A 111,829-nucleotide genomic window follows, 5' to 3' on the forward strand; every position below is an offset into this window, starting at 1 on the left:
CTGGGTGATCAGCGCCGCGTCCACCGCCAGATAGACGCCGTAGCCGGCGCCGAGCAGCAGCGCCGCAACGACGGCCATCGGCCAGACCGGCGCGACGGCGAGCAGCAGTGCCGCCACCGCCATGATCAACCCCGAGGTGATCACGAAGACCTTGCGCCGCCCGGAGCGGTCGGACAGCCGACCGGCGACCACGGCGGTGAGCATCATGCCGACCGTGTAGAGCAGGATCAGCACCAGCAGCCCACCCTCGGGGTCGGCGACCCGCACCCCGTCGGTGAGGAAGTACAGCAGGTAGAGGGTGCCCAGCGCGTTGCCGGTCTGGACCAGGAACCGGGTGAACCAGGCCCAGGCGAAGTCGGGGTGCCGGCGCGGGCTGATCCAGAGCGAGGCGAGCAGCCCGCGCAGCCGCAACGCCGACCGGTGCTCGCGCGGCAGCGGGTCGTCGGCGGTGAGCAGCGCGAACGGCAGCGCCAGCAGCAGCATCACCGCGGCGATCGCGGCGTACCCGGCGGCGTTGCCGGTGACCAGCGCGGTGACCAGGACCGCGCCGAGCACCAGGCCGAGCGCCTGCGGGATGCCCACCCAGCCGGAGACCCCGCCGCGCTGCGCCACCGGCACCCGGTCCGGGATGGCGGCGGTGAGGCTGGCCAGCATCGCGTTGAAGCAGACCTGCGCGGCGACCCAGCCCAGCGCCACCCCGGCGATGGTGTCCTGGCGGGCCAGCAGCACCAGCGCCGCCGCGCCGAGCACCGCGCCGGAGGCGGTCCAGACGTGCCGCCGGCCGAGGTGCCGGTTGGCGAGCCGGATGACCGTCCGGTCCGACAGCGCCCCGGCGAGCGGGTTGGCCAGCACCGCGGCGAGCGCGCCGAGCCCGGTGACGACCGCCAGCATCGCCTCCTTGTCGCCCGGCGCGATCCGTTCCACCTGCTGCGGCAGCAGCACCTGGATCGGGGTGAAGAAGGCCATCCAGACGCCCAGGTTGGCCGCGAAGATCAGCGCGATCCAGCTCCGCCGGACCGGCACGGTCGGTTCGGCGAGTGCCGCCGGCAACGACGCCGGCGTCGGGTCCACCGTGGTCACCGCCGGACCACCGCGTCCCGGAACCAGGCGTACGACGACTTGGGGGTACGCCGCTGCGACGGGTAGTCGACGTGCACCAGCCCGAACCGCTTGGTGAACCCCTCGGCCCACTCCCAGTTGTCCAGCAGCGACCAGACGAAGTACCCGGTCACGTCGACGCCCGCGTCGATCGCCTCGCGGACCGCGCGCAGGTGTCCGTCCAGGTAGGCGATCCGCTCGGGGTCGTGCACCCGGCCGTCGGCGTCCGGCACGTCGTCGTAGGCGCAGCCGCTCTCGGTCACCTGGATCGGCGGGAGCCGGTCGCCGTACCGGTCGCGGAGTCCGACGAGCAGCTCGCGCAGCCCGTCCGGGACGACCGGCCAGTCGAAGGCGGTGCGCGGCCAGCCGTCGAGCGGGACGATCTCGAAGGGCAGCGGGGAGTCCTCCTCGGCCGCCCGGATGCCCGTCGGGTTGTAGTAGTTCACCCCGAGCACGTCGATCGGGGCGGCGATCACGTCCAGGTCCCCGTCCCGGACCACCCCCGGATCGAAGCCCGGCTCCTCGGGATAGCCGAGCCCGAGCAGCGGGTCGGTGAAGAGCCGGTTGTGCAGCGCGTCGTACGCCGCCCCGGCGGCCCGGTCGGCGGCGGTGTCGCCGGCGAGCCGGACCGGGGAGTAGTTGTTGGCGATCGCCACCGGGCTGCTGCTGCGGGCCCGCAGCGCCGACACCGCGAGCCCGTGCCCGAGGAGCTGGTGGTGGGCCACCGGGAAGGCGTCGAAGAGCAGCATCCGGCCGGGGGCGTGCATGCCCATCCCGTGCCCGAGGCTCATGTGGATGAACGGCTCGTTGAGGGTGATCCAGAGTTTCACCCGGTCGCCGAGGCGGGCGGCGACCAGGTCCGCGTACTCGGCGAAGCGGGCGGCGGTGTCCCGGTTGAGCCAGCCGCCGGCGTCCTCCAGGGCCTGCGGCAGGTCCCAGTGGAAGAGGGTGGCGACCGGGTCGACGCCCCGCCGGAGCAGCTCGTCCACCAGCCGGTCATAGAAGTCCAGCCCCGCTGCGTTGGCCGCCCCGGTGCCGGTGGGCTGCACCCGGGGCCAGGCGATCGAGAACCGGTACGCGGACACCCCGAGCCCGGCCAGCAGGGCGACGTCCTCGGCGTACCGGTGGTAGTGGTCGCAGGCGACGTCGCCGGTGCTGCCGTCGGCGATCCGGCCGGGGGTGTGGGCGAAGGTGTCCCAGATGGAGGGTCCCCGGCCGTCGGCGTCGACCGCGCCCTCGATCTGGTGGGCGGAGGTGGACACCCCCCAGCGGAACCCGGTGGGGAACTCCGGCATCGACGCGGTGGTCATTCGCCCTCCCAGAAACGCGAAGCGTGTTCGGGACTCTAGGGGGCGTGCCGCCGATACGCCATAGGCCCGCGAGGACCGCTGGCGCAAGGGTTTTCGGCGTGTCTTTGCGGAACCCGTCCAGGTAAGTCCGATTTACCGCATACAGTGCGGAATATCGCGGATGTGTCCTTAGTGGGGGAAAGACAGAAATGATCCTCGTGGAACGCAGTGCGCACGTGATGGCGCCGATGGAAGTGGTCTGGGACGTCGTCCAGCGGGCCGAGCAGTTGCCGGCCTGGCTGGCGGGGGTCCGCGCGGCCGAGGTCCTCTCCGGGGAGGGCTTCGGCCGACGGCAGCTCGTCCAGGCCGGGCGCGGTTCGGCGCACGAGGCCGAGGTGATCGCCTACCAGGAGCCCACCCTGATCGGCTGGCGCGAGCGGGCCAAGGGGGCTGGTGCCCGCGCCGAGGCGCGCACCGAGATCTACGTACAGCTCACCCCGGACGAGGAGGAGGGCGGGACCGTCGTGCGGCTCATCGTCGTACGCTGGCCCGCCGGGCCGGTCAAGGCGGCCCTGCTCCGGCTCGGCCTGCGTCGGGTGGGCGCCGACCTGGAGGACTCGCTGGCCCGGCTGACCGACCTGGCCGCCGTCGGTTGACCGGCCCGTCCCGGCGTCGCCCGCGATGACGATGGTCCGGCGTCCCCACCAGGGACGCCGGACCATCGCCACTCCACCCGCCGGACGACGAAGGGCCCGGCGCGGAGCGCGCGCCGGGCCCTTTCGCGTACGGGTCTAGCTGTCGCCGCCGGTCTCCCCGACCGGGGCGGCGTTGACGTCGTCCAGTGCGTACTTCTTGGCGGCCTCGGCCGGGACGTGCGCCGGGACCACGCCGCGCAGCGCGAGCTGGCGCAGCGTCGCCACCGCGACCGACTCGGCGTCGACGTGGAAATGCCGACGCAGCGCGTGCCGGGTGTCCGACATGCCGAAGCCGTCGGTGCCGAGCGAGGTGTAGTCGCCCGGTACCCAGCGGGAGATCAGGTCCGGCACCGCGCGCATCCAGTCGCTGACCGCGACCTTCGGCCCGTCGGCGTCGGCCAGCTTCCGCTGGATGTACGGCACCCGCTGCTCGCCACCCGGGTTGAGCAGGTTGTGCTCCTCGCACTCCACCGCGTCCCGGCGCAGCTCGGTCCAGGAGGTCACCGACCAGACGTCGGCGGCCACGCCCCAGTCCTCGGCCAGGATCTCCTGCGCCTTGAGCGCCCACTGCATGCCGGTGCCGGAGGCCAGGATGTTCGCCTTCGGCGCGTCCCCGTCCACCTGTGGCGCGGGCGAGTAGCGGTAGATGCCCTTGAGGATGCCCTCGACGTCCACGCCCTGCGGCTCGGCCGGCTGGAAGATCGGCTCGTTGTAGACCGTCAGGTAGTAGAAGACGTTCTCCTGCGCGTCCCCGTACATCCGGTGCAGGCCGTTCTCCATGATGTGCGCCAGCTCGAACGCGAACGCCGCGTCGTAGGCGACCACCGCCGGGTTGGTGGCGGCGAGGAGCAGCGAGTGCCCGTCCTCGTGCTGGAGGCCCTCACCGTTGAGCGTGGTCCGGCCCGCGGTGGCGCCGAGCACGAAGCCCCGCGCCATCTGGTCGGCCGCCGCCCAGAAGCCGTCGCCGGTGCGCTGGAAGCCGAACATCGAATAGAAGATGTACAGCGGGATCATCGGCTCGCCGTGGGTGGCGTACGAGGTGCCGGCCGCGGTGAACGACGCCACCGAACCGGCCTCGTTGATGCCCTCGTGCAGGATCTGACCGCTGGTGGCCTCCTTGTACGACAGGAACAGCTCCCGGTCCACCGAGGTGTACCGCTGGCCGTGCGGCGAGTAGATCTTCGCCGTCGGGAAGAGCGAGTCCATGCCGAAGGTGCGGGCCTCGTCCGGGATGATCGGCACCCAGCGCTTGCCGAACTCCTTGTCCTTCATCACGTCCTTGAGCAGGCGGACGAAGGCCATCGTGGTGGCCACCTTCTGCTTGCCCGAGCCGCGCTTGACGTCGGAGAAGCGCTCGCTGCCGGGGATGGTCAGCCGGGTGCCGGTGGTCCGCCGGGACGGCAGGTAGCCCCCGAGCTGCTGCCGCCGCTCGCGGAGGTACTGCACCTCCTCGGACTTCTCACCCGGGTTGTAGTACGGCGGGAGGTAGGGGTTCTCCTCCAACTGCTTGTCCGGGATGTCCAGGTAGAGCCGGTCGCGGAAGAGCTTCAGGTCCTCCAGCGTCAGCTTCTTCATCTGGTGGGTGGCGTTGCGGGCCTCGAAGTGCGAGCCGAGCGTCCAGCCCTTGATCGTCTTGGCCAGGATCACCGTCGGCTGACCGGTGTGCTCCATCGCCGCCTTGTAGGCCGCGTAGAGCTTCCGGTAGTCGTGCCCGCCCCGCTTGAGGTTCCAGATCTCGTCGTCCGACAGGTGCTCGACCATCTTGCGGGTCCGCGGGTCGCGGCCGAAGAAGTGCTCCCGGACGTACGCCCCGGACTCCGCCTTGTAGGTCTGGTAGTCACCGTCGGGCGTGGTGTTCATCAGGTTGACCAGCGCACCGTCGGTGTCCGCCGCGAGCAGCGGGTCCCACTCCCGGCCCCAGACCACCTTGATGACGTTCCAGCCGGCGCCCCGGAAGAACGCCTCCAGCTCCTGCATGACCTTGCCGTTGCCGCGGACCGGGCCGTCCAGGCGCTGGAGGTTGCAGTTGATCACGAAGGTGAGGTTGTCCAGCTCCTCGCGGGCCGCCACGCCGATCGCGCCCAGCGACTCGACCTCGTCCATCTCACCGTCACCGAGGAACGCCCAGACGTGCTGCTGGGAGGTGTCCTTGATGCCCCGGTGGTGCAGGTAGCGGTTGAACCGGGCCTGGTAGATCGCGTTGAGCGGCCCGAGGCCCATCGAGACGGTGGGGAACTCCCAGAAGTCCGGCATCAACCGCGGGTGCGGGTACGACGGCAGCCCGCCACCCGGGTGGGACAGCTCCTGCCGGAATCCGTCGAGCTGGTCCTCGCTGAGCCGCCCCTCCATGAACGCCCGCGCGTACATGCCGGGGGAGGCGTGACCCTGGTAGAAGATGTGGTCGCCACCGCCCGGGTGGTCCTTGCCCCGGAAGAAGTGGTTGAAGCCCACCTCGTAGAGCGAGGCGGAGCTGGCGAAGGTGGAGATGTGGCCGCCCACGCCGATCTCGGGGCGCTGCGCGCGGTGCACCAGCATGGCGGCGTTCCACCGGATGTAGGCCCGGATCCGCCGCTCGATGTGCTCGTCGCCCGGGAACCACGGCTCCCGCTCCGGCGGGATGGAGTTGATGTAGTCGGTGGTGGTCAGGGACGGCACCCCGACCTGTCGCTCGCGGGCCCGCTCCAGCAGGCGCAGCATGACGTACCGGGCGCGCTTGGTTCCGCGCTCGTCGATGACACCGTCGAGCGACTCGACCCATTCGCCGGTCTCTTCAGGGTCGATGTCCGGAAGCTGGCTCGGCAGACCAGCGGTGATCACCGGGCGCTTGCGTTCCGTAGCCACAGGCGTTCCCTCGGTTGTGTGTGGGATAGGTCTCTAGCGCCATCCTGCCCCCTGGTGACGCCAGTCGTCACCTCTGGCTCCCCCAGACGCGACGCTCAACACAGGTACCCACCAGTAACTTTGTCCGGCGGCGGTTCCCGACGCGCTGCGGGAGAATGAGCCTCATGCGCAGTGAGGTGATCACCGTCCAGACCGGGTCCCGGCCGACCGTCCGGGACATCACCGCCGAGGCCGAGCGGTTCGTCTCCGGGCAGGGCGACGGCCTGCTGCACGTCTTCGTACCGCACGCCACCGCCGGGCTGGCGATCATCGAGGCCGGTGCCGGCTCCGACGACGACCTGCTCCGGGCGATCGACGACCTGCTGCCCACCGACGACCGCTGGCGGCACCGGCACGGCTCGCCGGGGCACGGTCGGGACCACGTGCTGCCGGCCTTCGTCCCGCCGTACGCCTCCCTGCCGGTGCTCGACGGGCGCCTCGCCCTCGGCACCTGGCAGTCGATCTGCCTGGTCGACACCAACGGCGACAACCCCACCCGCAAGGTCCGCTTCTCCTTCCTCCCCGGGTGACCGGCGGGAACGCTCCTTACCGGTGGGTACGGTGGTGAGCATGGCGCAGCTCTCCACCGAGGCGGCCGGGGCGGACCGCTCCGGCCTGGCCGGTGACGCCGTGCGCCGGATCCTGCACGTCGCCGCCGCGATGCGGCACCACCAAGACGTCGAGATGGCCGGCCTGGGGCTCACCCCGGCGACCGCCCGGGCCCTGCACGAGCTGGACCCGGACCGGCCGCTGCCCGCCCGCGACCTCGCCGAACAGTTGGGCTGCGACCGCTCCAACGTGACCGCGCTGGTCGACAAGCTGGAACAGGCGGGCCTGGTGGAACGCCGGGTCGACCCGACCGACCGGCGGCAGAAGACGCTGGTGGTCACCGACGCCGGCCGGCGGACCCGCGACCGGGTGCACCGGGCGCTGTCCGACTCCCGACTGCTGGACGGGCTCAGCACCGCCGAACTGGCCACCCTGCGCGAGCTGGTGTGGAAGGTGTCCGACGGCGGCTGCCCGGAGCGGTGCGACACCGACTGAGCCGGCGCGGGCGGAACGTGTCCGACTGGGCGAGGTGCCCCTCCGTCGGTAATGCTGTCCGACGTGACCACCCCGCAGGATCTCGACGACCGGCTCCGGGAGGCGCTGGCCGCGCTCGCCGGCCCGGCCGAGCGGCGTGACCCGGACGCGCCCCTCGTCGCCGGCACCGCGCTGACCGGCGCGCAGGCGCTGGCCCTCTTCGACGCCCAGGTCACCAGCCGGCAGCTGGACCTCGCCGGGCGCTGGCTGCGCGGCTTCGGCGAGGGCTTCTACACCATCGGCTCGGCCGGTCACGAGGGGAACGCGGCGGTCGCCGCCGCGCTGCGCCCGACCGATCCCGCCCTGCTGCACTACCGCTCCGGCGCCTTCTACTGCCTCCGCGCCGCCCAGGCCGCCGGGACCTTCCCCGCCGCGTCCGGCGGCGCCGACGACGAGGGTACGGAGGAGACCGCCCCGCCCACCCCGGTCCCGCCGGACGCGTCCGACGTGGACGGGTCGGTCCCGTCGGCGGCGCACGACCCGCACGGGTCCGTCCCGGAGGCCCTCGACCCGTCCGGGTCCGTTCCGCCGGACGCTCCCGCCCACCCGTCGACCGGCGCGGGCGAATCCGTCCGGGAGGCGCTGGTCGTACCGGTGGGGCGGGAGGAGGCTCCGGTCCGGGAGCCGCTGCGGGTGCCGGCCGCCGTGACCGCCCCCAGCGTGCCGGTCGGCGCCGGGGTGGCCGTCGACGCCACCGGCGAGGCCGTGGTCGGGGTGCCGGCGGCGGCGACCGGGGACGCCCGTCAGGACGGCGCGGACGCACCCTCGGCCGGCGGGGACGGGCACCCGGAGGCGGAGGACGCGTTCACGGAGGCGGCGCGGGACGTGCTGCGCGGGATGGTCGCCTCGGCGCGGGAGCCGATCGCCGGTGGGCGGCACAAGGTGTTCGGCCGCGCCGACCTGGCCGTCATCCCCACCACCTCCACCATCGCCTCGCACCTGCCCCGGGCGGTCGGCCTGGGGCTGGCCCTGGAACGGCTGCGCCGCGGCGGGCGGCGGATCGGCCCGCCGGTGCGCATCGACGGCGGCGACCGGACCGCCGAGGGACCGTGGCCGCCGGACGCGATCGTGGTCTGCTCGTTCGGCGACGCCTCGGTCAACCACGCCAGCGCCACCGCCGCGTTCAACACCGCCGGCTGGTACGACCACACCGGCCTGCGCATTCCCGTGCTCTTCGTCTGCGAGGACAACGGCCTCGGGATCAGTGTCCGGTCGCCGCGCGGCTGGGTGGCGGCGACGTTGCGGGCCCGGCCCGGGATCCGCTACTTCGCCGTCGACGGCTGCGACCCGGTCGAGACGTACCGGGTGGCGGGGGAGGCGGCGGAGTGGGTGCGCCGGCACCGGCGGCCCGCCGTGCTGCACCTGAGCACCGTCCGGCTGATGGGGCACGCCGGGGCGGACGCCGAGACCGCGTACCGGGGGACGGCCGAGCTGACCGCCGACGCGGAGCGGGACCCGCTGCTGGTCACCGCCCGGCTGCTGGTGTCGGCCGGCGTCGCCACCGGTGAGGAACTGCTCGCCCGCTACTCCCGGCGCGGCTGGCAGGTCCGCCGGGTCGCCGAGGAGGTGCTGGAGGAGCCGAAGCTCGCCTCGCCGGCCGAGGTGGTCGCCGCGCTCGCCCCGCGCCGCCCGGCCCGGATCGCGCGGGCGGTGGCCGAGGCGGCGGCCCGGGCGGCCGGGCCGGACGCCGCCGCGCGGGTCGAGGCGTTCGGCGGCAAGCCGCCGGAGCTGGCCGGCCCGCTCACCCTGGCCCAGAGCGTCAACGCGGCGCTCGCCGACGGGATGCTCGACCACCCCCAGCTGGTGGTCTTCGGCGAGGACGTGGCTGCCAAGGGCGGGGTGTACGGGGTGACGAAGGGGCTGCGGGACCGGTTCGGCGCGGCCCGGGTCTTCGACACGCTGCTGGACGAGACCTCGATCCTCGGGCTGGGCCTGGGCGCGGGGACGGCGGGGATGCTGCCGGTGCCGGAGATCCAGTACCTGGCGTACCTGCACAACGCCGAGGACCAGCTCCGCGGCGAGGCGGCCACCATGCAGTTCTTCTCCTCGGGGGCGTTCCGCAACCCGATGGTGGTGCGGGTGGCCGGGCTGGCCTACCAGGAGGGGTTCGGCGGGCACTTCCACAACGACAACTCGGTGGCCGTACTCCGGGATGTGCCGGGGTTGGTGATCGCGGTGCCGGCGCGGCCGGACGACGCCGCGCCCATGCTGCGGACCTGCCTGGCCGCCGCGGCGGGGGAGGGGAGCGTCTGCGTCTTCCTGGAGCCGATCGCGCTCTACCACACCCGCGACCTGTACGCCGAGGGCGACGGCGAGTGGCTGGCGGAGTACGCGGAGCCCGGCGGCTGGGCGGCCGGGCACGTCCCGATCGGCCGGGCCCGGGTGTACGGGGTCGGCTCCGCCGAGGATGTCACCATCATCACCTTCGGTAACGGGGTGCGGATGTCCCTGCGGGCGGCGGCCGTCCTCGCCGACGAGGGCGTCGGGACCCGGGTGGTGGACCTGCGCTGGCTGGCCCCGCTGCCGGTGGCGGACATCATCCGGGAGGCGTCGGCGACCGGCCGGGTGCTGGTCGTCGACGAGACCCGCAGGTCGGGCGGGGTGGGCGAAGGGGTGATCGCGGCGCTGGTGGATGCGGGCTACGTCGGCGCCGCGCGCCGGGTGGCCGGAATCGACTCGTTTGTACCATTGGGTCCGGCGGCACGTCAGGTTCTGGTCTCCGAGGAAGCCATCACCCAGGGTGCCCGTACGCTGCTGGCACGGTAAATTCCGTTCCACCCGGTGCGCCACTTGCGCGGGGAGCCACAACTGTGTGGACTTGGCGCGACGGCGTCGCCGCGACGCCGCGAGCAGGGATGAGATGAGGAGGCACGCGACAGTGAGCGCGACCGCTGGTCAGGCCGCCGACGGGGTACGCAGCCTGGCGGACCGGTTCGGGATCGAACCGGGGATGGTCGTCATGGAGATGGGGTACGACGAGGACGTCGACCAGGATCTCCGGGACGCCCTGACCGACCGCTGTGGAGAGCTGGTCGACGAGGACACCGACGAGGTGGTCGACTCGGTCCTGGTCTGGTACCGCGACGGCGACGGTGACCTCTTCGAGCTCCTCGTCGACGCCCTCGGCCCGCTGGCCGACAACGGCGTGGTGTGGCTCCTGACCCCGAAGGCCGGGCGCGACGGTCACGTCGAGCCGAGCGAGGTCGCGGAGAGCGCGCAGACCGCCGGCCTCCAGCAGACCTCCACGATCAACGCCGGCCGGGACTGGAGCGGCGCCCGCCTGGTGCTCCGCCGTGGCTCCAAGGCGAAGAAGTAACGGTTGTGGCAGGCTGATCATCTCCACCGACCCGATTCGAGGAGCTCGCATGCCCGTCGAGGTTGGCGCCGAGGCGCCGGACTTCGTGCTGAAGGACCAGAACAACCAGGAGGTCCGACTCTCGGACTTCCGGGGCAGCCGCACCGTGCTGCTGGTCTTCTACCCCCTCGCCTTCACCGGCATCTGCCAGGGTGAACTCTGCGAGGTGCGGGACAACCTCAACGAGTACGTCAACGACGACGTCCAGGTGCTGACCGTCAGCGTCGACTCGGTCTACGCCCACAAGATCTGGGCGGACCGGGAGGGCTACCAGTTCCCGCTGCTGGCCGACTTCTGGCCGCACGGCGCGGTCGCCCAGGCGTACGGCGTCTTCAACGACGTCGCGGGCATCGCCAACCGCGGCACCTTCGTGATCGACAAGGCCGGCGTGGTCCGGTTCGCCGAGATGAACATGCCCGGCGAGGCGCGGGACCAGCAGGGCTGGCGCAAGGCCCTCGCCGAGGCCGTCGCCGCCTGATCCCACCCCAGGCACGCCGCTGCGTCGGGCCGGCGGCCGGCAGGTAAGCTTGCCGGTCTCCGGCCCGCCGCGACGGGCGTTCCGGGCGCGTAGCTCAGTGGGAGAGCACTCGCCTTACAAGCGAGGGGTCGCAGGTTCGAAACCTGCCGCGCCCACACTTCGACCAGCGACGAGAACGGGCCGCCGATCATCGGCGGCCCGTTCTCGTCGCCTGCCTCGCTGCGAGGCGCGGAACGACGAAGAGGTGCGCGCCGAGACGCCTGGGCACCGCGAATACATACCCAGTATGCTCGCCGCCATGCGACCCCCTCACCGAACCGTGGCGCTCACCGCAGTACTCGGCGGCATTCTGCTCGGCGTCCTCGATTTCATCTGGATCAAGTACGTGCCGTACCCCTTCGGCGACCTGGGGAACTCCAGCGCGGTGTGGGCGGTCGCCGCCTTCTTCTTCGGCTTCTGGGTCCGGTCGGGCCGGCTACGCGCGGCGGTGGGTGCCGCTGCCGGTCTCGTCGTCGCGGTGCCCAGCTACCACGTCGCGGCGGCCCTCATCCAGGGCGACGAGTGGGCCGTGCTGTCGGCGCCACCCGCGCTGCTCTGGATGTTCTTCGGCGTCCTCGCCGGAGTGCTCTTCGGCATCGCTGGGACGTGGGCGCGCGGGCACGGGTGGCGGGAGATCCTCGGCCCCGCGCTACCGGGCGCTGTGCTCTTCGCCGAGGGGGGACTGGCGATCCGCCGGATCGGTGACCCGGACTACGGAACCGCTCCACTGTGGGACGCGCTGATCAGGATCACGCTCGGTGCTCTGGTCGTCGTTCTGGCCAGCCGCACCAACCGGCAACGAGCACTCGCCCTGGCCACGGCGCTGCCCCTGGCCCTGGCCGGCCTGGCGGCGTTCCTGCTGGCGGGCTTCCGATGACCGGATCGGCCGGCGTGCTGCTGGCGGACGTGGCGGTGGCTTAGCCGTTGTGGCGCCGACCTGCCCTGCCGTGCCCGTAGCACCAGCCGGAACCGCCCCGAGGCGAGCACTCCTCGGGGCGGTTCTCGCGACGCCGCGGCGTCCGGTCGCGCCGGGCGGCACCCGACGCGCTCAGCGACGGGCCAGGCGACGCACGCCGGAGACGGCGTCGTAGGGCAGGCCGTAGTGCGCGAACACCGACGGTTCGTCATTGGCTGCCAGCTCACCGTTGGTGTCGATGGAGGGAGCGTCGCCGGCCTGCTTCTTGTCGTACCGCACGCGGACGGCGTCCGGCGACACCGTCGCGCCGTCCAGCGGGACGAAGGCCAGCCGGTGCCGGCCCACCATGCCGACCCTGACGGTGGCGAACGCCGGCTCGTCCGTCGCCGTGTCGACGTAGACGCCCTCCAGCTCGCCGATCTTGTCGCCCTGTGGATCGATCACCTTCTGGCCGTGCCAGTCACGCAAATTCTCTGCTGGAAACATGCGACTGTGGTGCCCCGACAGCACGGGCCAAAACGTGGCCGGGAGCCGCACGACCGCGTACGTCTCACCCGTCGACGCACCTGACTCCGGCTCGTCTCCGGCCTGCATCCGATCAGGAATCGAGAAGCGCCGGGGGGTGTCGGGGACCTAGCGTTTGTCCTGGCCGGCAGCGCGCCGAGCCCCAACGTCGAAAGGCGGCCGGAGATGCCCGCGAAGAACGCCACCACCGATTCCGACGGCTTCAGCGCCGAGGAGCGCGCCGCGATGAAGGAGCGCGCCGCCGAGCTGCGCGCCGAGGGCAGGAAGGGGGCCAAGAAGGCCGACGACCTCCAGGCCGTCCTCGACCGGATCGCCCAGATGGCGCCGGCGGACCGGACGCTCGCCGAGCGCGTCCACGCGACGGTCACCGCGAACGCCCCGGAGCTGTCGCCGAAGACCTGGTACGGGATGCCCGCCTACGCGAACGCGGCCGGCAAGATCGTCGTCTTCTTCCAGGACTCGGGCAAGTTCAACTACCGCTATTCGACCCTGGGCTTCCAGGACGCGGCCACCCTCGACGACGGCGATCTCTGGCCGGTGTCGTACGCGCTGAAGCAGTGGAGCCCCGAGGTGGAGAAGCGGGTCGCCGAGCTGGTCCGGGCCGCGGTCTCCTGACCGGGGGGCGGTCACGACTCCGCCGCGGGCCGGGTGCTGCGGAAGGTACGGCGGTAGGTGTCCGGCGGGACACCCACGGTGCGGTGGAAGTGCCGGCGCAGCGTCGTCGCGGTGCCCAGACCGGCCGCCCGGGCAATGACGTCGATGCTCTCGTCGGTGTTCTCCAGCAGCTCCTGGGCCCGGCGGATCCGCTGCGTCGACAGCCAGTGCAGCGGGCTGGTGCCGGTCGCCGACCTGAAGTGGCGGGCCAGGTTGCGGGAGCTCATGTTCGCCCGGCGAGCCAGGTCCTCCACGGTCAGCGGCCGGTCGAGCCGTTCCATCGCCCACGGGAACAGGTCGGCGAGCGGATGGTCGTCGCGGGCGGGCACCGGGGTGGTGACGAACTGGGCCTGGCCGCCCGCGCGGTGCGGCGGCACGACCAGGCGACGGGCCACGGCGTTGGCGACCGTCGCGCCATGGTCGCGGCGGATCAGGTGCAGGCACAGGTCGATCGCGGCGGCCTTGCCGGCGGAGGCGAGCACGGTCCCGTTGTCGACGTAGAGCACGTCCGCGTCGACCTCCACCCGGGGATAGCGGGCGGCCAGCGCCTCGGTGTGCGCCCAGTGGGTGGTCGCGCGCAGCCCGTCCAGCACCCCGGCGGCGGCCAGCACGAACGCGCCGGTGCAGAGCGACACCAGCCGAGCGCCCGCCGCGTGGGCGGCGCGCACGGCGTCGAGCAGGTCGGCCGGCACGTCGGCGTCGACGTCCGCCACGGCCGGGATGATCACGGTGTCGGCGCGGGCGAGCCGGTCCAACCCGTCGTCGGGTTCCAGCCGGAACCTGCCCATCCCGACCGGGCCCGGCCCGCACACCACGAGGTCGTACCACGGATCGGCCAGGCCGGACGGGTCGCGGACGAAGACCTCGCACGCCAGGGCGAACTCGAAGTGCAACATCCCGTCGGTGGCGGCGAGCGCAACGGTGGCCATGTCCGAAACTGTACGGGGGATGGCGTTCCAGACACTCGTCCGGGCTCGTCGCGGCGGAGAGGATCTTCTCAGTCGTTCTTCGAGGAGGAGCTGGGATGGGTACCGAGCAGATCGTGGCGGTGTTCGGCGCGTACGGACACACCGGCCGGTTCGTGGTGACGGAGTTGCGCGAGCGCGGGTTCGTCCCGCTGCTCCTGGGCCGCGACGCGGAGCGGCTCCGGGCGCTGGCGGCGTCCCAGCCGGGGCTCGCCCACCGGGTGGCGTCGGTCGACGATCCGGTCTCGCTCGACCGGGCGCTGGAGGGTGCGGCGGCGGTCGTCAACTGTGCCGGCCCGTTCGCCTCGACCGCCGCCCCCGTGATCGAGGCCGCCCTGCGCGCCGGCATCCCGTACGTGGACGTGGCGGCCGAGATCGAGGCCAACGTGGACACCTTCGCCCGCTTCGCCGAGCGCGCGCGGAGCGCGGGCGTGGCGGTGGTCCCGGCGATGGCGTTCTTCGGCGGACTCGGCGACCTGCTGGTCACGACGGCGATGGGCGACTGGACGGCGGCCGACGAGGCGCACGTCGCGTACGGGCTGAGCAGTTGGCATCCGACCGCCGGGACCCTCGCCTCCGGCACGGTCTCCCGCGAACGGCGGGACGGCCGACGAGTCCGCTACACCGGCGGTCGGCTCGACTACCACGACGGGGAGGGCGAACTGCCCCGTCTGGAGTGGGACTTCCCCGCTCCGCTGGGCACCCGGACCGTCCTCGGCGACTTCACGATGGCCGACGTCGTCACCGTCCCCCGCCACCTGGCCATTCCCGAGGTGCGCACGTACATGACGCTCGGTGCGGCCGAGGACCTGGCCGCACCCGGCACACCGGCACCGGTCGCGGTCGACGGGCACGGCCGGTCCGCGCAGACGTTCACCGTCGACGTCGTCGTCCGTGCCGGCGACACGCGGCGCCGCGTCGTCGCCAGCGGCCGGGACATCTACGCCGTCAGTGCGCCGCTGGCGGTCGAGGCGGTGCGGCGTGTTCTCGACGGCCGGACGAGGACGACCGGCGTCGCCTCCGCCGGCGAGATCTTCGACGCGCCCGACTTCCTCCGCGCGCTCTCCGCACACCTCTCGGTCGCACGGCACGACGCGGATCCGCTCCCGCTGGAGGCGGGGAGCGGCCGGCTGAGCGGGTAGGTCAGCGTCGGCGGCGCGCGTCGGCCTCGGCGTCGAGCATGTCGTTCAGCGCCAGTGCCGTGTTGATCAGGGCCAGGTGGCTGAACGCCTGCGGGTAGTTGCCGATCTGCTCGCCGGTGGCCGCGATCTCCTCGGCGTAGAGGCCGAGATGGTTGCTGAAGGTGAACATCTTCTCGAAGGTGAGCCGGGCGTCGTCCAGACGGCCGGAGCGGGCCAGCGCCTCGACGTACCAGAAGGTGCACATGTTGAAGGTGCCCTCGTGGCCGGGGAGGCCGTCGGGGGAGTGCACCGGGTCGTACCGGTGGACCAGGCTGTCGGAGACCAGCTCCCGCTCGATGGCGTCCAGGGTGTCGAGCCAGAGCGGGTCGGTCGGCGTGATGAAACCGACCGCCGGCATGGCGAGCAGCGCCGCGTCCAGCACGTTCTCCCCGTACGCCTGGACGAAGGTGCCGCGGCCCCGGTGGTAGCCGCGGGCCATGACCTGGTTGTAGATCTGGTTCCGCTGGTCGGTCCAGCGGGCGACGTCACCGGGACGGCCGGTCCGGTCGGCGAGCCGGATGGCCCGGTCCAGCGCCACCCAGGACATCACCCGGCCGAAGGTGTAGTTGCGGGGGTGGTGGCGGCTCTCCCAGATGCCCGCGTCGGGTCGGTCCCAGTGCTCGCAGAGCCAGTCGACCAGCCGGACGGTGCTGCGCCACACCTGGTGGGAGACGCGGATGCCCTGCTCGTCGGCGAGGTGCATGGCATAGAGCGCCTCGCCGTGGATGTCGAGCTGGAGCTGGTCGGCGGCGCCGTTGCCGATCCGCACCGGGCCGGAGCCGCGGTAGCCCTCCAGGTGGTCGAGGATCTCCTCGTGCAGGTCCGACGAACCGTCGACCCGATACATGATCTTGAGTGGGTCCTGGTGGTCGCCGGCCTCGCGGACCCGCTCGTCGAGCCACTCCATGTAGCGGCTGACCTCCTCGGTGAAGCCGAGACCGAGCAGGGCGTGCACCGAGAAGGACGTGTCCCGGATCCAGGTGTAGCGGTAGTCCCAGTTCCGGGTGCCGCCGATCAGCTCGGGCAGTGACGCGGTCGGCGCGGCGATCATCGCGCCGGTCGGGGCGTACGTCATCAGCTTCAACGTGATGGCGGAGCGTTCCACCATCTCCCGCCACCGGCCGGTGTACCGGGAGCGGTCGACCCAGCGTCGCCAGTAGTCCCGGGTCCACTCGAACATCCCCTGCACCTCTTCGGGCGGGACGATCCGGGGTTCGGCACCGGCGGCGGTCTCCAGCACCACGCCGCCGGTGTCGCCCTCGTTCAGGGTGGCGTACCCGATCAGGTCGCCGTCGCGCACCTGGATGTCGCCGGAGTCGATCAGGCGGCGGACCGGGGCGACCGGGTTGAAGGTGAACGCCGCCGTGCGGCCGCGGAAGACGTACCCGTTGCGGTGCTGCTCCACCTCGTGCGGGTCCCGCGCGTAGTCGAAGCGGGGCCGGCACTCCAGCCGGAAGCGCATGCTGCCCCGCACCATGGTCACCATGCGGACCAGGCGGTGCACGTCGGTGGCCCGCTCGCCGGTGACCGGCATGAAGTCCACCACCTCGGCGACCCCGTCGGCGCTGATGAAGCGGGTGATCAGGATCGGGGTGCCGGGCAGGTAGAGCTGCTTGGTGACGTGCGGGACGTCGTCCGGGGCGATCCGGAAGTAGCCGCCGCGTTCGGCGTCCAGCAGGCCGGCGAAGATGCTGGGCGAGTCGAAGCGCGGCGCGCAGAACCAGTCGATCGTCCCGTCACAGGTCACCAGGGCGGCGGTCTGGAGATCGCCGATCAGTCCGTGGTCCTCGATCGCCGGATAGGTGTGCACGTCGACCCCCGGTTTCGGCTGCCCCTGGGCATTGACTTTAGAGAACAAATGTCGGTTTGACGGGCTTTTGCCGCACCTCCCTCGCCGGTCCCAGTGACCTTGGCCACCGGGCAGCGCGTGGAGTGACCGGCGGTCGTTCAGCGGTCCTTACCCGCCGGTTAAGCTGGTGCCGCGAAGTCGCTCCCCGACCGGGGTGCGGCTTCGTAGTGCTTCGCGGGATCCGTGGAGCCCAGCCGTACCGACGTTCTCCGGGCCAACCGCTCCGGGACGGCTGCACCCCCTTCGCCCGTCCGGCGCGCCGGACGGGCCAACCCGGAACGGAGTGAGCCACGCCATGAGCGTGACCGCGCAGGATCCTGCTGCCCCGATCGAGCCGGCGGAACCCGCCGAGCACGGTCGTCTCGACCGCTTCTTCGAGATCACCCGGCGCGGCTCGACCGTCCGCCGTGAGGTGCTCGCCGGCCTCACCACCTTCGCCACGATGGCGTACATCGTGGTGCTCAACCCGCTGATCATCGGCACCGCCCCCGACGCCGACGGCAAGCTGCTCGGCATCGCGCCCGTCGCCGGGGTCACCGCCCTGGTCGCCGCCGTGATGACGATCATGATGGGGATCGTCGGTCGGGTGCCGTTCGCGGTGGCGACCGGGCTCGGCCTCAACGCCTTCGTCGCGTACGCCGTCGCCTCCCAGATGAGCTGGGCCGAGGCGATGGGCCTGGTGGTGATCGAAGGTCTGATCATCACCGTGCTGGTGCTCACCGGCTTCCGGAAGGCCGTCTTCCGCGCCATCCCCGCCGAACTCAAGGCGGCCATCGCCGCCGGCATCGGCCTCTTCATCGCGCTGATCGGCTTCGTCGACGGCGGCCTGGTCCGCCGGGTGCCGGACGCCGCCGGTACGACCGTCCCCGTGCAGCTCGGCGCGGACGGCACCCTGCGGGGTTGGACCACCGTCGTCTTCCTGGTCGGCCTGCTGGTCACCGGCATCCTGGTCGCCCGCAAGGTGAAGGCCGGCATCCTGATCGGCATCGTGGCCACCACCGTCGTCGCCGTGATCGTCAACGCGCTGGCCAAGCCCGGCCCGGCGTTCGTCGACGGCAAGCCCAACCCGACCGGCTGGCAGCTCAACGTGCCGACCCTGCCGGACCCGCTGGTCAAGGCGCCCGACCTGCACCTGGTCGGCAACGTGTCGTTCGGCGCGTTCGCGCACGTCGGCGTGATGACCGCGCTGCTGCTGGTCTTCACCCTGGTCCTCGCCGACTTCTTCGACGTGATGGGGACGACCGTCGGGCTGGCCAAGCAGGCCAACCTGGCCACCGAGGACGGCACCGACATGCCCCGGCTGGGCAAGGTGCTCTTCGTCGACGGTGTCGCCGCGGTCGCCGGTGGCGCCGGCAGCGCCTCCTCGGCCACCACGTACGTCGAGTCCTCCTCGGGCATCGCGGACGGTGGGCGTACCGGCCTGACCAGCGTGGTGACCGGTCTGCTCTTCCTCGGCGCGCTGCTGCTCACCCCGCTGGTGTCGCTGGTGCCCAGTGAGGCCGCCGGCCCGGCGCTGGTCGTCGTGGGCGCGCTGATGATCCGCCAGGTGAAGGACATCGACTTCACCGACGTGGGGGTGGCCGTCCCGGCGTTCCTGACCATGACGCTCATGCCGTTCACCTACTCGATCACCAACGGCATCGGCGCCGGCTTCGTCAGCTGGGTGGCGATCCGGGTGGCGCAGGGCAGGGCTCGCCAGATCCACCCGCTGATGTGGGCGGTCGCCCTGGCGTTCGTCGTCTACTTCGGCATCAACCTGGTCAAGGCCGTCACCGGCGTCAGCTGACCGGCACCCACCGCGCCCCCGTACGTCCCCCGGCCCGGGGACGGCGGGGGCGCGGTGGGTCCGAGCCCGGGTCGCGGTGCCGTCGTTGTACGGACATGAGCTACGCGGACGTCAACGGGGTGCGCCTCTGGTACGAGGTCCACGGCGCGGGCCGGCCGCTGGTGCTGCTGCACGGCGGCTACGGGTCGGTGGAGATGTTCACCCCGATCCTGCCCGCCCTGGTCGAGCGGCGGCAGGTGGTCGCGGTCGACCTCCAGGGCCACGGCCGCACCGCCGACGTGGACCGCCCGTTGCGCTACGAGTCGATGGCCGACGACGTCGCGGCCCTGCTGCGGCACCTGGGCCTGCCGGAGGCGGACCTGCTCGGCTATTCGCTCGGCGGCGGCGTCGGGCTGCGTACCGCGATCCAGCATCCCGGGCTGCTCCGCCGGCTGGTGCTGGTCTCCACCCCCTGTCGCCGGCACGGCTGGTATCCGGAGGTGCTGGCCGCGATGTCGGCCCAGGACGAACGGACGGCCGAGCAGATGCGGGGGACCCCGCCGCACGAGCTGTACACCCGGATCGCCCCGCGCCCGCAGGACTGGCCGCGGCTCTGGGCCCGCACCGGCGACCTGCTGCGCCGCGAGTACGACTGGTCGGCGGAGGTTGCCGCGCTGACCGTGCCCACCATGCTGGTCTTCGCCGACGCCGACTCCGTCCCGGTGAGCCACATGGCGGAGTTCTTCGGGCTGCTCGGCGGCGGGCACCGGGACGCCGGCTGGGACGGCACCGACCGGCCGGTCGCGCGGCTGGCCGTGCTGCCCGGGTTGACCCACTACGACGTCGTGACCTCGTCGGCGCTGCCCGCCGCCGTGCTGCCCTTCCTCACCCACGAGCCGCGGTCGCCCGAGTGAGGGCTCCCGCCCGCCCGCCGGGTGGGGCCGGTCAGGGCAGCCGGCGCCGGAGCCAGGACAGCACCGCCTCGCCCTGGGCCCGCTGGAACGCGCGGACCGTGGGGATGCCGGTCGGCGGCGGTCGGCGGGACCCGTCGAGGAAGAACCCGGCGAAGCCGGCCAGCACGCCGGTCACCGCGTCCGGGTCCACGCCGGCGGTGACCGGGCAGGCCCGCAGCAGGGCCTCGGTGTCGTGGCCGCCGTGCAGCTCGACGTTGATCAGCAGGAGCACGGTGTCCAGCCAGGCCGGGCCCCGGCAGGCCCACGGCCAGTCCACCACGCTGACCGCGCCGTCCACCTCGATCAGCAGGTTGTCGGCCCGGACGTCGAGGTGGCAGAGGGTGTCGCCGGTCAGGGCGGCCAGTCCGGTCGCCGCCGCGCCGACCAGCTCCGGCAGCCGCCGTCGCGCCCACGGGTCCAGGTCGGCGGGCGGGTCCCCGGTGATCCGGTGCCAGCCGGCGAAGTCGTCCCGGAGCTGGTCGGCGGCCGTCGGCGCCGCGGGCACCGGCGCCGGGGTGAGCGCCGCGGCCATCCGCTCCAGGGCGGTCAGCACGGCCGCCAGCTCGTCGGCCCGCCAGGGCGTGGCCGGGGTACGCCCGTCGACGTCGGCGAAGACGAGCACCACCCAGTCACCGTCGTCGTGGGTGCCGAGCAGGCGCGGGGCCGGGGCGTGCGGCGGCAGCGCGGCGGCGATCCGTGCCTCCTGCCGGTGCAGCCCGGGGCTGTGCTCGTTGAGGGCGGGGCTGACCGCCTTGACGAACGCCCGCCGGCCACCGACGGTGCGGACCCGGTCGGCGGTGCCGGGGGAGTAGCCGCCCACCTGGGACACCGCCTCCACGACCCGGTCGCCGAGGAGCTCCTCGACGGCGGCCCGGATCGCGGGCGGCAGGTCGGCCCAGCCGATCCGGCTCCGCGTCGCGCTCGTCATCCGTCCACGGTGCCGCCGCCCCCGTCGCCCGGCAAGCCGATTACCGCCCGGTCGCGGCATAGCGCAGGAGCAGCACCCCGTTGGCCACCGGTCGGGAGTCGACCAGCGTGAGGCGGTACGGCTCGAAGCCCCGGGCGACGAGCGGGATGCCGCTGCCGGCGACCACGGGGTTCAGCTTGACGACCAGCTCGTCCACCTCGGACAGGAGCTGACCCGCCAGTCGGCCACCGCCGCAGAGCCAGATGTCCCCACCTGGTTGCTGCTTCAGCTCGCGTAGCAGGGTCGTCGGGTCGCCCGCGACGATCTCCACCCCGGGGTCGTCGGACGGCGGCAGGGAACGGGAGAAGACGTACTGCTTGAGGTGGGCGTACGGGCTGGTGACGCCGATCGCGAGGGCCGGCTCGTAGGTGCCGCGTCCCATCAGGACGGTGTCGAACCGGCCCTGTGGCGCGTCGAGGCCGAGGTGCGGATGCACGGCGGTGGGGAAGGTCTGGGGCCACTCGGCGACCAGTTGGGGGTCCGGTTCCAGCGGGAAGAAGTCGAAGGATCCGTCGGGTGCGGCGATGAAGCCGTCGAGGGTGCTGGCGACGTAGTAGACGAGCTTGCGCAAACCTGCTCCGATGTCCGGTCTCAACCACAACGGCCGTCGTGGTTGAGACAGAATCTACAACACCTGTCGTGGTTTTGCTAGGGTCATCGGGTGGCCAGGAACCCGGAACGACGTACCCTCCTCGCCGACGCCGGGCTGCGGGTGCTCGCCGCCGCCGGCGCGCGGGGGCTGACCCACCGTGCGGTCGACGCGGAGGCGGGCCTGCCGACCGGCACCGCCTCCAACTACTTCCCGTCCCGGGCCGCGCTGCTCGCCGGGCTCGCCGAGCGGATCTTCGACCGGATCGCGCCCGACCCGGCGGCCGTCGCCCGGCTCGGCGAGCGGGAGCCGTCGGTGGAACTCGTCACCGACCACCTGCGGGACATCGTGGCGCGGACCACCCGGGAGCCCGACCTCACCCGGGCCCTGTTCGAACTGCGGCTGGAGGGAGCCCGCCGGCCCGAACTGCGCCGCGCCCTCGGCGACGTGCTCCGCCGGGGGTACGCCGACGACGTCGCCTTCCACGTCGCGGCGGGGCTGCCCGGCGGCGCCTTCGAGGTCGCCCTGCTGCACTACGCCGTCGACGGCCTGCTGCTGGACCTGCTCACCACCTCGGTCGACGCCGGTTTCGACCCCGACCAGGTGGTCTCGGCCCTGGTGTCCCGGCTGGTGGGTCCGGCGACCGGCTGACCGCCCAGGTATGTCCACCGGCCCAACGGGAAACCGCGCTGGAGGCGACCTGGGGAGGAGCGCGGATGAGGGACGGTGCCGGACTGACCATCGGTGTGCTCGGCTCGTACGGGGGCCGCAACCTCGGCGACGAGGCGATCCTCACCGGCCTCCTCGCCGACCTGCGGCGGCAGGAGCCGAGGGCCCGGATCATCGTCTTCTCCCGGAACCCGGCGCACACCGCGCTGGCCCATCCCGACGTGGAGGCGGTGCCCTGGGAGGGCGTGAGCCGGGCCGACTCGTCGGTGATCCTGGCCGAGCTGGACCTGCTGATCCTCGGCGGCGGCGGCATCCTCTACGACCGGGAGGCGCGGCGCTACCTGCGGGTGGTGCGGGTCGCGCAGGAGCGCGGGCTGCCGCTGCTGACGTACGCGGTCGGGGTGGGGCCGCTCAGCGACGGCGTGGACAGCGGCATGGTCCGGGAGACCCTCGCCGAGGCCACCGAGGTCACCGTCCGGGACCAGGAGTCCCGGATGGTGCTGGAGGAGGCCGGCCTGGTGAACCCGATCACCGTCACCGCCGACCCGGCGTTCCTGCTGCAACCCGAGGAGTTCCCGGAGAACTGGCTGCGGGAGGAGGGCGTACCGGCTGGCAAGCGGCTGGTCGGGCTGAGCGTACGGGAGCCGGGCCGGGCCGCCGAACGGCTGGACGTGGACGGTTACCACCGGCTGCTCGCCCAGATCGGCGACTTCCTGGTGCACCGGATCGACGCGTACGTGCTCTTCGTGCCGATGGAACGCGACGACATCCGGCACTCGCACGGCGTGATGTCGCACATGATCGCCGCCGAGCGGGGGCGGATCCTGCACGGCGACTATTCGCCCCGGCAGGTGCTCGGGCTGATGAAGCACTTCGACCTGGCCGTCGGCATGCGGCTGCACTTCCTCATCTTCGCCGCCATGCAGGGCACGCCCTTCCTGCCGCTGCCGTACGCCGGGAAGGTCTTCGACCTGGCCCAGCGGCTCGGGGTGCCGGCGCTGCGCGGCGTGGAACGGGAGGTGGAGGGCCCCCTGCTGGCGGAGGTCGACCGGCTGTGGGACGAGCGGGCGTCCCGCGCGGAGGCCACCGCCCTGCGGGTGGCCGAGGTCTGCGAGCAGGCCCGCGGCACCTCGCACGTGACGCGCGGGGTGCTGGAGAGCATCCGTTCGCGGGTGATGTCCCCGGTCGGCGTGCGGTGATCCCCGCTCAGACCGCGGGCCCCCGCCAGGTGTAGATCCACGGCTGGCCCCGGCCGTCGTCGGACTCCAGCTCGTAGATCTGCGCCCCGGCGAGCCCCTGCTCGCCGAGGTGGTGGTGGGTCAGCGGCGGGCGGCCGTTGCTGTCCAGCTCGACGGTGACGGTCTCACCGTCGGCCTCGCCGCCCACCAGGGGGATCTGCGCCGTGGATGCCATGCGCCCATCCTGCCCCGGCGGCGACCCCGGCGCAGCGGATAGCGGGGCGGCGCGGGACGGTCGCCGTGGCTACGGTGTCGAGATGGCGGACATCCAGATCGACCCCACGCTCGCCCCGGTCCTCGCCCGCACGGGCGACGAGCGGGCCGTCCTCGACGCGTTCCTCGACTTCCACCGGGGCATCGTGCTGCGGAAGGTGCGGGGGCTCTCCGACGCCGACGCGAGCCGTCGCCTGGTGCCGTCCCTGACCACCCTCGCCGGCCTGCTCAAGCACCTGGCGCTGGTGGAGGAGAACTGGTTCCCTCTGCTCTTCGCGCCCGAGCCGGGCGAGGTCCACCGCACCGACGAGAAGGGCACCACGGAGGGCTTCACCCTCGACGCGGGGGAGACCGTCGAGACGCTGATCGCGGCGTACGAGGCCGCCTGTGCCCGGTCCCGCGAGGTGGCAGCCCGGTTCGACCTCGACCACGTGGTGCCGCACCCGCTGCTCGGCGAGGTGTCGCTGCGCTGGGTGCTGGTCCACATGGTCGAGGAGACCGCCCGGCACGCCGGGCACGCCGACATCCTGCGCGAGCTGACCGACGGCGAGACCGGGGCGGTCTGACGGCGGATCAGGGTCGGGGCAGCAGGCCCGGCGGATACTCCATGCCGTCGTGGGTGATCGCGGCGGCGGCGACCCGCGCGGCGTAACCGACGGCGTCGGGCAGCGCGTCGCCCCGTCGTCGGGCGGCGACCACACCGGCGACGAAGGCGTCGCCCGCGCCGTTGGTGTCCCGCACCGGGGCGGGCGGCACGGCGGCGGGCACCCGCAGCGGCGGCGCGTCCGGGGTGTGCAGGACGGCACCGGCCTCGCCGCCGGTCACCAGGACGGTGCGCGGGGCCAGCTCGGCGGCGAGCGACGCGGCCCGGTCGCCGAGGCGTACGCCGCTGACGAAGACCAGGTCGGCGGCCTCGGCGAAGGGCCGGTGGTAGGGGTTCTCGCCGTCCCAGTCGTGCAGGTCGGTGGAGAGGGACACCCCGTCGCCGAGCCCGGCGCGCAGCTCCGGCAGGGCCTCCCGCGCCCAGTCCATGATCGAGACGTGCACGTGTGCCGCGTCCCGGACCAGCGCGGTCAGCTCGGCCGCCGGGAAGGGTGCCGGCCCCTGCCAGGGGCGCGGGTCGTAGAGCGACATCCGCCGCCCGGCCGGGTCCACCAGGTTCACCGACCGTCGGGTGCCCGCCGGGGCGTCGACCAGCACCGCGTGCACCGACGTACGGCCCAGCGCCGCCCGGACCACGTCACCGGCCGGGTCGGTGCCCAGCACGTCCACCAGCGCCACCCGCAGGCCCAGCGCGTGCGCCGCCAGGGCCACCCCGGCACCGGTGTTGCCGATCCGCAGGTCGATCGGGGGGACGGGGAGCGAGTCGACGGCCGGTAGCGGGAGCCCGGGCACCTGGGTGCGGATGTCCACGCCGAGCCCGCCGAGCACGAGAAGATCGAACATGGCGCCGACGGTAGCCGGCCCGGGCCGCCTATCCTGGGGCGGGCGTCGACGAGGGGGAGCGTGTGCTGGTCATCCACGGGGTGTGGCTGTCCGGCGTCGGTCTCGCCGTCTGGGCCGAGGAGAGTTCCCGGCCGCCCCGGGCACCGCGCCGGCCCGGCCGGGCCCCGGGGGAGCGGCCCCACCCGTTCGCCGCGGACCACGCCACGCTGGCCGCCGTGCTCGGCGACCCCCCGGCCGAGGCGAGCACCGTACGGCTCCGCCTGCCGACCCGGGCCGGCTCACCGCTGGACTCCCCGGAACTCGTCCGGACCACCGTCGCGGAACCGCTGCGCGGTCCGGTCACCCTCGCCGGCTGGCGGGCCCCCACCCTGGTGTACGCCCCGGACGCCGCGCTCGCCCTGCTCCGGGCGCTCGACGACGTCCCGGCCGTGCCCGGGGCGACCCTGCGCCACCTGGCCGAGATCGCCGACTTCGCCACCGACCTGGTCGGCCGGGGCCGTCTCCTGCCGGCCGTCGCCGATCCCGTCGCCGGGTCCCCGGCCGTCGCGCCGCCGGCAGCGCCGGTGTTCCCGCCCTTCGGCGGCGCGGCAGCCGCGCCGGACGGCCGGTCCGGTGCGGCCGTCGACCAGGCGCAGTCCGCTCGCGCGGTGCCGCGGACTGCCGACCCGGTGACCGCCCGGGCCGTCTGGCGGCCGCTGCTCACCGGGACCGACGCCGGCTGGGCGCGGGCCCTCGCCCTGGCCCTGCCCCCGGCGGCCCGCGCCGCGACCCCGCCGGACGCCGTCGGACCGACGCGTCGGACCGGCTCGTCCGCGCCCGAAGCCGGCGCGGGCGGACCCACCGACGGGCGGGACGCCCCCGCGACCGACGGGCCGGGTGACCTGGTCGCCGATGCGCTGGACGCGCTGACCGACGCCGCCGCCCGGGCCGCGCTCGGGGAGACCGGGCTGACCCGGGGCATCCGGCCGGGCGGAGCGGTCCCGGCCTGGCTGGCCGCGTTGACCGGTCAGCGGCGCGAGTTCGCCACCGACCCGGCCGCGCTGGAGGTGCTGCGGACCGAGCTGGAACGGTGGCAGCGGGACGCCGTCGGTGGGGCCGTCCGGGCCAGCTTCCGGCTGGTCGAGCCGGACCCCGACGAGATCGACGAGCCGCTCCTGGTGGTGCCGGCCGACCCCACGGCCGTGGTGACGCAGGGCGGGCGGTGGCGGGTGGAGTTCGGCCTGCAACCGGCCGACGAACCGGGGCTGCTGGTCGAGGCGGCCCAGGTGTGGCAGGCCCCGGGCCCGCTGGCCGCGCTCGCGGTGGACGCCCCGCAGGAAACCCTGCTCGCCGAGCTGGGCCGGGCCAGCCGGCTCTGGCCGGAGCTGGACGACGCACTGCGTACCGCCGCGCCGGAGGGGATGGAGCTGGACCCGGAGGGGGCGCACCGGTTCCTCCGCGAGGGCGCGCCGGTGCTGCACGCGGCCGGTTTCGGGGTGCTGCTGCCCACCTGGTGGCGGCGACCCTCGTCCCGGCTCGGGGCGCGGCTGCGGGCGCGCAGCCGGACCGCCCCGGGCACCGTCGCCGCCGCGAGCGCGCTCGGGCTGGACGCGCTGGTCGACTACCGGTGGGAGGTGGCCCTCGGCGACCAGCCGCTGACCGCCGAGGAGCTGGCCGCCCTGGCCGAGGTGAAGTCCCCGCTGGTCCGCCTTCGCGGACGCTGGGTCGAGCTGGACCCGAAGCGGCTGGCCGCCGGCCTGCGGCTGCTCCGCTCGGCGGGCGAGCTGACCGTGGCCGACCTGCTCCGGCTGGGGCTCGCCGACGGCGACCGGCCGGACGAGCTGCCGGTGCTGGAGGTGACCGCCGACGGAGCGCTCGGTGAGCTGCTCGCCGGGGAGGCGGAACGACGGCTCACCCCGGCCGATCCGCCGCCGGGCTTCCACGGGACGCTGCGCCCCTACCAGCGGCGGGGGTTGGCGTGGCTGGCGTTCCTCCAGTCGCTGGGGCTGGGGGGCGTGCTCGCCGACGACATGGGGCTGGGCAAGACGGTGCAGCTGCTCGCCCTGCTCGCCGGGGACCCACCCGGGGCGGGGCCGACCCTGCTGGTCTGCCCGATGTCGCTGGTCGGCAACTGGCAGCGGGAGGCGGCGAAGTTCGCCCCCGGGTTGCGCGTACACGTGCACCACGGGGCCGAGCGGGCGCGCGGCGAGGGGTTCGCCGCGGTCGTGCACGCGGCGGACCTGGTCCTCACCACCTATTCGGTGGCCGCCCGGGACGCCGTCGAGCTGGCCGGGATCGACTGGCACCGGGTGGTGGTCGACGAGGCCCAGGCGATCAAGAACGCCTCGACCCGGCAGGCGGAGGCCGTCCGGTCGCTGCCCGCCCGGCACCGGGTCGCGGTCACCGGTACGCCGGTGGAGAACCGGCTCGCCGACCTCTGGTCCATCATGCAGTTCGCCAATCCGGGGCTGCTCGGCCCGGCAGCCGCGTTCCGCAAGGCCTACGCGGAGCCGATCGAGCGGCACGGCGACGAGGAGGTGGCCGCGCGGCTGCGCCGGATCACCGGGCCGTTCGTGCTGCGCCGGCTCAAGACAGACGCGTCGATCATCTCCGACCTGCCCGAGAAGCTGGAGATGGAGGTGCTCTGCAACCTCACCGCCGAGCAGGCCGCCCTCTACCGGGCGGTGGTCGACGACATGCTGGCGAAGATCGAGTCCAGCGACGGGATGGAACGCCGGGGGCTGGTGCTGGCCACCATGACCCGGCTCAAGCAGGTCTGCAACCACCCGGCGCAGCTGCTGCGGGACGGCTCGGCGCTGCCCGGCCGCTCCGGCAAGCTGGAGCGGCTGGAGGAGATCGTCGACGAGGTGCTCGGCGTGGGGGAGAGGGCCCTGCTCTTCACCCAGTACGCCGAGTTCGGCGGGATGCTGCGCGGGCACCTGTCGGCCCGCTCCGGCCGGGAGGTGCTCTTCCTGCACGGCGGGGTGGGCAAGGCCGAGCGGGACGCGATGGTGACCCGGTTCCAGTCCCCGGACGGCCCGCCGCTCTTCGTCCTGTCGCTCAAGGCCGGCGGCACCGGGCTCACCCTCACCGCCGCCAACCACGTGGTGCACGTGGACCGGTGGTGGAACCCGGCCGTCGAGGACCAGGCCACCGACCGGGCCTTCCGGATCGGCCAGCGCCGCCGGGTGCAGGTCCGCAAGTTCGTCTGCGCGGGCACCGTCGAGGAGAAGGTGGCCGCGATGATCGCGGACAAGCGCAGCCTGGCGTCCCGCGTGGTGGGCAGCGGCGAGCAGTGGGTCACCGAACTCTCCACCGGGGCGCTGCGGGAGCTGTTCGCGCTGGAGGCCGGGGCGGTGGTGGAGTGAGCGGCCCCTTCGCCGAGTACGGCCCGCCCCGCCGCGTCGAGGGCGGACTGAAGGCGCGCAGCACCCGCGGCGCGATCGGGCAGTCCTGGTGGTCGCGGCGGTTCCTGGAGGTGCTGGAGTCGTTCGCGCTGGGCACCCGACTCACCCGGGGCCGGGCGTACGCGCGCCGGGGCCAGGTGCTGCGGCTGGACGTGACGCCCGGGCTGGTCACCGCGGCGGTGCAGGGTTCCCGGCCGGAGCCGTACCAGGTGCGGATCGGGTTGGCGGCGTTCCCGCCCGACGGCTGGGAGCGGATCGAGGCGGACCTCGCCGGCCAGGCGTTCTTCAGCGCCCGGCTGCTCGCCGGTGACCTCCCGCCCGAGCTGGAGCAGGTGTTCGCCGACGCGGGCGCGCCGCTCTTCCCGGCCGGCGTGGCCGAGTTGACGCAGGCCTGCTCCTGCCCCGACTTCGCGGTCCCGTGCAAGCACCTGGCGGCGAGCTTCTACCTGCTCGCCGAGGCGTTCGACGCGGACCCGTTCCGGCTGCTGCACTGGCGGGGTCGCAGCCGCACCGAGCTGCTGGACCGGCTCCGTACGCTGCGCGCCACCACCCCCGCCGTGGCGCCCGTCGACGGGCCGGCGGCGGCGGATGCGCCGGCACGCTCCACGCCGGAGCTGCCGGCCGCCGGAGCGGCGCGGGTGCTCGGTACGGTGCCCGCACCTGCGTTGGCCGACGCGGTGGACCGGTTCTGGCTGCCCCCGGTGCCGCTGCCCGACCGGCCACCCACCCTGGCCACCGGCTCCGAGCTGCTGCTGCGTCAGCTCGCCCCACCGGGGCCGGCGATCGGCGGCCCCGGCCTCGTCGAGCGGCTGCGCCGGGCGTACCGGGAGTTCGGCCGGTCCGGGCCGGACGCGTCATAGCCAGCGTCGCCGGAACCGCCACATGAGCCCGGCGTTGGCCACCAGCACCACGGCGCAGATGGCGCCGGCCAGCCGGCCGGCCAGCACGGTCATCGCCGGCAGCGAGGCCCACAGCACGATGGTCAACAGCATCAGGTAGCGGCCACGGCGGCCCCGGGCACGGTGGTCGAGCCGGGCGAAGAACTGCGGATCGCTCTCCCGCAGCTGACGGGTGATCTGCTCGAACCTGCGCTGATCCTCTTTGCTGAGCATGGCGGTGCCTTCCCCTCAGGCTTCAGCGGTCCGGCGGCATACCCGCAACTCAGGGCCGTCACGCGCTCCTGCTGCTGCTACTTTCCCGGTACGGGCGGACCGGATCCGCCGCCCGGGCGAGCACAGGGCAGGCTTATCGCCACCTTAAGTTTCCCTGTGGCAATGAACGGTCGCGTCAGCGTCGCAGCGGACCGAAACGTTACGTGGTCGCCGTCCGGGGCTGTGTCGTCCCTGCTCCGGACGCCGGGGACCGGACCGGGACGGACCGGCCAGCGGGGACACGCCCTGAGCACCGTCTTAAGTGCCCTCGCGGGTGCCGTCGGACCGCCTTGAGACCCGTCCGGCCCGTGGCTACTTTCCCGTAGCAACTCCTCCGCAACAGTCGCCGCCGCTGCTGCCCTTCCCCCGGTCGCAGGTGTGTCGGCGCTCGAAGAAAACGGGATTGGTACATGGCCGACCAGAATGTGCCACCACGTCGACCCCGGCCCGACCGCGGCTGGGACGGACGCCAGCGCCCCACCGCCGACGGCTACCGCGACCGGCACGTCACGCCGTACGGCGTCGAGGCGGGCCAGGGCGGCTACGCCGGCACCACCGGCACCCTCCCCGCCGCCGGTCCACAGTGGGTCGGCCCGGACGGCTTCGGCCGGCAGGGCCAGCCGCAGCCGGCCGGCTACCCGCAGCCCGGCCCGGGACTGCCCAACCTGGACGATGACGACGAGCCGGGCCGACGGGTCGGCCGGCGGCGGGCCCTCGCCGCGCTCGGTGGCACCGCAGCGGTGGTCGCCGGTGGCGCCGCCCTCGCGATGACCCCCCAGGTGCGTGGTCTCTTCGCCGACGCCCCGCAGGCCGGTGACGCCACCGGCACCACGGTCACCGACGGCACCGCGGCCCGACCCAGCGGCCAGCAGCCCAGCACCGTGCGCACCTACACCGAGCAGAACGAGAGCTACATGGGCTCCCGGGCCGGTGCGGCGCTGAAGAAGAACTCGCCGACCGGCGGACGGATCTTCTCCGGCCCGGCCGCCGCCGCGGCGGAGACCCAGGTGACCGTCAAGACGGTCCTCGCCAAGGACCCGATCCGGCACCTGGCCAGCCGGGCCACCTTCGGCCCCACGCCGAAGGTGCTGGCGGACATCAAGCGTCTCGGCATCGACGCGTGGCTGCGCTGGCAGCTCGACCCGGAGAAGATCGCGCCGACGAAGGCCGAGCTGAAGCTCGCCGAGCTGCCCAGCCTCAAGCTCACCCCGCAGCAGCTGCGGGACCAGCGGGACCAGCTCAACGAGCGCGGCGTCCAGCCGGAGAAGGAGACGATCGACGCGACGATCGCCCGGCAGATCTGGTCGGACCGGCAGCTGTTCGAGGTGATGGTCGACTTCTGGAACGACTTCCTGCACGTCGCCGCCGACTTCGACGGTGGGGAGACCTACCGCAACGCGTTCGACCGGGACGTCATCCGCAAGCACGCGCTGGGCAGCTACCCGGAGATGCTGGTCGCCGCGAACAAGCACCCGGCGCTGCTGCTCTATCTGAACCAGGTGGACTCCCGCAAGGACGCGGTGAACGAGAACCTCGCCCGGGAGAACCTGGAGCTCTACTCGGTCGGCGTCGACGGCGGCTACACCGAGAAGGACGTCCGGCAGGCCGCGATGCTCCAGACCGGCCGCGGCGTCGCCGACGGGAAGTACATGTTCTTCCCCGAGCGGCACTACCTCGGCAAGGTCAAGATCCTCGGCTTCAGCGACCCCAACGCCTCGGCCGACCCCAAGGTCGCCGACGCGACGATCGACCGGTACATCGCCTACATCGCGCTGCACCCGTCGACCGCTCAGTACGTGGCCCGCAGCCTCGCCACCCGGTTCGTCTCGGACACCCCGCCGAAGTCGCTGGTGGACCGGCTGGCCAAGACGTACGCGGCGAACAAGGGTCTGATCAAGCCGCTGCTGATCACGCTCTTCAGCTCGTCGGAGTTCTGGGCGGCGGTGGGCCAGAAGGTCCGCCGGCCGATGGAGTACCTGGTCGCCACGTACCGAGCCCTCGGTGTGACGCCGGAGGCGTCGGCCGGGTTCTCCGGCGACGACCGGCGCACCCCCTACCAGCAGGGGCTGCGGCAGATCCAGGACAAGATGCGCGAGCTGGGCCAGTACCCGATGGGCAAGCCCACCCCGGACGGCTACGCCGACGTCTACGTCGCCTGGACCTCGGCCGGCACCATGGTCGACGGCTGGAACGAGGCCGGCGAGCTGCTCGGCGGCTGGCGCAAGCAGTTCACCTACACCGCGCCGGAGAAGCTGGTGGCCCGTCCGCCGGCCACCGCCGGGGCGTACGTGGACGCGCTGGCCGTGCGGCTGGTGCACCAGAAGCTGAGCGCCAAGGAGAAGGCGCTGGTCCTCGGCGTCGCCGGGGTCTCGGCGACCGCCAAGGTCGACGCCACGTTCAACGGGGCCATCGCCGCCGTCGCGCGGACGATCCTCGCTTCCCCCCAGCACCACCTCCGGTGAGGCATTCGATGGAGAAGACTGTGTACTCGTACCCCCTGCACCCCGAATGCCCGGACGTCCAGCGACTGGCCGACAACCCGGTCGAGGCGCTGCTGCGTGCGGAGGCCGACGTCGTCGCGGCGGAGAACGCCGCCGAGGCGGACCGCTACCGCCGGCTGGAGGAGCTGGAGGAGGCCCAGCAGGACGGGCGGGGCGTCACCCGGCGTACCTTCGTCGCCGGCGCGGCGGCCACCGCCACCGCACTGGCCACCGCCCAGTTCGTCACCACCTCGGCCTCCTTCGCGGCGACCAAGACCGGCACCCTGATCCACGTCTTCCTCTACGGCGGGCTGGACGGGCTGAGCCTGGTCGCCCCGGACGGCGACCCGGTGCTCACCAAGAGCCGCCCCGACCTGCTGCTCGGCAACGACTCGCTGGCCCTGGGCCGGGGCTTCAAGCTGACCAGCGCCTTCGCCCCGCTGGAGCAGTGGCTCAAGGCCGGTCAGCTCGGCTTCGTCCCGGCGGTCTCCGACCCGCGGCTGTCCCGCAGCCACTTCCAGGCCGCGGACGCCTGCAACCTGGGCGGCCTGCCCGGCGAGACCGGCGGTCGGGGCTGGCTGGACAGCCTGGTGGACACGCTCGGCAAGGGCACCGCCTTCCGCAGCGTCGGCATCGGCAGCACGCTGCCCCGCTCGCTGGTCGGCGTGAACGGCGCGATCTCCCTCAACAACGTCGGTGAGCTGCGGCTCAACGGCGACGACAAGTACCGGGCCGCGACCGAGAAGGCGATCCGGGGGCTCTTCACCGGGATCAACCACCCGGTCGAGGAGGCGGTCCTGGAGGGGATGGGCGCGCTGGCCACCGCGCAGAAGCTCGCCGCGAAGCCGTACCAGGCGGCGGCCGGGGTGAAGTACGAGGGCGTCGGCGGCGCCTTCCAGCAGCTCGCCCAGCTGATCAAGGGCGGCGCGAACGTCCGGGTCGCCACGGTCGGCATGGGCGGTTACGACACCCACGAGAACCAGGGCACCCAGGACGGCGGGAACCTGTGGCGCAAGCTCAACGAGCTGGCCACCGCGCTGGCCGCGTTCTTCACCGACCTCGGTGACCGGTCCGCGGACGTGACGGTCATGGTGACCAGCGAGTTCGGTCGCCGGGTCGCCTCCAACCGGGGCGGCACCGACCACGGGCACGGTGGGGTGGTCACCATCCTGTCGGGGCGTAAGCTCGCCGGGTCCCTGCTGGGGACGTGGAACGGGTTGAACGAACTGGACTCGGGCGACGTACCTGAGTACAACAACATGTTCAACGTCTACGGGTCCGTGGCGCAGGGGCGGTTCGGGCTGACGACCGCGGAGGTGGACAAGGTGTTCCCGCGACAGAAGTACACCCCGATGAAGCTGTACGCGTGACGTATCAGGACATCTCGGCCAGCGGCCGTCGTGCGGGGACGAACTCCCCGTACGGCGGCCGTTCGGCTGCCCCCGTACCCCCGCCCGGGCTGCCGCGGCGCGGACCCGGCGGCCGGCGGGCGCTCGCCGCCCTGTTCTGGCTCGGCCTGGTGGCCGCGGTGCTGCCGTGGTGGTTCGACACCCCGGCCGGCTCGCTCGCCGGCCGCACCGACCTGCTCACCGCGGCCGGCCGGATCACCGGCCTGGTCGCCGGCTACCTGCTGCTGGTGCAGGTGCTGATGATGAGCCGGGTCGGCGTGCTGGAACGCTGGATCGGTGGGGAACGCCTCTCCCGGCTGCACCGCGACCTCGGCGCCACCCTGCTCGTCGCGGTGCTCGCCCACCTGTCGCTGATCGTGGTCGGCTACGCCGGGCTGGAGCGCAAGTCCCTCCTCGGTGAGGTCGGCTCGCTGCTCGGCAACTACGAGGACATGGTCTCCGCCTTCGTCGCCGCCGGGATCCTGCTGACGGTCGGGCTCACTGGCATCCGGGCGATCCGCACGGTGCTGCCCTACGAACTCTGGTACCACCTGCACCTCACCAGCTACGCCGCGCTGCTGCTCGGCTTCGGCCACCAGTTCAGCAACGGCGCCCAGCTCTTCGAGCCCGGACCGGTCCGCACCGGCTGGATCGCCGGCTACCTGCTGGTGCTGGCCGCGCTGGTCTGGGGGCGGGTGGTCGCGCCGCTGCACTTCAACCTCCGGCACCGGCTCCAGGTCGCCGACGTGGTGGCGGAGAGCCCCGACACCATCTCGATCTATCTGACCGGTCGGCGGCTCAACCAGATCGACATGCTGGGTGGGCAGTACTTCCGGTGGCGCTTCCTGAACGCCGGCGGCTGGTGGCAGTCGCACCCGTTCTCGCTCTCGGCCGCCACCAACGGCCGCTGGCTGCGGCTGACCGTCAAGGTGGTCGGCGCGCACACCGCCGACCTGCGCGACCTGCGGCCCGGCACCCGGGTCTGGGCGGAGGGCCCCTCCGGCACCTTCACCGCCGCGCACCGCACCCGGGAGCGGGCGTTGCTGATCGCCGGGGGCAGCGGCATCGCCCCGCTGCGGGCGATGCTGGAGGAGTTGCCGCCCGGCGCGGCGCTGATCTATCGCGCGCGCACCCCGGCCGACGTGCTCCTGCACCAGGAGCTGGACTGGCTGGCCCAGGCCCGGCAGACCTCCGTGTGGTACGTGATCGGTTCCCGCAACGACTCCGGGCCCCGGCAGGTGATGAGCCCCGAGGGGCTGCGCCGGCTGGTGCCCGACGTGACCCGCCGCGACGTCTACCTGTGCGGGCCGGCCGGGCTGGTCGACGAGGCCGTCCGGGCGCTGCGCCGCACCGGCGTGCCCCGCCGGCAGATCCACCTCGCCACCTTCGAGCTGTAGAGAGGCACTCCCGTCATGCGTCGCGCCGTCCTCGCGATCACCGGCCTGGCCGCCAGCACCACCGCCCTGGTGGTGCTCAAGGGCTCCCCGGGGGCCAGCCAGGTCGCCCAGGAGCGCCCCGCCGGCCAGGCGCCGGTGGTGCCCGGGGGCACCGTGCCGCCCACGTCGGGGGTCACCCCCACCCCGGGAGCCGCCGCGTCGGCACCGACCCCGGAGGCGTCCCGGTCGGCCCGGCCGAGCCGGACCCCGACGACGAAGCGGAGCGGCACCGCCCCGGCGACGACAGCCGCACCGAGGACCACCACCACCGCCCCGAAGCCGGCCACCCGCACCATCACCGGCCCGGTGGTCAAGTACGGGCAGGACCCGGCCAAGGGGGACGTCTACGGCTCGCTCCAGGTGCGGATCACCCTCTCCGGCACCCGGATCGTGGACGCGACGGCCATCGGCATGCCGGTGGGCGGCCAGTCCGGGCTGCGCGCCGACGACGTGCAGGCCCGCTACAGCGGCACCTCCGGCGAGGTGGTGGCGAAGCAGAGCGCCAACCTGAACACCGTCTCGGGGGCCACCTACACCAGCAACGCCTACAAGCAGTCGCTCCAGGCCGCGATCGACAAGGCCTGACCCGGATGACCCGGCCCGGTCCGTCGGCCCGTCCCGGCCTGCGCCGGGTCGAGCAGGTCATGGGTACGGCGATCAGCCTCGACCTGGCCGACGACCTGCCCGCCGCCACGCTGCGGGAGCTGGCCGACGACACCTTCGCCTGGCTGCACGAGGTGGACGCCCGGTTCAGCACCTACCGGGACGACAGCGAGGTGTGCCGCCTCGACCGGGGTGAGCTGCCGCTCGCGGACGCCTCCGCCGACCTGCGCACGGTGGTGGAGCGCTGCGCCGACCTGTGGGCCGCCACCGACGGGTTCTTCGACGCGTACGCCACCGGCCGGTTCGACCCGTCGGGTTACGTCAAGGGCTGGTCGGCGCAGGTCGCCTCGGACCGGCTCCGCGCCGCCGGGGCGGCCAACCACTGCCTGAACGCCGGCGGTGACGTGCGGGTACGCGGCCGGTCGGCGACCGGTGAACCGTGGCGGATCGGCGTCCGGCACCCCTGGGACCCGGCCGCCACCTGCCTGGTGCTCACCGGCACCGACCTGGCGGTCGCCACCTCCGGGGTCTACGAGCGCGGCCACCACGTGGTGGATCCCCGCCGGGGCGTACCGGCGCAGGGTCTGCGCTCGGTCACCGTGGTCGGCGCCGACCTGGGCGTGGCGGACGCGTACGCCACCGCCGCCGTGGCGATGGGGGCCGCCGGCATCGGTTGGCTGGACCGCCTCCCCGACCACCGCCACGCCGTCGTCACCGACGACGCCCGCCTCCTCACCTCCCGCACCCTCCCCCTCACCGACTGACCCCGCGCCCGCCCCAGCCTCCCCGGCCCTCCGGGTTTCCCCAGCCCTCCGGCCTCTCCCCGGTTGATCATGAGGTTAGCGTCGCTGTGGATCTCCCAGAGTGACGCTAACTCCATGATCACTGGGCCGCGCCGGGTCGGGCGCGGGCCGCGCCGGGTCGGGCCGCGCCGGGCGGAGCGCGAGCCGGGCCGGGTCGGGTCGGGCGCGGACCGGGCTCGGTGGAGGCCGGGGCCGGGGCCGGGGCCGGGTGGTGCCGGGCCCGGCGGGTGGGAGCGGCGGGGGCGGGTCAGCGTGGGGGGCGGTAATTGGTGGCGGGGCGGGAGAACGGGGGGCGGGGGCGGCCGGGGCGGGCGCCCGGCGGGCGGGTGCCGGCCCAGCGCCGGAACCGGCGGTGGTGCCGTGGCGGCTCGGTGCCGTCGGTGTGCCGTGCCGCGTCGTCCCTGGACATCTCTACCCCCGCTCAAGGCGCCGAGCGCGCCGTCACCGGTTCAACGAGGGCGGCACCGCCGGGGTCGCTGTCGGGCTGCCGTCGTTCACCAGCCGCGCCGGGGCAGCGGGAGATGGCCGGGGAGCAGGTCGGACGTGAGCCGCACCCCGGCCGCGCGTAACGCGTCGATCAGCGCGTTCTGCACCAGGTACGAGTCGGGCAGCTGCCAGCGGGCCTGCTCCGGGGCGACCACCCAGCGGACCGTCCCCTCGGGCAGCCGGGTCGGGGGTGCCGCGATCCACGAGCCGGGGCCGTGCCGGACCACGTGGAAGCAGTGCTCCAGCTCGGGGCGGAGCGGGTCGCCGGGGCGGACCAGGAACATCCACCGCCCGGTCGGGGTGACCAGCACCGGTCCGCGTACGCCCGTGCCGGCCGGGTGGGTGGCGACGGCGGTCAGCACCCGCCGGCCGAGGTGGGCCGGGACCTCCAGCACGTCGAAGGCGCGTCCGGTGGGCAGCAGCACCCCGTGCGGTCGGCTGCGCCACCAGGTGGCCACCCGGGCCGGGTCGGTGCTGGCGGCGTGCTCCCAGTTCTCCAGCGCCGGATGGCAGCCCACGGTGGGACAGCCGGCCCGGCCGCAGACGAAGCGGCTGTTGGCCAGGCAGGCCCCGGGGGTGACCTGCCAGCCGTGCGCGGCGTAGCGCACCGCCACCCGACGCAGCCGGACCCGCTCCAGGGGCGACAGGTGAGTGACGCGCGGTACGACGTTCCCCCACATGTGTCCGTCTCCTCTCGTCCTGATCGACCGGTTCCCATGTCACACGTCGAGCGCCGTCACTGCCGTAACCCACGGTCGTTGAGTTGACGAACGGCTCATGCAACTTGCACGAAAACTACGAGGACTGGCTGTACGGCTGACGTACAGACTGTGCGACCAGCGAAAACCTGAAGACCTACGGGCAGAGCCGGTCACCGACCCGGGGAGCGCCACCGGGGTCGGGGGAGGGACGGGACGATGGACGAGTTGCCCATAGGCCGGCGGGTGGCGTACTGGCGGGGCCGGCGCAAGATGTCGCAACAGGTCTTCGCCGACCGGTTGGGCAAGTCCAAGAGCTGGGTGGACAAGGTCGAGCGCGGGGTGCGCCGGCTGGACAAGTTCTCCGTCCTCCACGAGATCGCCGACATCCTCACCGTCGACGTGCAACTGCTGCTCGGCAAGGACCCGGAGCGGCGTACCGACGCGTTGAACTGCATCGACCAGGTCGAGGTCGAGGAGATCCGGGCCGCCCTGGAGCGGTACGACTCGATGAGCGCGTACTTCGACGCCGCGCCGTACCCGCCGCCGCTGTCCGACATGCGCAAGGCGGTCAACCACGCCTGGCTCACCTACCAGTACGGCCGCTACGGCATGCTCACCCGCGCCCTGCCCAAGCTGCTGCGCGACGCCCAGGCCGGCGACGCCGGGTACGGCGGCGACCAGGCCCGGGAGGCCGCCCACCTGCTCGGGCAGGTCTACCAGATCGCCTCCTCGGTGCTGCGCAAGCTCGGCGAGTGCGACCTGGCCTGGCTGGCCGCCGACCGCTCGATGGCGGTCGCCCAGCGGGCCGACGACCCGCTGCTGGCCGGCATCGCCACCACCCGGGTCTGCAACGCCCTGGTCGCCATGGGCCGGGCCCGACCGGCCCTCGAACTCAACGTCACCATCGCCAACCGGCTCGCCCCCGGTGGCGGCAACGACGCCTCCCCGGGCCGGCTCTCGGTCTACGGCATGCTGCTGCTCCAGGGTGCGATGGCTGCCTCCCGGATCGGCGACTCGGCCACGGTGGACGACCTGCTCACCGGGGCGCAGGAGGCGGCGACGCTGCTCGGCGGCGACCAGAACCACTACTGGACGTCGTTCGGCCCGACCAACCTGGAGCTGCACCGGGCCGCGGCCGCGGTGGAGCTCGGTGACGGCGGCCGGGCGGTGGAGATCCACCACCGGATCTCCGAGCCGGCGTTCAACGCGCTCCTGCCCGAGCGGCGGGCCCACCACCTGCTGGACATCGCCCGTGGCTACACCCAGCTCGGTGACGTGGCCAACGCGGGGGAGATGCTGCTGCGCGGCGACCGGCTCGCCCCGTCCGAGATCCGCTGCCGGCCGATCGCCCACGAGGTGATGTCGGACGTGCTCCGTCGCACACGGGGTGCGCCGCCCGCGCCGATCGCGGAGTTGGCTGAGCACATGGGAGTGGGAGTGTGAGCGGGCACCGGCAGGTGCTCTATGTGATCGTCTGCGGTTCGCCGCTGGCGCGCCAGGTGGGTCGGCTCGTGGAGCTGGCCCAGCAGGACGGTTGGGACGTCTGCGTGGTCACGACGCCGGACGGCGCCAAGTTCGTGGACCGGACGGCGCTGGCCCGGCAGACCGGCCACCCGGTCCGCAGCCACTACAAGAACCCGGGCGACCCGGACGTGCTGCCCCCGGCGGACGCGATGCTGGTCTGCCCGGCGACGTTCAACACGGTCAACAAGTGGGCGGTCGGCATCACCGACACCCTCGCCCTCGGGCTGCTGACCGAGGCGCAGGGCGCGGGGGTGCCGATCGCCGCGGTGCCGTACACGAATGCGGCGATGGCCACCCACCCGGCGTTCCGGGCGAGCCTGGCCCGGCTGCGGGAGTGGGGGGTGACGGTGGTCTTCGGTGAGCACGTCGTCCCGTTGCACCCGCCGGGCACCGGCGAACGGCACCAGGACGCCTTCCCCTGGGCCGCCGCCCTGGCGGCCCTGCCCGGCGTACGCCGTTCCGCCGTCCCGGTCGCCTGAGGTGCGGGCGGGGCCCTCGGGTCGGCGCGACTCGCCACACCGCGGGCCCCGCTCGTCAACCGAGGGCGTGACGCGCGCCCCGCGCCGGTAAGCTGGCCGGCCGTGAGGACAACCGCAACCCCGCCCACGGTGGCCGACGTGGTGGCCGTGCTGGACCGCCGCTTCCCACCCGGCTGGGCGGAGGAGTGGGACCGGGTCGGCCTGGTGCTCGGCGACCCCGCCACCCCGGTACGCCGGATCGCCTGCGTGGTCGACGTGGTGCCGGAGACGGTCGCCGAGGCGCTGGCCGCCGGGGTCGACATGATCGTCGCGCACCACCCGCTGCTGCTGCGCGGGGTCTCCTCGGTGGCCGCCACGACGTTCAAGGGGCGGATCGTCCACCAGCTGATCAAGGCCGACGTGGCACTGCACGTGGCCCACACGAACGCCGACGTGGCGAACCCGGGTGTCTCCGACGCCCTCGCCGCCCGGTTCGGCCTGACCGGGCTGCGCCCGCTGCACCCGCCCCGGTCCGGCTCGCCGGCCGACGGCGAGGGTCGGGGCATCGGCCGGATCGGCGAGCTGCCCACCCCGATGACCCTCGCGGAGCTGACCCGGCACGCCGCCGCGGTGCTCCCCGTCACGGCCTGGGGAGTTCGCGCCGCCGGGGATCCCGGGCGTATGGTTCGTACCCTCGCCGTCAGCGGTGGCTCGGGGGACAGTTTCCTCGCCGAGGCGACCGCCGCCGGGGTCGACGCGTTCCTCACCGCCGACCTGCGTCACCACCCCGCCGGCGAGCACCTCGCCGCCGGTGGCCCCGCTCTGCTGGACGCCGCCCACTGGGCGACCGAACGACCCTGGTTGGACGACCTGGCCGCCCACCTGCGGGACGCCCTGGGCGTCGAGACCGTGGTGTCCGACCTGGACACCGACCCGTGGACCGTGCACGCCGTCGCACCCCGTCCCGACGACAAGGAGCCCCGCCCGTGAAGGCTGACCCGAAGGTCCAGCGCCGCCTGCTCGACCTCCAGTCGATCGACACCGCCCTCGCCCAGCTGGCCCACCGCCGCCGGACGCTGCCCGAGCGGGCCGAGCTGGAGGCCCTCGCCCGGGACCTCTCCGCGCTGGAGGACGAGCGGGTCCGCGCCCAGGTCGCCGTCGACGACCTGGACCGGGACATCACCCGGCTGGAGAAGGACGTCGAGCAGGTCCGGGCGCGCAAGAGCAAGGACGAGAACCGCCTGGCCGGCGGCGGCATCCCGGCGCGGGAGCAGGAGGCGCTCCAGCACGAGCTGGCGTCGCTGAACCGCCGGCAGGGCGACCTGGAGGACGCCGAGCTGGAGCTGATGGAGCAGCGGGAGACCGCGCAGGGCGTCCTCGACGGGGTCGAGCGGCGGATCGCCGAGGCCCGGGAGCGGCGCGCCGCCACCGAGCAGCGCCGGGACGACAGCCTCGCCGAGATCGCCCGTGAGGAGGAGTTCAAGCGCTCCGCCCGCCAGCCGCTCGCCGGTGATCTCCCGACCGACCTGGTCGGCCTCTACGACAAGATCCGCGAGGACACCGGGCTCGGCGCGGCGCTGCTCACCGGGGCCCGCTGCGGCGGGTGCCGGCTGGAACTCTCCGGCGCGGACCTGGCCCGGATCCGCAAGGCCGCCCCGGACGACGTGGTCCGCTGCGAGGAGTGCCGACGGATCATGGTGCGTACCAACGAGTCGGGCCTGTAGTCGCCGTGGCGGTGCGCGCGGTCGTCATCGAGGCCGACGGCGGGTCCCGGGGCAATCCCGGTCCCGCCGGTTTCGGCGCGGTGGTCCGGGACTCCGAGACCGGCGAGGTGCTCGCCGAACGCTCCGAGTCGATCGGCACCGCCACCAACAACGTCGCCGAATACCGGGGCCTGATCGCCGGGCTGGAGGCCGCCGCCGAGCTGGGCGCGACCGAGGTCGAGGCCCGGATGGACTCGAAGCTCGTGGTCGAGCAGATGTGCGGCCGCTGGCAGATCAAGCACCCCGGCCTGCGCCCGCTCGCCGCGCAGGCCGCCGGGCTGGTCGGCCGGTTCGCGCAGGTGCGGTTCAGCTGGATCCCCCGGGAACGCAACACGCACGCCGACGCGCTGGCCAACGCGGCGATGGACGTCGCCGCCGGGAAGCCCCCGGCCCGCGCCGTCGTCGCGTCACCCCGGATCGTGGAGCCGCCCCGCGAGGTGGCCGCCCCTGATTCGGCCGCCCGTGCCGCGGCGCGCGAGGTGGCCGCCCGGGCGGCCACCGGCCGCGCCACCGGCACCGACCCGGCCACCACACCGGCCTCCTGGGAGCCGCGCCCGACCGAGGAGGCCACCCGGCTGATCCTGGTCCGGCACGGCGAGACCGAGCGGACCGTGCAGAAGCGCTACTCCGGCCGCGGCGACGTGCCGCTGACCGAGCGGGGCCGGGCCCAGGCCCGGGCCAGCGCCGCCCGGGTGGCCGCGCTCGCGCCGTCCGTCGCGGCCGTGGTCAGTTCCCCGCTGTCCCGGTGTACGGCCACCGCCGAGGCGATCGCCGCGGTCGTCGGCAACCCGCCGGTACGCACCGACGACGACCTGATCGAGTGCGACTTCGGCCTCTGGGAGGGGCGGACCTTCGCCGAGGTGCGCGACGGTTGGGCGGGTGAGCTGGACGCCTGGCTCGCCTCCACCCGGATCGCTCCGCCCGAGGGGGAGTCCTTCGTCGCCGTCGCCGAGCGGACCGCCCGCGCCGTCGACCGCCTGCGTACGGCGTACCCCGGGGAGACCGTCGTGGTGGTCTCGCACGTCTCCCCGATCAAGCTCGTGCTGCGCGACGCCCTCGCGGCCACCGACGCCTTCCTCCACCGCCTCTACCTGGACACCGCCGGCATCTCCCTGCTCGACCTGTACCCCGACGGCGGCGTCGCCGTCCGCCTGGTCAACGACACCGCCCACCTCTGACACCTCCCCCCTCCCGTTCCCCCGCACTTTCACGGAAAGAGTGGCCATTCCGCCGAGAATGGCCACTCTTTCCGTGTATTCGCGGCCGGGGGAGGGGTGGGAGGGGGGAGGGGGAGGGGTGGGGCCGTTCGGCGCAGGTGGGGGGCCGTTCGGCGCATCGGCGAACCCGGGGTGAACGTGACGGGGCTCACAGGGTCGTAGCCTCCGGCCGTCACATGGCGAGTTACGACTTCCCGGAGGTGTGTCACATGGCAGCACCCGAACCGGAGGCGCCGACCACGGCGCGATCCAGGGCGAAGGACCACAGCCCCTGGAACTGGTTGCTCTTCATACCGATCGTGGTGCCGCTGATCCCGGCCTTCTTCAACGCCGACTCACCCCGACTGTTCGGGTTCCCGCGCTTCTACTGGCTGCAACTGGCCTGGATCATCCTCGGCGTGGCCACCACCACGCTGGTCTACCAGATGACCAAGAAGCGGGGTGAGCACTGATGTGGCGTGACCACCTGACCGAGATCATCGTCTTCACGTTCCTCTTCCTGCTGGTCAGCGCGATGGGCTTCGTGGCGGCCCGGTGGCGTGCGCCGCGGGACATGGCGCACCTCGACGAGTGGGGGCTGGGCGGCCGCAACTTCGGCGGCTGGATCACGTGGTTCCTGATCGGCGGCGACCTCTACACCGCGTACACCTTCGTGGCGGTGCCGGCGCTCGTCTTCGGCGCGGGCGCGATGGGCTTCTTCGCGGTGCCCTACACGATCGTCATCTATCCGATGGTCTTCCTGGTGCTCTGCCGGCTCTGGTCGGTGTCGCACCGGCACGGCTACGTCACCCCGGCGGACTTCGTCCGCAACCGGTTCGACTCGCCGATCCTGGCGCTGCTGGTGGCGATCACCGGCATCGTCGCGACCATGCCGTACATCGCGTTGCAGCTGGTCGGCATCGAGTCGGTGCTCAAGACGATGGGCGTGACCGGCGACAACGCCCTGGCCCGGCACCTGCCGATCATCATCGCGTTCGCCATCCTGGCCGCCTACACCTACCAGTCCGGGCTGCGCGCCCCGGCGCTGATCGCCTTCGTCAAGGACTCGCTGATCTACATCGTGATCCTGGTGGCGGTCATCTACCTGCCGTACAAGCTGGGCGGCTGGGGGAGCATCTTCGACGCCGCCGACGCCAAGTTCAAGGCGTCACCCGCGCCCGGGGACGGCATCCTGCTCAACGCCAACAACCAGCTCCAGTACGTCACCCTGGCGTTCGGGTCGGCGCTGGCGCTCTTCCTCTATCCGCACAGCATCACCGGCGTGCTCTCCAGCCGGAACCGTGACGTGATCAAGCGGAACATGTCGGCGCTGCCGGCGTACAGCCTGCTGCTCGGGTTGATCGCGCTGCTCGGCTACATGGCGATCGCGGCGAAGGTGAAGCCGCTGCCGGGGGCAACCGCGGGCAGTGTGGACAGCAACACGGTGGTGCCGTTGCTGTTCGACCAGCAGTTCCCGGACTGGTTCGCCGGGGTGGCGTACGCGGCGATCGGCATCGGCGCGCTGGTGCCGGCGGCGATCATGTCGATCGCGGCGGCGAACCTCTTCACCCGCAACATCTACAAGGAGTACCTGAAGCGGGACGCCAGCCCGGCGCAGGAGGCGCAGGTCTCGAAGATCACGTCGCTGCTGGTCAAGGTGGGCGCGCTGGCGTTCATCATCTTCCTGGACCCGCAGTTCTCCATCGACCTCCAGCTCATCGGCGGCGTGATCATCCTCCAGACGCTGCCGGCGGTGGCGCTGGGCCTCTACACCCGCTGGTTCCACCGGTGGGCCCTGATCGGCGGCTGGGTGGCCGGCATGGGCATGGGCATGTGGATGCTCTATCAGATCGCCAACCCGGTGACCGGCAAGAAGCACTTCGCCGGCTCGGCCTTCCCGCTGTCGGAGTTCGGCTTCGACACCAAGAAGACGATCTATGTCGGCATCGTGGCGGTGCTGGTCAACCTGGCGGTGGCCGCGCTGCTGACCCTGGCCCTGCGGGCCGGGAAGGTCGCCGACGGGGTGGACCACACCCGGCCGGACGACTACTTCGCCGACGAGGGCGACCCCCGGGTCGTCCCCGGCACCGACCGCGACGCCGACTCCGCCCGCGAGCCCGTCGCCTGAGGTGAGTGGAAGGGGCCCCCGGCGACGAGCCGGGGGCCCCTTCAGCGCGTCGACCGGGAGCGGTTGCGGGAATTCAGCGCCTCGTTGAGCCGGCGCAGCAGCTCCGCCAGGGTGTCCCGGTCGCCCTCGTCCCAGGCGGCGAGGATCTCACCGTAGAGCCGGGTGCGGGCCGCCTGCACGGCGGCCATCCGCTGGAGGCCGGCGGCGGTGGGGGAGATGACGGTGCCGCGTCCGTCCGCCGGGTCGGGGGTACGCGCGATCAGGCCGTCCCGCTGCATCGCCGAGACCTGCCGGGTGACCGTGGAGCCGTCCAGGTTGAGCGTGGCGGCGAGCGCGGAGACGTTCTGCGGCCCGGCCGTGTCCAGGTGCCGGAGGATCACGTACGCCGCCCGGTCGAGCACCCGGTGCTCGGCGGTGCCGGTGGCCCGTCGGGTGGCCTCGCCGAAGCGCATCAGCAGGGCCACCTCGGTCTCGATCCGGCCCAGGGTGATCTCGTCCGGCAGCGGTCCGCTCGTGTGGTCGTCCGTCATAGCTGTATGATACAACAGAATTACCTGTACGATACAGCTATCTGTCTGGAGGCGCGGAGTGGATCGGCGATCCGAACCCAACCGCAGTGCCATCTACGCCACCACGCTGGTGGCCTTCCTCGCCATCGCCGGCATCGCCGTGGTGGACCCGATCCTGCCCGCCATCGGTGAGGCGATCGGAGTCACTGCCTGGCAGGTCGAGCTGCTCTTCACCGCGTACATCGCGGTGATGGCGGTCGGCATGATCCCGGCGACCCTGGCCAGCGGCCGATTCGGCTTCAAGCCGGTGCTCATCACCGGCGTCTCGGTGGTCGGTGTGGCCGCCATCCTCGCGTCGTTCAGCAACAACATCGTGCAGCTGTCGGTGCTGCGGGGCGTGTGGGGGCTGGGCAACGCGATGTTCTTCGCCACCGCGATGGTGGTGCTGGTCAACCTCGCCGTCGACCGGGAATGGGTGGTCGGCCTCTTCGAGACCGCGCTCGGGCTCGGCTTCGCCGTCGGGCCGCTGATCGGTGGCCTGCTCGGGCACGTGAGCTGGCGACTGCCGTTCTTCGTCTGCGGCGTCTTCATGGTGCTGGCGCTGGTCGTCGCCGCCCGCAAGCTCCGCGAGCCGACCAACCGGCAGGCCCCCGTACGCGTCGGCCAGATCTTCGCCACCTACCGCAAGCCGGCGTTCATCGCGCTCTGCGTGGTCACCGGCGCCTACAACTTCGTCTTCTTCGTGGTGCTCGGCTACACCCCGCTCTTCCTGCACCTCGACGTGGTGCCGCTGGGGCTGGCCTTCACCGCCTGGGGCCTCGGCCTGGCCGCCGGCATCCTGGTGATCGGGCACCGGCTCGCCCACCGGATCGGCGCGGTACAGACCGTCGGTGTCGCCATCGTCGGCCTGCTCGCCTGCATGGCCCTCTTCGCCACCTCGCACTCCACCGCCCGTTCGCTGGTGGTGCTGGTGCTCGCCGGCCTCTGCATGGGCCTGGCCAACGCCAACCTCACCGACCTGGCGCTCGGCCTCGGCTCCAGCGACCGCCGGGTCGCCACCGGGGCGTTCAACCTGGTCCGCTGGGGCGCCGCCGCACCGGCGCCGATCATCTCCGGCAAGCTCGCCGAGCACGGCCTCGCCCTGCCGTTCTGGGTCGGCTTCGGCGTCCTCGCCGTGGGCGTGCTGGTCTATCTCGCCTTCGGGCACGTGATGGCCGCCGGTTACGGCGAGCGGGTGGTGTGGAACCGGGCCGCCCGTCAGGCCGAGCACGCTCCGGAGGAGCCGGTCGGCGAGGCGTACTGACCGACGCGCGGACCGCCCCGGCGCTGCGGCGTCGGGGCGGTGCGTCGGCTCAGCGCAGCGCGCGCCACAGCAGGTAGAGCCCGATGACCGTGCCGAAGACGACGATCAGGGTCTTCAGCACCACCGGCGGCAGCCGGCGGACCAGCCGGGCACCCGCGTACCCGCCGACCAGGGTGGCCGGCGCGACCACCGCGACGGCCGCCCAGTTCACCGGGCCGAAGAGGGCGAACACCACCAGCGTGGTCAGCCCCACCACGGCGGAGAGCAGGTTCTTGATCGCCGACACCCGGGCCAGCGTCGCGTCCAGCACCAGGGCCAGCCCGGCGACCAGCATCACGCCGAGCGCCGCGCCGAAGTAGCCGCCGTACACCGTGCCGACCGCGACCATCGCCTGCACCGTGACGGTGCGGCGGCGCGGGCGCAGGTCGGCCGGATGGCCGACCAGCCGGCGCAGCGGATCCTGGAAGGCCAGCACGGCGGTCGCGCCCAGCACCAGGAACGGCACCACCAGCTCGAAGGCCCGCGCCGGTGTGGCCAGCAGCAGAACGCAGCCGACGACCGTGCCGAGCACGGCGGTGGGCAGCAACGGCCACAGTTGCCGCCCGGGCGGCAGATCCGCCCGGCTGCCCGCGACGCTGGCGACGTAACCGGGGAAGACCGAGACCGAGTTGCTGACGTTCGCCGCCACCGGGGGCAGGCCGACCGCGATCAGCGCCGGGAAGGTGATCAGGGAACCACCGCCGGCCACCGCGTTCACCGTGCCCGCGGCGAGACCGGCGGCCACCAGGAGTACGGCGTCGGAGATGTTCATGGTCCCCAGAGGCTAGCCCGGCCGACCGGCCTGCGCAGGAGCAGCCGGCCGGGGCGGGCCCGGCAATGGAGCCCCGCTCGTCAGTCGCCGGCCGGGGGCGCCCCGTCCGCATCTGATGCGGCGCTCAATACCGGAATCGGTGCTCCGGCGTGGCGGGGCGGTCCACCGGGGCGGAAATGGCGGTGCCGTCCACGTCGTTAGGATGAGGGCGCGACGGACGAGTCGACCGGGCGGTCGCGTCGACGGGCTCCGGCCCGTCGCCGAGGAACGTCCGGACTCCACAGGGCAGGGTGGTTGTTAACGGCAACCCGGGGCGACCCGCGGGACAGTGCCACAGAAAACAGACCGCCGACCCCAACGGGGACGGTAAGGGTGAAACGGTGGGGTAAGAGCCCACCAGCATCCCGGGTGACCGGGATGGCTCGGTAAACCCCACCCGGAGCAAGGCCAAGCAAGGGCCGTCACCGCAAGCTGACGACCCGGCGCAGACGCTTGAGGGCTGCCCGCCCGATGTCTGCGGGTAGGCCGCTGGAGCCTGCCGGCGACGGCAGGCCGAGATGGATGGCCGCCGCCGACGCGCCCTCGGGCGCGTCGGTCACAGAATCCGGCGTACAGGTCGACTCGTCCGTCGCCCACCAGGTCAGCCGCCCTCATGTGGTAGCTGACCTGCTGTTTCTTCGGGTGCTACTGGTTGTCCTCGGTCATCTTTGGTCGGCGTTTGACGGCCTGGCAGCGGCCCAGACGGCCCAATGGCGGCCCAGCCGGCCCCATGCCTGTAGGGCGTTGCCGGCGAGAGCCGTAGAGCGTCCGCCGATGTCCACTGGGCCCGGCCCGGAGGCGGACACCTGTCCCCACTGATCCGACGCCGGCTGCCACCGTTGATGTCAACGGCTGATGTCAGGTCGCCTATCGAAGCGAGGAGGGGGACTTACATCAGGGGAGCGGTCTCAGGCTACGGGCCGGGTGCCCGCTCGCTTCGGCCCGTGCAGGCCGCAGGTGACGAGAGTCGTCGATTTGGTGGGCGCTGATGGCCGCCGTTAGTTGGCCTGTAAGGGCTCGTGCTCAACTCACCCTCCTATGCCCCCGGCCGACCACTCCTCGAATCGCTTAACAATCTCTTGCCATGTCATATCTCGACGCTCGACACGAACAGCCAACTTTACTTGGGCGGGAAAAGGAGTGGAATCACTGGAGTAAATCGTCGCGTCAAAGAGAACGTCACAGTCAGATTCGGCGTTGATCCAGAAAGCGTGCTCTGTAACTACAGTGCGTTGCGCCTGCACGACGGGCAATTCAAGTTCCATGCGCCACTCATCGGGACGGCTCCGACTCACATTGAACTTGGACGAGGGGCGGAGAAATGGCTGACTAATGGAAATATTGCCAGTAATCATCCCGTAGGATTCTTGATAGCGCTTCGGCGCGCTCAGATTGAAATCAGGAAACACGCCAAGTTCGCCGACCAGTCCGCTAATTCGGGCTTCTACATATAGGTCACGCACGCCTTGATCAGCCAGACCCGTGACAGCCAAGCGCAATGGCCCATAGGCAGGAGACCGACGAAAGTAATCGACGATTTCACGGTAGTAATTCGGGTTTACTCGCTTTGAAATCCCGATCCGTAGGCCCGCATTATCAGGATCTGCCTTATCCTCATCCTCGATGTAATCCGGAATTTCGGTGAGGTTGGAGCACTCGACTCGTGCCAGCGTGACAGTAGCGGGGTTTGGAAGAACTGCCGCCTCCTCCTCTGCCAACGCGAGAGAGACAAGCTTTTTAGTCGCAGATCTTCTTTCGTTGTCGACCGCGTCCTCCGCAACGACTTCCAGCATTTTAATTGCCAATTGCCGTGCAAACTTGTCTCGGAACTCCGAGGTTGAGGAATAGCTTTCAACGAGCCCTCGCGGGTAAGTATTACCTCTGAATTCGCGGAGCCGCCCGTACTCCTCTATGTCGATAGATTCGGGATCGACCTTGGATCTGGAGAAGTAAAGCATCACAGGCTTTCCCGCACCCCCTACGCGTGCGATCTCTTCCGCCGTGCCGCTTTCAGCCTTCCCTGTGGGCGTACCGAGGCGTGTCCAAAATACGCCGACCACCATGTCGCATTGGTCGACAACTTGCCTATTGATGACGGCTTGCGCCCGCGATCCCATTTCTGGGGTTGCATGCGTTTCCCAGCGGAGCGGGAGGAGCACAACGCCGCGATCACGGGAGTTTACGTGATTCCATTCATAAACTACCTCGGCAAGTATCTCCCGCTCCTGGTGAACGTCGCCGGGGGACGCGATCAAGACCTGGAATACCCGCGCATCGAACGGCATTTGTATGACCCCTCCTGGGAGTTGACCCCCCGTCAATGCCCAAGCTGGCTTTAGAACGGGGGCTCCTCGTCGAAATTGCCGCCGCTGGAGGCTTGCTGTGCCTCAAGGCTAGCGACCCAACGTTCGTACGACTTTGAGGTATTCGCCGCCGACATAAGTTCGAAAATATCGGCGTTCGTAAGGCGTCCATCTTTCCCCAGTCTTTCAATGAATCCCCGCATGGCAGAGAAATCGGAGGCTAGGTGGCTCCCAGAACGAGAACGATCGTTAAGGAGCCTTGCTTCGAGCCTTCCAACCGACTCGATGAGCTGTGCGATTCCCTTCTCTTCTGGATCTGCGGAGCCACGCAGGTCCTGAAGATTCAGGGCAAAGGACATGGGAGTCTCGACGGCGGCCCCGGATTCAATTGAAAGAATCGAGTTCCGTATGCGCTCCTTCGCCTCGGCCACGCTATCGAGGTCGCGATGATCGACCAAAATCGTGCGTTGATTTTGAATATCAAAGGGAAGTACCTGCCCGGCCTCAGCGATTTGAATAAAGGGCTTTCGCAGCGCATGTCGCAGCGCAAGCTCATAAAAGACATTCGGATTTAGGTCAGTCAAGTCAGCGATTACCAGGTCGTCGCTCGCGATGCGGTCAATGACCTGGCTCGTAATTTGGCCAGAATGGTCGATGTCGTCCGCTCGGTCTATCTGATAGTTGAATTCCTCGACGATTGGGCGGACTATGTGCCTCAACACCTTGTCGCTTCGCCGTCGTGTATCGCTGTTTGGCAGACCAATCGGCGCGATCATGAAGCAGCGCTTAACCGGCTCCCCAACAGGGTCCTTCATTTCGCCTCCCGCAGTGATAAGGCCAGAGCTAAGCTCTCATGGCCGTTGGCCGCCCCGGCGGGCAAGCCAGGAAGTATGCTCCCTAGAGATGGCTTGCTCTGCATCATCGACAAAGCGCGACCATGGCAGCTCGTCGCCCAGATCCGCAGCCTCCCCGAGCGTGCGCACTAGCGAAACTTCTCTGGCCGTCAAGGCATAGGACTCCGCAAGATTCTGGTGATCTTTCGTCTGAATCCAAGCACTTATGCCAGCCACAATTGCTGCTGCAATACCAAGCATGTCGATTTCAGCAACGCCGAAGGCCTTGAACATACCGAGCAGGACGCCTAAAAGCTGAAGGAATATCGCCAGCGCAAACCAGCGCCTCACACGAGCCTGATTGTAGAATGCCTTGTCTGAGTACCACTTGATTTGGCCATCTAGACGCTCAGTAAGATAGGTAGCGCGACGCACCGCAAGAGGCTGCCGGCGTAGCAGTTCCATTTCATCGGTGATCTGGCTTCCGGCTGTGATGGCCCCCAACTCGATCGCCTTCATAGACCCAACCACTTCCCGCAGACGGCTGAGGAGCAGCTCGGCCGCACCCTGCGGACCAGGCAGGGCGAAGATTCCACCACCTACGCTGTATTGCCAGCAAAGTGTTTTTATTGACTCTGCCGCAGCGCGCCCCTCATACCAGCCGCGCTCCGGCTTGGTGACAAGCAAATAGATAGCAACACCGATGCCAGCCAGAAAAGCTAGGCTAGCCGCCATCCCTCCCAAATCAAAATGATGTCTACCTGCTTCCAGGTCGATATTCGTCGCGCCACCCATGGCCGCGACGATAGCCGCGAGCAAACCAGCAGCCGTTAGTCGGGTAAAGCTGGCTTGGCCCTTCTTTGAGGCCACTTCGGCATCATCAAGCAGGCTTGGGAAATTTCCTTCGACGGGCATTGGCTACGCGCCTATCCAATCCATCGAACAATTTCGTCGATATCCCAGTTGAGAATCATCGCTCTATTGCGGGTAAGGGCGGCCGGCACCCGCTCACCTTTCCTGCTAGAATGCAATCGGATGCCGGCGAGGCGCTTGCCCTGCTCGGCGGCATATTCAATCTCCCAGTCAACCCAAGAGCTCATGTGGGTAGCGGTGCCAATGAGACATACCGTTATGGATGCCGCTCTAATAAGCGGCCTGATTTGTCCCTTGATGTAGGCGGCGTCTGTGCTGTTGTACGGCGTCTTCACGGAATAATCGTCGAACGCTAGCGACAGGTTCTTGTTCCTCGCCTGACCGCGGAACATCCAGACGAGGTCCAAGTCCTCTTCAACAAAGGACAGAAAGACATGTTTGGCCATACTTTCTCCCTTAATCTGGTTAATAACGGCAGTCTCGGCAGCATAGCGGCACCATGAGTGATCCGCTATGAGGGATCTCGGACGGGCTGTAACGGCTAGGACAGGCGTTGCGCGACGAGGCCGTGGTGGGGATGCGGTGCGCGCCTCCGGGCAGGCACCTGGCCTGCCGGCAACGCCGGCCCGAGGGGTCGCAGAGGCTCCAGGGTCAAGGGCGGCCCGCAGGGCCGTCGCGCAGCGACGCGAAGCGCCCTTGACCTTGGAGGGGCGGCCCCGCACACTCCGCGACGCATCCCCACCACGGCCGGCGGTGACTCGCCCTACGGCGCGGCGGTACGACCGCCGCCGCGCCCAGGCCGGCTGCCGGCCCACCAGCTCCACCGCTCAATACCCGTCGTCCTGAGGCGGCCCTCCGGGGCTCCCGCTGTCCGCGCCAGCCGCCGGGCATCCGGCGTGACGGCCGCAGAGCGGCAGCGGCAGCGGCCGTCACGCGCCCAGGCGGCGGCGCGTGCGGCCCGCTCAGGGCCGCCTTGAAGACGTACAGAAACTTTGAACCACCCGCCGGCAGTCGGCCGCCAGTCGGCCGTCGTACTCCGCTCGACGCGACGCGCGGTAACCCCAATTGATGGATTACGCACGGGCCTTGAGCGTGGCGGTTACGAACCGTGACGCCGGCTCTCCACGACGGCTGGTGTGTCAGTGATCCCCTTCTGTCGATGGCGCTTGGCGGTCTGTACTGACGGGATTGGCGAGCCCTTCCTATAGTGGATCCATGCGATGTACAGCACCCAGTCAGGGCCACCGCACCCGCAGCGGTGCCGCTGCATGTCCCGTCCATGGTGGATCGTCGTACCGGTCGTCCTACCCGTCCTATCCGTCCCCGTCGAACTATGCTTCTCCAACCCCGGCCCGCAGCGGAGGCGGAAGCGGGTCCTCTAGTGGCGGCGGTGGCAGTCGGTCGGCGCGGCCTCGGTGGTCGCCAGCAAACTCGCCCGTTGCCTACACCTCTGACGAGGTCGCGGCGCTGGACCGCTATCGCAGCAAGGTCGAGGCGATAGGACCTCGAGCCAAGTCGTACGACCTGTTCCTTTGTCACGCCTGGGACGACCGGCGAGGGATCGCGACTGAGCTGCACAACCTCCTCGAAGCCGAGGACGTGTCGGTCTGGTTCAGCGAGAGGGACATCATCCTCGGCCAGCCGTTCATGCGGGAGATCGACAAGGGCCTGGCCAAGACGCGCATCGGTCTCGTGCTCATCACGCCCGCACTCCTCAGGCGCGTCGAGAGCGGCGGGGTGTCCGAGAAGGAACTCTCGGAACTGCTGTCGCGTGACCTGCTGATCCCTGTCGCGCATGAGGTCACTTACGGGGAGATTCGGTCGGTCAGCCCGCTGCTCGGCTCCCGCAACGGGTTGAGCACGGAGGAGGACTCCCTGGAGGACATCGCCAAGAAGATCGCTGAACTGATCGCCTTGTAACATCCCGGCGCTACTAGTCGGGTAGTGACCATCGACCATGTCGTACCGCGTCCTCGGCCCGCCAGACGTTAGCCAGATCTGCCGCTGACCGGACGTCTTAACCGGCGGCGAGATTGCCCCAGCGATAGGCGGCCCGCCAGCTAGGCAGTGTGACAGCCGAGCCCGGAGAGAGTGCTGCCAACTGTCACCCATCAAGCGAAGCTGATATGTAAGCATCAGATGGAGCGCGACACCGCCAGGTCCCGGCCGGACAGGCGCTATTGGCGAGTCGTAGTCGGCGCTATCGTCTGTGCATGTCTCTCGTCTCGTGGGCCTACGAGGTCTCCCGCCGGAACCTCTCAGGCACGTTGCCTCGTCGGTGGGCTCATGTTCAGGGTGTCGCCCTAAAGGCCCGGACGCTTACCGCGGCTGTCGGTGACGACGGACCCCTGTTGGAGGCAGCCGCGATACTTCACGATGTCGGCTACGCACCTCACCTAGCAAAGACGGGCTTTCATCCGCTGGACGGCGCGTTCTACCTCCGAGGCTTGGACGCGCCCGATCGCTTGGTCCACCTGGTGGCCCATCACTCCTGTGCTGTTAGGGAGGCTCGTCTACGTGGGCTCGACGCACAGCTAGCTGCCTTTCATGACGAAGAAGGTCCCGTGAGAGACGCACTTTGGATGTGCGACCTCACCACGACGCCCGACGGAGAGCCCACGGACTTTGCGAGCCGGGTTGCCGAGATCAAGGAGCGGTACGGTCCCGGCGACCTGGTCACGGTCTTCATCGACAGCGCTCAGCAGGATCTAGCCGACGCTATTGCAAGAACAAGCAGCCGGCTCCAGGCCGTGGCCGGCTAACCAAGGTAGGGCGTGTCGTCCTTCAAACCGTGCCGGATGCGCAGGAGCATGGAAGGGTGGATCGGAAGCTCCTCAATGGTCTCCGGCTCGACCCACTTCACCTCTGACGATTCGTCACTAGTTCGGAGCGCGCCGCCGATCGGTCGGGCGCGAAGGCAGATTGCGAGCTCCTGCCGCACCTCGCCGTCGTCGTACGCGATGACGTGCCCTGGGTCGGAGTAGATACCGGACACGCCGGTCAGCTCGACGTGTAGCCCCGTTTCCTCTTCAACTTCTCGTCTGGCTGCCTGTGCCGTGGACTCCCCCAGATCCTGCGCCCCTCCTGGCAGAGCCCAGAGGCGGTTGTCGGAGCGCCGTATGAGGAGGACGCGGCCGACGTCATCTTGAACGAACACAGTCACAGCTACCACTAGCGAGTTGGCTTTCGGCGCTCGCGGATCATTAAGGTAGTCGGTCTTTGGCATCTGCTAGAGCCTGCCTTCTGATGGCCTCGACGATTCCCAGACCGCCTCGAAGCTGCCGGCGTAGGTATCGAAGAGGCCGTAGGTTGCCGTCTTCCGTAGGTGCATCGCCGGTGCCATGGGTGCTGTCTTGCCGTAGACATGCGGGTTGACGATCATTTCCCTGTCGAAGCGGTAGATCGAGTTGTAAAGCACGGTTGAATGGCTTTTCACCTCAACCCCCGCCACGCTGCGAAGCGGCCGGAAGAATGCGTTGGCGTGGTCGATTTTCGCCGAGATTGTCTCGCGTCCAATTCCCTCCTCGATGCTCCGCTGCTTTACAGCACTGCTGTCCCGGTCACCTAGCAGGATCCGGATCCTTGCGCCGGCGTTTGCCTTCTGGCCTAGGCGGTCCAGAAGATCGGGCTTCTCGGTAAGGAACATCCCGACGTAGACAAGGATGCCAACTTCCTCCGTTGCTTCATCCAGAAGTCGATCCCAGAGGTTGTGAGGGACCGCTCCGCGAGTCGGGTAAAACTGGACCATCCCTGCCGAGTTTGATGTCTCGTCAGCGGCTCTTCGGGCTCCCGGCCAGAGGTACTCTTCGTCTTCCCTTAGCCGCTTAGCGATTTTGAAGGGAGTAACTATAAACGTCCCAAGTGTCCCCGCAAAGCCGTTCCGGAGTCACTTTCTTCGATGTCTCCTTGGGGTGCGAGCGAAAGCCGCGCAAGAGCAGTCGTCCACGAGGGGCGCGCTCAACTACAGGAGGTCTGTTGTGAAGCTGTACGTGGACACCACGAGCAAGCAGGTGACGGCGTCGAAAGACCCGGAGCCGAAGAACGACCAGAACGGCAACCAGAAGTCCGAGAAGAACACGGGCCGGCCGATGTGGTCCACCCAGGTCTTCGTGCTCGACGAGACGGGCGGGGAGGTCATCACCATCACGACGGCGGGTGAGAAGCCGAACGTGAAGGTGGGGGACTTCCTCGCGGTCGAGCAGTTGGAGGCTATTCCGTGGGCGACCAACGGGCGTAACGGCGTCGCGTTCCGGGCGGTGTCGCTGAAGCCGAAGACTGGTTCTCCGGCCAAGTAGGTCTCTTCGCACGTCGTGCTGTGTGAGCCACAGGTGTCCGTGGCTCGCTGAGGCGGCCTGATGGTCCGCTGATTCAACCCCATGCGGTTCCGGGAGTGTTCCTGACTCCTACGTTCCCGGTCCGGTCGTCACGACAGGTGGCGACGAAAAGGAAATTGGCCCGGGGTCGGTACTGACTCCTACATCTGCCGACCCCGGTGCCGTCCAACTCATCCGATCCCAACTTGCGATTGGGAGGACTCGTCGTGTCCAAGTCTAGTCCCCGCCGGTTCGCCGGCAAGTCAACCGGAACGGTGACGGTCATCGAGGCCAGGGTTCACCGTTCTTCGGCGCGCAACGCCAGGGTGGCGTTCATCCTCACGGGCATCGTGGTGGGCATTCTCGCGGCTGTGGTGGCCGCTGCTCACTGGCACCCGGTCGTGGCTCTGTTTGTGGGTGCCCTAGTCGGTGTGCCGACCGGTGCCGTTGCCTGGTTGCTGGTGCGAATCTGGCCGGTTCTGCGGCTGCTGTGGTGGTGGATGGCCGAGGTCGTGATCGTGGCTGGTCTGCTCACCGCCTGGGTGCAGCTGGTCGACCACACGCCAACGGTGGTGACGCTGCTCGTTGTCGCCCTGGTCGTCGGTGTTCCGGCCGCTGTGCCGGTGATCCGTCGTCAGGTCGTCGCCTGGGTCTGGTGTCTCGTGGTTCGGCATCGGCTGCGGGTGTGCTTCGCGCAGTTCATCATCGCCAACCAGTCCGGCAGCCTGCCGCTGATCCTGTGGGCACGTCCCACGCCGGTCGGTGAGCGGGTCTGGGTGTACCTGCGCCCCGGCCTGTCGGCCAAGGACCTGGAAGGCCGGCTCGACAAGATCGCCGTGACGTGTCACGCCTCCACCGTGCTCATCGAGCGCGCTGCGGAGAACAACGCCGCGTACCTGCGGTTCGACATCAAGCGCCGTGAGGTGCTGACCGCTCATGTGGGCTCCCCGCTGGTCGACAAGATCGACCCGACCGCGCCCGTCTCGGCGTCGCCGCTGACGGTGCCCACCGCTCTGGACCTGCCGGACGTCGGCGTTCCGACGATCACCCTTCCGACCCAGGGCAAGCCGCCGGCGAAGAAGCCGCCGGCGACCACGGCCAACGGCAGCAAGCCCGCGGCTTCGTCCTCGGCCCCTGAGGACGACGTTTCCGACTGGATCTGACCCACACCTATCCGGGACGCGAGGAGCCCTGCGGCTCGTTCGTGTGGCTTCTCGCGCCCACTACTCGCCCAAAGGAGGGCAGTCATGTCCACCACGGTTCCCGCCCCCGCTGCCGGGGTGCCGGTGGGTCCTGGCCTGTCGATGTTCGACCCGATCTTCATCGGCATCGACGAGTTCGGCCAGCCCGTCTACCTGGATGTCATCTACCGCAACATCCTGATCGCCGGTGAGCCGGGCGGCGGCAAGTCCGGCCTGGTCAACAACATCTGCGGCCACGGTGTCCTGTGCGACAACACCCGCCTCGTCCTCTTCGACGCCAAACTCGTCGAACTCGGCCCCTGGCGCGACCTGGCCGACGCGTTCATCGGCCCCGACATCGACCAGGGCATCGAGGTGCTGCGTCGCCTCCTGGTCGTGGCCACCAACCGCTACACCTGGCTTCTCGCCAACCGGCGCCGCAAGCTCGCCCCCGGCGACGGTATGTCGGTCATCGTCACCATCATCGACGAACTCGCCATGTTCTCCACCGTGCTGGGCACCAAGCCCCAGCAGGAAGAGTTCTCCAGCCTGCTGCGCGGGCTCGTCTCCCTCGGCCGCGCCTGCGGCATGCCCGTCGTCGCCGCCACCCAGCGGCCGTCGTGGGACATCATCCCCGCCAGCCTGCGGGACCTGTTCGGCTACCGGGCCGCGTTCCGCTGCACCTCGCTGAACAGCTCGAACATCATCCTCGGCCAGGGCTGGGCCGAGCAGGGCTACACCGCCTCCGACATCTTGCCCACCAACCAGGGCGCTGCCTACCTCCTCGCCGAGGGCGGCGTTCCCCGCCGCATCAAGGCCGCCTACCTCAGCGACACCGACATCTACAACATCGCCGACTACGCCGCCTGGACCCGCCGCCCCACCGGCACCAGCACCCCGGCTGGCGACACCACCGAATGGGAGATGGCGGCATGACTACCCGAGAGCGCGCCTACGCCCGCGCCAACCAACAGCGGGCCGCGCAGTACGCCGAAATCTGGATCGTCGCCCAACCGGCGGAGATCGCCGCCATGGTTCAGGTCGCCTCCACCAGCGGCCGACTCGTCTACGTCGGCCCGCCCCAGCCCATGGGAGGCGACGACACCCGCCACCGCCGCTACCTGCGGCTGCGCACCACCTGAATCGGCCGACAGGACCAGGTCTCGCCTGGCAGCAGTGCTGGTCCTGCCGACCTCCACCAACAGCCCCGAAAGGACGTGGCTGCCATGAAGGCTACCCAAAACCCACCCACCGAAGTCCAGGTCACGCCTGCTGACCTGCTCCGGATGGCTGCCCTCTACCTGCGCCGGCACGGCTGGCACCAGGGCACCTACTACGCCCCTGTCGACACCCCGACTCCGCCGGCCTGCGCCGTCGGAGCCATCGGCGTCGCCTGCACTGGCCAGCGCATCGAGCGCTTCGCCCAGCTCGACCCTGACGCCCTGGTCGACTACCTCTTCGCCGTCCGCGTGTTCATCGACTACCTCGACACCGATACGCCGATCTTCGGCACCGACAGCGCCGGCTTCGTCTTCGACGAGGACGACGACTACCTGCCCTACTCGTGGAACGACGCTCCCGGCCGCACGGCCGAGCAGGTCATTGCCGCCCTCGAAGGCGCGGCTGACGAGTGGGACCGCCTCCACACCGACGGAGGCGAGAACTGATGTTCACCGTCAAGGCGTCCTTGACGCACACCCCTCGACAGAAGCGGCGTGAGGTCGTCGAGAACGACGAGTTCGCCGCCTTCGCCCGCCGGATCATTCGCGCCCACGGCCGCCGCGTCGCCGCCGGTGATGTGGAAGCCCTTCGCGACCTGGTCGCCCTCTCTTCGTCCATCGACGACGCGATCGGCGACGCCGTCATCGGCCTACGCCAGTTCGGCTACTCCTGGGCCGAGATCGGTGCCCGGCTCGGCATCTCCAAGCAGGCTGCCCAGCAGCGCTGGGGAGGCTAGTCATGACCATCACCTACGACCCGACCGGGTTCGACACCTTCCCCTACCGCATGGCACCCGACGGGCTGGCAACCCGCCGTCAACTGCGCGCCGCCGGCCTCCGACCCGGAGGACATGACCCGGTCGCCCAGATCGTGTGGCGGCGCGGCAAGCGCGTCGCCTACCTCTACCGCCTCGACCTGGCCGCCCCCAAGCGGGTCGCCACCCCCGCCCAGCGGGCCGCCATCGCCAAGGCCCTTCGGGCTCGGCGTACCTGCCGCGTCTGCGACGTGGTGAAGCCCTACTACATCCCCCGCCGCTACGGCTGCTGCTTCGACTGCCACGGAGGCACCCGATGAGCTTCCACCTGTCCGACCCGTGCCTGTGGTGCATGGAGGGCAGCTCGCCCGCCGGCATCCACGACATCCTCGGCCCTGTCTACAAGCCCTGCCCCGTCTGCCTCCGGGCCTGCATCCTCTGTGAGGGCAAGGGACTGTTCCCGGCGGACTTCACCTGCCTGCCCTGCTTCCGCCAGCAGTTCGCCGCTCAGGGCCTGGCTCCGATCATGTGCGCCCACTGCTCGGGCGTGGTCGACCTCATCCCGCTTGACACCCTCCCGGCCCCGGAGGTGACTCCCCATGCCCACCACTGACGCGCACACCGTCACCGAACAGTTCGCCGCCGAGTACGCCCGCAACGCGGTGCCCACCATGCTCAGGGCAATCGGCTCGATCAAGCGGTACAACCGCTTCGTTCTGCTCGGCGCGTTGGCGACCAGCTACCTGCACCAGGCCCACTACCTGTGGACCCAAAACGCCGGCTACTTCGCCTACCTGGTGCCGCTGATCTTCGACGCCGCGATGGTGTCGATGCTGACCGTCGTCCGCACCTCCGGCATTGCGAAGGATGCCAAGCGCGGAGCCCTGGTCGTCTTTGCCGCCGCCGCGCTGCTGTCGGCCACCATCAACTTCGCCTCCCCGGGCAGCCTCGGCCTGCGCCTGGTCTTCGCCCTGGTCGTCGTCCTCGTCATTGGCGTCGAACTCGTTGCCGGACGCATCCGACCCGACTTCGCCGCCATCGAAGCCGAAGCCGCCGCACTACTCACCGCCGCCCGCGACCTGGCGGCCAAAAACGAGCCGACCACCGAACCCACCGACACCGCTGGCGTCGCCCAGCTTGTCGACGAGCCGCCCGCTGCCGACACCCCGCCGGCCGTGAGGCCGGCCGTCGACACTCCGCCGGCTGTCATCGAGGCACCCGTCAACCCGGTGCCGATCACCCGACCCGAGGTGCCCGCGCACCTCGTCCCCACCGCACGCTTCGTCATCGGCCGCCACGAACAGAGCACCGGCCGACCCATCACCATCGACGAGCTGGCCGGGCTGCTGTCGGTCAACCCGGACATCGCCCGGGAACTGCTGCACACCCTCGGCGGCCACACCACCGCCGTCAACGGCACCCCCGTCGCTGGTGGTGCCCGATGACCATCCACGTCGTCGACATCGAACACATCACCCACACCTGCCCGGCCTACCCGGACGAGCCCCACCCCTACGACACCCGACGCACCGTCATCCACGTCATCCCCGGCGGACCCTGCCGGACCCCGGTCACCATCCGCTGCGGCCAGGTGACCACCACCATCGCGTGCCACCGGCACGAACCGGCCGCCCGCCAGTGCGGAGCCTGCCGGACCATCGTCACGCAGCACTCCATCATCACCCGGCACCTCGACGAGGTGTCCGCCTGATGGTTTCGACGCTGGACCTCACACCCCGGACCCTCGTGGCCCGGGGTGTGGGCTCGAACGCCGACACCACCGCCCCCGTCTATGGCTACACCGCCGCCGGCTCCGCGTTCCACCGGGCCACCCAGCCCGACTACTTCGGCTGGCTCGACCACGTCCGCGCCGCCGCCGGCTGCACCCGACCCATCCGCCTCGCTGGGCAGCTCCTCACCGTCGAACCCGGCACCGGCCGCATCCTCGACCAGCGGCACACCGACGCCATGCCCGACGCCGCGATCTACAAGGCGTGCGGCAACCGCCGCGCCACCGTCTGCCCCGCCTGCGCCCGCACCTACCAACGCGACGCCTATCAACTCCTGCGCGCCGGCCTCGTCGGCGGCAAGGGCGTCCCCGAGACCGTGTCCCGGCACCCGGCGGTGTTCCCCACCTTCACCGCCCCCTCGTTCGGGCCTGTTCACGCCCGGGTGATCAAGCGGCACACCTGCGCCGACCGCCGACGCTGCGACTGCCGGCCCGACCCCTGCCACGCCCGCCGCGACACCGGCCAGTGCGAGCACGGCCGACCCGCCGTCTGCTGGGCCAGACACGAACCCGACGACACAGCGCTCGGGCAACCGCTGTGCCTGGACTGCTACGACCACGACCACCAGGTCGTCTGGAACCTCTTCTCGGGCGAGCTGTGGCACCGCACCAAGCAAGCCGCGGAACGCCACCTCGCCAAACTCGCCCGCAGCCGCGGCATCCCCCGCGTCCCGGTCGTCACCCCCTCCGGCAAGACCCGCACCGTCTCGCCGGTCCGGCTCTCCCACGGCAAAGCCGCCGAGTTCCAAGCACGCGGAGCCGTGCACTTCCACGCCCTGGTGCGCCTCGACGGCGTCGACCCCACCGACCCGACCGCCGTCGTCCCACCGCCCGCCGGCTTCACCACCGCCGACCTCATCGACGCGCTTCACGCCGCCGCACAGGTCACATTCACAACCCCCGGCCACCCAGACCGACCGCAGGGCTGGCCCATCGCCTGGGGCGACCAAGCCGAGATCCGCCCGATCTCGCTGACCGGCCGTGGTGAGGTCACCGACAGCATGGTCGCCGGCTACCTTGCCAAGTACGCCACCAAGAGCACCGAGGTAACCGGCCACCGCTCCGTCAGGCTCACCGCCGACACCATCGGCGACTACGCCGACCCCGACGGCGACCACACCGCCCGCCTCATCGACGCCTGCTGGCGACTCGGCCGACCCACGCAAACACCCGTCCCGCTGTCCCAGCGACCCCGGGACCACCGGCCCACGCCCGGCTTCGTCCAGCCGTGGGAGTGCCCCGACTGCGGCACCCACACCCGCTACGCCGCCTGCCCCGTCTGCGTCGACCACCGTCAAGCCACCCTTGACGCCCAACCGGCGAAACCGGCCGACGCCAACCCGTACACCCGACTGCGGCGCTGGGCGCACATGCTCGGCTTCGGCGGCCACTTTCTCACCAAAGCCCGCCGCTACTCGGTGACCTTCCAACTCCTGCGCGACACCCGCGTCACCTACCGCCGCAGCGAGGACCACGACCAGGGCGCCGGCGAACCCATCCACGCCGTCGACCACCTCGACGACACCACCCTCATCGTCGGCACCCTCACCTTCGCCGGCGTCGGCTGGCACACCACCGGTGACGCCCTGCTCGCCAACACCGCCGCAGCCCTCGCCCGCGAGCGACACGCCACCGGCCGCGAAGAACTCGCCCACGAACTCGGCACCACCCCGGCCGGCACCGTCTCGGCCGCCGCCTGATGACACGAAAGGATGACCGTGACTGCGCGAGAGCTCGTCGACGAACTCTGGTCCGTCGAAGACGTTGCCGCCTTCCTGCGAGTGCCGGTGGAAACCCTCTACCGCTGGCGCAAGGTGAAGTACGGGCCGCCGGCTGCCCGCATCGGTCGGCACCTGCGCTACGACCCGGTAGAGGTCCGCGCCTGGGTGAGAAGTCGGGTGGCCTGAGCATGGGCCACATCGAGGATCGGTGGTACCGGACCGTCACCGCCCCGGACGGAAGGACCAAGCGGGAGAAGACCGACCGGCACGGCATCGGCAAGCGCTACCGGGTGCGCTACATCGGCCCGGACGGAAGGGAGCGGAGCCAGTCCTTCCCCGATCGGGGCAAGCGGGACGCGGAAGCCTTCCTCGTCTCGGTCGAGTCGGACAAGCTGCGCGGCGCGTACGTCGACCCGGCCGCAGGCCGGATCACCTTCGCCGAGTACGCCGAAAGCTGGCTCCGCACTCGGAGCTTCGACGAGTCGACCCGAGAGACCACCGAGATTCGGGTACGTCGGCATCTACTCCCGTCCTTCGGCAATCGCCAGCTGGCCGCCATCAAGCCGGGCCACATTCGCGAGTGGGACGCGGCCCTGGTCGGCAAGCTCGCTCCATCGACCCGCTCCGTGCTCTTCGCCCATCTGCGCACCATCCTCGGTGCGGCCGTCGACGACGAACGCATCCCGAAGAACCCGTGTGCCGCCCGGTCGGTCACCCAACCGCGTCCGGTCGAGCGGCGCGTGGTGCCGTGGAAGCCCGACGATATCGCCGCTATCCGGGCTGGTCTTCCCGAGCGGTACCGGGCCGTCGTCGACCTCGGGGCCGGCTGCGGCATGCGACAGGGTGAGGTCTTCGGCCTGGCCGTCGATGACACCGACCTCGACGCCGGCTGGCTGCACATCCAACGTCAGGTCAAGCTCGTCCGCCACCGGCTCGTCTTCGGCCTGCCCAAGAACAACCGGGATCGGCGGGTGCCGCTGCCGGCGTCAGTGGCCGATGTATTGCGGCAGCACATGAAGGACCACCCGCCGCTGACCCTCACCCTCCCGTGGGAGAACCCTGCCAGTGCGGAGCAGGTGACCGCCGGCCTGATCCTGACCACTACCTGGCGCAAGGCGATCAACCGCTGCTGGTTCGACGCCAAAGCGTGGCGACCGGCCGTCTCGGCGGCCGGCATCGTGCCGTCCAGGTCGACCGGCATGCACGCGCTGCGGCACTTCTACGCCTCGGCGCTACTCGATGCGGGGGAGAGCATCAAGGCCCTGGCCTCTTACCTCGGCCACTCCGACCCCGGATTCACCCTCCGGGTGTACACGCACCTCATGCCGGCCAGCGAGGAACGCACCCGCAACGCCATCGACCGGCTCTTCCGGCCCGACCCTGCCGACGGCCCCGAGACGGCCTGACGTGGGGGAGTGGTCGTATCCGCCCAGCTCAGAGGCTATGTGACCACTAGAATCCGGCGTACAGGTCGACTCGTCCGTCGCCCACCAGGTCGCAGCCTCGATCAAGCTTGCGACCCGGTATCTGCCTGGCCCGTTTCGGCACCCGCGTGCCAGCATCAGTCGATGGCCGATCCCGATGCCTGGTGCCCCTCACGGGAGACCCGGCCCGCCGAGTCTTTCCTGCGTCCGCTGCTTGTCTTCGCTGCGACGCTCGCAGCGTTGGCATGGCTGGTTGTCGGTTCCCTTGTCCTCATGGCAGTGTCCGCCCGTTTTGCCGGCGGTTCGGAGAACCTGACGGGCTTGGCAGTTGCCGTCCTTCTCCCGCCCGCGCTGGTGCCCGCCCTCTGCCTCACGTCCGCTTCGGCGTGGTGCTACCGCGGCGTCCGGGGTGGCCGGGCGTCCATGGTGATCGCGATCGGAACGGCGGTCGCGGCGGTCGTCGCGGTCTGCGTCTGGCTTTGGGCCCCTGTCACTGGAATCGCCCCCTGATGTGTACGCCCCAGCACACGCGCAGGTAGGGCTGGGGGGCGATGGCGCTGAACAGGCGGGGCAGTCGTCCCATTGCTGTGGACGGCAACCGCTACCGCTGGTTCGTCCGTCGGCCCGGCGTCGGGATGCGCGATGGTCCGTCGGCCGATCAGCTGGCGAGGCGGACGTCGGAGAGGTCGAGCCAGTTCGCCAGCGCCGCCAGCTCCTCGTGCACGGCGGCCGTGGTCGCCGCGTCGAACGGCACGTCCCCGTGGATCGCGTCGACCCGCAGCACGGACGCCTTCCGGTCGGCCGTGGTGTCCACCTTGCCGATCAGCCGGTCGTGGTGGAGTACCGGCAGCGCGAAGTAGCCCCAGCGGCGGTTCGCCTTCGGCACGTACATCTCCAGCTTGTAGTCGAAGTCGAACAGCTCCAGGGCCCGCCTGCGGTCGTGGATCAGCCGGTCGAACGGGGACAGCAGCGCGGTCCGGCCGGCAAACGGCCGGCCGAGGGCCTCGGGGTCGACCCGCCAGGTGCCGGTCGTGCCGGCGACCTCGGCCGGCTCCCCGGCGTCGCCCACCACCGAGGCGCGGGCGACGCCCATCGCCCGGAGCCATCGCTCGTCCCGTAGCCGACGGGCTTCCTCGGCGGGGACGACCGGGGTGCCGGTCGGATAGACCCGCTCGGCGAGGTCCCATCGGCGTTGCCGGCCGATCCGGCCGGAGATGGCGATCTCGCCCCGGGCGGCGAGCAGTTCCAGCATCTGGGTGACGTTGCGGTTGTTGGTCCACCCGGTCGACGGCCAGGGGACGGTGCTGCGGTCCTCCACCTCGCGGGAGAGCAGCGGACCGGAGTCACGCAGCAGGTCGAGCACGTACCGGCGGAAGGTGTCGTTGGCCCGCAGCCACTCGCGCTGCCGGGCGTGCTCCGGCAGCGTCGCCATCTCGGCGAGGTGCAGCCCGAGGTCGGCCATCGGCCGCACCATCGCCCGGTGCTCGAAGAGCGCCCGGTCGTGCTCCAGCGCCCGGGTCAGGTGGCTCGGTCGGTACGCCGCGCCCAGCCGGGTCCAGGCGACCAGGTCGGCGCTGGGCGCCACCGCGGCCGTCGGGTCGAGCTGGAGGAACGTCAACCGGTGTACGACCGACGCCAGGTCCGTGGGCCGGTGGGCGTCGAGCAGTTGGGCGCGGACAGCGATCCGCCGCGCCTCGTCGCGGTCCAGCCGGTGGTGCGTCATGCCGCGACGCTAGTACCGCCCACCGACACCGCGCCGCCCGGTGCGACGGTCCGACCGGCTGGCGACCGGGGCACCGGTCGGCCGCGTACGACGGCCGACCGGTACGCCCGTCAGAGGGCCAGGTAGTAGCGGACCAGGGGCATGGCGGTCATGCCGAGGCTGTCGTAGAACGCCCGGGCCGAGTCGTGGAACCGGTCGCCTCCCGTGCCGATCGACACCACCTCGGCCCCGGCCTGCTTCATCGCTTCGAACGCGTAGGTGCACAGCGCCGTGCCGACGTGGTGCCGGCGCTGATCCGCCGCCACGCCGATGATGTCGATCTCGCCGCTGCGCTTCTCCGGGTGCACCTGCCAGGCGGCGAATCCGAGGAGCGAACCGCCCTTCTCGGCGACCACCACGTGCTTGTTCTGTCGCGGGTCGTGCAGCCCGACCCACATGTCGCGGTAGTCCTCCCGCCAGGTGCCGTGCTGGTTGGTCATGATGGCGTCGCCCACGATCGACCGGAACGAGTCCTCGAAGAACGGCCCGAAGGTGGCGATGGTCAGTTCGAGCAGGGGCGCCAGGTCGGCTGGCCGGAACGGACGTAGATCCATGGTGTGCAGTGCCTTTCGTCTGAGGGTGTGGCGAACAGCCCGACCTGACCGGCAGGTCGGGCAACGCGCGGCTCAGAACGAGCCGCCCCTCAGGAGCGGGTGCGCCCGGCGGCGAAGCACTGCATGACCCGGACAGTACCCACGGGCGCGTCACGTGGCCATCCCGCCGGGAAGACGTCAAACCGGGGACAGCGCCCCTATGTAGAGTTCCGATATAGTTCCCGCATGCGGATGACCGTTCCGGTGGCGAAAGTGCTCTCCGCGCTGCTCGCCGACCCCGACTCCGAGCGGTACGGCCTCGACCTGATGAAGCTCACCGGCCTGCCCAGCGGCACCCTCTATCCGGTGCTGCAGCGGCTGCGGGAGGCCGGCTGGCTCACCGCCGACTGGGAAGAGGTGGAGCCGACGGCGGTGGGCCGACCGGCGCGGCGCTACTACCGGCTCACCGCGCAGGGCGTCCGCGACGCCCGGCAGGCCCTGGCCGAGCTGCGTGCCCTCGACCCGGGCGGGCGTCCCGCCCCGGGTGGCGTCGCACCGAAGGGTGCCCCCGCATGGTGACCCGGTGGCTGGCCGAGGCGCTGCTGCGGACGGCGGCGCGGCGCTGGCCCGTCGCCCTCCGCGCCGACCTGCGCCGCGAATGGGCCGCCGAGCTGCACGTCCTCGCCGTCCGGGGGGACCGGCTGCGGATGCTGCGGTTCGCGGCGAGCCTCGCGGCCAGCCGTACCGCCGGTCCGCTCGTGGACCGGCCGCGCGTGCCGGGCCAGGCCCGTCGTACGGCCGCCACGCTGCTCGTCGCGCCGCTGGCCGGGGTGGCGGTCCTGCTGGTCGCGGCGGTCGTGATGAACGTGGTGACCGGTCCGCTGCTCGGCTCGACCGAATGGGCCATGGACGCACAGGTGCCGCTGCTGACCACGGTGACGGTCGTCCTCGCGCTGCTGCTCGCCCGGATCACGGGCCGGGCCGCCGGCCGCACCGCCCTGCGCGGGCCGCTGCGCGTCGCGCTCGGCGTCGTGCTGCCGCTCGCCGTGACCGCCGTCGGCGTCGAGTACGCCTCCCACGGCACCGTCGAGCACCTGCTCCGGGTGGCGCCCGGGCTGGTGGTCTGGCTGCCCGGCCTGGCCCTGGTGCTCTGGTGCGCCGGGACACTCGCCGGCCGGGGCCGGTCCCGGGCCGCCTGGTGCCTGGGCCTGCTCGGCGCGTTCGTCGTCGCCGACCTCGCCGTCGTGCTTCTGGTGGTCGCGCACATTCCGGCCGGACCGGAGACCGTCATCGACGGAGTGGCGCAGGGCGACACCGTCGATCGGATCTCCGCGCCGCTCTGGCTCCTCGCCACCTGGACCGACTCGTCGCTCGGGCTGCCCCGACCGACCGGGCCGGAGGTCTTCCTGATCACCGACCTGACCGACCTGCAACCCTTCCTCTATCTGGCCTGCACGCCGTACGCGTTGGCGTACGCGATCGGGGCGGCGCGGCCGGCGGCGCCGTGCCTGGCCGACGCTCCCGACCCGCTGCCCGCGCCCGCCTGACCCGGCTCAGTCGGCGCACGACACCCGTTCCAGCACGATCGGGGTGGCGGCCGGCCGGACGACCTGCGCGAAGCAGCCGACCGCCGTCGTCCGCTGCCAGCCGAAGACGGAGGCGGCGGTCTTCGCCACCCGGACCCGGAAGACCAGCCGTACGCCGACGGGCGGCGGCCCGGCCTCCACGGTCAGGACGTCGACCCCGTCCACGTCCTCGGCGACGTCCCGCAGGGCCGCCGCCGGAGCGGCCGGACTGGCCAGCAGCGCGCCGCGGGCCTTCTGCGCCGTCGCGGTCACCTCCCGGTCGGCCTGCCGTTCCAACCGGTGCTGGGACCGGTCCCGCAGCGCGGGCACCCCGGCCAGCACGCCCACCACGACGAGCACCCCGACCGCGACGCCGGCCAGCAGTCCACGGCGCCGCCGTACCGATGTTCCTCCCCCGTAACGCACCCGGGGATTCTCCGTCACCGGGCCGCCTCCCGGCTGCCCCGTCTTTTCCCGTTCCGCCTCCCGGCGGCCGGAGCACGTCTAATGTGGAGAGCATCGACGACATCTTTCGGTGATCCGGTGGCGGCCGGACGCTGCGCGGTGCACAGTGATCCCATGAGCGACAGCGGAAGTGGTGCGCACTACTACTGGTGCACCCGACACCACCGGGTCGAGACCGATGCCGACGTGTGCCCTGCGAAGCACGTTCTCGGCCCGTACGCCTCAGCCGCCGACGCGGAGAACGCCCTGCAGCAGGTGCAGGAGCGCAACGAAGCGTGGGACGCCGAGGACGCCCGTTGGGCCGGGGAGGACAGGTAGACGGCGCGGGACGGCCCGCGTCGAGGTACTCCGTGCCCCGCGAGGAGGCACGCGAGAGCATGTCCCCAAGGAGGGAACCGAGATGGCCGAAGCACAGAAGGCCACCACCCGCCCGGCCGCCAAACGTACGACCGCGAAGACGACCGCCGCGACGAAGCGGACCACGGGCGCGGGCACGGGCCGGGCGGCCACGGTGACCAAGGCGTCGCCGAACGCCTCGGGTGCCGGCGCCGGACGGGTGCCGGCGAAGAAGGCCGTCGCGAAGAAGGCGGCGGCGAAGAAGGTCGTCGCGGCGGCCCGCAAGGCGCCCGCGAAGCAGGCCCCGGCGACGAAGACCACCGCCAAGAAGGCTCCGGCCAGCCGGACCACCGCCAAGAAGACCACCACGGCGAAGAAGACCACCACGGCGAAGAAGACCACCGCCGCCAAGAAGACCACCGCCGCCAAGAAGACCACCGCCGCCAAGAAGACCACGGCCGCCAAGAAGACCACCGCGGCGAAGAAGACCACGGCCGCCACGAAGACCACGGCGGCGAAGAAGGCTCCCGCGAAGACCACCGCGGCGACCCGCAAGGTGACCTCCAGCGCGCGGAAGACCACCGCCACGGTCAGCAGGACGGGCGCGGCGGCGAAGAAGACGGGCACGGCGACCGCCAAGAAGACCACCGCGGCGAAGAAGGCCCCCGCGAAGAAGACCACCGGGTCGACCCGCCCGACCGCGCGCAAGACGGCGGCGACGAAGGCCCCGGCGAAGAAGGCGACCGGCACCTCCTCGACCGCCACCCGTACGGCGGCGGCGACGAAGGCACCGGCCCGCAAGACCACCGCCGCGAAGAAGGTCACCGCCCGCAAGGCGCCGGCCCGGACCGCCGCCGCCCGGGCGACCGCGCCGCGCAGCGCCCGCTCGACCGCCCGCAAGGCCACCGGCTGAGGGCACGCTGACCGGTCGTACGCCGGGCCGGTGAGCGGATGTGGCGGTGCGCTGTCAGGATTGACCGCGTGGTGATCCGACGCGTACTGGCACCCCGCATCGACTTCGGCGCGCTGCGCCGCGAGCTGGGCCTGCCCGAGGGCTTCCCGGCCGCGGCGCAGCGCGAGGCGGACGAGGCAGCGGCCGCGCCGCTGCCGGCCGCCGCCGACCGCACCGACGTCCCCCTCGTCACCCTCGACCCGGCGTCGTCGCGTGACCTCGACCAGGCCATGCACCTCAGCCGCCGACCCGGGGGCGGCTTCCGGGTCCGGTACGCGATCGCCGACGTCGCCGCGCACGTCCGCCCCGGCGGCGCGCTGGAGGAGGAGACCTGGCGCCGCGGGCAGACCGTCTATCTGCCCGACGGCAACGTGCCGCTGCACCCGCACACGCTGAGCGAGGGGGCGGCCAGCCTGCTGCCCGACGCCGAGCGGGTGGCGGTGCTCTGGACCATCGACCTGGACGCGGAGGGCGACACGGTCGGCGTGACGCTGGAACGGGCCCGGGTCCGCAGCCGCGCCAAGCTCGACTACGTGGGGGTGCAGCGCGACGCCGACGCCGGCCGGCTGCCCGAGCCGATCGCCCTGCTACCGGAGCTCGGCACACTGCTCACCGCCCGGGGGCTGCGCCGGGGCGCGGTCAACCTGCCCCTGCCCGAGCAGGACGTCGAGCCGGACGGCGACGGGTGGCGGCTGGTGCTGCGCGGCCCGGTCCCGATGGAGGACCACAACGCGCAGATCTCCCTGCTGACCGGCATGGCCGCCGCCGACATCATGCTCGCCGGCCGGATCGGGTTGCTGCGGACCATGCCCCCGCCGAAGCCGGAAGCGGTCGACCGGCTGCGCCTCGCCGCCGCCCCGCTCGGGGTGGACTGGCCCGCCGACCGGAGCGTCGGCGAGGTGCTCGCCGGGCTGGACGCCTCCCAGCCCCGGGCGGCGGCCTTCATCGACCAGGCGGCCGAGCTGATGCGCGGCGCCGGTTACACCGCCTTCGACGGGCAGTTGCCCGAGCAGCCGGAGCACGGCGGGGTCGCCGCCGCGTACGCCCACGTGACCGCGCCGCTGCGCCGGCTCGCCGACCGATACGCGACCGAGGTCTGCCTGGCCCTGCACGAGGGGCGGGAGGTGCCGGAGTGGGCCCGCGCGGCGTTGCCGAAGCTGCCCGAGGTGATGGCCACCACCGACCGGACGGCGTCGGCGGCGACCCGGGGCGCGATCGAGCTGGCCGAGGCGGTGCTGCTGGAGCACCGGGTGGGGGAGACCTTCTCGGCCGCCGTGCTCGACGTCGACACGCCGCGTCCGCCCGCCGAACCGCCCCACCAGTCCGGCGGGACGTCGACCCCGCCGCCCCGGCAGTCCGGGAACGGGACCGGTAGACCGGCCCGTCAGCCCGGTGGCACGGTCGCCCTGGACGAGCCGCCCGTCCGGGCCCGCTGCCTCGGCGAGCTGCCGCTCGGCGAACGTGTCCCGGTCCGCCTGGTCACCGCCGACCCGGTCGACCGCAAGGTCCTCTTCGAGCGCGCCTGACGCCCCCGCGACCCCGGATCCGGACAGTTTCCCGTTCCCACCGGACGGCTCGACGGGGGGATTGTCACAGCGGCTCGGACTGCTGGTCGGTGGCACGGTTTGCGAGGATGACGGCATGGCTTACGACGCGACCACGCTGCCCGACGTCTCCGGGCTCACCGTCGGCATCATCGGTGGCACCGGCGACCAGGGCCGAGGGCTGGCCTACCGGTTCGCCCGGGCCGGGCAGCGGGTGCTGATCGGCTCCCGCTCCGCCGAGCGCGCCCAGCAGTCCGCCGCGGAGATCGCGGCGCTGCCCGGGATGCCGGCCGGGGTGGACGTGACCGGCGCGGCGAACGACGAGGTGGCCCGGGGCAGCGACGTGGTGATCGTCGCCGTGCCGTGGGACGGGCACGCCGCCACCGTCGCCGCCCTGGCGGAGCCGCTGGCCGGCAAGATCGTGGTGGACTGCGTGAACCCGCTGGGCTTCGACAAGCAGGGCCCGTACGCGCTGGTCGTGGCGGAGGGGAGTGCCGTGCAGCAGGCCGCCGCGCTGCTGCCGGACTCGCGCGTCTGCGCCGCCTTCAACCACGTCAGCGCGCCGCTGCTGGCCGACCCGGAGGTCGCGCGGATCGACCTGGACGTGCTGATCTGCACCGAGGACCGGGAACTGGTCGACGTGGTCGGCGCGCTGGCCGCCCGGATCCCCGGCATGCGCGGCATCTATGCCGGCCGGCTGCGCAACGCCCACCAGATCGAGGCGTTCACCGCCAACCTGATCGCGATCAACAAGCGCTACAAGGCGCACGCCGGGATCCGGGTGACCGACCTCTGAGCCCGCCGCGGCCCGCGACGGGCTCGCCGATGCGTGGACAGAGGCCCCCTGCTCGACGACTGGCGTCGGCAGGGGGCCTCTGCTGACCGGTCAGAAGACGACGGTGACGCCGGCCTTCCCGCAGGAGGCGGAGAGCGTCGCTCCGGCCTTCGCGAATTCGGGGTTGTCGGCGGCGCTCGCCGGGTCCGCGGCAGCGGCCGCCTCGCCGGCCTCCTTGGCGAACGCCGTCAGTCCGGCGGTCACCTCGCTGTCCGGCGCGCCGGTGGCAGCCACGGCGTTCATCTCCTTCTCCACCCCGGTCAGGATCTTGGCGAAGTCGGCCGGAGTCGGGGTCGAGCCCGAGGTCATGGTCTCGGCGAACTTGGCCTTCATGCTGGCGTTGGCCTTCTTGGCGCTCTCGCAGAGCTGCTTGTCGTCGAGCGCGGCCGCTGCGGGGGCCGTGGTGGCGGAGGTGGTGGGGGCGGCCGTGGTGGTGGCCGACGCCGACGCCGTGGGCGCGGCGGCGCCCGACGATTCGGTGGCCTTGTCGCCACAGGCGGCGAGCGCCACCAGGGAGAAACCGGTCAGGAGGAGGGGAAGAACGCGAGTACGAATCACGTTGTCCGACGATAGTGGATCATCGGTCACGCCGGCGCCCCGCCTCCAGCCGGTTTCCCGCCCGCGTCAGAAGGTGTGTTCGGTGGCGGGGAACTCGCCGCCGCGGACCTCCTCGGCGAAGCGACGGGTGGCGTCGGTCAGCGCCCCGGCCAGGTCGGCGTAGCGCTTGACGAAGCGCGGCGCCCTGCCGGTCCGCAGGCCGGCCATGTCCTGCCACACCAGCACCTGGCCGTCGGTGTCCGGGCCGGCGCCGATGCCGACCGTCGGGATCGGCAGCTCGGCGGTGATCCGCTTGGCCACCTCGCCCGGCACCATCTCCAGCACCACCGCGAACGCGCCCGCCTCGGCCACCGCCCGCGCGTCGGCGATCACCTCGTCGGCGGTGTCGCCGCGGCCCTGCACCCGGTAGCCGCCCAGGGTGTGCTCGCTCTGCGGGGTGAAGCCGATGTGCGCCATCACCGGGATGCCGGCGCCGACGATCGCCTCGATCTGCGCGGCGCAGCGCCGGCCGCCCTCCAGCTTGACGGCGTGGCAGCCGCCCTCCTTCATGAACCGCACCGCCGTCCGCAGCGCCTGCGTCGGCCCCTCCTCGTACGAGCCGAAGGGCAGGTCGCCGACGATCAACGAGTGCCGGGTCGCCCGGACCACGGCGCGGACCAGCGGCAGCAGCTCCTCGGCGGTGACCGGCAGGGTGGTCTCGTAACCGAAGACGTTGTTCGCCGCCGAGTCGCCCACCAGCAGCACCGGGATGCCGGCGGCGTCGAAGATCGAGGCGGTGTACTGGTCGTACGAGGTGAGCATCGCCCAGCGCTCGCCGCGCTCCTTGGCGGCGATCAGGTCGCGGGTGCGGATCCGCCGGGTGGCCGGCCCGCCGTAGAGGGCGGTCACCTCGGACGGGGTGGACTCCACCATGGTTCTCTCCTTCCTCGAGGCCGCGCTCGCGGTCCCCGGGTTCCGTCGCGATCGTCGCACCGGACGACCGGGCGGCGGCAGGGCAGAGTGGAGGATTTCACTCCCGGGTCGGCGCGCCGGGCGGGGCGTCAGCCGTGCTCCCGCCAGCGGTTGGTGATGGGCAGCCGCCGGTCCCGGCCGAACGCCTTGATGGAGATCTTGGTGCCGGGGGCGGACTGGCGTCGCTTGTACTCGGCGGTATCCACCATCCGCAGCACCTTGTCGACCATCGCCGGGTCGTGCCCCGAGGCGATCAGCCCGTCCCGGCCCAGATCGCCGTCGACGTAGCCGATCAGGATCGGGTCGAGGACGTCGTACTCCGGGAGGCTGTCGCTGTCGAGCTGGCCGGGGCTCAGCTCCGCCGAGGGCGGCTTGCCGATCGAGTTCTCCGGGATGGGCGGGGTCTCGCCCCGGCGGGTGGCGTCCGCGTTGCGCCACTTCGCCAGCCGCCAGATCAGCGTCTTCCAGACGTCCTTGACCGGGTTGTAGCCGCCGACCGAGTCGCCGTAGAGCGTCGAGTAGCCGACCGCCAGCTCGCTCTTGTTGCCGGTGGTGAGGACCAGGTGGCCCTCCTGGTTCGACAGCGCCATCAGGATCACCCCGCGCACCCGGGCCTGGAGGTTCTCCACCGCCACGCCGGAGAGCGAGATGTTGGCCAGGTAGGCGTCCACCATGGGCTGGATCGGTTCGACCCGGTAGTCCAGGCCGGTCCGCTTGGCCAGCTCCTCGGCGTCGGCGCGGGAGTGCGCGGAGGAGTGCTGGCTGGGCAGGGAGACCCCCACCACCCGGTCCGGGCCGAGCGCGTCCACGGCGAGGGCCGCCACCACCGCCGAGTCGATGCCGCCGGAGAGGCCGAGCACCACCGACGGGAAGCGGTTCTTGTCGACGTAGTCGCGCAAACCCAGCACCAGCGCCTGCCACACCTCGGCCTCGTCCGCGACCGGTTCGATGATCCCGCCGCGGGCCAGCGCGCCGGTGGGCGCCGGGGGCAGGATGTCGCTGATCTTGGTGTGGACGATCCGCATGTCGTCGGCGATCTCCTCGTCGCCCTCGACGGGCTCCTTCGCGGGCGGCAGGTCCACGTCGTGCACCAGCAGGTGCTCGACGAACTGCGGGGCCCGGGCGAGCAGCGCGCCCGTCGCGTCGACGATCATCGAGTCGCCGTCGTAGACCAGCTCGTCCTGGCCGCCGACCATGTTCACGTACGCGATGGTGGCGCCGGCCTCGGCGGCCCGGCGGCGGACCAGCGGCAGCCGGATGTCGTCCTTGTTCAGCTCGTACGGCGAGCCGTTGATGTTGAGCACCAGCCCCACACCGGCCCGTCGGGCCACCGCGAACGGGCCGCCGGCCTGCCACAGGTCCTCGCAGATGGTCAGCGCCACGTCCACCCCGCCGATCCGGACCACGAGCAGGGTGTCCCCGGGCACGAAGTAGCGGTCCTCGTCGAAGACCCCGTAGTTGGGCAGGTGGTGCTTGAAGTAGGTGCCGACGACGGTGCCCCGGTGCAGCAGGGCCGCCGCGTTGCGGGCCCCCCGACCGGGTTGGGCGTCGGCGCTGACCTGCGGTGGGCCGTCCGCGTCGAGGTAGCCCACCAGCACCGGCAGGTCACCGAGCCCGTCGGCGGCCAGGTCGGTGGCGAGCTGCTCCAGCGCCGCCTTCGACGCGGCCACGAAGGAGCGGCGGAAGACCAGGTCCTCGACCGGATAGCCGGTCAGCATCAGCTCGGGGAAGAGCGCGAGCTGGGCGCCGGCCTCGGCGGCCTGCCGGGTCCAGCGGCGAACCAGGTCGGCGTTGCCGACGAGGTCGCCGACCGTCGGGTTGACCTGGCACAGTGCGAGACGCAGGGTGGGCATGCCCTCATCTTGCCCCAGCCGGCCACCCCGCAGCCGGCCGGACGGCGACACCCCGGGTGGCCGGGGACGGCGGCGCCGACGCGGTGGGACACGGCGGGACGGCGGCCGGAGGGTCGCGTAACGTCGGCGTAACGAGGCCGGTGAAGACTGGGCGGTCAGGCCGGACCGGCCCGACCGGCGCCGGACAAAGAGTGTCACGAGGGGTGGAAGTGGACCGTCAGCAGGAGTTCGTCCTCCGTACGCTGGAAGAGCGGGACATCCGGTTCGTCCGGCTGTGGTTCACCGACGTGCTGGGCACGCTGAAGAGCGTCTCGGTGGCCCCCGCCGAGCTGGAGGCGGCCTTCGAGGAGGGCATCGGCTTCGACGGCTCCGCGATCGAGGGCTTCGCCCGGGTCTTCGAGTCCGACATGGTGGCCATGCCCGACCCGACCACGTTCCAGGTCTTCCCCTTCGAGGGCGGCGTCAGCGGCGAGAGCGCCCGGATGTTCTGCGACATCCTGCTTCCCGACGGCAGCCCCTCCTGGGCCGACCCGCGGCACGTGCTGCGCCGGATGCTCTCCCGGGCCGCCGAGAAGGGCTTCACCTTCTACACCCACCCGGAGATCGAGTTCTTCCTGCTGGAGAACGGCCCGCAGGACGGCTCGGTGCCCGTCCCGGTGGACACCGGCGGCTACTTCGAGCACACCACCCACGCGGTGGCGCGGGACTTCCGCCGGCAGGCGGTGCTCGCCCTGGAGCGGATCGGCATCTCGGTGGAGTTCAGCCACCACGAGGTCGCGCCCGGCCAGCAGGAGATCGACCTGCGGTACGCCGACGCGCTGACCACCGCCGACAACATCATGACCTTCCGGCACGTGGTGAAGGAGGTGGCGCTCTCCACCGGCGTGCAGGCCACCTTCATGCCGAAGCCCTTCACCGACCAGCCCGGCAGCGGCATGCACACCCACCTGTCGCTCTTCGAAGGGGAGCGGAACGCCTTCCACGACGCGGGCGACCCGATGAAGCTCTCCAAGGTGGCGAGGTCGTTCATCGCCGGCCTGCTGATGCACGCCCGGGAATACACCGCCGTCACCAACCAGTGGGTGAACTCCTACAAGCGGCTCTTCCCCCTCGCGCTGCCGGACCGGATCACCGAGAGCCCGGCGTACGTCTGCTGGGGTCACCTGAACCGGTCCGCGCTGGTCCGGGTGCCGGCGTACGGCAAGCCGAACTCGGCCCGGGTCGAGGTGCGGTCGCTGGACTCGGCGACCAACCCCTACCTCGCCTTCGCGGTGCTGCTCGGCGCCGGCCTCAAGGGCATCGAGGAGGGCTACGAGCTGCCCCCGGGCGCCGAGGACGACGTCTGGTCGCTGAGCAGCGCCGAGCGGCGCGCGATGGGTTACGAGGCGCTGCCGGAGAACCTGGCCGAGGCGATCGACGTGATGGCCGGCTCGGAACTGATCGCCGAGGTGCTGGGCGAGCACGTCTTCGACTTCTTCCTGCGCAACAAGCGGGCCGAGTGGGAGCAGTACCGCCGCGAGGTCACCCCGTACGAGCGGCAGCGGTACCTCTCGCTCTAGGTCGGCTCAGGCGGGGCGTTCGGCGAGGGTGTACCGCACCCGCTGGGTCAGCCGGATCGTCCCGTCGTCGCCCCGCAACCCCTCGGCGAAGTCGGTGGTGGCGGCGCGCAGCGTCGCGCGCTCGTCCTCGGGTACGGCGTCCCACATGGCGCGCTGGCCGTGCGACATGGAGAACGCGTACCAGTGGTCCGGGTCGGTGAAGACGGCCTGGACGTCGACGCCGGTGGTGCGTACCCGTTGGTAGCCGGCGGCGGTCAGCAGCTCCTCGACCCCGGCGTCGCTGGCGAACGGGCCGGCGGTGCCGCTGGTGCGGGCGTCGAGCAGCTGCGGCGGCAGGTACGGCCGGAAGAGCGCGTCCAGCGCCTCCCAGCGCGGGTCCCGGGCACCGAACGTGGCGATGCCCAGCCGGCCCCCGGGCACCAGCAGCTCCCGCCAGGCCCGCAGCGCCGCCGCCGGGTCGGGCAGGAAGAACACCACCAGCGACGAGGCCACCAGGTGGTAGCCGCCGGCCGGCAGGTCGGGCGCGGTGGCGTCCATCAGGTGTACGTCCACCCCGGTCAGTCCCCGCCGGGCCACCTCGGCACGGGTGGCCGCCACCATCCCGGGCGCCAGGTCGATCCCGGTCGCCGAGCCGGTCGGGGCGACCGCCTCGGCGAGTGGGAACAGGGCCGCCCCGCGCCCGCAGCCGACGTCCAGGGCGCGTTCCCCCGGCCGGGGGGCGAGCGCACGGACCAGCCCCTGGGCGATCGGGGTGAACCAGGGCACGTCGACCTTGTCGTACGTGTCGGCCACCCGGTCGAAGACCGCCGCCACCCGTGCGCTCGCCGCTGCGTCCATGCCGAGGATTCTCGTCCCGCCGGTGCCGCCGGCACAGCGCCCGTACGGTCCGTCGCCGTGGCCACGGGTACCGGTCGTGCCGCCCCGACGGGTCCGGGCGGCTCGGGACTGCCGGCGGTGGCGTGCTGCCGCTATCGTCTCGATCACCGTGCCGGCACCACCGTCGGCCGGCGGAGGGTGGGAGGCAGCCGGGTGCTGGAGGATCTGTTCAGCGGGGCGTGGCAGAGCATCGTGTTCGGGGTCGTCGGGGTGGCCCTGATGGCCGGCGGGTTCCTGCTGGTCGACCTGCTCACCCCGGGCAGGCTGCGGGAGCTGATCTGGGTGCACCGCAACGGCAACGCCGCCCTGCTGCTCGCCGCCAACCAGCTCGGCGTCGCCGGCATCGTCTTCACCGCGATCCTGACCAGCTACCACGACTTCGGCAAGGGGCTCGCCTCCACGGTGATCTTCGGGCTGGTCGGCCTGCTGGTGATGGCGCTGGCGTTCTTCGTGCTGGACCTGCTCACCCCGGGTCGACTCGGCGAGGTCATCTGCGCGGACGAGCCGCACCCGGCGGCCCGGGTCAGCGCCGCCACCCACTTCGGGGCCGCGCTGATCGTCTGCGCCTGCATCGCCTGACCGGTGTCGTACCCCCGGTCTAGCTTGCGGGGGTGAACCGGACGGACCGTCTCTACGCCCTGGTCGAAGAGCTGCGGGCGGTGGCGCCGCGCCCGCGCAGCGCCACCTGGCTGGCCCGGCGCTTCGAGGTGAGCAGCCGGACCATCGAGCGTGACATCGGCGCGTTGCAGGCCTCCGGCGTGCCGATCTGGGCGGAGCCGGGCCGCACCGGCGGTTACGTGGTCGACCGGGCGCGCACCCTGCCGCCGGTCAACCTGACGCCGGGCGAGGCGGTGGCGATGGCGCTGGGCCTGCACGGGCTCGCCGGCACGCCCTTCGCGTCGGCCGCCGGCGCCGCGCTGCGCAAGCTGGTCGCGGTGATGCCGGCCGCCGACGTGGCCGAGGCGCACCGGCTGGCCGGCCGGGTGCACCTGATCGGCGACGGGCCGGCCACGCCCGTCCCGGCCGCCGTCGCCGACGCGGTCGCCGCGCGGCGCGTGCTCCGCCTGGCGTACGCGGACCGCACCGGCGCGGTCTCGTCGCGGGACGTGGAGCCGCTGGGCTATCTCGGCAATCCCCGCCACTGGTACCTGGTGGGCTGGTGTCGGCTCCGCGGCGAGCTGCGTTGCTTCCGCACCGACCGGATCGCCTCGGTGCGTCCGCTCTCCGAGGTGGTCACCCGCGAGCTGGACGCGACCGACCTGGACATCCCGAACGCCCGGATCCGCGCGCTGAGCCTCGTCTGAGTTCGCCCGGAAACACCGACAGGACGCTGTCGTGGAGGTGCCCGAGGCTGACTCCTGACGACGCCGGCCACCCCGGCCGGCGGCACGACGAGGAGGCAGCATGTCCCGCACGCCCATCACCTGGTTCGAGATCGCCTCGGACCGCCCGGACGAGGCGCAGCGCTTCTACGCCGACCTGTTCGGCTGGACGTTCGAGGAGCAGGGCGAGCCGGGTGCGTCGTACCGACAGACGGAAGCCGGTGGGGAGCAGGGGATCCACGGCGCGATCCGGGCGACGAACGGCGAGCACCCGAACTACGCGATCTTCTATGCCGAGGTGACCGACGTGGCGGAGACCTGCCGGCGGGCCGAGGCGGCCGGCGGCAAAATCCTGGTGCCGCTGCACACGGCGGCGAGCGGGCTCACCTTCGCGCACCTGATGGACCCGTCCGGCAATCACCTCGGCGTCTTCGCGCCGCCCGCCGCGGCCTGACCGCGCCGTCGGCCCTCGGGCGCGTTCGTGGTCTCCCGACGACGAGCGCGCCCGACCCGTGGTTCCATGCCCCGTAAGGCATTTCCGCAGGTGCAACCTCTTTCACTGCGGGGCACCTGGGAGATTGTCGTCTGTCGATGGTGAACCGCTGGTTTCCAGGGATTGAAGCTGGTAGCTTCCTGGCACCACACCCCGCAACTTCTTGCAACGCCTTCATCCTTGTGCGTCCGTCGCGCGGGCGCGGGTGTCAGGAGAGCCACCATGAGGCGTACCACGACCAGCATCCGACGCCGGTGGGGCGCCCTCGCGCTCGTCGCCGGCCTGACCGCCGGCCTGTTGCCGCTCACCGCGGCGGCGGCGGCCAACACGGTCACCGTCTACTACCGACCGCCGACCGCCTGGGGCGGCTCGGTCAACATCCACTACGGCGTCGACGGCGCGGCCTGGACGCCCGTACCGGGCGTCGCCATGGACGCCGCCTGCACCGGCTGGCGGCGGCGCACCATCGACCTCGGCGCGGCCACCGGCCTCCAGGTCGTCTTCACCAACGGCAGCGGCGTCTGGGACAACAACAACGGCGCGAACTACCGCCTCGGCACCGGCCCGGTGACCGTCGCCGCCGGGAAGATCGGCACCGGCGACCCGTGCGCCACCGCCACCCCGACACCCACGGCCAGCCCGGCACCGACCGTGAGCCCGTCGGGCAGCACTGCCGAGGTGTTCTACCACCTCACCCCGCGCGGCTGGAGCGCCGCGAACCTGCACTACCGGCCCACCGGCGGCGCCTGGACCGCCGTGCCGGGCGTCGCCATGACGGTCGCCTGCGCGGGCTGGGCCCGCAAGGTCGTCGACCTCGGCGCCGCCACCGGGCTGACCGCCGCGTTCAACGACAACGCCGGTGCCTGGGACAACAACAACGGCACCGACTACACCCTCGGCACCGGACGGAGCACCGTCGACGGCGGCCGGGTCACCGCCAACGCCGCCGACCCGTGCACGCCGGTCAGCCCCGACACCACGCCGCCGGCCACGCCGGGCGGGCTGACCGCCCGCGCCGACGGGCTCGCCGTCACGCTGACCTGGTCGGCCGCCACCGACGACCGGGGCGTCACCGGGTACGAGCTGACCCGTACCGGGGGGACCGGCGGGAGCACCACCGTCACCAGCACCACCACCTCGTACGTGGCGTACGACCTCGCGCCGGCCACGGCGTACACCTGGACGGTGCGGGCGCTCGACGCGGCCGGCAACCGGTCGGCGGCGAGTGCGTCCGCGTCCGCGACCACCGGGACCGCCCCGGCCGGCGGGGCTCCGCTCGGCAGTGACCCGCGCGAGGACAGCATCTACTTCGTCATGACGGCGCGCTTCGCCGACGGCGACAGCGGCAACAACCGGGGCGGCAGCCAGCACGTCAGGTCGGGCAACGCGGCCAACAACGACCCGATGTTCCGGGGCGACTTCAAGGGGCTGGTCGACAAGCTCGACTACATCAAGGGACTCGGCTTCTCGGCCATCTGGATCACCCCGGTGGTGCTGAACCGCTCCGACTACGACTACCACGGCTACCACGGCTGGGACTTCTACCGGGTCGACCCGCGGCTGGAGAGCCCCGGCGCGTCCTACCAGGACCTGATCAACGCGGCGCACGCCAAGGGCATCAAGATCTTCCAGGACGTGGTCTACAACCACAGCTCCCGCTGGGGCGCCAAGGGACTCTTCGTCCCCACCGTCCACGGCACCCGCGACGACCAGTGGAAGTGGTACTACGACCAGCCGCAGGCGGGCCGGGAGTACGACCCGATGGTCGAGGCCACCGGCACCGACCCGACGCTCACCCCGGCGCAGAACGCGCTCGCCAAGGGTCGCCCCTACAGCGGCGACCTGTGGTCCTCGACCGCCCCCACCGGCAACCAGTGCCTCAACTGGGGAACCCCGACCGGCGCGCGCAGCGCCGAGGGCTACACCCTCTACCACTGCCAGTGGCCCACCCCGACCAGCCGGCTCTTCCCCGCCGACCTCTACCACCAGTGCTGGATCGGCAACTGGGAGGGCGAGGACGCGCGCAGCTGCTGGCTGCACGAGGACCTGGCCGACTTCAACACCGAGAACCCGACCGTCCAGCAGTACCTGATCAACGCGTACAACCGGTACATCGACATGGGGGTGGACGGCTTCCGGATCGACACGGCGGTGCACATCCCCCGGGTCACCTGGAACCGCCGCTTCCTGCCCGCCATCCAGCAGCACGCCGTGAGCCGGTTCGGCGAGAAGGGCCGGGACTTCTACGTCTTCGGCGAGGTGGCCGCGTTCGTCAACGACAAGTGGAACCGCGGCTCGGTCAACCACTCCGCGCAGTTCTTCACCTGGAAGGAGCGCAAGGAGTACAGCCCGGACGACGTCAAGGCCGCCATCGAGCAGTACGACTACGAGTCTCTGCTCGGCCCGAACGGCCAGCCGACCACCGACAACGCGTTCCTGCGCGGCAACGACTACCACGCCCCGGACCACACGAAGTTCTCCGGCATGAACGTCATCGACATGCGGATGCACATGAACTTCGGCGACGCCACCAACGCCTTCCTCAACGGGAAGGACTCCGACGACAGCTACAACGACGCCACCTACAACGTCGTCTACGTCGACAGCCACGACTACGGCCCGAACAAGTCCGCCACCCGGTACGCGGGCGGCACCGACGCCTGGGCCGAGAACATGAGCCTGATGTGGACGTTCCGGGGCGTCCCGACGCTCTACTACGGCTCGGAGATCGAGTTCCAGGCCGGGGCGCGGATCGACTGCGGACCGACCTGTCCGCTCGCTACCACCGGCCGGGCCTACTACGGCGACCACCTGGCCGGCAGCGTCACCGCCACCGACTTCGGCGTGGTCGGCTCGGCCACCGGGGCGGTCGCCACCACGCTGAGCCAGCCGCTGGTCAGGCACGTGCAGCGGCTCAACCGGATCCGCCGGGCCGTACCCGCCCTGCAGAAGGGGCAGTACTCGACCGAGGGGGTCAGCGGGAACACGCTGGCGTACAAGCGGCGCTTCACCCAGGGCGCGGTGGACAGCTTCGCGCTGGTCACCGTAACCGGCAGCGCCACCTTCAGCGGGATACCGAACGGCACGTACACCGACGCGGTCACCGGTGACGTGAAGACCGTCACCGACGGCACCGTGACGGCCACCGTCAGCGGCAAGGGCAACCTGCGGGTCTACGTGCTCAGCCTGCCCGGCAACCCGGCCCCCGGAAAGATCGGCGCGGACGGGCCGTACCTGCGCTGAGCCGGCGTCCGTCCCGGCAACGCCGCCGGGACGGACGCCCTGCGGCGCCGTCGTCACCCGACGGGGCGGCAGGAGTACGCGGGCCGGCGGCTCAGTTGCCGGGCATGCCGGCCGGGCCGCCGTGGTGGCCGCGCCCGCCGGGACCCGGGAAGACGCCCGCCTCGACGGCCTTGGTGATCGCGTCGGCCTGCTCCTGGGTGAGCTTGCCGTCCTTCACCGCCTGGGCCAGCCGGTCCTTCAGGGCGGCCTGCCGGTCCTCGGCGGAGGGGCGCTCCGGCCGGTCGGCCTGGTGCTGCTCGCGGATCTTGTCCAGGGCGGCGGTCACCTTGTCGGTGGGGACGCCCAGCTCCTTGGCGAGCGCCGCGGCGAACTCGGCCTGCCGGTCGGCCCGCTGCTGCTGCCGGTCGGCGCCCTGGTCGCTGCCGGCGCTCGGGGTCGGGGTGGCGCTGTCCGTGGCGAACGCCACCGTGGGCGCGGCGATCCCGACGCCCAGGACCCCGGCGGCGGCCAGGCCGGCCAGCAGGTGCTTCTTCGACATCGTGCGGGACATCAGTCCTCCGGTTGGTCGGTGGTGGTGCGCTGACGTCACCGACTGTGACCGGCCCGGCTGGGGGCAACCCGTGGTGACCCTGTGCGCGAGCTGGCAATACCGGACCGGTGGTCGGGCAGGAGTCAGCGGACCGCCGGGGAGACCGTCAGGGTGCCCGCGTCCGCGTCGAGCACGGCCGACGTGCCGACCGGGACGGTGAGCTGGCCGGGGCCGTGGCCGATCGGGAGGCCGCCGAGGACCGGTACGCCGAGGTCGGCCAGGCGCTCGGTGAGCACGTCGGTGACGCCTGTGTCCCAGCCGTCCGCGCACTCGGTGAACTGACCCACCGCCACCCCGGCCACCCCGTCCAGCGCGCCGGCCCGCCGCAGGTGGGTGAGCATCCGGTCCACCTTGTACGGCGGCTCCTGCACCTCCTCGACCAGCAGCACCGCCCCGGTCAGGTCCGGCATGTCCGGCGTGCCGAGCGACGCGGTGATCAGGCACAGGTTGCCGCCGAGCAGCCGCCCCTGCGCGCGACCCGGCACCCGGACCGCGTACGTCTCCTCCTCGGCGACGGCGGCCACCGTCACCGGCTCGGTGGTCATCAGCGCGGCGTGCATCGACTCCGCCGAACTCAACGGCAGACGTTCGTCCCGCCAGGCGGCCCCCGGGCCGTGCACGCCGGCCAGCCGGGCACCCCGCCAGAGCGCGAACTGCAGGGCGGTGATGTCGGAGAAACCGGCCAGCACCTTCGGGTCCCGCCGGACGGCGGCCATGTCGATCAGGTCCACCACCCGCTGCGCGCCGTAGCCGCCCCGGGTGCAGATCACCCCGCGGATCGTCGGGTCGGCGAAGGCGGCGTTCAGGTCGGCCGCGCGCAGCGCGTCGTCGCCGGCCAGATAACCCCGCCGGGCGTACGCGTTCGGGGCGAGCACCGGGCGCAGCCCCCAGCCGGTGAGCAGCTCCACGCCCCGCGCCACCCGCTCCGGGCTGGTCGGTCCGGACGGGGAGACCAGCATCACCCGGTCACCGGGACGCAGGACGGGCGGGCGCAGGCAGTCGTCGGTGGGCACAGCGGGAGCCTAGTGCGCGCCAGGGTGGAGCCGTTCCGGGCGTTCGGCCGCGTACCCGATAGCCTCGACGTCGTGGCGACCGCGCTGGTGATCGAGAACGACCCGACCGACGACCTCCGCCGGCTGGGGGAGTGGCTGACCGAGGGGGGCCTCGACCTGCGGGTCGTCCGCCCGCACGCGGGCGAGGAGCTCCCCGCCGACCTGGCGGGCTTCGCCGCGCTCGTGGTGCTCGGCGGTGAACAGCAGGCGTACCCGCTGCCCGACGGCACCCCCGGCGCGCCCTGGTTCCCCGCGCTGGAGGGGCTGCTGCGCAAGGCCGTCCGGCACCGGCTGCCCACCCTCGCCGTCTGCCTCGGCGCCCAACTGCTCGCCACCGCGCACGCCGGCGAGGTCACGCGCAGCACGTCCGGGCCCGAGGTCGGCCCCGGCGTGGTCGGCAAGCGGGACGCCGCCGATACCGACCCGCTCTTCCGGTACGTGCCGCTCATCCCGGACGTGCTCCAGTGGCACTCCGACGAGATCACCGCGCTGCCCCGGGGCGCCACCCTGCTCGCCGCCTCCACCCGCTATCCGCACCAGGCGTACCGCCTCGGTGACCGGGCCTGGGGCCTCCAGTTCCACATCGAGTGCGACACCGCGATGATCGCGGACTGGGCCCGCGACTCCGACCTGCTGGCCGAGCTGGGCTACGACGAGGAGCTGGTGGTGGCCGCCTGTGACCGGGTGATGGCCGACGTCGAGGAGGTCTGGCAGCCGTTCGCCGTCCGGTTCGCCGCGCTCGCCCTCGGCGAGCTGGACGACGCCCCCCGGCGCAGCCTCCCCCTGCTCGGGCAGTGAGATGACCCGCTCCACCCGGGGCCGCCTCGCCCGGTACGGCTTCGCCGAGGGCGACGGCGGGACGCGCGCCGCCGACCTGCTCGGCCCCGACGGGCTCCGGCTGTGGCGGCCGGAGACCCAGGAACCCACCGACGAGCGGGCCACCGAGCTGCTGGCCGCCCTCTCCCGCGCGGCCGACCCGGACCTGGCGCTGCGCCAGCTGCACCGTCTCGTGGAGGCCGAACGGCACGCCACCGCCGGTCGTGACGCCACCGCGGCCGACACCCCGTCCCCGCTGCTCGACGCGGTGCACGACGACCCGGGGCTGCGCCGCCGGCTGGTCGCCGTGCTCGGGGCCTCCTCGGCCCTCGGTGACCACCTGGTGGCCAACCCCGGTCAGTGGCCGGTGCTGGCGACCGCCCCGGACGGGCTCGCCCCGACCGCCGACGGTCGGCTGGACCTGGTCGCCGCCGGTCGCCACACCGCGTCCACCCAGCCGGTCGCGGTGCTCCGGCAGGCGTACCGGCTGGCGCTGCTGCGGATCGCGGCGGCCGACCTGACCGGCGGGCGGGGGCTGGAACAGACCATGGCGGCGCTCTCCGCGCTCGCCGACGCCACCCTGGAGGCCGCGTACGGGATCGCCGTCCGGGAGCTGCCGGAGGGGACCGCCCCGCCCCGGCTCGCCGTGGTGGCGATGGGCAAGTGCGGTGGGGACGAGCTGAACTACGTCTCCGACGTGGACGTCATCTTCGTCGCCGCCGAGGACGACGACCTGGCCGCCGCCACCCTGGTCGCCACCCGGCTGATCCACGTCTGCGGGCTGGTCGCCTGGCCGGTGGACGCGGCGCTGCGCCCGGAGGGCAGCCGGGGGCCGCTGGTGCGTACCCTCGCCAGCCACCTCGCCTACTACCGGCGCTGGGCCCGGACCTGGGAGTTCCAGGCCCTGCTCAAGGCCCGGCCGGCGGCCGGCGACCTGGCGCTGGCCCGGGAGTGGATCGACCAGCTCGCGCCGCTGGTCTGGTCGGCCGCTGAGCGGCCGGAGGCGGTCGAGGACGTCCGGGCCATGCGCCGGCGGATCATCGACAACGTCCCGCCGAAGGAGCTGGAACGCGAGATCAAGCGCGGGCCGGGCGGGCTGCGCGACATCGAGTTCGCCGTCCAGCTGCTGCAACTGGTGCACGGTCGGGTCGACGAGTCGCTGCGGGTGCCCGGCACCATCCCCGCGCTGCGCGCCCTCGTCGCCGGCGGCTACGTCGGCCGCGCCGACGGCGAGGCGCTGCTGCGCGGCTACCGCTTCCTGCGCGGCGTCGAGCACCGGCTGCAACTGCAGGGACTGCGCCGCACCCACACCGTGCCGACCGAGCCGGCCGCGCTGCGCTGGCTGGCCGCCGCGCTGGGCTACGCGGCCACCCCGGGCCGCAGCGCCGTCGAGGAGTTCCGCGCCGAGTGGGTCACCCACGCCACCGAGGTACGCCGGCTGCACGCCAAGCTGCTCTACCGGCCGTTGCTGGAGTCCGTGGCCCGGGTGCCCGCCGACGGGCTGCGGCTCACCCCGGAGGCGGCCCGACGCCGGCTGGAGATCCTCGGTTTCGCCGACCCGGCCGGGGCGCTGCGCCACCTCCAGGCGCTCACCGGCGGGGTCAGCCGCACCGCGGCCATCCAGCGCACGCTGCTGCCGGTGCTGCTCAGCGAGTTCGCCGACGCCCCCGAACCCGACCGGGGGCTGCTCAACTACCGGCAGGTGTCCGACAAGCTCGGCAGCACCCCCTGGTATCTGCGGCTGCTGCGCGACGAGGGGCCGGTGGCCCGCCGGCTGGCCCGGGTGCTCTCCTCCTCCCGGTACGTCCCGGACCTGCTGGCCCGGGAGCCCGAGGCGTTGCGGATGCTCGCCGAGGACAGCGAGCTGACCCCCCGGCCCCGGGAGGTGCTCTGCGAGGGCTTCTCCGCCGCCGCGGCCCGGCACGCCGACCCGGAACAGGCCACCCGGGCGGTCCGCGCCCTGCGCCGCCGGGAACTGCTCCGGCTGGCCTGCGCCGACGTGCTCAGCCGAGCCGGCGCGCTCGCCCCGCTCACCCCGCGTCCCGAGCGCCGGCCGGTCCTCGCCGACGTCCACGCGGTCGGCACCGCCCTCTCCGACGTCACCGACGCCACCCTGGCCGCGGCGCTGCGAACCGCCCGGGCCGCCCAACCGGGACCGCCCGGCCTGCGCTTCGCGGTGATCGGCATGGGCCGGCTCGGCGGCTACGAGTCGAACTACCTCTCCGACGCCGACGTGCTCTTCGTCTACGACCGCCCGGCCGGGACGAACGAGGGCGCGGCCAGCGCCGCCGCGCACGCCGTCGCCGAGGAGCTGCGCCGGCTGCTCGGGGTGCCCGCCCCCGACCCGCCGCTCGGCGTCGACGCCGACCTGCGCCCCGAGGGACGGCAGGGCCCACTGGTCCGCAGCCTCGCCGCGTACGCCCAGTACTACGCCCGCTGGTCCAAGGTGTGGGAGGCGCAGGCGCTGCTGCGCGCCCGGTTCGTCTGCGGCGACGCCGACCTGGGCGCCGAGTTCGAGACGATGGTCGACCCGGTCCGCTACCCGGCGGACGGGCTGACCCGCGAGCAGGTGGTGGAGATCCGCCGGATCAAGGCGCGGGTGGAGACCGAGCGGCTGCCGCGCGGCGCCGACCCGGCCACCCACACGAAGCTCGGTCGGGGCGGGCTGTCCGACGTCGAGTGGGCGGTGCAGCTGCTCCAGCTGCGGCACGCCGGCCGGCTCCCGGCGCTGCGTGGCACCCGTACCCTCGACGCGCTCGCCGCCGCCCGGGACGCCGGGCTGGTCGACCCGGAGGACGCCGCCGAGATGGCCGCCGGGTGGACCCTGGCGGCGCAGGTCCGCAACGCGCTGATGCTGATCCGGGGCCGGTCGGGCGACCAGCTGCCCCGGCACGGCGTGGAGCTGGCCGGCGTGGTCCGGCTGCTCGGCCGCGAGGACCCGGGCGAGTTCCTCGACGAGTACCTCCGCACCACCCGCCGCTCCCGCGCCGCCATGGAACGCGTCCTCGACACCCCGTGACGTCCGCCCGCACTCGGCCGCCGGTTGCCCCGGTTTCGCCCGGTCGGTCGCGTTGGCCGGGGGCAGGGCGGCGATGCGCGCTACGAACTTGATGGCAAGGATGGGTCACACGCTCGCGCGGTGATCCGAGAGAGGAACCTTGCCGGGCAAGTGCCTCCAGGCTCGCCCGCTGCGATCCGGTGCGTGATTCATCTTTGTCATCAAGTTCGTAGCGACGACGGAACGGTCTCGGCCGCCGCCGGCCCGGCGCAAGCGGTCCCGGCCTCGGCTCAGTCGCCCAGGGTGTAGGTGCCGGGGCGGGGGACGGTCACCGTGGTCCACGCGCCGTCGGCGGCGAGCGTCGCCCCGCCGGTCACCGGGAGCCAGCGGTCGTGCCGGACCCGGACCGGCACCTGGCCGGCAGCGGCCGTCCGGAAGGTGACCGACGCGCCGTCCTGACGGACCAGCACGCCCGGGGCACCCACCAGCGGCGTCGGGTCGGCGACCGCGTACAACCGCCAGTGCCGGTCGGACCAGACCTCGCTCAGGTACGGCAGACCGGCCCGGACCAGGTTCGCCTCGTCGCGGCCCACCCAGGACAGCTCGGCGTCGGGGACGGCCACGTACTGCACCGCGTTGTCGGCGAGCCAGGACCGGTAGCTGGCCGGGGTCAGCGCGACGCCGGTGCCGGTGGCCCCGGGGACCGTGGTGAAGAAGAGCGGGTTGCGGTCGATGTCCGCCTGGCGCAACCAGCCCCGGGCCAGCGGCACCTCGCCCATCCGGGCCGCCTCCCAGTAGTTCCGCGTCGGCGGCACCTCCACCCGGCCGGTCAGCCCTCGCCGGGCCAGTTCGGCGCGGAGCGGAGCGAAGTACGCCGGGTCGCTGGTCGGGTCGCTGCCGCTGCCCAGGTCGGCCGCCACCACCGGGGGCTGCCACCAACACACCACGCCCAGCAGCACCGCCACTGCGACCGCACCGGGGAGCCGTCCGTCGGCCCGGCGGGGCAGCCGGCGGTCGGCCCACCGGGGCAGCCGGGCGGTGGCGGCCAGCACGGGCAGGGCGAACATCACCACCAGACGGGTGGCGTTCAACCCGACCGGGGTGTGCACCAGCGCCGCCGCCAGCACCCCGACCGCCGACAGCAGCGCGCCCAGCCGTACCGGCCGGCCGGCCGCCAGCGCGGCCACCAGGAGGCTGGTCAGCACGGCGTGCAGGGTGTCGGTGCGGCTGATGTTCATCCAGCCGCCCTCGCCGAAGAGCAGGCCGGTCACCGCCAGCGGCAGCGCGGCGGGCAGGCCGAGCACCAGGCCGTCGGCGTAGCGGCGGGACAGCAGCAGGGCGGCGCCGGCCAGGCCGACGAAGAGCCCGGCCACCGGGCTGGCCGCCGAGGCGAGCAGCGCCGCCGCCCCGGCCGGCGCCCAGCGCCGCCACCGGCGGCCGGCCGGCCCGTCCACCCCGGCCGGCCCGGTTGTCGGCAGGGTGAGGGCGAGCAGCGCGGCCAGGCCGAAGGCCACCCCGAGGGCGTACGTCACCCGGCCGGAGACCAGGTTGCCGGCGATGGTCAGCACCCCCACCAGGCTGCCGAGCAGCGGCCGACGCACCCTCGTCCGCACCAGCAGGGCGGCGAACGCGGCGGCCGAGGCGACCAGCGCGAGCACCCCGGTGGGGCGTACGCCGAGCAGGGCCATCAGCGGCGGGGAGACCAGGCTGTAGCCCCACGGGTGAACGCCGCCGTACCAACGCAGGTCCACCGGGGCGGCCCCGTGCGCGGCGAAGAACCCGGCGCGGGCCACCTGGGCCGACAGGTCCGAGCCCAGCGGCGGGAGCAGCAGCAGGAGCAGCCCGGCCAGGAGGGCGGACCCGGCGGCCAGCGCCACCACCCGACTGCCCCGCATGCCCACCTCCTGACCGCGACCACCGTACTGGCAGCATGTCCGGCGTGCCTCACCACCTCTCGCGATGGACCGGCCTGGCGGGTTCGGCCCTGCTCGCCCTGGCCGCCTGGCTCGGTGGCGCGCTGCCCCACGGCGACCTGCGCCCCACCCCGGTCAGCATCTGGCAGGGCCCGCACGGACCGCTGGTCGTCGGCGCCTGGCTGGTCGGCACCGGCCTGATGGCCTGGGCCTGGTGGTCGCTGCGCACCGGGCCGCCGTCGACCCGCTGGGTGCTGGTCACCGTCGCGCTCTGGCTGCTGCCGATGCTGGTCATTCCGCCCCTGGGCAGCCGGGACGTCTACGCGTACGCCTGCCAGGGCGCCAGCTGGTCCGGCGGGATCAACCCGTACGAGCAGGGTGTCTCCGCGCTGCCCTGCCCGTGGCTGGACACCATCTCCTACATCTGGCGGGACACCGCGGCGCCCTACGGACCGCTCTTCGTGGTGCTCGCCGGGGCGGTGGTGAAGCTGACCGGGTCGCTGACCGGCAGCATCGTGCTGTTCCGACTGCTGGCCGTGGCCGGCGTCGCGCTGACCGCGTGGTCCCTGCCGGTGCTGGCCCGCCGCTGCGGGGTGCCCGTCGAGCGGGCGCTCTGGCTGGCGCTGGCCTCGCCGCTGGTCGCCGTGCACCTCGTCGGCGGCGCACACAACGACGCGTTGATGGTCGGCCTGCTCACCGCCGGGCTGGCCGTGGTGGCGTCCCGCCCGGGCCGCCCCGGGCCGCTGCTGGCCGCCGGGGTGCTGCTCGGGCTGGCCGCCGCGCTCAAGGTGACCGCGCTGGTGGTGGTGCCGTTCGCGGCCCTGGCCGCGATCGTCGGGCCGTACCGGTTCCGGGCGCTGCTGCGCGACGGCTGGTGGGTGGTCGCCGCCTCGGTGGTCACCGTCGTCGGCATCACCTTCGCCGCCGGGCTGGACTTCGGCTGGGTCACCGGTCTGGAGCAGGGCAACCTGGTCATCGCCTGGACCTCACCGCCCACCGCGGTCGGCCAGACCGTCGGGTACGTGGCGGCGCTCTTCGGCGCGCACGTCGACGCGCTGCCGGTGACCCGGGCGATCGGCGTACTCGTGTTGGCGGTGCTGCTGATCTGGCTCTGGTGGCGGGCCCGGCACCGGGAACCGCTCTGGCACGCCGGCCTGGCGCTGGCCGCCACGGTGGCCCTGGCCCCGCTCTTCCACCCCTGGTACTGGACCTGGCCGCTGGCGGTGCTCGCCGCGACCGCCCGACGGACCGGCTGGTTCAGCCTGGTCGCGCTGGTCTCGTCGTTCCTGGTGCTGGCGGACGGCACCGGCCTGCCCCGGTTCACCAAGATGCCCGGCGCACCCCTGATGACGCTGTTGGTGATCGTGGTGGCCGTCCGGTTGGTACGGTCGGCCCGAGCGGCCCGCGAGCCGTCTCCCGCCGACTGAGGAGAGGTGCCGGTGACCGGTCCCGGCGCGGTGCCCGCCGTCCGGGCCCGGTCCGTCCGGTACGCCGGACTGCTCGGTGCCGGCCTGCTCGCCGTGGCCGGCTGGCAGGGCGGGGCGTTGCCCGACGCCACCGGCACCACCCCGGTCGACATCTGGCGGGGGCCGTACGGGCCGCTGGTCATCGGCTGCTGGCTGCTCGGCACGAGTCTGCTGGTGGGTGCCTGGTGGGCGCTGCGGCACGGCGCCCCGTCGACCCGCTGGGCCCACCGGACCGCCGGGCTCTGGCTGCTACCGCTGCTGGCCGCGCCGCCGCTGGGCAGCCGCGACGTCTACTCGTACGCCTGCCAGGGCTGGACCTGGGCGCAGGGTGCCGATCCCTACCGGGTGGGGGTCGCCGCGGCCGGGTGTCCCTGGACGGACGCCGTGTCGCCGATCTGGCGGGACACCCCGGCGCCGTACGGGCCGTTCTTCGTGCTGCTGGCCGGGGCGGCCGTGCTGCTCGGCGGCGGCCTGGTCGGGACGCTCGTGCTGCTGCGGGTGCTCGCGGTGGCCGGGGTGCTGCTCGCCGCGCTCAGCGTGCCGGGGCTGGCCCGGGCGGCCGGGGTGCCGGCCCGGCGGGCGGCCTGGCTGACGCTGGCCTGCCCGCTGGTCGGAGTGCACCTGGTGGCCGGCGCGCACAACGACGCGTTGCTGCTCGGCCTGCTCCTGCTCGGCCTCCTGGTGCTGGTCCGGTCGCCCGGTACGCCGCGCGCGCTGCTGCTGGCCGGGGTGCTGCTCGGCCTGGCCGTGCTGGTGAAGGCGGTCGCGGTGGTGGTGCTGCCGTTCGCGGCGCTGGTCGCCGTGCGGGGCGCGCGCCCGGTCGGCGCCCTGCTGCGCGCCGCCGGCTGGCTGGCCGGGGGAGTGCTGGTCGCGTCGCTGGTCACCACGCTGGTCACCGGCCTCGGGCCGGGCTGGGTGGGCGGGCTGACGCACAGCGGTGACTCCGCGCAGTGGACCTCCCCGCCGACCGCCGTCGGCTTCGTCGTCGACTACGCGGGCGGGCTGGTCGGCCGGCGACCGGACGCGGTGCCGGTGGCCCGCCTGGTGGCTCTCGTGCTGCTCGCGGTGTTGCTGGTGGCGCTCTGGTGGCGGACGTGGCGGGCGTCCCGCGGGTCGGCCGGTCCACGGGTAGCCCTGACCGGGGCGGGGCTCGCGCTCGCCGCCACCGTCCTGCTCGCCCCCGTCTTCCACCCCTGGTACGCCACCTGGCCCCTCGGGGTGCTCGCGGTGGCGACGGTGGCCGGGACGGTCCGGTTCGTGCTGCCCTGCGCGGTGGTCTGCTTCCTCACCCTCCCGGACGGCACCAACCTGGCCCGGTTCACCAAGGCCCCCGGGGCGCTCGCGATGACCCTGCTGCTGGTGCTGCTCGCGGTCCGGGCGGCGCGGCTGGCCCTGGCCCGCCGCGCCGCACCCGGCTGACCGCCCGCTGTACCCGACCGGTCCCGCCCCGAGCCGGGACCGGTCGGGTGCGTCAGCGGGTGGGCCGGGTCGCCGGCACGGTGGTCGACCGTCGGCGGCCGGCCGCGAGCAGTGCGCCGGTGAACCCGACCAGGCCGACCACGGTGACCAGGACCGCCGCCGCGGCGAAGGTGGACCACGTCGGGGTGGCGTACCCGTGCAGCGACGCGGCGGTGAGCACCAGCGGTCGCAGCGTGAGCAGCCCGACCGGGACGCCGAGGGCGAGCGGCACCCAGAGGCCGTTGCGGTGCCGGCGCAGCAGCGCGCCGCCGACCAGCACGCCGGCCACGAACAGCGCGGCACCGACCACCGGCATGATGCGCAGCCCGCCCCAGCGGTAGTAGCCCCACAGGTCGCCGAGCACCTGGCGACCGATCAGCAGGGCTGCCGTGACGGCGCCCAGGAGAGGCGCGTACCGGGCCGGGGTCGAGGGCCGGTCGGGCAGGCCGAGGGCCACCAGCCCGAGCGCCACCTGCGGCAGCAGCACCAGCAGCGGCGGTCGGGGCAGCCCGGTCAGCGCGCCGACCGGCACCAGGGCGACGGTGAGCGCCACCGCCGTGGCCAGCGTCGCCCGTGCCCACCGTCCCGGCCGGACCGCCAGGGCCAGGATGGCCAACAGCCAACCGACCCAGGCGAGCACACCGATGGTGGCGAAGGGGCCGAACTGCGGCACCGCCAGGTCCGCCGGCAGGGGATGACGTTCCGCCGCCGCCCATGCCCCGGCGAGCGTCGCCCCGGCGGTGAGCGCGAGGACGGCCGCGAGGCGTACCCCGGGCACCAGGTCGCCGGCCCCGGCGGCCCGCAGCCGCTGACGGAGGCCGCCGCGGGCGAGGTCGGCGGCGTCCGCGATCGAGGGCCGGCGCCGCCCCGGTCCGGCCAGGTCGAGGTACGTCCCGATGATCTCGGCGCCGCGCTCCCGCCGGTAGTCCGCCGGGTACGTCCACAGCAGCCGCCGGTAGCGGCGCTCCAGGTCGCTCATGCCGCTCCTCCCGCCAGGCGCAGGGCATTCGGCTGGGTGGCGGCGCGGCGGCGCAGCCGGGCGGTGGCCGCCTCGACGTTGCGTCGCAGCCGTTCCGTCTCGGCGGTGAGGGTGGCGGCTCCGGTGGGGGAGAGCCGGTAGTAGCGGCGCAGTCGGCCGTCCACCCTCTCCTCCCGGTCGACCTCCACCAGGGCGGCGTCGACGAGCCGGTCCAGGGCGCCGTAGAGGGTGCCGGGGCGCAGCGTCACCCGGCCGTCGGAGAGGGTGCCGACCTCGCCGATGAGGCCGTAGCCGTGCATGGGCCCGGCGGCCAGCGCGGTGAGGATCAGGTACGTGGGTTCACGTAACGGGGTGTCCATGCCCCGCAATATATCGGACGCGAAGGTATCCGGGTGCCCGTAGCAAAGCCGACGGGCCGGCCCCGCGAGTCGCGGAGCCGGCCCGGCCGGTGGACGTGCTGGTGTCGACCGCTCAGCAGTCGAAGTACATGGCGAACTCGTGCGGGGTCGGGCGCAGGCGCACCGGGTCGACCTCGTTGGCCCGCTTCCAACCCACCCAGGTGGAGATGAGGTCCGGGGTGAACACCCCGCCGTCGAGCAGGTAGTCGTGGTCGGCCTCGAGGGCGTCGAGCACCTCGGGCAGGGAGCCCGGCACCTGCTTGACGTCGCCCCACTCCTCCGGCGGCAGGTCGTACAGGTCCTTGTCGATCGGCGCCGGCGGCTCGATCTTGTTCTTGATGCCGTCCAGACCGGCCATCATCATCGCCGAGAAGGCGAGGTACGGGTTGCTGGACGGGTCCGGCACCCGGAACTCGACCCGCTTGGCCTTGGCGTTGCTGCCGGTGACCGGGATGCGGGTGCAGGCGGAGCGGTTGCGCTGCGAGTAGACCAGGTTGACCGGCGCCTCGTAGCCCGGCACCAGCCGGCGGTACGAGTTGACCGTCGGGTTGGTGAAGGCCAGCAGCGACGGCGCGTGGTGCAGCAGACCACCGATGTACCAGCGGGCGGTGTCCGACAGGCCGGCGTAGCCGGTCTCGTCGTAGAACAGCGGCTCGCCGTTGAGCCAGAGGCTCTGGTGGGTGTGCATGCCGGAGCCGTTGTCACCGAAGAGCGGCTTCGGCATGAAGGTCGCGGTCTTGCCGTTGACCCAGGCCTCGTTCTTGATCAGGTACTTGAAGAGCTGGAGCTGGTCGGCCGAGTGCAGCAGCGTGGAGAACTTGTAGTTGATCTCCGACTGGCCGGCGGTGCCCACCTCGTGGTGCGAGCGCTCCACGGTGAACCCGGCGTCCACCAGGCGACGCACCATGCTGTCGCGCAGGTCGGCGTAGTGGTCCACCGGCGGCACCGGGAAGTAGCCGCCCTTGTACGCGGTCTTGTAGCCGCGGTTGCCGCCCGGCTCCTCACGGCCCGAGTTCCAGGCGCCCTCGATCGAGTCGATGTAGTAGAACGACTGGTGGGCGGAGGTCTCGTGGCGGATCGAGTCGAAGATGTAGAACTCCGCCTCGGCGCCGAAGTACGCCGTGTCGGCGATGCCGCTCGCCGCCAGGTACGCCTCGGCCTTCTTGGCCACGTTCCGCGGGTCCCGGGAGTAGGCCTCACGGGTGAACGGGTCGTGGATGAAGAAGTTCAGCGCGAGGGTCTTCTGGGCGCGGAACGGGTCGATGAAGGCGCTCGCGACGTCCGGGAGCAGGAGCATGTCCGACTCGTGGATCGCCTGGAAGCCGCGGATCGACGAACCGTCGAACGCGAGGCCGTCGTTGAAGACGCTGTCGTCGAAGGACTCGACCGGCAGGTTGAAGTGCTGCATCACGCCGGGCAGGTCACAGAACCGTACGTCGACGAACTTCACGTCCTCGTTCTTGAGGTATCGCAGGAGTTCCTCGGGATTGGCGAACACACGTCCTCCTGGCACGTCCACGGGTGGCTAGGCTGCTGGCGACGCTATGACCGTGCGGTTGCCCGGCGGTGTCTCCTCTGTTTCCGCCGTGTTACGTCGCTCGCGGAGCGTCATCCCGGCCGCTCGGTCACCGCTGGTTCTCCGTTCGGACGATACCGGCAGTAACGAAGTCGCGCTAATTGACAGACTTCGTCCGATTTGGCGGGGAGAGCGGATCCGGACCGCTCCAGCCGGCTGGCTACCCTTGACCGCTGTGACCAACCCGCAGCACCCCGCGCCGCCCGCCACGGACCCCGCGTTCACCCCGCCGACCCTCGGTCGCCGTTTCGGGGCGCTCGTCATCGACTGGGTGCTCTGCCTGCTGGTGTCCAACTTCTTCGCCGACCCGGTCCGCGACGGCTGGGCCCCGGTGCTGGTCCTCGTCTTCGAGTACGGCTTCTTCCTCGGCCTCTTCGCCCAGACGCCCGGCATGTACATCACCCGGCTGCGCTGCGTCGCCTGGTCCGACGGCGGCCGGATCGGCGTGATCCGCGGCCTGCTGCGCGGTGCCCTGCTGGCCCTGGTCGTTCCGGCCGTGATCATGGATGAGAACCGGCGCGGCCTGCACGACCGCCTGACCGGCGCAGTCGTCACCGACGCCCGGCGCTGACCCGCCGCCGCGCTCACCGGGCCGCCGGGCCGCCCGCCAGCCGGTCGAGGTCGCGCACCCCGGCCACGACGACCGTCCGGGCGGTCCGGGTCAGACTGGCGATCGCGTCGTCCGGTGTCAGGCCGACCAGGTCGGTCAGGGAGAAGAACGCCTCGGCGCTCAGCACCGCGGCCAGGTCCTGTTTGAGCTGCGTCAGTCGGGCGCGCGCCGGATCGCCGGTCACGGGCAGCACCGGATCGAGCGCGGCGTCGATCAGCCCGAACCGGAACCCGGGCCGGGCGGAGGCGCCGCCGGGCCGGACGATCGTGGCGGCGATGACGGCGCGGACCGAACCCTGGAAGGCGTGTACCCGGCGGAGCAGGAACTCGCAGGCGAAGACCGTCCGCTCCACCGGGTCCGCCGAGGCCGCCACCGGGGCCAGCGCCTGCGCCGGTTCGGGCCAGAGGCCGGCCAGCGACTCGTTCGCCAGGGAGACCAGGTCGGGGAAGTGCCGGTAGGCGGTGGCCTCGGAGACCCCGGCTCCGGCCGCGACGGCCGGCATCGTCACCAGGGCGCCGGAACGGATCAGTTGACGGCAGGCGGCCACCAGCGCCGCCCGGGTCCGGCGCTTCTGTTCGGCCCGGCCGATCCGTTCGGCCTCGGTCCGCTCCGACTGCGCCATGGCTGCTCCGATCCGGGTGGATGCCCGCACCGCTCCGGGTCGGGAACGGGGCGGGCGAGATTTTCATGAGAGCGTACTCGCGCGAACGCCGGAAAGGGGCTATGTTCGTGAGAGCGAACTCTCGCGAAACGTCGGCCGTCGCCTCGTCGGCGGTCCACCCCCAGCCCCCTCAGGACGGAGCTCCATGACCACCCACCACGTACCCCTGCCCGGGATGGAACCGGTCGAGCTGACCGTCGACGAGTACGGCACCGGCGCGGCCCCCTTCCTGCTCCTGCACGGCGGAGCGGGCCCCCAGTCGGTGACCGGGTTCGCCGCGCTGCTCGCCGAGCGCCACCCGGCCCGGGTGCTCGTGCCGACCCACCCCGGCTTCGGCGGCACCACCCGCCCCGAGCAGCTCACCGGCGTCACCGACCTGGCCGCCCTGTACGTCGGCCTGATCGAGCAGGCCGACCTGCACGACGTCACCGTCGTCGGCAGCTCGCTCGGCGGGTGGGTCGCCGCCGAAATCGCCCTGCGCGCGTCATCCCGGGTCGGCCGGGTCGTCCTCCTCGACGCCGTCGGGATCGAGGTCCCCGGACACCCCGTGGCCGACTTCTTCGCGCTCACCATGGACGAGGTCTTCCGCCTGTCGTACCACGACCCCGCGCCGTTCCGGTTCGACCCGACCACGCTGCCGCCCGCGGCGCAGGCCGTCGCCGCCGGCAACCGGGCCGCCCTCGCCGTCTACGGCGGCCGGGCGATGACCGACCCGACCCTCGCCGGCCGCCTCGCCGACGTCTCCGTCCCGACGCTCGTGCTCTGGGGCGACAGCGACCGGATCGTCGACGTCGACTACGGGCGCGCCTACGCCGCTGCCATCCCCACCGCCCGGTTCGAGCTGCTCAGCCGGACCGGGCACCTGCCCCAGCTGGAGACCCCCGAACAGACCCTGCGCGCCCTGCTGGACGACGTCACCGCCACGGTGCCGGCCGGGTGACCGGAGCAGGCACACACGGCGGGAGCCGGCTCCGCGTGGCGGAACCGGCTCCCGGCGTACGCGAAGAGGTCAGCGACCCCGCGACTGGCGGAACGCGCCCCGCGCGGGCCGCATGTTCTTGGGGATCGCGCCCTTGGGCATCTGCGGGCGGGCGGTGAGCGCCTTGAGCCGCTTGTCGAGGGCGTTGACGTCCTTCGGGCTCAGCGTGCGCGGCATCCGCATCAGGGTCATCCGCAGCTTGCGGATCGGCAGCTCGCCCTCGCCCTGGCCGATCACGTAGTCGTGCAGCGGGGCCGAGCCGATCACCTTGGCCAGCCGCCGCTTCTCCTGGCCGAGCAGGCCCCGGACCCGCTGCGGGTTCCCCTCCGCCAGCAGGATCACGCCCGGCCGGCCGATGACCAGGTGCACCATGTCCATCTGGGTGGTGGAGCTGACCGCCGGGGTGACCCGCCAGTCGCCGCGCATGCTCTCCATGATCTGCGCCGCCGCGCCCGGCTGCCCCTCGGCGGCGTTCATCATCGCCTTGTTGGACCGCAGGTTGAGCACGATCAGCACCGCGAGCAGGGTCAACAGGATGCCGATCGGCAGCCAGATCCAGCCCCAGAGGATCACCGCGACCACGGTGAGCGCGAGCGGGATCAGCACCGCGGCCGCGGTCAGCGGCGCGAACCACCGGTCCTGCTTGGCGGTGAACTGGAACACCATCCCGATCTGCTTCAGCCGCTGGCCGAACGAGACCTTCTCCTGGGGCTTTGCCATGCCGGAGAGTCTAGTGGTCGCCGCCCGCGCCGTTGATCCGCGGCCGGCCCTCCACGCGGCTGAGTACCTTACGTCGCCTCAGGGGCCCCCGACGGCCCCGGTAAGGAGGCCGGCGGAACGAAGATCAGGCACCGTCCCCATGCCCGGGGGGCACCTTCGCGCGGAGAGTCAGTGTCGACAGCGAGACGACACCGCACGACAGGGAGACCGCCATGTTCGGCAACGACGCAGAGTTCCTGCTCAGCATCCACCGTACCCACGCCGCCGAGTTGCAGGCCGAGGCGGCCGGTGAGCGGCTCGCGCGGGCGCTGCCCCGCCGCCACCCGCGCGGCTGGCTGGGCCGGCGGACCCACGCCGCCCGCGCCGTCGACGCCCGCCGGTGACCACCACCGCGCCGCCGGTCCGACCGGCCGCCACGGGGGCGGCCGGTCCCGGACCGAGCGGCGCCGCCGGGCGGCCGGTCGGCGGGGCCGCTGCGGGCGGCCGTCATGGCATGCTCGACCCCGTGACCGTACGCGCCAGCACCGTCCTCGTGGGCCGTCAGGACGAGCTGTCAGCCCTGCGTGACGCGCTCACCCGGGCCCGCGCCGGGGAGCCCACCACCGTCCTGGTCGGTGGCGAGGCCGGGGTCGGCAAGACCCGGCTGCTGGAGGAGTTCGGTGTGCTGGCCCGCGACGCCGGGGCCCGACTGCTGATCGGCCAGTGCCTGGAGCTGGGCGAGGCCGGGCTGCCGTTCGCGCCCTTCGCCGCCGCGCTGCGCGAGGTGCTGCGCCGCGACGGGCCGGGCGTCTTCGCGGGCTACGAGGCGGAGTTCGCCCGCCTCCTGCCGGAGCTGGCCCGGGTGCCGGCCGGGGTCGCCGCGCCCACCGGGCTGCCGGTCTCGGACACCCCGCGCGGTTACCTGTTCGACCTGGTCGCCGAGCTGTTCCAGCGGATCGCCGACGGGCAGCCGCTGGTGCTGGTGATCGAGGACCTGCACTGGGCCGACCGCTCCACCCGGGACCTGATCGGCTTCCTGGTGCGCGCCGCGCGCACCACCCGGCTCCTGCTGGTCTGCACCTACCGCACCGACGAGCTGCACCGCGGCCACCCGCTGCGGCCCTTCCTCGCCGAGCTGGACCGGGCCCGGGGCGTCGAACGCGTCGAGCTGGGCCGGCTCGACCGCGACGGCACCGCCGCGATCCTGGCCGACCTGCTCGGCGGCGAACCCGCGCCCCGCGCCGTCGACGACGTGCACGAGCGCACCCAGGGCAATCCGCTCTTCATCGAGGAACTGGCCGCCACGGGCAGCCCCGTCGGCTGCGCGGCGCTCCCGGAGACCCTGCGCGACCTGCTGCTCGCCCGGGTCGACCGCCTGCCCGAGCCGGCCCAGCGGGTGCTGCGGATCGCCGCCGCCGGGGGCACCCGCTTCGCCCACCAACTCCTCGCCGAGGTGGCCGGCCTGCCCGAGTACGAGCTGGAGGACGCGCTGCGCGCCGCCGTCGCCGCCCAGCTCGTCGTCGCCGACCCGGACGGGGACTACGAGTTCCGGCACGCGCTGGTCCGCGAGGCCGTCCACGACGAGCTGCTGCCCGGCGAACACGCCCGGCTGCACGCCCGCTTCGCCGCCGCCATCGAGGCCCAGCCGCACCTCGTCGCCGCCGGGCGCGCGCCCGCCGAGATCGCCCACCACTGGTACGCCGCGCACGACCACCCCCGCGCCCTGGTCGCCGCCCGCGCCGCGGCCTGCGCCGCCGCCGACCGCTACGCGTACGCGGAGCAGAGCCGCCTGCTGGAGCGGGTGCTGGAGCTGTGGGAACTGGTGCCCGACGCGGCCGACCGGCTCGGCATGGACCACCTGCGGGTGCTGGAGGAGACCCTCGACGCGGCCACCACCGCCGGTGACTACAGCCGGGCGGTCACCCTGACCAGGGCGGCGCTCGACGAGGTGGACACCGGGGCGGAGCCACTGCGCGCCGCCCGGCTGCTGGACCGGCGGGGACAGCTGCTGGGCGTGCTCGGCAAGAGCGACGGCGGGGCGGAGCTGCGCGAGGCGTACCGGCTGGCGGCCGGGGTGCCGGACGGGCCCGAAAGGTTGCGGCTGCTCGCCGACGTGGCCGCCCACCTCGCGAAGATCGACCCGGAGCAGGCCGCCGCGATGGCCGCCGAGGCGATGGCCGCCGCCGAGGCGCTCGGCGCGGACGTGGGGCTGCTGCCCACCCGGATCGCCCTGCTCGGCCGGACCGACAAGGCCCCCGACCTGGGGCTGGTCGAGCTGCGCCGGGCGGAGACCCGGGCCCGCGCGACCGGCAACGCCCCGGCACTGGTGAGCGCCCTCGTCCACCTCTCCGACGTGCTCTACGAGCTGGGCCGGTACGCCGAGTCCGAGGAGGCGGCGGCAGCCGGCGTGACCGAGGCGCGCCGGGTCGGGATCAGCCGCTCCACCGGGGCGTACCTGCTGTCGAACCGGGCCGAGGCGCTGATCGCCCTGGGCCGCTGGGACGAGGCCGACGCGTCCTGCGCCGAGGCCGCCCGGATCGACCCACCCGGCGTCTCCGGGCTGCACTGGCTCCAGCTGCGCGCCGGACTACGGCTGGCGCGGGCCCACCCGGCCGCCGACGAGCTGGTCAGCCGTGCGCTGGCCTTCCTGGCCCGCCCCTACCTCTGGCCCAACCACCGGCTTCCCCTGCACGAACTGCGCGTCGAGGCCGCCCTCGCCACCGACGACAAGGCCGAGGCGGTACGCGCCGCGCACGCCGCGCTGGCCGACGACCGGCTGCCCGGGCTGCCCCGCGAGGGCTGGCCGGTGCTCAGCGCGGTCGCCCGTACCGCCGCGTCGACCGGCGACGCCGAGCTGGCCGGTGTGGTGTCGGCGGTGGCCGCCGCCCTGCCGGCCCGCTATCCGGCGGAACGGGCCCACGCCGCACAGGTCACCGCGATCCTGGCCGGCCTCGGTCTCGCCCCCGGTGCCGCCCCCACTCTCGGCGCCGGCGCCGGCCTCGGTCTCGGCGCGGGTGCCGGCCTCGGTCTCGGTGCCGGTGCCGGCCTCGGTCTCGCCCCCGGTGCCGCCCCCGGTCTCGGTGCCGCCGGCGTCGACGACGGCCGGACCGGCGCGGTGCTGGCGGCCTGGCGGGCGGCGGTGGAGGCGTGGCGGGCGGACGGGCAGCCGTACCCGCTGGGCCGGGCGCTGCTCGGGCTGGCCGAGGCGGCGGCCACGGCGGGCGAGCGGGACACCGTCGCCGCCGCGGTCCGCGAGGCCGGGGAGATCGCCACCCGGCTCGGCGCCACCCCGCTGGGCGAGCAGGTCGCCACCCTGGCCCGCCGGGTCGGGCTGCGCGGCGGTGGACGTCCCGGAGCCGACCTGCTGACCAGCCGGGAGCAGGAGGTGCTGCGGCTGGTCGCCGAGGGGCACAGCAACAGCCGGATCGCCGCCCAGCTGTTCATCTCGCCGAAGACGGCCAGCGTGCACGTCTCCCGGATCATCGCCAAGCTGGACGTGAGCAACCGGGTCGAGGCCGCCGCCCTCGCCCACCGCCTCGGCCTCCTCGACAGCGACACCCCCGCCGTCCCCCGCCCCCGCTGACCCACCCCGCTTCCCTCTGCCCCGCAACCCCCCGCCTCCGGCGCCGCCCCCGCCCACTCCCGCCCATCCCCGTGCCCCTGACGGCCGGTTCGGTGACGCAGTTTCCGGGAAAGAGTGGCTTCGGCTGGGCGGGAAGGCCCTCTTTCCGGGAAAGAGTGGCATCCCCGCGCGGGAGCGTCGCCGCGCGTCTCCGGGCCGTTGACCCTGCACTTTCGCCCACTCCCGTGCCCCTGACGGCCGGTTCGGTGATGCAGTTTCCTGGAAAGAGTGGCATCGGAAAGTGGCATCCCCGTGCGGGAACACCCCGTTGTCGGAGGGTCGGCGGCGCGGGGGTCAGGGGTGGGGGAGGTAGATGCGCCAGCCTTCTACGGTGACCAGGCGCAGGTCGCCGGGGCCGGTGCCGAGGCGTTGGTCGAGGCGGGCAGCCAGTGGGGAGCCGGTCGGGGCGACCCAGGCGGCGTCGGGTGCCCTCTCCACCGCCCGCCGGTACGCCGGGTACCGGTCGTGGCCCGGGCGCAGCTCGTCGTCCACCACCGCGCAGAGCACCTGCTCCGCGCTGGCGAAGATCAGCCGGTTGCAGGTCCAGTAGCCGCCGCGTACGTGCTGGACCCGCAGCTCGCGGAGGGTGTCGACCAGGGCCCGGTGCCGGTCCGCCTCGGCGTGGGTCGCGGGCGCCGTAGCGACCGCGCCGGCCGTGGCCACCGCTGCGCTGCCCAGCATGGCGACCAGCACCGCGACCGCCGCGACCCGAGCCCCGCCAAGCGACCGTTCCTCGCCGAGCGGCGGTGCCGTGGCGGGCGGCCGTGGCGGGCGGGGCCGCAGGGCCGCCGCCAGCGGCCAGAGCAGGGCCGGTATGGCGACCGCCAGGCAGGAAAGGTAGCGGGCGCTCTCCACCGGGGTCCGCCCGGCCGCGCTGCTGACGGTGTACGCCGCGAGCACTCCCACCGCCCCCAGCAGCAGCGCCAACCGCACCGCCGCCGCCACCCGTTCCGCACGCAGAGCGGATCGTGGACAGTCGCCGTCCCGCCCGGACGACTGCTTTCCAAGGTCCACAGTCGGCGGGGCGGGCGGCGGTGGGGCAGGGGTGCGGAGGAGGGTGCGGCACGCGCCGAGGATGGCGAGGACGAGCAGCGCCGGCAGCGCGAGGGACCACCAGAGTTGCCAGGTGGCGCAGTGGCCGGGCGAGCAGAAGCCCATGCCGAGTGACGGACCCAGCAGCAGGCCGCCGTGCAGGCGCTCGCCCCAGCCGGCGGTCGCCTCGCCCCCGCCGGCCGCCAGCACGGCGGTGAGCGGGTCGCGCCCGTGCCGGAGGCTGTCCAGCAGCATCGGCGCGGCCCCGAGCAGGAACGCTCCGACGACCACCACTCCCGCCCACCCGACCAGCTCGTGCCGCCCGGCCCCGGTGCCCCGGACGCCGGCCGTGCCCGGACCGCCGGTGGGGGCGGTACGGCGGGACGGGGGTCGGTGCCACATCACCAGCAGCCCACCGGTGGTGAGGATGTACGGCAGCAGCAGCGGGTCGACCCAGAGCATCAGCCCGGAGATCAGCCCCCAGCCCGCCCACCGGGGCAGTCGGGCGCCGGGCCGGCCGGTGCAGAGGTCGAGGGTGAGCAGGGCCAGCGCGACGCCGGCCGGGTTCAGCTCGGGATAGCCGCCCCCGGCGATCAGCTGGTTCTTCACGATCCGGTCGGAGCCGAGGGCGAGCAGGCCGACGACGAGCAGGGCGAACCACGGCTCCCCGCCGAGCCGGCGGGTCAGCCGCCAGGCCAGGGCGAGGAAGAGCGCGTAGAGCGCGAGGACGGGCAGCCGCAGCGCGAACGTCGACGGCCCGGCGACCGCGAAGAGCGGCGCGGCCAGGTACGCCTCCAGCGTCCCCATGTACGCCTGCCCGTAGAACCAGACCGGGAAGTCGTCACCGCGGGCGATGTGCAGCGCGGCCAGCCCCATGGTGGCCTCGTCGCTGTTGGTGGGCGGGGCGTCGGCGAGCAGCAGGGCCAACCGGTAGCCGACCCCGGCGAAACCGACGAGCAGGGCGGCCAGCACCGCCGGCCGGGGTCGCCGGGGCGTACGCGACGGAATGCGCTCGCGTGGCTCCTGGCGTACCCCGGCGGTCATGCCTGCGATCATGGCATCCGGTCACCGGCGGACGGCCGGTGACGCGGCGGACGGCCGGCCTCAGCCGGCGGCGGTGACCTGCTCGCGGGCGGCGAGGGCCTGCTGGTAGAGCCGCCCGGCCCGGTACGACGAACGGACCAGCGGCCCGCTCATCACGCCGGCGAAGCCGATCTCCTCGGCCTCCTCGCGCAGCTCCACGAACTCCTCCGGCTTGACCCAGCGGGTGACCGGGTGGTGCCGGGGGGAGGGGCGCAGGTACTGCGTGATGGTGATCAGCTCGCAGCCGGCGGAGTGCAGGTCGCGCAGCGCCTGCGAGACCTCTTCCCGCTCCTCGCCCATGCCGAGGATCAGGTTGCTCTTGGTGACCAGGCCGTCGGCGCGGGCCTGCCGGATCACGTCGAGGGAGCGCTCGTAGCGGAAGGCCGGGCGGATCCGCTTGAAGATCCGCGGCACGGTCTCGACGTTGTGCGCGAGCACCTCGGGGCGCGAGCCGAAGACCTCGGCGAGCTGCTCGGGCACGGCGTTGAAGTCGGGGATCAGCAGCTCGACGCCGCAGCCGGAGCGCAGCGCGTGGATCTGCCGGACGGTCTCGGCATAGAGCCAGGCGCCGCCGTCGGGCAGGTCGTCGCGGGCGACACCGGTGATGGTGGCGTAGCGCAGCCCCATCGCGGCGACCGACTCGGCGACCCGGCGCGGCTCGTCGGCGTCGAACTCGGCGGGCTTGCCGGTGTCGATCTGGCAGAAGTCGCAGCGCCGGGTGCACTGGTCACCGCCGATGAGGAAGGTGGCCTCCCGGTCCTCCCAGCACTCGTAGATGTTGGGGCAGCCGGCCTCCTGGCACACCGTGTGCAGCCCCTCGCGGGAGACCAGCCCGCGCAGCTCGGTGTACTCGGGGCCCATCTTGGCCTTGACCTTGATCCACGGCGGTTTGCGCTCGATCGGCGTCTCGGCGTTGCGCGCCTCGATCCGCAGCAGCCGTCGCCCCTCGGGGGCGGCCGTCGCGGTGCGCGCTGCCTGCTGAGTCGTCGGCGCGGAGTGCTCGATCGTCACAAAACCGAGCCTACGCCCGACGGCGGCCGTCGATGAACCGCGGGCGACCGGCGTCACCCCGCAGACGTTGTGACACCGGACACCGCCACCCCCGGAAATTCCGTCACAGGGAACGCGGCGGCGGTGCTAGCGTCCCCGGCAGAGCTGTGACGGAGCCGAGTAGCGCGCCGACCCGCCAGCCCAGAGAGCCGCCGGTTGCTGTGAGGCGGTCTGGCCCGGCGCGCGAAGACCCTCCCGAGCTGCGGGAAGAACGACGCGTCGACGCGCCTGGTAGACCCCGCCCGGCTGGCCCCGGTGAAAAGGCGACGAACGAGGCTCCCGCGCGAGCGGGGGCGAAGGTGTGGTGGCACCGCGAGGTTCCCGCTCGCCCACACCTCCCGGGGATCGCGTTGCGATTCATCAAGGAGGACCGCCGTGCAACGCATCCTGTCCCACCAGCTTCCCACCCGGGTCGGCGAGATCGTGCGGATCGCCGGCTGGGTGCACCGCCGCCGGCTGCTCAAGTCGGTGGCGTTCCTGATCGTCCGGGACGCCGCCGGCCTGAGCCAGGTGGTGGTCACCGACGGCGACGTCCGCGCCGAGCTGGAGAAACTCACCGAGGAGACCGTCGTCGAGGTCACCGCCACGGTGGTCGCGAACCCGACGGCGCCCGCCGGGGTCGAGCTGGCCGACCCGACGGTACGACCGCTCGGCCCGCCCGCCGTGCCGCCCCCGTTCGACCTGTACCGGCCGGCGCTCACCGCGACCCTGCCCACCCAGCTCGACCACGCGCCGACCGCGCTGCGACACCCGACCCGCTCGGCGGCGCTGCGCATCTCGGCGGCGGCGGTGGCCGGTTTCCGGGCCACCCTGGACGCTCGGGACTTCGTGGAGATCCACACCCCGAAGGTGGTCGCCTCGTCGACCGAGAGCGGGGCGAACGTCTTCGCGCTGGACTGGTTCGGCCGGCCCGCGTACCTGGCGCAGTCCCCGCAGTTCTACAAGCAGCTCATGGTCGGCGTCTTCGAGCGGGTGTACGAGGTGGGCCCGGTGTTCCGGGCCGAGCCGCACGACACCGTCCGGCACCTGGCCCAGTACACCTCGCTCGACGCGGAACTCGGCTTCGTCGCCGACCACCGGGACGTGATGGTCGTCCTGCGGGACACCGTCGCCGGGATGCTCGACGCGGTGGCGGAGCGGGCCGCCCCGGTGGTGGGCACGCTCGGACTGGAGCTGCCGCGGGTCCCGGCGGAGATCCCTTCGGTGCACTTCACCGAGGCGTTGGAGATCGCGGGCGCGCCCGCCGACGAGCCGGACCTCGCCCCGGCCCACGAGCGGGCGCTGGGGGAGTGGGCCCGCGCCGAGCACGGTTCGGACTTCCTCTTCGTCACCGGGTACCCGATGGCGAAACGGCCCTTCTACACCCACCCGGACCCGGCGCGGCCGGCGTACTCGAACGGGTTCGACCTGCTGTTCCGGGGGTTGGAGCTGGTCACCGGCGGGCAGCGGCTGCACCGGCACGCCGACTACCTGGCCGCCCTCGCGGCGCGCGGCGAGCCGGTCGAGCCCTACGCCGGGTACGTCGACGCGTTCCGGCACGGAATGCCGCCGCACGGCGGCTTCGCCATCGGGCTGGAACGCTTCGTCGCCCGGCTGACCGGCGCGGCGAACGTCCGCGAGGTCACCGCCTTCCCCCGGGACCTGCACCGGCTGACGCCCTGACCCGTCGGGGTGACGTGCGGGAGCCGGCCGTTCACGGCCGGCTTCCGCACCACCCGGGGACGGCATAGATTCGGGTGAAGGTGACGCCACGGGTGTCGGGCGGGAGGGCACGATGCGGATCGGCGAGCTGGCGGGCCGGACCGGGGTGAGCGCCCGCTCGATCCGGTACTACGAACAGCAGGGACTGCTCGTGTCGAGGCGCACGGCGAGCGGCCAGCGGCTCTTCGCGGAGGCGGCGGTCGAGCGGGTCCGGCTGATCCAGCGGCTCTTCGACGCGGGCCTGAGCAGCAAGCGGATGTACGAACTGCTGCCCTGCATGACGAATCCGGACATCCGCACGTCGTGGCTGACCGACCGGCTCCGCGAGGAGCGCGGGCGCATCGTCGCCGAGATGGCTCAGCTCGCCGCCACGGTCTCGGCGCTCGACGGCGTCATCGACGACCTGACGGTCGAGGAACCGGCCGGCGAACCGCGCGCCGCGGCCTGAGAACCGGTGCCGCCGCGGGCTTGCCCCTGACACCGGTGTCAGCTCCTAGCGTGAGGGCATGACCGCACCCTGCGCCCCTTCCCCCGAACTCGACCTGCCGGTGGCACCGCTGCTGGAGCCGGTGACGTTCGCCGGTCTGCCCCTGTCCTCCCGGTTCGTCATGGCACCGATGACGCGGGCCCACTCGCCCGGCGGGGTGCCGACACCCGAGGTGGCCGGGTACTACCGCCGTCGCGCCGAGCACGGGATCGGGCTGATCGTCACCGAGGGGGTCCTGATCGGCCATCCCACGGCGGGCCACGAGGACGCGGTGCCGCGGATGACCGCCGGTGCCGCCGAGGCGGGCTGGCGGCGGGTGGTCGACGAGGTCCACGCCGCGGGTGGTCGGATCGCGGCGCAGTTGTGGCACCTCGGCAGCCTGCGCGAGCCCGTCGACGGGCGGCCGGCGTGGACGCCGTCGGGAGTCCGGGAGCCGGGGCGGCCGGTGAGCCACGCGATGACGGTCGCCGACCTCGACGAGCTGCTGGAGGCGTACGCCGGGGCGGCCCGGGTGGCGGCCCGGGTCGGGTTCGACGCGGTCGAGATCCACGCCGCGCACGGCTATCTGCTGGACGAGTTCCTGTGGTCGTTCACCAACCGGCGGACGGACGCGTTCGGCGGCTCGCCGGTGCGGCGGGCGGCGTTCCCGGCTGCGGTCGTCCGCGCCGTCCGGACCGACTTCCCCGCCGACCGGCCGGTGATCGTGCGGTTCTCGCAGTTCAAGGAGCGGCGGTTCGACGCCCGGATCGCGCAGGACCCCGGCGAGTTGGAGGCGATCCTCGGTGCGCTCGCGGAGGCCGGGGCGAGCGCGCTGCACGCGTCCCAGCGGCGGTTCTGGGAGCCCGCGTTCGCCGGCTCCGCGCTGAACCTCGCCGGCTGGGCCAAGCGGCTCACCGGCCTGCCGACGATCACGGTGGGCTCGGTCGGCCTCACCCGCGACTTCCTCCGGTCCACCGGCCCCGAGTCGGTCTCCGGCCTGGCCGCACGCGTGGCGGCCGGCGAGTTCGACCTCGTCGCGCTCGGCCGGATCCTGCTGGGCAACCCGGCCTGGGTGAGCCACGCCGGTGCCGGACGACTCGACGCGATCGTCGACTACCGCAAGGCTCACGAGGACACCTACCGGTGAGCCCACCGGCAGCGGACCTCGGGGTCCGTCACCGGTGGGCGGCGGACCGGTCAGGCCGGGGCGATCGGCAGTTGCCGCTTGTGCGCGGTCGCCCGGTAACGGGCCACGAGGGCCGCCTCGACCTCCGCCGGGACGTCCCGGCCCTCCAGGTAGTCGTCGATCTGCTCGTAGGTCAGGCCGAGCGCGTCCTCGTCGAGCTTGCCCGGGGCGAGGCTCTCCAGGTCCGCCGTCGGCGCCTTGCCGACCAGTTCGGCGGGCGCGCCGAGCAGGGCGGCGACGGCCCGTACGCGGCGCTTGGTCAGCCCGGTCAACGGCACCACGTCCGCCGCGCCGTCGCCGTGCTTGGTGAAGAAGCCGGTGGCCGCCTCGGCGGCGTGGTCGGTGCCGACGACCAGCCCGTTCATCGCCCCGGCGACCGCGTACTGGGCGATCATCCGCTGCCGGGCCTTGATGTTGCCGTGCACGAAGTCGCGCTGCCCGGCGTCCCGGAAGGTCAGCCCGGCCGCCTCCAGCGCGTCGAGGGCGGCGTCGCTGGCCGGCTTGACGTCGACGGTGAGCAGCCGGTCGGCCCGGATGAACGCCAGCGCCGCCTGGGCGTGGTGCTCGTCGGCCTGCACCCCGTACGGCAGCCGCATCGCGACGAAGACCGCGTCGTGGCCGGCGGCGCGGGCCCGTTCGACGGCGAGCTGGCAGAGGCGGCCGGCGGTGGTGGAGTCCACCCCGCCGCTGATGCCGAGGACCAGCGCCCGCAGCCCGGTGTCGACGAGACGGTCGGCGAGGAAGACGACCCGCCGTTCGATCTCGCCGGCCGCGTCGAAGCTCGCCGCCACCTGGAGCTCGGCGGCGATCTGCTGCTGCGTCGACAGCACGTCGGTCATCGGGGGTCCTTCCGTCGGGGGTGGTTCTCGACAGCACCCAACCTGCCCCGGGGCGGGCCGGTCAAATCCGGTGCCGACGCGCCGACGGAGGATCAGGCGGGGCCGAGCAGGTCCCAGGGGTTGCCGGCGATGTCGCGGAAGACCGCCACCCGGCCGTACGCCTCGGTGCGCGGCGGGCGGACGAACTCGACGCCCGCGTCGACCATCCGCCGGTGGGTGGCGTCGAAGTCGTCGACCTGGAGGAAGAAGCCGACCCGCCCGTGGGTCTGGTCACCGACGGCGGCCTCCTGCCGCTCGCCGTCGGCGCGGGCCAGCAGCAGCCCGGTCCCGCCGCCGGGCGGCCGGACCACCACCCAGCGCTTCGGCCGGCCGTCGTTGGTCAGCGAGGGGGAGTCCTCGGCCAGCTCGAAGCCGAGCACCTCGGTGAAGAAGGCGATGGCCGGGTCGTAGTCGGCGACGACGAGGGTGACGAGGTCGATCCGCACCCGGGCCTCAGCCGGTGACGAGGGTCGACAGGCGGCGCTCGACGGCCGGCAGCACGTCGGCGACGGTGACGGGACGGCCCAGCTCCGCGGTGAGCGAGGTGACGCCCGCGTCGCGGATGCCGCACGGCACGATCCGGTCGAAGTACGTCAGGTCACAGTCGCAGTTGATCGAGAAGCCGTGCAGGGTGACGCCCCGGGCGACCCGGATGCCGATGGCGGCCACCTTGCGGGCGGGGCCCCGGTCGTCCTCGGGCACCCAGACGCCGCTGCGCCCCTCGACCCGGCCGGCGGCCAGCCCGAACTCGGCGCAGACGTCGATCAGCAGCTGCTCCACCCGCCGAACGTAGGCGACCACGTCCACCGGGTCGGGCAGGGTGAGGATCGGGTAGCCGACGAGCTGCCCCGGCCCGTGCCAGGTGATCTTGCCGCCCCGGTCGACGTCGACCACGGGGGTGCCGTCCATCGGGCGGTCCCACGGCTCGGTGCGCTTGCCCGCGGTGTAGACGCTCGGGTGCTCCAGCAGCAGCACGGTGTCGGGCTGCTCGCCGGCCACCACGGCCTCGTGCAGCCGGCGCTGCTCGTCCCAGGCGGCCTGGTAGTCGAGGAGCCCGGCGCGGACGGCGGTCGGTCCGGAAGTCGTCACGGTCACCCGTCCAGCCTAGTCCCGTCGACGGCCGGTGACCGGCGTGAGCCTCGTCGCGTCAGGCGGGTGGCACCTTCCACAACCAGACGTCGTCGACCCGCTGCGGCGGCCCGAGCAGCGCGGTGGCCGTCCGGCGCAGGGCGTCCTCGTCGATGTCGTACTTGGCGCCGTGCACCCGGTCGGCCAGCACCACCACCTCGACGTGCCAGTAGTGCAGGTCGGCCAGGGACTCCCGGACGCTGCCGTCGGTGATGATCGGGACGAGCCCGGTCCGCCCGGCCTGGTCCATCAGCGTGTCGAAGGTGCGTGGCACCGGCCCGATCCGGCCCCGGCCGTCCGGGCCGCCGGGGCCGAGGAAGAACCCGGCCGGGATCCGGAACTCGCCCTGCCGGTGGGCCAGGGCGTACGCCTGCCAGCGCTGACCGTCCGGGGTGACGTCCACGGTCAGCGGCAGCGGCGTCAGCACCCCGTCGGGCGGGACGTACCGCTTCCAGGTGCCGGCGGTGATGAAGGCCGGGATCGGCTCGCGCACGCTGGTCAGCAGCGGGGTGGGCAGCAGCGGCAGCAGGGCGGCGGCGAAGCCGAGCGCCCAGGCCGCCCCGGCGAGGCGATGCCGGGGTGGCCGGGCGCGCAGCCGGTCGACCGTGTACGCCAGCAGCAACCCGATCACCGGCGCCACCACCAGCGCCAGCCGCGACGGGAGCGCCGCGTTGACCACCGGCAGGTTGTCCAGCACCCCGAACGGCAGGAGCTGGTCGGTGCGGCGGCCGTTCCACTTGGCCTCCGGTCCCCAGGAGAGCACCGCGAAGACCGCGGCGGTCACGCCGAGCGCGGCGAGGGTGGCCCGGAACGCCCGGTCGGCGTGCCACCAGAGGAACCCGAAGCAGGCGGCGGCGAGCAGCAGGAGCGGGACGCCGAAGAAGCTGTTCTCCTCCGTCGGGTTGGGCGCCAGCGAGGTGCCGAAACCGGCCCACCCGGCCAGCGACCGGCGCGGGTACGACCCGTACGCGGCGATGTCCTCGGAGTGCACGCCCGGGTCGAAGCCGGTGCCGTGGAAGCGCTGCGGCCCGGCGAAGTGCAGCCACAGCGGGTACGCCAGCAGCACCCCGGCGACCAGCGCGGTGACGCCGAGCCCGCGCAGGAAGCGCGGCAGCGCGGCGCGGACCTCGGCCCGGCGGGCCGGGTGCAGGGCCCAGACCAGCAGGAACAGGGCGAGCGCGAGGGCGGTGAAGAAGAGCCCCTCGGCGGCGATCGAGA

108 protein-coding genes, 1 tRNA gene and 1 other RNA gene (2 of these 110 cut by a window edge) are annotated in these 111,829 nt (G+C 72.6%); 69 read left to right on the plus strand and 41 right to left on the minus strand.

What is annotated here, in order from left to right; translation table 11 throughout:
• Window positions 1–1,080 carry the 5' portion of an MFS transporter gene (locus tag ABUL08_RS01095; protein WP_350933741.1) on the minus strand. 198 nt of this gene lie to the left of the window's left edge, so only the first 1,080 of its 1,278 coding nucleotides appear in the window; it begins with the start codon at window positions 1,078–1,080; its stop codon lies off the left edge, out of view.
• Window positions 1,077–2,408, minus strand: coding sequence for a GH1 family beta-glucosidase (locus ABUL08_RS01100; protein ID WP_350933742.1), 1,332 nt, complete (start codon window positions 2,406–2,408; stop codon window positions 1,077–1,079). The genes ABUL08_RS01095 and ABUL08_RS01100 overlap by 4 nt, the downstream gene beginning before the upstream one ends.
• 188 nt (window positions 2,409–2,596) lie before the next feature.
• On the opposite strand from ABUL08_RS01100, the gene ABUL08_RS01105 reads away from it, so the two are divergent.
• Window positions 2,597–3,043, plus strand: coding sequence for an SRPBCC family protein (locus ABUL08_RS01105; RefSeq protein WP_242793314.1), 447 nt, complete (start codon window positions 2,597–2,599; stop codon window positions 3,041–3,043).
• 135 nt (window positions 3,044–3,178) lie between these two features.
• Here the strand turns inward: ABUL08_RS01105 and aceE are convergent, their stop codons facing one another.
• Complete coding sequence (gene aceE, locus ABUL08_RS01110; protein WP_350933743.1) at window positions 3,179–5,923, minus strand: pyruvate dehydrogenase (acetyl-transferring), homodimeric type; 2,745 nt, start codon at window positions 5,921–5,923, stop codon at window positions 3,179–3,181.
• Window positions 5,924–6,087: 164 nt separating this feature from the next.
• Between aceE and ABUL08_RS01115 the strand changes: the two genes are divergently transcribed.
• From ABUL08_RS01115 to ABUL08_RS01150, 7 genes are all read left to right on the plus strand, one after another.
• Entirely contained in the window at window positions 6,088–6,492 is a 405-nt protein-coding gene (locus ABUL08_RS01115) for a YjbQ family protein (RefSeq protein ID WP_350933744.1), read from the plus strand.
• Between the two features lie 40 nt (window positions 6,493–6,532).
• Window positions 6,533–7,006, plus strand: a complete 474-nt coding sequence (locus ABUL08_RS01120; protein WP_350933745.1) for a MarR family winged helix-turn-helix transcriptional regulator — start codon at window positions 6,533–6,535, stop codon at window positions 7,004–7,006.
• A 51-nt stretch (window positions 7,007–7,057) separates the two neighbouring features.
• Window positions 7,058–9,811 carry a thiamine pyrophosphate-dependent enzyme gene (locus ABUL08_RS01130; RefSeq protein WP_377522828.1) on the plus strand — a complete coding sequence of 918 codons (2,754 nt, stop codon included), beginning with the start codon at window positions 7,058–7,060 and terminating at the stop codon, window positions 9,809–9,811.
• A gap of 112 nt (window positions 9,812–9,923) precedes the next feature.
• Window positions 9,924–10,361 (plus strand): DUF3052 domain-containing protein, encoded by a 438-nt coding sequence (locus ABUL08_RS01135; protein WP_350933746.1) that lies wholly within the window; start codon window positions 9,924–9,926, stop codon window positions 10,359–10,361.
• A gap of 49 nt (window positions 10,362–10,410) precedes the next feature.
• The gene (locus ABUL08_RS01140) at window positions 10,411–10,878 is read left to right on the plus strand and encodes a peroxiredoxin (RefSeq protein WP_242793303.1); all 468 of its coding nucleotides are present in this window, start codon (window positions 10,411–10,413) and stop codon (window positions 10,876–10,878) included.
• 83 nt (window positions 10,879–10,961) lie between these two features.
• Window positions 10,962–11,033, plus strand: a tRNA-Val gene (locus tag ABUL08_RS01145).
• 143 nt (window positions 11,034–11,176) lie between these two features.
• On the plus strand, window positions 11,177–11,794 hold the full coding sequence (locus tag ABUL08_RS01150) for a DUF6518 family protein (RefSeq protein ID WP_350933747.1): 618 nt from the start codon (window positions 11,177–11,179) through the stop codon (window positions 11,792–11,794).
• Window positions 11,795–11,965: 171 nt separating this feature from the next.
• On the opposite strand, the gene ABUL08_RS01155 is transcribed toward ABUL08_RS01150, so the two are convergent.
• On the minus strand, window positions 11,966–12,319 hold the full coding sequence (locus ABUL08_RS01155) for a PRC-barrel domain-containing protein (protein ID WP_350933748.1): 354 nt from the start codon (window positions 12,317–12,319) through the stop codon (window positions 11,966–11,968).
• 204 nt (window positions 12,320–12,523) lie between these two features.
• Between ABUL08_RS01155 and ABUL08_RS01160 the strand changes: the two genes are divergently transcribed.
• Complete coding sequence (locus ABUL08_RS01160) at window positions 12,524–12,973, plus strand: iron chaperone (protein WP_350933749.1); 450 nt, start codon at window positions 12,524–12,526, stop codon at window positions 12,971–12,973.
• A gap of 11 nt (window positions 12,974–12,984) precedes the next feature.
• Here ABUL08_RS01160 and ABUL08_RS01165 read toward each other — a convergent pair whose 3' ends face one another.
• Window positions 12,985–13,941 carry a helix-turn-helix domain-containing protein gene (locus ABUL08_RS01165; protein ID WP_350933750.1) on the minus strand — a complete coding sequence of 319 codons (957 nt, stop codon included), beginning with the start codon at window positions 13,939–13,941 and terminating at the stop codon, window positions 12,985–12,987.
• Between the two features lie 95 nt (window positions 13,942–14,036).
• On the opposite strand from ABUL08_RS01165, the gene ABUL08_RS01170 reads away from it, so the two are divergent.
• Window positions 14,037–15,119, plus strand: a complete 1,083-nt coding sequence (locus ABUL08_RS01170) for a saccharopine dehydrogenase family protein (RefSeq protein ID WP_350933751.1) — start codon at window positions 14,037–14,039, stop codon at window positions 15,117–15,119.
• Between the two features lies 1 nt (window position 15,120).
• Here the strand turns inward: ABUL08_RS01170 and ABUL08_RS01175 are convergent, their stop codons facing one another.
• A complete protein-coding gene (locus tag ABUL08_RS01175) occupies window positions 15,121–16,968 on the minus strand; it encodes a glycoside hydrolase family 15 protein (RefSeq protein ID WP_350933752.1) in 1,848 nt (615 codons plus the stop codon).
• Between the two features lie 334 nt (window positions 16,969–17,302).
• Between ABUL08_RS01175 and ABUL08_RS01180 the strand changes: the two genes are divergently transcribed.
• Together ABUL08_RS01180 and ABUL08_RS01185 are read left to right on the plus strand one after the other, a co-directional pair.
• Window positions 17,303–18,793, plus strand: a complete 1,491-nt coding sequence (locus ABUL08_RS01180; RefSeq protein ID WP_350933753.1) for an NCS2 family permease — start codon at window positions 17,303–17,305, stop codon at window positions 18,791–18,793.
• Window positions 18,794–18,888: 95 nt separating this feature from the next.
• The gene (locus ABUL08_RS01185; RefSeq protein ID WP_350933754.1) at window positions 18,889–19,686 is read left to right on the plus strand and encodes an alpha/beta fold hydrolase; all 798 of its coding nucleotides are present in this window, start codon (window positions 18,889–18,891) and stop codon (window positions 19,684–19,686) included.
• Between the two features lie 31 nt (window positions 19,687–19,717).
• On the opposite strand, the gene ABUL08_RS01190 is transcribed toward ABUL08_RS01185, so the two are convergent.
• Both ABUL08_RS01190 and ABUL08_RS01195 read right to left on the minus strand, forming a co-directional pair.
• Window positions 19,718–20,653, minus strand: a complete 936-nt coding sequence (locus ABUL08_RS01190) for a phosphotransferase family protein (RefSeq protein ID WP_350933755.1) — start codon at window positions 20,651–20,653, stop codon at window positions 19,718–19,720.
• Window positions 20,654–20,693: 40 nt separating this feature from the next.
• Entirely contained in the window at window positions 20,694–21,263 is a 570-nt protein-coding gene (locus ABUL08_RS01195) for a dihydrofolate reductase family protein (RefSeq protein WP_350933756.1), read from the minus strand.
• A gap of 90 nt (window positions 21,264–21,353) precedes the next feature.
• Here ABUL08_RS01195 and ABUL08_RS01200 point away from each other — a divergent pair, with 90 nt between their 5' ends.
• Both ABUL08_RS01200 and ABUL08_RS01205 read left to right on the plus strand, forming a co-directional pair.
• On the plus strand, window positions 21,354–21,932 hold the full coding sequence (locus tag ABUL08_RS01200; protein WP_350933757.1) for a TetR/AcrR family transcriptional regulator: 579 nt from the start codon (window positions 21,354–21,356) through the stop codon (window positions 21,930–21,932).
• 65 nt (window positions 21,933–21,997) lie between these two features.
• Entirely contained in the window at window positions 21,998–23,149 is a 1,152-nt protein-coding gene (locus ABUL08_RS01205) for a polysaccharide pyruvyl transferase family protein (RefSeq protein ID WP_350933758.1), read from the plus strand.
• A 7-nt stretch (window positions 23,150–23,156) separates the two neighbouring features.
• On the opposite strand, the gene ABUL08_RS01210 is transcribed toward ABUL08_RS01205, so the two are convergent.
• The gene (locus tag ABUL08_RS01210) at window positions 23,157–23,363 is read right to left on the minus strand and encodes a hypothetical protein (protein WP_350933759.1); all 207 of its coding nucleotides are present in this window, start codon (window positions 23,361–23,363) and stop codon (window positions 23,157–23,159) included.
• Window positions 23,364–23,445: 82 nt separating this feature from the next.
• Between ABUL08_RS01210 and ABUL08_RS01215 the strand changes: the two genes are divergently transcribed.
• A complete protein-coding gene (locus ABUL08_RS01215; RefSeq protein ID WP_350933760.1) occupies window positions 23,446–23,967 on the plus strand; it encodes a DinB family protein in 522 nt (173 codons plus the stop codon).
• A 7-nt stretch (window positions 23,968–23,974) separates the two neighbouring features.
• Here ABUL08_RS01215 and ABUL08_RS01220 read toward each other — a convergent pair whose 3' ends face one another.
• The gene (locus ABUL08_RS01220; protein ID WP_350933761.1) at window positions 23,975–24,847 is read right to left on the minus strand and encodes a carbohydrate kinase family protein; all 873 of its coding nucleotides are present in this window, start codon (window positions 24,845–24,847) and stop codon (window positions 23,975–23,977) included.
• Window positions 24,848–24,909: 62 nt separating this feature from the next.
• Between ABUL08_RS01220 and ABUL08_RS01225 the strand changes: the two genes are divergently transcribed.
• Both ABUL08_RS01225 and ABUL08_RS01230 read left to right on the plus strand, forming a co-directional pair.
• Window positions 24,910–28,194, plus strand: coding sequence for a DEAD/DEAH box helicase (locus tag ABUL08_RS01225; RefSeq protein ID WP_350933762.1), 3,285 nt, complete (start codon window positions 24,910–24,912; stop codon window positions 28,192–28,194).
• On the plus strand, window positions 28,191–29,093 hold the full coding sequence (locus ABUL08_RS01230) for an SWIM zinc finger family protein (protein WP_350933763.1): 903 nt from the start codon (window positions 28,191–28,193) through the stop codon (window positions 29,091–29,093). Before ABUL08_RS01225 ends, ABUL08_RS01230 begins: the two co-directional genes overlap by 4 nt.
• On the opposite strand, the gene ABUL08_RS01235 is transcribed toward ABUL08_RS01230, so the two are convergent.
• Window positions 29,088–29,345, minus strand: coding sequence for a DUF3040 domain-containing protein (locus ABUL08_RS01235; RefSeq protein ID WP_151461528.1), 258 nt, complete (start codon window positions 29,343–29,345; stop codon window positions 29,088–29,090). The two genes, ABUL08_RS01230 and ABUL08_RS01235, sit on opposite strands and share 6 nt — an antisense overlap.
• Before the next feature lie 449 nt (window positions 29,346–29,794).
• Here ABUL08_RS01235 and ABUL08_RS01240 point away from each other — a divergent pair, with 449 nt between their 5' ends.
• Genes ABUL08_RS01240 through ABUL08_RS01260 form a run of 5 tightly spaced genes read left to right on the plus strand, consistent with a single transcriptional unit; the run spans window position 29,795 to window position 36,055 of the window.
• Entirely contained in the window at window positions 29,795–31,846 is a 2,052-nt protein-coding gene (locus ABUL08_RS01240; RefSeq protein WP_350933764.1) for a DUF1800 domain-containing protein, read from the plus strand.
• A gap of 8 nt (window positions 31,847–31,854) precedes the next feature.
• A complete protein-coding gene (locus ABUL08_RS01245; protein ID WP_350933765.1) occupies window positions 31,855–33,234 on the plus strand; it encodes a DUF1501 domain-containing protein in 1,380 nt (459 codons plus the stop codon).
• Complete coding sequence (locus tag ABUL08_RS01250) at window positions 33,231–34,649, plus strand: ferredoxin reductase family protein (RefSeq protein WP_350933766.1); 1,419 nt, start codon at window positions 33,231–33,233, stop codon at window positions 34,647–34,649. The genes ABUL08_RS01245 and ABUL08_RS01250 overlap by 4 nt, the downstream gene beginning before the upstream one ends.
• A gap of 15 nt (window positions 34,650–34,664) precedes the next feature.
• Window positions 34,665–35,273, plus strand: a complete 609-nt coding sequence (locus tag ABUL08_RS01255) for an FMN-binding protein (protein ID WP_350933768.1) — start codon at window positions 34,665–34,667, stop codon at window positions 35,271–35,273.
• Window positions 35,274–35,332: 59 nt separating this feature from the next.
• Window positions 35,333–36,055 carry an FAD:protein FMN transferase gene (locus ABUL08_RS01260; RefSeq protein ID WP_350938427.1) on the plus strand — a complete coding sequence of 241 codons (723 nt, stop codon included), beginning with the start codon at window positions 35,333–35,335 and terminating at the stop codon, window positions 36,053–36,055.
• 533 nt (window positions 36,056–36,588) lie between these two features.
• Here the strand turns inward: ABUL08_RS01260 and ABUL08_RS01265 are convergent.
• Window positions 36,589–37,260, minus strand: coding sequence for a bifunctional DNA primase/polymerase (locus ABUL08_RS01265; protein WP_350933769.1), 672 nt, complete (start codon window positions 37,258–37,260; stop codon window positions 36,589–36,591).
• Between the two features lie 237 nt (window positions 37,261–37,497).
• Between ABUL08_RS01265 and ABUL08_RS01270 the strand changes: the two genes are divergently transcribed.
• From ABUL08_RS01270 to mctP, 7 genes are all read left to right on the plus strand, one after another.
• Entirely contained in the window at window positions 37,498–38,724 is a 1,227-nt protein-coding gene (locus tag ABUL08_RS01270) for a helix-turn-helix domain-containing protein (RefSeq protein WP_350933770.1), read from the plus strand.
• Entirely contained in the window at window positions 38,721–39,284 is a 564-nt protein-coding gene (locus ABUL08_RS01275) for a flavoprotein (protein WP_350933771.1), read from the plus strand. The genes ABUL08_RS01270 and ABUL08_RS01275 overlap by 4 nt, the downstream gene beginning before the upstream one ends.
• 102 nt (window positions 39,285–39,386) lie before the next feature.
• Complete coding sequence (locus ABUL08_RS01280) at window positions 39,387–40,253, plus strand: Nif3-like dinuclear metal center hexameric protein (RefSeq protein ID WP_350933772.1); 867 nt, start codon at window positions 39,387–39,389, stop codon at window positions 40,251–40,253.
• Window positions 40,250–40,987, plus strand: coding sequence for a zinc ribbon domain-containing protein (locus tag ABUL08_RS01285; protein ID WP_350933773.1), 738 nt, complete (start codon window positions 40,250–40,252; stop codon window positions 40,985–40,987). Before ABUL08_RS01280 ends, ABUL08_RS01285 begins: the two co-directional genes overlap by 4 nt.
• Before the next feature lie 5 nt (window positions 40,988–40,992).
• Complete coding sequence (locus ABUL08_RS01290; RefSeq protein ID WP_350933774.1) at window positions 40,993–42,204, plus strand: bifunctional RNase H/acid phosphatase; 1,212 nt, start codon at window positions 40,993–40,995, stop codon at window positions 42,202–42,204.
• Window positions 42,205–42,452: 248 nt separating this feature from the next.
• Entirely contained in the window at window positions 42,453–42,695 is a 243-nt protein-coding gene (locus ABUL08_RS01295; protein ID WP_350933775.1) for a DUF3311 domain-containing protein, read from the plus strand.
• A complete protein-coding gene (gene mctP, locus ABUL08_RS01300) occupies window positions 42,695–44,350 on the plus strand; it encodes a monocarboxylate uptake permease MctP (protein WP_350933776.1) in 1,656 nt (551 codons plus the stop codon). The genes ABUL08_RS01295 and mctP overlap by 1 nt, the downstream gene beginning before the upstream one ends.
• Before the next feature lie 41 nt (window positions 44,351–44,391).
• Here the strand turns inward: mctP and ABUL08_RS01305 are convergent, their stop codons facing one another.
• Window positions 44,392–44,880: a MarR family winged helix-turn-helix transcriptional regulator gene (locus ABUL08_RS01305; RefSeq protein WP_350933778.1), complete on the minus strand. Its 489-nt coding sequence runs from the start codon at window positions 44,878–44,880 to the stop codon at window positions 44,392–44,394.
• A 58-nt stretch (window positions 44,881–44,938) separates the two neighbouring features.
• Between ABUL08_RS01305 and ABUL08_RS01310 the strand changes: the two genes are divergently transcribed.
• Window positions 44,939–46,162 (plus strand): MFS transporter, encoded by a 1,224-nt coding sequence (locus tag ABUL08_RS01310; RefSeq protein WP_350933779.1) that lies wholly within the window; start codon window positions 44,939–44,941, stop codon window positions 46,160–46,162.
• A gap of 49 nt (window positions 46,163–46,211) precedes the next feature.
• Here ABUL08_RS01310 and ABUL08_RS01315 read toward each other — a convergent pair whose 3' ends face one another.
• Window positions 46,212–46,973, minus strand: coding sequence for a sulfite exporter TauE/SafE family protein (locus ABUL08_RS01315; RefSeq protein WP_350933780.1), 762 nt, complete (start codon window positions 46,971–46,973; stop codon window positions 46,212–46,214).
• A 218-nt stretch (window positions 46,974–47,191) separates the two neighbouring features.
• On the opposite strand from ABUL08_RS01315, the gene rnpB reads away from it, so the two are divergent.
• Window positions 47,192–47,601: RNase P RNA component class A (rnpB, locus tag ABUL08_RS01320), an RNA gene on the plus strand.
• Between the two features lie 439 nt (window positions 47,602–48,040).
• Here the strand turns inward: rnpB and ABUL08_RS01325 are convergent.
• The 4 genes from ABUL08_RS01325 to ABUL08_RS01340 are packed head-to-tail and all read right to left on the minus strand — an operon-like array spanning window position 48,041 to window position 51,467.
• On the minus strand, window positions 48,041–49,297 hold the full coding sequence (locus tag ABUL08_RS01325; protein ID WP_350933781.1) for a hypothetical protein: 1,257 nt from the start codon (window positions 49,295–49,297) through the stop codon (window positions 48,041–48,043).
• 50 nt (window positions 49,298–49,347) lie between these two features.
• On the minus strand, window positions 49,348–50,130 hold the full coding sequence (locus ABUL08_RS01330; protein ID WP_350933783.1) for a hypothetical protein: 783 nt from the start codon (window positions 50,128–50,130) through the stop codon (window positions 49,348–49,350).
• Between the two features lie 36 nt (window positions 50,131–50,166).
• The gene (locus tag ABUL08_RS01335) at window positions 50,167–51,063 is read right to left on the minus strand and encodes a DUF4231 domain-containing protein (protein ID WP_350933784.1); all 897 of its coding nucleotides are present in this window, start codon (window positions 51,061–51,063) and stop codon (window positions 50,167–50,169) included.
• An 11-nt stretch (window positions 51,064–51,074) separates the two neighbouring features.
• A complete protein-coding gene (locus ABUL08_RS01340) occupies window positions 51,075–51,467 on the minus strand; it encodes a TIR domain-containing protein (RefSeq protein ID WP_350933785.1) in 393 nt (130 codons plus the stop codon).
• Window positions 51,468–52,236: 769 nt separating this feature from the next.
• Here ABUL08_RS01340 and ABUL08_RS01345 point away from each other — a divergent pair.
• Both ABUL08_RS01345 and ABUL08_RS01350 read left to right on the plus strand, forming a co-directional pair.
• Complete coding sequence (locus ABUL08_RS01345; RefSeq protein WP_350933786.1) at window positions 52,237–52,941, plus strand: toll/interleukin-1 receptor domain-containing protein; 705 nt, start codon at window positions 52,237–52,239, stop codon at window positions 52,939–52,941.
• Window positions 52,942–53,234: 293 nt separating this feature from the next.
• Window positions 53,235–53,783 (plus strand): HD domain-containing protein, encoded by a 549-nt coding sequence (locus tag ABUL08_RS01350; RefSeq protein ID WP_350933788.1) that lies wholly within the window; start codon window positions 53,235–53,237, stop codon window positions 53,781–53,783.
• Here the strand turns inward: ABUL08_RS01350 and ABUL08_RS01355 are convergent.
• Together ABUL08_RS01355 and ABUL08_RS01360 are read right to left on the minus strand one after the other, a co-directional pair.
• Complete coding sequence (locus ABUL08_RS01355; RefSeq protein ID WP_350933789.1) at window positions 53,780–54,247, minus strand: NUDIX domain-containing protein; 468 nt, start codon at window positions 54,245–54,247, stop codon at window positions 53,780–53,782. The genes ABUL08_RS01350 and ABUL08_RS01355 overlap by 4 nt on opposite strands.
• A gap of 3 nt (window positions 54,248–54,250) precedes the next feature.
• The gene (locus ABUL08_RS01360; RefSeq protein WP_350933790.1) at window positions 54,251–54,769 is read right to left on the minus strand and encodes a DUF5919 domain-containing protein; all 519 of its coding nucleotides are present in this window, start codon (window positions 54,767–54,769) and stop codon (window positions 54,251–54,253) included.
• Between the two features lie 229 nt (window positions 54,770–54,998).
• Here ABUL08_RS01360 and ABUL08_RS01365 point away from each other — a divergent pair, with 229 nt between their 5' ends.
• The 14 genes from ABUL08_RS01365 (at window position 54,999) to ABUL08_RS01430 (ending at window position 63,934) form a co-directional block, all read left to right on the plus strand.
• Window positions 54,999–55,316, plus strand: a complete 318-nt coding sequence (locus tag ABUL08_RS01365; protein ID WP_041799353.1) for a hypothetical protein — start codon at window positions 54,999–55,001, stop codon at window positions 55,314–55,316.
• A gap of 245 nt (window positions 55,317–55,561) precedes the next feature.
• A complete protein-coding gene (locus ABUL08_RS01370; RefSeq protein ID WP_350933792.1) occupies window positions 55,562–56,497 on the plus strand; it encodes a hypothetical protein in 936 nt (311 codons plus the stop codon).
• 84 nt (window positions 56,498–56,581) lie between these two features.
• Window positions 56,582–57,451 (plus strand): FtsK/SpoIIIE domain-containing protein, encoded by an 870-nt coding sequence (locus ABUL08_RS01375; RefSeq protein ID WP_350933793.1) that lies wholly within the window; start codon window positions 56,582–56,584, stop codon window positions 57,449–57,451.
• The gene (locus ABUL08_RS01380; RefSeq protein WP_350933794.1) at window positions 57,448–57,657 is read left to right on the plus strand and encodes a hypothetical protein; all 210 of its coding nucleotides are present in this window, start codon (window positions 57,448–57,450) and stop codon (window positions 57,655–57,657) included. Before ABUL08_RS01375 ends, ABUL08_RS01380 begins: the two co-directional genes overlap by 4 nt.
• An 84-nt stretch (window positions 57,658–57,741) precedes the next feature.
• Complete coding sequence (locus tag ABUL08_RS01385) at window positions 57,742–58,182, plus strand: DUF6197 family protein (protein ID WP_350933796.1); 441 nt, start codon at window positions 57,742–57,744, stop codon at window positions 58,180–58,182.
• Complete coding sequence (locus tag ABUL08_RS01390) at window positions 58,182–58,472, plus strand: hypothetical protein (protein ID WP_350933797.1); 291 nt, start codon at window positions 58,182–58,184, stop codon at window positions 58,470–58,472. The genes ABUL08_RS01385 and ABUL08_RS01390 overlap by 1 nt, the downstream gene beginning before the upstream one ends.
• 2 nt (window positions 58,473–58,474) lie before the next feature.
• The gene (locus ABUL08_RS01395) at window positions 58,475–58,810 is read left to right on the plus strand and encodes an RRQRL motif-containing zinc-binding protein (protein ID WP_350933798.1); all 336 of its coding nucleotides are present in this window, start codon (window positions 58,475–58,477) and stop codon (window positions 58,808–58,810) included.
• Window positions 58,807–59,103: a hypothetical protein gene (locus tag ABUL08_RS01400; protein WP_350933799.1), complete on the plus strand. Its 297-nt coding sequence runs from the start codon at window positions 58,807–58,809 to the stop codon at window positions 59,101–59,103. The genes ABUL08_RS01395 and ABUL08_RS01400 overlap by 4 nt, the downstream gene beginning before the upstream one ends.
• Window positions 59,090–59,935, plus strand: a complete 846-nt coding sequence (locus ABUL08_RS01405) for a DUF2637 domain-containing protein (protein ID WP_350933800.1) — start codon at window positions 59,090–59,092, stop codon at window positions 59,933–59,935. Before ABUL08_RS01400 ends, ABUL08_RS01405 begins: the two co-directional genes overlap by 14 nt.
• A complete protein-coding gene (locus ABUL08_RS01410; protein WP_350933802.1) occupies window positions 59,932–60,201 on the plus strand; it encodes a hypothetical protein in 270 nt (89 codons plus the stop codon). Before ABUL08_RS01405 ends, ABUL08_RS01410 begins: the two co-directional genes overlap by 4 nt.
• Window positions 60,201–61,979, plus strand: a complete 1,779-nt coding sequence (locus ABUL08_RS01415) for a replication initiator (protein ID WP_350933803.1) — start codon at window positions 60,201–60,203, stop codon at window positions 61,977–61,979. Before ABUL08_RS01410 ends, ABUL08_RS01415 begins: the two co-directional genes overlap by 1 nt.
• A 12-nt stretch (window positions 61,980–61,991) precedes the next feature.
• Complete coding sequence (locus tag ABUL08_RS01420; protein WP_350933804.1) at window positions 61,992–62,186, plus strand: helix-turn-helix transcriptional regulator; 195 nt, start codon at window positions 61,992–61,994, stop codon at window positions 62,184–62,186.
• Window positions 62,187–62,188: 2 nt separating this feature from the next.
• Entirely contained in the window at window positions 62,189–63,406 is a 1,218-nt protein-coding gene (locus tag ABUL08_RS01425) for a tyrosine-type recombinase/integrase (protein WP_350933805.1), read from the plus strand.
• 162 nt (window positions 63,407–63,568) lie between these two features.
• Entirely contained in the window at window positions 63,569–63,934 is a 366-nt protein-coding gene (locus ABUL08_RS01430) for a hypothetical protein (protein ID WP_350933806.1), read from the plus strand.
• Between the two features lie 148 nt (window positions 63,935–64,082).
• Here ABUL08_RS01430 and ABUL08_RS01435 read toward each other — a convergent pair whose 3' ends face one another.
• Window positions 64,083–65,147, minus strand: coding sequence for a DNA glycosylase AlkZ-like family protein (locus ABUL08_RS01435; protein WP_350933808.1), 1,065 nt, complete (start codon window positions 65,145–65,147; stop codon window positions 64,083–64,085).
• A 110-nt stretch (window positions 65,148–65,257) separates the two neighbouring features.
• Window positions 65,258–65,740 carry a GNAT family N-acetyltransferase gene (locus tag ABUL08_RS01440; RefSeq protein ID WP_350933809.1) on the minus strand — a complete coding sequence of 161 codons (483 nt, stop codon included), beginning with the start codon at window positions 65,738–65,740 and terminating at the stop codon, window positions 65,258–65,260.
• Window positions 65,741–65,965: 225 nt separating this feature from the next.
• Between ABUL08_RS01440 and ABUL08_RS01445 the strand changes: the two genes are divergently transcribed.
• Both ABUL08_RS01445 and ABUL08_RS01450 read left to right on the plus strand, forming a co-directional pair.
• A complete protein-coding gene (locus ABUL08_RS01445; protein WP_350933810.1) occupies window positions 65,966–66,298 on the plus strand; it encodes a PadR family transcriptional regulator in 333 nt (110 codons plus the stop codon).
• A complete protein-coding gene (locus ABUL08_RS01450) occupies window positions 66,292–67,266 on the plus strand; it encodes a hypothetical protein (protein ID WP_350933811.1) in 975 nt (324 codons plus the stop codon). The genes ABUL08_RS01445 and ABUL08_RS01450 overlap by 7 nt, the downstream gene beginning before the upstream one ends.
• A gap of 6 nt (window positions 67,267–67,272) precedes the next feature.
• Here ABUL08_RS01450 and ABUL08_RS01455 read toward each other — a convergent pair whose 3' ends face one another.
• Window positions 67,273–67,728, minus strand: coding sequence for a hypothetical protein (locus ABUL08_RS01455; RefSeq protein ID WP_350933812.1), 456 nt, complete (start codon window positions 67,726–67,728; stop codon window positions 67,273–67,275).
• Between the two features lie 135 nt (window positions 67,729–67,863).
• Here ABUL08_RS01455 and ABUL08_RS01460 point away from each other — a divergent pair, with 135 nt between their 5' ends.
• The 4 genes from ABUL08_RS01460 (at window position 67,864) to npdG (ending at window position 71,377) form a co-directional block, all read left to right on the plus strand.
• Window positions 67,864–68,067, plus strand: coding sequence for a hypothetical protein (locus ABUL08_RS01460; protein WP_350933814.1), 204 nt, complete (start codon window positions 67,864–67,866; stop codon window positions 68,065–68,067).
• Between the two features lie 82 nt (window positions 68,068–68,149).
• A complete protein-coding gene (locus tag ABUL08_RS01465; protein WP_350933815.1) occupies window positions 68,150–68,998 on the plus strand; it encodes a histone in 849 nt (282 codons plus the stop codon).
• A gap of 68 nt (window positions 68,999–69,066) precedes the next feature.
• Window positions 69,067–70,563, plus strand: a complete 1,497-nt coding sequence (locus ABUL08_RS01470; protein ID WP_350933816.1) for an RNB domain-containing ribonuclease — start codon at window positions 69,067–69,069, stop codon at window positions 70,561–70,563.
• A 115-nt stretch (window positions 70,564–70,678) separates the two neighbouring features.
• Window positions 70,679–71,377, plus strand: coding sequence for an NADPH-dependent F420 reductase (gene npdG, locus ABUL08_RS01475; protein ID WP_350933817.1), 699 nt, complete (start codon window positions 70,679–70,681; stop codon window positions 71,375–71,377).
• A 90-nt stretch (window positions 71,378–71,467) separates the two neighbouring features.
• On the opposite strand, the gene ABUL08_RS01480 is transcribed toward npdG, so the two are convergent.
• The 3 genes from ABUL08_RS01480 to ABUL08_RS01490 all read right to left on the minus strand — a co-directional run bounded on the left by ABUL08_RS01480 (window position 71,468) and on the right by ABUL08_RS01490 (window position 74,778).
• Window positions 71,468–71,974 (minus strand): hypothetical protein, encoded by a 507-nt coding sequence (locus tag ABUL08_RS01480; protein WP_350933818.1) that lies wholly within the window; start codon window positions 71,972–71,974, stop codon window positions 71,468–71,470.
• Between the two features lie 66 nt (window positions 71,975–72,040).
• Window positions 72,041–72,886: a 3-methyl-2-oxobutanoate hydroxymethyltransferase gene (gene panB / locus ABUL08_RS01485; RefSeq protein WP_350933819.1), complete on the minus strand. Its 846-nt coding sequence runs from the start codon at window positions 72,884–72,886 to the stop codon at window positions 72,041–72,043.
• A gap of 128 nt (window positions 72,887–73,014) precedes the next feature.
• A complete protein-coding gene (locus ABUL08_RS01490) occupies window positions 73,015–74,778 on the minus strand; it encodes an NAD+ synthase (protein ID WP_350933820.1) in 1,764 nt (587 codons plus the stop codon).
• Window positions 74,779–74,987: 209 nt separating this feature from the next.
• Here ABUL08_RS01490 and glnA (ABUL08_RS01495) point away from each other — a divergent pair, with 209 nt between their 5' ends.
• Entirely contained in the window at window positions 74,988–76,337 is a 1,350-nt protein-coding gene (glnA, locus tag ABUL08_RS01495) for a type I glutamate--ammonia ligase (RefSeq protein ID WP_350938428.1), read from the plus strand.
• Window positions 76,338–76,343: 6 nt separating this feature from the next.
• Here glnA (ABUL08_RS01495) and ABUL08_RS01500 read toward each other — a convergent pair whose 3' ends face one another.
• Window positions 76,344–77,174 carry a class I SAM-dependent methyltransferase gene (locus ABUL08_RS01500; RefSeq protein ID WP_350933822.1) on the minus strand — a complete coding sequence of 277 codons (831 nt, stop codon included), beginning with the start codon at window positions 77,172–77,174 and terminating at the stop codon, window positions 76,344–76,346.
• Window positions 77,175–77,366: 192 nt separating this feature from the next.
• Here ABUL08_RS01500 and ABUL08_RS01505 point away from each other — a divergent pair, with 192 nt between their 5' ends.
• From ABUL08_RS01505 to ABUL08_RS01520, 4 genes are all read left to right on the plus strand, one after another.
• Complete coding sequence (locus ABUL08_RS01505) at window positions 77,367–77,792, plus strand: DUF350 domain-containing protein (RefSeq protein ID WP_350933823.1); 426 nt, start codon at window positions 77,367–77,369, stop codon at window positions 77,790–77,792.
• A 32-nt stretch (window positions 77,793–77,824) separates the two neighbouring features.
• A complete protein-coding gene (locus tag ABUL08_RS01510; RefSeq protein WP_350933824.1) occupies window positions 77,825–78,517 on the plus strand; it encodes a helix-turn-helix transcriptional regulator in 693 nt (230 codons plus the stop codon).
• 100 nt (window positions 78,518–78,617) lie between these two features.
• Entirely contained in the window at window positions 78,618–78,989 is a 372-nt protein-coding gene (locus ABUL08_RS01515; protein ID WP_350933825.1) for a VOC family protein, read from the plus strand.
• A 261-nt stretch (window positions 78,990–79,250) separates the two neighbouring features.
• Entirely contained in the window at window positions 79,251–82,271 is a 3,021-nt protein-coding gene (locus ABUL08_RS01520; RefSeq protein ID WP_350933826.1) for a carbohydrate binding domain-containing protein, read from the plus strand.
• A 91-nt stretch (window positions 82,272–82,362) separates the two neighbouring features.
• On the opposite strand, the gene ABUL08_RS01525 is transcribed toward ABUL08_RS01520, so the two are convergent.
• Together ABUL08_RS01525 and ABUL08_RS01530 are read right to left on the minus strand one after the other, a co-directional pair.
• On the minus strand, window positions 82,363–82,821 hold the full coding sequence (locus tag ABUL08_RS01525; protein ID WP_350933827.1) for a hypothetical protein: 459 nt from the start codon (window positions 82,819–82,821) through the stop codon (window positions 82,363–82,365).
• Between the two features lie 122 nt (window positions 82,822–82,943).
• Entirely contained in the window at window positions 82,944–83,873 is a 930-nt protein-coding gene (locus ABUL08_RS01530; RefSeq protein WP_350933828.1) for a S66 peptidase family protein, read from the minus strand.
• A 72-nt stretch (window positions 83,874–83,945) separates the two neighbouring features.
• Here ABUL08_RS01530 and ABUL08_RS01535 point away from each other — a divergent pair, with 72 nt between their 5' ends.
• Window positions 83,946–84,710, plus strand: coding sequence for a type 1 glutamine amidotransferase (locus tag ABUL08_RS01535; RefSeq protein WP_350933830.1), 765 nt, complete (start codon window positions 83,946–83,948; stop codon window positions 84,708–84,710).
• Between the two features lies 1 nt (window position 84,711).
• Entirely contained in the window at window positions 84,712–87,747 is a 3,036-nt protein-coding gene (locus ABUL08_RS01540) for a bifunctional [glutamine synthetase] adenylyltransferase/[glutamine synthetase]-adenylyl-L-tyrosine phosphorylase (protein WP_350933831.1), read from the plus strand.
• Window positions 87,748–88,016: 269 nt separating this feature from the next.
• Here ABUL08_RS01540 and ABUL08_RS01545 read toward each other — a convergent pair whose 3' ends face one another.
• Entirely contained in the window at window positions 88,017–89,621 is a 1,605-nt protein-coding gene (locus tag ABUL08_RS01545) for a hypothetical protein (RefSeq protein WP_350933832.1), read from the minus strand.
• A gap of 35 nt (window positions 89,622–89,656) precedes the next feature.
• Between ABUL08_RS01545 and mptB (ABUL08_RS01550) the strand changes: the two genes are divergently transcribed.
• Window positions 89,657–91,066, plus strand: a complete 1,410-nt coding sequence (gene mptB / locus ABUL08_RS01550; RefSeq protein WP_377522848.1) for a polyprenol phosphomannose-dependent alpha 1,6 mannosyltransferase MptB — start codon at window positions 89,657–89,659, stop codon at window positions 91,064–91,066.
• Window positions 91,067–91,078: 12 nt separating this feature from the next.
• Entirely contained in the window at window positions 91,079–92,524 is a 1,446-nt protein-coding gene (gene mptB / locus ABUL08_RS01555; protein ID WP_377522851.1) for a polyprenol phosphomannose-dependent alpha 1,6 mannosyltransferase MptB, read from the plus strand.
• Window positions 92,525–92,576: 52 nt separating this feature from the next.
• Here mptB (ABUL08_RS01555) and ABUL08_RS01560 read toward each other — a convergent pair whose 3' ends face one another.
• The 3 genes from ABUL08_RS01560 to glnA (ABUL08_RS01570) form a co-directional block, all read right to left on the minus strand.
• Window positions 92,577–93,542 (minus strand): hypothetical protein, encoded by a 966-nt coding sequence (locus ABUL08_RS01560; protein ID WP_350933836.1) that lies wholly within the window; start codon window positions 93,540–93,542, stop codon window positions 92,577–92,579.
• Complete coding sequence (locus tag ABUL08_RS01565) at window positions 93,539–93,901, minus strand: PadR family transcriptional regulator (protein ID WP_350933837.1); 363 nt, start codon at window positions 93,899–93,901, stop codon at window positions 93,539–93,541. The genes ABUL08_RS01560 and ABUL08_RS01565 overlap by 4 nt, the downstream gene beginning before the upstream one ends.
• Window positions 93,902–94,013: 112 nt before the next feature.
• Window positions 94,014–95,438 (minus strand): type I glutamate--ammonia ligase, encoded by a 1,425-nt coding sequence (glnA, locus tag ABUL08_RS01570; RefSeq protein ID WP_350933838.1) that lies wholly within the window; start codon window positions 95,436–95,438, stop codon window positions 94,014–94,016.
• A gap of 253 nt (window positions 95,439–95,691) precedes the next feature.
• On the opposite strand from glnA (ABUL08_RS01570), the gene ABUL08_RS01575 reads away from it, so the two are divergent.
• Entirely contained in the window at window positions 95,692–96,087 is a 396-nt protein-coding gene (locus ABUL08_RS01575) for an RDD family protein (protein ID WP_350933839.1), read from the plus strand.
• Between the two features lie 13 nt (window positions 96,088–96,100).
• Here ABUL08_RS01575 and ABUL08_RS01580 read toward each other — a convergent pair whose 3' ends face one another.
• On the minus strand, window positions 96,101–96,748 hold the full coding sequence (locus ABUL08_RS01580; RefSeq protein ID WP_350933840.1) for a TetR/AcrR family transcriptional regulator: 648 nt from the start codon (window positions 96,746–96,748) through the stop codon (window positions 96,101–96,103).
• Window positions 96,749–96,932: 184 nt separating this feature from the next.
• On the opposite strand from ABUL08_RS01580, the gene ABUL08_RS01585 reads away from it, so the two are divergent.
• Window positions 96,933–97,727 (plus strand): alpha/beta fold hydrolase, encoded by a 795-nt coding sequence (locus ABUL08_RS01585; RefSeq protein ID WP_350933842.1) that lies wholly within the window; start codon window positions 96,933–96,935, stop codon window positions 97,725–97,727.
• 69 nt (window positions 97,728–97,796) lie between these two features.
• On the opposite strand, the gene ABUL08_RS01590 is transcribed toward ABUL08_RS01585, so the two are convergent.
• Window positions 97,797–98,486 (minus strand): DUF4191 domain-containing protein, encoded by a 690-nt coding sequence (locus ABUL08_RS01590; RefSeq protein WP_242793126.1) that lies wholly within the window; start codon window positions 98,484–98,486, stop codon window positions 97,797–97,799.
• A gap of 212 nt (window positions 98,487–98,698) precedes the next feature.
• Here ABUL08_RS01590 and ABUL08_RS01595 point away from each other — a divergent pair, with 212 nt between their 5' ends.
• Both ABUL08_RS01595 and ABUL08_RS01600 read left to right on the plus strand, forming a co-directional pair.
• Window positions 98,699–98,869 (plus strand): hypothetical protein, encoded by a 171-nt coding sequence (locus tag ABUL08_RS01595; protein WP_350933843.1) that lies wholly within the window; start codon window positions 98,699–98,701, stop codon window positions 98,867–98,869.
• Between the two features lie 110 nt (window positions 98,870–98,979).
• On the plus strand, window positions 98,980–102,048 hold the full coding sequence (locus ABUL08_RS01600) for a helix-turn-helix transcriptional regulator (RefSeq protein WP_377521791.1): 3,069 nt from the start codon (window positions 98,980–98,982) through the stop codon (window positions 102,046–102,048).
• Window positions 102,049–102,381: 333 nt separating this feature from the next.
• Here the strand turns inward: ABUL08_RS01600 and ABUL08_RS01605 are convergent, their stop codons facing one another.
• Both ABUL08_RS01605 and lipA read right to left on the minus strand, forming a co-directional pair.
• Window positions 102,382–104,163 carry a DUF423 domain-containing protein gene (locus tag ABUL08_RS01605; protein WP_350933846.1) on the minus strand — a complete coding sequence of 594 codons (1,782 nt, stop codon included), beginning with the start codon at window positions 104,161–104,163 and terminating at the stop codon, window positions 102,382–102,384.
• A 60-nt stretch (window positions 104,164–104,223) separates the two neighbouring features.
• Window positions 104,224–105,270, minus strand: coding sequence for a lipoyl synthase (lipA, locus tag ABUL08_RS01610; RefSeq protein ID WP_350933847.1), 1,047 nt, complete (start codon window positions 105,268–105,270; stop codon window positions 104,224–104,226).
• A 357-nt stretch (window positions 105,271–105,627) separates the two neighbouring features.
• Here lipA and aspS point away from each other — a divergent pair, with 357 nt between their 5' ends.
• From aspS to ABUL08_RS01625, 3 genes are all read left to right on the plus strand, one after another.
• The gene (gene aspS, locus ABUL08_RS01615; protein WP_350933848.1) at window positions 105,628–106,914 is read left to right on the plus strand and encodes an aspartate--tRNA(Asn) ligase; all 1,287 of its coding nucleotides are present in this window, start codon (window positions 105,628–105,630) and stop codon (window positions 106,912–106,914) included.
• 112 nt (window positions 106,915–107,026) lie between these two features.
• Window positions 107,027–107,401, plus strand: a complete 375-nt coding sequence (locus ABUL08_RS01620) for a MerR family transcriptional regulator (RefSeq protein WP_350933850.1) — start codon at window positions 107,027–107,029, stop codon at window positions 107,399–107,401.
• 58 nt (window positions 107,402–107,459) lie between these two features.
• A complete protein-coding gene (locus tag ABUL08_RS01625; protein ID WP_350933851.1) occupies window positions 107,460–108,566 on the plus strand; it encodes an oxidoreductase in 1,107 nt (368 codons plus the stop codon).
• Between the two features lie 50 nt (window positions 108,567–108,616).
• Here ABUL08_RS01625 and nadE read toward each other — a convergent pair whose 3' ends face one another.
• From nadE to ABUL08_RS01645, 4 genes are all read right to left on the minus strand, one after another.
• On the minus strand, window positions 108,617–109,444 hold the full coding sequence (gene nadE, locus ABUL08_RS01630) for an ammonia-dependent NAD(+) synthetase (RefSeq protein ID WP_350933852.1): 828 nt from the start codon (window positions 109,442–109,444) through the stop codon (window positions 108,617–108,619).
• Window positions 109,445–109,536: 92 nt separating this feature from the next.
• Window positions 109,537–109,929 carry a VOC family protein gene (locus ABUL08_RS01635; RefSeq protein ID WP_350933853.1) on the minus strand — a complete coding sequence of 131 codons (393 nt, stop codon included), beginning with the start codon at window positions 109,927–109,929 and terminating at the stop codon, window positions 109,537–109,539.
• 7 nt (window positions 109,930–109,936) lie between these two features.
• Window positions 109,937–110,578: a lipoyl(octanoyl) transferase LipB gene (lipB, locus tag ABUL08_RS01640; RefSeq protein WP_350933854.1), complete on the minus strand. Its 642-nt coding sequence runs from the start codon at window positions 110,576–110,578 to the stop codon at window positions 109,937–109,939.
• A gap of 52 nt (window positions 110,579–110,630) precedes the next feature.
• Window positions 110,631–111,829, minus strand: the 3' portion of a protein-coding gene (locus ABUL08_RS01645; RefSeq protein WP_350933855.1) for a DUF2079 domain-containing protein. 625 nt of this gene lie beyond the right edge of the window; 1,199 of the gene's 1,824 nt are visible here — the last part of the coding sequence; the start codon falls outside the window, past its right edge; the stop codon is at window positions 110,631–110,633.

The sequence above is a fragment of the Micromonospora sp. CCTCC AA 2012012 genome (assembly GCF_040499845.1).
GTDB lineage: Bacteria > Actinomycetota > Actinomycetes > Mycobacteriales > Micromonosporaceae > Micromonospora > Micromonospora mangrovi.

Bases quoted from the DNA above. Each gene is read 5' to 3' on its own strand.
- ABUL08_RS01115 (WP_350933744.1), top strand. From the start codon at position 6,088: ATGCGCAGTGAGGTGATCACCGTCCAGACCGGGTCCCGGCCGACCGTC.
- ABUL08_RS01165 (WP_350933750.1), bottom strand. From the start codon at position 13,941: ATGGCCACCGTTGCGCTCGCCGCCACCGACGGGATGTTGCACTTCGAG.
- ABUL08_RS01315 (WP_350933780.1), bottom strand. From the start codon at position 46,973: ATGAACATCTCCGACGCCGTACTCCTGGTGGCCGCCGGTCTCGCCGCG.
- ABUL08_RS01295 (WP_350933775.1), top strand. From the start codon at position 42,453: ATGGCAGCACCCGAACCGGAGGCGCCGACCACGGCGCGATCCAGGGCG.
- ABUL08_RS01105 (WP_242793314.1), top strand. From the start codon at position 2,597: ATGATCCTCGTGGAACGCAGTGCGCACGTGATGGCGCCGATGGAAGTG.
- ABUL08_RS01215 (WP_350933760.1), top strand. From the start codon at position 23,446: ATGGCGGACATCCAGATCGACCCCACGCTCGCCCCGGTCCTCGCCCGC.
- ABUL08_RS01585 (WP_350933842.1), top strand. From the start codon at position 96,933: ATGACCACCCACCACGTACCCCTGCCCGGGATGGAACCGGTCGAGCTG.
- ABUL08_RS01325 (WP_350933781.1), bottom strand. From the start codon at position 49,297: ATGCCGTTCGATGCGCGGGTATTCCAGGTCTTGATCGCGTCCCCCGGC.
- ABUL08_RS01580 (WP_350933840.1), bottom strand. From the start codon at position 96,748: ATGGCGCAGTCGGAGCGGACCGAGGCCGAACGGATCGGCCGGGCCGAA.
- ABUL08_RS01155 (WP_350933748.1), bottom strand. From the start codon at position 12,319: ATGTTTCCAGCAGAGAATTTGCGTGACTGGCACGGCCAGAAGGTGATC.
- ABUL08_RS01385 (WP_350933796.1), top strand. From the start codon at position 57,742: ATGAAGGCTACCCAAAACCCACCCACCGAAGTCCAGGTCACGCCTGCT.
- ABUL08_RS01565 (WP_350933837.1), bottom strand. From the start codon at position 93,901: ATGGACACCCCGTTACGTGAACCCACGTACCTGATCCTCACCGCGCTG.
- ABUL08_RS01130 (WP_377522828.1), top strand. From the start codon at position 7,058: ATGCTGTCCGACGTGACCACCCCGCAGGATCTCGACGACCGGCTCCGG.
- ABUL08_RS01410 (WP_350933802.1), top strand. From the start codon at position 59,932: ATGACCATCCACGTCGTCGACATCGAACACATCACCCACACCTGCCCG.
- ABUL08_RS01140 (WP_242793303.1), top strand. From the start codon at position 10,411: ATGCCCGTCGAGGTTGGCGCCGAGGCGCCGGACTTCGTGCTGAAGGAC.
- ABUL08_RS01100 (WP_350933742.1), bottom strand. From the start codon at position 2,408: ATGACCACCGCGTCGATGCCGGAGTTCCCCACCGGGTTCCGCTGGGGG.
- ABUL08_RS01330 (WP_350933783.1), bottom strand. From the start codon at position 50,130: ATGAAGGACCCTGTTGGGGAGCCGGTTAAGCGCTGCTTCATGATCGCG.
- ABUL08_RS01205 (WP_350933758.1), top strand. From the start codon at position 21,998: ATGAGGGACGGTGCCGGACTGACCATCGGTGTGCTCGGCTCGTACGGG.
- ABUL08_RS01335 (WP_350933784.1), bottom strand. From the start codon at position 51,063: ATGCCCGTCGAAGGAAATTTCCCAAGCCTGCTTGATGATGCCGAAGTG.
- mptB (WP_377522848.1), top strand. From the start codon at position 89,657: ATGTCCGGCGTGCCTCACCACCTCTCGCGATGGACCGGCCTGGCGGGT.
- ABUL08_RS01120 (WP_350933745.1), top strand. From the start codon at position 6,533: ATGGCGCAGCTCTCCACCGAGGCGGCCGGGGCGGACCGCTCCGGCCTG.
- ABUL08_RS01255 (WP_350933768.1), top strand. From the start codon at position 34,665: ATGCGTCGCGCCGTCCTCGCGATCACCGGCCTGGCCGCCAGCACCACC.
- ABUL08_RS01490 (WP_350933820.1), bottom strand. From the start codon at position 74,778: ATGCCCACCCTGCGTCTCGCACTGTGCCAGGTCAACCCGACGGTCGGC.
- ABUL08_RS01405 (WP_350933800.1), top strand. From the start codon at position 59,090: ATGCCCACCACTGACGCGCACACCGTCACCGAACAGTTCGCCGCCGAG.
- ABUL08_RS01425 (WP_350933805.1), top strand. From the start codon at position 62,189: ATGGGCCACATCGAGGATCGGTGGTACCGGACCGTCACCGCCCCGGAC.
- ABUL08_RS01240 (WP_350933764.1), top strand. From the start codon at position 29,795: ATGGCCGACCAGAATGTGCCACCACGTCGACCCCGGCCCGACCGCGGC.
- ABUL08_RS01170 (WP_350933751.1), top strand. From the start codon at position 14,037: ATGGGTACCGAGCAGATCGTGGCGGTGTTCGGCGCGTACGGACACACC.
- ABUL08_RS01160 (WP_350933749.1), top strand. From the start codon at position 12,524: ATGCCCGCGAAGAACGCCACCACCGATTCCGACGGCTTCAGCGCCGAG.
- ABUL08_RS01400 (WP_350933799.1), top strand. From the start codon at position 58,807: ATGAGCTTCCACCTGTCCGACCCGTGCCTGTGGTGCATGGAGGGCAGC.
- ABUL08_RS01560 (WP_350933836.1), bottom strand. From the start codon at position 93,542: ATGAGCGACCTGGAGCGCCGCTACCGGCGGCTGCTGTGGACGTACCCG.
- ABUL08_RS01210 (WP_350933759.1), bottom strand. From the start codon at position 23,363: ATGGCATCCACGGCGCAGATCCCCCTGGTGGGCGGCGAGGCCGACGGT.
- ABUL08_RS01345 (WP_350933786.1), top strand. From the start codon at position 52,237: ATGCGATGTACAGCACCCAGTCAGGGCCACCGCACCCGCAGCGGTGCC.
- ABUL08_RS01520 (WP_350933826.1), top strand. From the start codon at position 79,251: ATGAGGCGTACCACGACCAGCATCCGACGCCGGTGGGGCGCCCTCGCG.
- ABUL08_RS01540 (WP_350933831.1), top strand. From the start codon at position 84,712: ATGACCCGCTCCACCCGGGGCCGCCTCGCCCGGTACGGCTTCGCCGAG.
- ABUL08_RS01395 (WP_350933798.1), top strand. From the start codon at position 58,475: ATGACCATCACCTACGACCCGACCGGGTTCGACACCTTCCCCTACCGC.
- mctP (WP_350933776.1), top strand. From the start codon at position 42,695: ATGTGGCGTGACCACCTGACCGAGATCATCGTCTTCACGTTCCTCTTC.
- ABUL08_RS01515 (WP_350933825.1), top strand. From the start codon at position 78,618: ATGTCCCGCACGCCCATCACCTGGTTCGAGATCGCCTCGGACCGCCCG.
- ABUL08_RS01445 (WP_350933810.1), top strand. From the start codon at position 65,966: ATGCGGATGACCGTTCCGGTGGCGAAAGTGCTCTCCGCGCTGCTCGCC.
- ABUL08_RS01545 (WP_350933832.1), bottom strand. From the start codon at position 89,621: ATGCGGGGCAGTCGGGTGGTGGCGCTGGCCGCCGGGTCCGCCCTCCTG.
- ABUL08_RS01420 (WP_350933804.1), top strand. From the start codon at position 61,992: ATGACCGTGACTGCGCGAGAGCTCGTCGACGAACTCTGGTCCGTCGAA.
- ABUL08_RS01305 (WP_350933778.1), bottom strand. From the start codon at position 44,880: ATGACGGACGACCACACGAGCGGACCGCTGCCGGACGAGATCACCCTG.
- ABUL08_RS01435 (WP_350933808.1), bottom strand. From the start codon at position 65,147: ATGACGCACCACCGGCTGGACCGCGACGAGGCGCGGCGGATCGCTGTC.
- ABUL08_RS01220 (WP_350933761.1), bottom strand. From the start codon at position 24,847: ATGTTCGATCTTCTCGTGCTCGGCGGGCTCGGCGTGGACATCCGCACC.
- ABUL08_RS01415 (WP_350933803.1), top strand. From the start codon at position 60,201: ATGGTTTCGACGCTGGACCTCACACCCCGGACCCTCGTGGCCCGGGGT.
- ABUL08_RS01525 (WP_350933827.1), bottom strand. From the start codon at position 82,821: ATGTCCCGCACGATGTCGAAGAAGCACCTGCTGGCCGGCCTGGCCGCC.
- ABUL08_RS01185 (WP_350933754.1), top strand. From the start codon at position 18,889: ATGAGCTACGCGGACGTCAACGGGGTGCGCCTCTGGTACGAGGTCCAC.
- ABUL08_RS01625 (WP_350933851.1), top strand. From the start codon at position 107,460: ATGACCGCACCCTGCGCCCCTTCCCCCGAACTCGACCTGCCGGTGGCA.
- ABUL08_RS01180 (WP_350933753.1), top strand. From the start codon at position 17,303: ATGAGCGTGACCGCGCAGGATCCTGCTGCCCCGATCGAGCCGGCGGAA.
- ABUL08_RS01235 (WP_151461528.1), bottom strand. From the start codon at position 29,345: ATGCTCAGCAAAGAGGATCAGCGCAGGTTCGAGCAGATCACCCGTCAG.
- ABUL08_RS01450 (WP_350933811.1), top strand. From the start codon at position 66,292: ATGGTGACCCGGTGGCTGGCCGAGGCGCTGCTGCGGACGGCGGCGCGG.
- ABUL08_RS01355 (WP_350933789.1), bottom strand. From the start codon at position 54,247: ATGCCAAAGACCGACTACCTTAATGATCCGCGAGCGCCGAAAGCCAAC.
- ABUL08_RS01440 (WP_350933809.1), bottom strand. From the start codon at position 65,740: ATGGATCTACGTCCGTTCCGGCCAGCCGACCTGGCGCCCCTGCTCGAA.
- ABUL08_RS01350 (WP_350933788.1), top strand. From the start codon at position 53,235: ATGTCTCTCGTCTCGTGGGCCTACGAGGTCTCCCGCCGGAACCTCTCA.
- ABUL08_RS01245 (WP_350933765.1), top strand. From the start codon at position 31,855: ATGGAGAAGACTGTGTACTCGTACCCCCTGCACCCCGAATGCCCGGAC.
- ABUL08_RS01270 (WP_350933770.1), top strand. From the start codon at position 37,498: ATGGACGAGTTGCCCATAGGCCGGCGGGTGGCGTACTGGCGGGGCCGG.
- ABUL08_RS01380 (WP_350933794.1), top strand. From the start codon at position 57,448: ATGACTACCCGAGAGCGCGCCTACGCCCGCGCCAACCAACAGCGGGCC.
- ABUL08_RS01500 (WP_350933822.1), bottom strand. From the start codon at position 77,174: ATGGACGCAGCGGCGAGCGCACGGGTGGCGGCGGTCTTCGACCGGGTG.
- nadE (WP_350933852.1), bottom strand. From the start codon at position 109,444: ATGACCGACGTGCTGTCGACGCAGCAGCAGATCGCCGCCGAGCTCCAG.
- ABUL08_RS01460 (WP_350933814.1), top strand. From the start codon at position 67,864: ATGAGCGACAGCGGAAGTGGTGCGCACTACTACTGGTGCACCCGACAC.
- ABUL08_RS01605 (WP_350933846.1), bottom strand. From the start codon at position 104,163: ATGACCGCCGGGGTACGCCAGGAGCCACGCGAGCGCATTCCGTCGCGT.
- panB (WP_350933819.1), bottom strand. From the start codon at position 72,886: ATGGTGGAGTCCACCCCGTCCGAGGTGACCGCCCTCTACGGCGGGCCG.
- ABUL08_RS01620 (WP_350933850.1), top strand. From the start codon at position 107,027: ATGCGGATCGGCGAGCTGGCGGGCCGGACCGGGGTGAGCGCCCGCTCG.
- ABUL08_RS01430 (WP_350933806.1), top strand. From the start codon at position 63,569: ATGGCCGATCCCGATGCCTGGTGCCCCTCACGGGAGACCCGGCCCGCC.
- ABUL08_RS01360 (WP_350933790.1), bottom strand. From the start codon at position 54,769: ATGGTCCAGTTTTACCCGACTCGCGGAGCGGTCCCTCACAACCTCTGG.
- ABUL08_RS01265 (WP_350933769.1), bottom strand. From the start codon at position 37,260: ATGTGGGGGAACGTCGTACCGCGCGTCACTCACCTGTCGCCCCTGGAG.
- ABUL08_RS01340 (WP_350933785.1), bottom strand. From the start codon at position 51,467: ATGGCCAAACATGTCTTTCTGTCCTTTGTTGAAGAGGACTTGGACCTC.
- ABUL08_RS01465 (WP_350933815.1), top strand. From the start codon at position 68,150: ATGGCCGAAGCACAGAAGGCCACCACCCGCCCGGCCGCCAAACGTACG.
- ABUL08_RS01375 (WP_350933793.1), top strand. From the start codon at position 56,582: ATGTCCACCACGGTTCCCGCCCCCGCTGCCGGGGTGCCGGTGGGTCCT.
- npdG (WP_350933817.1), top strand. From the start codon at position 70,679: ATGGCTTACGACGCGACCACGCTGCCCGACGTCTCCGGGCTCACCGTC.
- ABUL08_RS01590 (WP_242793126.1), bottom strand. From the start codon at position 98,486: ATGGCAAAGCCCCAGGAGAAGGTCTCGTTCGGCCAGCGGCTGAAGCAG.
- ABUL08_RS01150 (WP_350933747.1), top strand. From the start codon at position 11,177: ATGCGACCCCCTCACCGAACCGTGGCGCTCACCGCAGTACTCGGCGGC.
- ABUL08_RS01190 (WP_350933755.1), bottom strand. From the start codon at position 20,653: ATGACGAGCGCGACGCGGAGCCGGATCGGCTGGGCCGACCTGCCGCCC.
- ABUL08_RS01390 (WP_350933797.1), top strand. From the start codon at position 58,182: ATGTTCACCGTCAAGGCGTCCTTGACGCACACCCCTCGACAGAAGCGG.
- ABUL08_RS01600 (WP_377521791.1), top strand. From the start codon at position 98,980: ATGCTCGACCCCGTGACCGTACGCGCCAGCACCGTCCTCGTGGGCCGT.
- ABUL08_RS01260 (WP_350938427.1), top strand. From the start codon at position 35,333: ATGGGTACGGCGATCAGCCTCGACCTGGCCGACGACCTGCCCGCCGCC.
- ABUL08_RS01595 (WP_350933843.1), top strand. From the start codon at position 98,699: ATGTTCGGCAACGACGCAGAGTTCCTGCTCAGCATCCACCGTACCCAC.